This is a genomic window from Klebsiella sp. 141251, assembly GCF_050600725.1.
Lineage (GTDB): Bacteria > Pseudomonadota > Gammaproteobacteria > Enterobacterales > Enterobacteriaceae > Klebsiella > Klebsiella aerogenes.
This window is the reverse complement of record NZ_JAQIRG010000001.1, coordinates 864,483-949,835: the sequence shown is the minus strand read 5'-3', so window position 1 is coordinate 949,835 and position 85,353 is coordinate 864,483. Positions and strand designations below refer to the sequence as shown.

Annotated in this window: 81 protein-coding genes, 1 other RNA gene and 1 pseudogene (1 of these 83 cut by a window edge); 54 read left to right on the top strand and 29 right to left on the bottom strand. The window is 56.5% G+C overall.

The features are described from left to right. The first annotated feature begins 74 nt into the window (after window positions 1-74). Window positions 75-212: non-coding RNA, RtT sRNA (locus PGR09_RS04515), on the top strand. A 755-nt stretch (window positions 213-967) separates the two neighbouring features. On the opposite strand, the gene phoH is transcribed toward PGR09_RS04515, so the two are convergent. The 4 genes from phoH to efeU form a co-directional block, all read right to left on the bottom strand. Further along, window positions 968-1,756 carry a phosphate starvation-inducible protein PhoH gene (gene phoH, locus PGR09_RS04510; protein ID WP_015367231.1) on the bottom strand — a complete coding sequence of 263 codons (789 nt, stop codon included), beginning with the start codon at window positions 1,754-1,756 and terminating at the stop codon, window positions 968-970. Window positions 1,757-2,266: 510 nt separating this feature from the next. Then, window positions 2,267-3,550 (bottom strand): iron uptake transporter deferrochelatase/peroxidase subunit, encoded by a 1,284-nt coding sequence (efeB, locus tag PGR09_RS04505; protein ID WP_430915833.1) that lies wholly within the window; start codon window positions 3,548-3,550, stop codon window positions 2,267-2,269. A 4-nt stretch (window positions 3,551-3,554) separates the two neighbouring features. Continuing rightward, window positions 3,555-4,682 carry an iron uptake system protein EfeO gene (gene efeO, locus PGR09_RS04500; RefSeq protein WP_430915832.1) on the bottom strand — a complete coding sequence of 376 codons (1,128 nt, stop codon included), beginning with the start codon at window positions 4,680-4,682 and terminating at the stop codon, window positions 3,555-3,557. A 53-nt stretch (window positions 4,683-4,735) separates the two neighbouring features. After that, on the bottom strand, window positions 4,736-5,566 hold the full coding sequence (gene efeU, locus PGR09_RS04495) for an iron uptake transporter permease EfeU (protein WP_213797466.1): 831 nt from the start codon (window positions 5,564-5,566) through the stop codon (window positions 4,736-4,738). A gap of 274 nt (window positions 5,567-5,840) precedes the next feature. Between efeU and PGR09_RS04490 the strand changes: the two genes are divergently transcribed. Then, complete coding sequence (locus PGR09_RS04490; RefSeq protein ID WP_047043556.1) at window positions 5,841-7,025, top strand: NupC/NupG family nucleoside CNT transporter; 1,185 nt, start codon at window positions 5,841-5,843, stop codon at window positions 7,023-7,025. 33 nt (window positions 7,026-7,058) lie between these two features. On the opposite strand, the gene PGR09_RS04485 is transcribed toward PGR09_RS04490, so the two are convergent. Beyond that, entirely contained in the window at window positions 7,059-7,493 is a 435-nt protein-coding gene (locus PGR09_RS04485) for a DUF3574 domain-containing protein (RefSeq protein ID WP_063447263.1), read from the bottom strand. Window positions 7,494-7,734: 241 nt separating this feature from the next. On the opposite strand from PGR09_RS04485, the gene PGR09_RS04480 reads away from it, so the two are divergent. After that, a complete protein-coding gene (locus tag PGR09_RS04480; protein WP_074165786.1) occupies window positions 7,735-8,823 on the top strand; it encodes an AI-2E family transporter in 1,089 nt (362 codons plus the stop codon). Between the two features lie 96 nt (window positions 8,824-8,919). Here PGR09_RS04480 and putP read toward each other — a convergent pair whose 3' ends face one another. Next, on the bottom strand, window positions 8,920-10,428 hold the full coding sequence (gene putP, locus PGR09_RS04475; RefSeq protein ID WP_045365591.1) for a sodium/proline symporter PutP: 1,509 nt from the start codon (window positions 10,426-10,428) through the stop codon (window positions 8,920-8,922). 422 nt (window positions 10,429-10,850) lie between these two features. On the opposite strand from putP, the gene putA reads away from it, so the two are divergent. After that, a complete protein-coding gene (gene putA / locus PGR09_RS04470; protein ID WP_047078736.1) occupies window positions 10,851-14,813 on the top strand; it encodes a trifunctional transcriptional regulator/proline dehydrogenase/L-glutamate gamma-semialdehyde dehydrogenase in 3,963 nt (1,320 codons plus the stop codon). A 167-nt stretch (window positions 14,814-14,980) separates the two neighbouring features. Then, a complete protein-coding gene (locus PGR09_RS04465) occupies window positions 14,981-15,376 on the top strand; it encodes a lysozyme inhibitor LprI family protein (RefSeq protein WP_045396958.1) in 396 nt (131 codons plus the stop codon). Here the strand turns inward: PGR09_RS04465 and rutR are convergent. Further along, window positions 15,373-16,011: an HTH-type transcriptional regulator RutR gene (rutR, locus tag PGR09_RS04460; RefSeq protein WP_045396960.1), complete on the bottom strand. Its 639-nt coding sequence runs from the start codon at window positions 16,009-16,011 to the stop codon at window positions 15,373-15,375. The genes PGR09_RS04465 and rutR overlap by 4 nt on opposite strands. Before the next feature lie 284 nt (window positions 16,012-16,295). On the opposite strand from rutR, the gene rutA reads away from it, so the two are divergent. From rutA to rutG, 7 genes are read left to right on the top strand one after another with little or no spacing between them, the layout of a single operon-like run. Continuing rightward, entirely contained in the window at window positions 16,296-17,387 is a 1,092-nt protein-coding gene (gene rutA / locus PGR09_RS04455; protein WP_045396962.1) for a pyrimidine utilization protein A, read from the top strand. Next, the gene (gene rutB, locus PGR09_RS04450) at window positions 17,387-18,097 is read left to right on the top strand and encodes a pyrimidine utilization protein B (protein ID WP_047078735.1); all 711 of its coding nucleotides are present in this window, start codon (window positions 17,387-17,389) and stop codon (window positions 18,095-18,097) included. Before rutA ends, rutB begins: the two co-directional genes overlap by 1 nt. Then, complete coding sequence (gene rutC, locus PGR09_RS04445; protein ID WP_045396967.1) at window positions 18,090-18,482, top strand: pyrimidine utilization protein C; 393 nt, start codon at window positions 18,090-18,092, stop codon at window positions 18,480-18,482. Before rutB ends, rutC begins: the two co-directional genes overlap by 8 nt. After that, window positions 18,479-19,282 (top strand): pyrimidine utilization protein D, encoded by an 804-nt coding sequence (gene rutD, locus PGR09_RS04440; protein ID WP_047078734.1) that lies wholly within the window; start codon window positions 18,479-18,481, stop codon window positions 19,280-19,282. Before rutC ends, rutD begins: the two co-directional genes overlap by 4 nt. Then, window positions 19,279-19,869 carry a malonic semialdehyde reductase gene (locus PGR09_RS04435; RefSeq protein ID WP_047078733.1) on the top strand — a complete coding sequence of 197 codons (591 nt, stop codon included), beginning with the start codon at window positions 19,279-19,281 and terminating at the stop codon, window positions 19,867-19,869. Before rutD ends, PGR09_RS04435 begins: the two co-directional genes overlap by 4 nt. A 10-nt stretch (window positions 19,870-19,879) precedes the next feature. Next, window positions 19,880-20,374 carry an NADH-dependent FMN reductase RutF gene (rutF, locus tag PGR09_RS04430; RefSeq protein WP_045396975.1) on the top strand — a complete coding sequence of 165 codons (495 nt, stop codon included), beginning with the start codon at window positions 19,880-19,882 and terminating at the stop codon, window positions 20,372-20,374. 21 nt (window positions 20,375-20,395) lie between these two features. After that, window positions 20,396-21,718 (top strand): pyrimidine utilization transport protein G, encoded by a 1,323-nt coding sequence (rutG, locus tag PGR09_RS04425; protein WP_047043581.1) that lies wholly within the window; start codon window positions 20,396-20,398, stop codon window positions 21,716-21,718. Between the two features lie 44 nt (window positions 21,719-21,762). Here rutG and PGR09_RS04420 read toward each other — a convergent pair whose 3' ends face one another. Both PGR09_RS04420 and PGR09_RS04415 read right to left on the bottom strand, forming a co-directional pair. Further along, window positions 21,763-22,689: a DMT family transporter gene (locus tag PGR09_RS04420; protein WP_045396980.1), complete on the bottom strand. Its 927-nt coding sequence runs from the start codon at window positions 22,687-22,689 to the stop codon at window positions 21,763-21,765. 157 nt (window positions 22,690-22,846) lie between these two features. Next, window positions 22,847-23,020 (bottom strand): general stress protein, encoded by a 174-nt coding sequence (locus tag PGR09_RS04415; protein WP_015367250.1) that lies wholly within the window; start codon window positions 23,018-23,020, stop codon window positions 22,847-22,849. Between the two features lie 391 nt (window positions 23,021-23,411). Here PGR09_RS04415 and wrbA point away from each other — a divergent pair, with 391 nt between their 5' ends. After that, on the top strand, window positions 23,412-24,008 hold the full coding sequence (wrbA, locus tag PGR09_RS04410; protein WP_015367251.1) for an NAD(P)H:quinone oxidoreductase: 597 nt from the start codon (window positions 23,412-23,414) through the stop codon (window positions 24,006-24,008). Window positions 24,009-24,028: 20 nt separating this feature from the next. After that, window positions 24,029-24,256 carry a YccJ family protein gene (locus PGR09_RS04405; RefSeq protein ID WP_015367252.1) on the top strand — a complete coding sequence of 76 codons (228 nt, stop codon included), beginning with the start codon at window positions 24,029-24,031 and terminating at the stop codon, window positions 24,254-24,256. Between the two features lie 66 nt (window positions 24,257-24,322). Here PGR09_RS04405 and agp read toward each other — a convergent pair whose 3' ends face one another. Both agp and PGR09_RS04395 read right to left on the bottom strand, forming a co-directional pair. Then, the gene (gene agp / locus PGR09_RS04400; protein WP_396279775.1) at window positions 24,323-25,570 is read right to left on the bottom strand and encodes a bifunctional glucose-1-phosphatase/inositol phosphatase; all 1,248 of its coding nucleotides are present in this window, start codon (window positions 25,568-25,570) and stop codon (window positions 24,323-24,325) included. Window positions 25,571-26,189: 619 nt separating this feature from the next. Beyond that, window positions 26,190-26,414 (bottom strand): hypothetical protein, encoded by a 225-nt coding sequence (locus tag PGR09_RS04395; RefSeq protein ID WP_045396984.1) that lies wholly within the window; start codon window positions 26,412-26,414, stop codon window positions 26,190-26,192. 266 nt (window positions 26,415-26,680) lie between these two features. On the opposite strand from PGR09_RS04395, the gene PGR09_RS04390 reads away from it, so the two are divergent. After that, window positions 26,681-26,803: a small membrane protein gene (locus PGR09_RS04390; RefSeq protein ID WP_072251592.1), complete on the top strand. Its 123-nt coding sequence runs from the start codon at window positions 26,681-26,683 to the stop codon at window positions 26,801-26,803. 141 nt (window positions 26,804-26,944) lie between these two features. Here PGR09_RS04390 and PGR09_RS04385 read toward each other — a convergent pair whose 3' ends face one another. From PGR09_RS04385 to PGR09_RS04365, 5 genes and pseudogenes are all read right to left on the bottom strand, one after another. After that, the gene (locus tag PGR09_RS04385; protein WP_430915831.1) at window positions 26,945-27,358 is read right to left on the bottom strand and encodes a hypothetical protein; all 414 of its coding nucleotides are present in this window, start codon (window positions 27,356-27,358) and stop codon (window positions 26,945-26,947) included. Between the two features lie 55 nt (window positions 27,359-27,413). Next, window positions 27,414-27,659, bottom strand: a pseudogene (locus PGR09_RS04380) (T6SS immunity protein Tli3 family protein); the annotation flags it as partial. A 9-nt stretch (window positions 27,660-27,668) separates the two neighbouring features. Further along, window positions 27,669-27,938: a hypothetical protein gene (locus tag PGR09_RS04375; protein ID WP_316422549.1), complete on the bottom strand. Its 270-nt coding sequence runs from the start codon at window positions 27,936-27,938 to the stop codon at window positions 27,669-27,671. A gap of 465 nt (window positions 27,939-28,403) precedes the next feature. Next, window positions 28,404-29,795, bottom strand: a complete 1,392-nt coding sequence (locus PGR09_RS04370; RefSeq protein ID WP_015367261.1) for an APC family permease — start codon at window positions 29,793-29,795, stop codon at window positions 28,404-28,406. Window positions 29,796-30,145: 350 nt separating this feature from the next. Then, window positions 30,146-31,564 (bottom strand): glutamine synthetase family protein, encoded by a 1,419-nt coding sequence (locus tag PGR09_RS04365; protein WP_045396993.1) that lies wholly within the window; start codon window positions 31,562-31,564, stop codon window positions 30,146-30,148. A 225-nt stretch (window positions 31,565-31,789) separates the two neighbouring features. Between PGR09_RS04365 and puuD the strand changes: the two genes are divergently transcribed. The 5 genes from puuD (at window position 31,790) to puuE (ending at window position 37,457) form a co-directional block, all read left to right on the top strand. After that, complete coding sequence (puuD, locus tag PGR09_RS04360; RefSeq protein ID WP_430915830.1) at window positions 31,790-32,542, top strand: gamma-glutamyl-gamma-aminobutyrate hydrolase; 753 nt, start codon at window positions 31,790-31,792, stop codon at window positions 32,540-32,542. A 25-nt stretch (window positions 32,543-32,567) separates the two neighbouring features. Then, window positions 32,568-33,125, top strand: a complete 558-nt coding sequence (gene puuR / locus PGR09_RS04355; RefSeq protein ID WP_002898590.1) for an HTH-type transcriptional regulator PuuR — start codon at window positions 32,568-32,570, stop codon at window positions 33,123-33,125. A 249-nt stretch (window positions 33,126-33,374) separates the two neighbouring features. Further along, window positions 33,375-34,862: an aldehyde dehydrogenase PuuC gene (gene puuC / locus PGR09_RS04350; RefSeq protein ID WP_047043592.1), complete on the top strand. Its 1,488-nt coding sequence runs from the start codon at window positions 33,375-33,377 to the stop codon at window positions 34,860-34,862. Window positions 34,863-34,864: 2 nt separating this feature from the next. Continuing rightward, window positions 34,865-36,145 (top strand): NAD(P)/FAD-dependent oxidoreductase, encoded by a 1,281-nt coding sequence (locus PGR09_RS04345; protein ID WP_045397003.1) that lies wholly within the window; start codon window positions 34,865-34,867, stop codon window positions 36,143-36,145. A gap of 46 nt (window positions 36,146-36,191) precedes the next feature. Beyond that, window positions 36,192-37,457, top strand: a complete 1,266-nt coding sequence (gene puuE / locus PGR09_RS04340) for a 4-aminobutyrate transaminase (protein ID WP_289576810.1) — start codon at window positions 36,192-36,194, stop codon at window positions 37,455-37,457. Here puuE and PGR09_RS04335 read toward each other — a convergent pair. Continuing rightward, window positions 37,444-38,439 carry a LysR substrate-binding domain-containing protein gene (locus PGR09_RS04335; RefSeq protein ID WP_161801883.1) on the bottom strand — a complete coding sequence of 332 codons (996 nt, stop codon included), beginning with the start codon at window positions 38,437-38,439 and terminating at the stop codon, window positions 37,444-37,446. The two genes, puuE and PGR09_RS04335, sit on opposite strands and share 14 nt — an antisense overlap. Window positions 38,440-38,521: 82 nt before the next feature. Between PGR09_RS04335 and PGR09_RS04330 the strand changes: the two genes are divergently transcribed. The 5 genes from PGR09_RS04330 (at window position 38,522) to PGR09_RS04310 (ending at window position 45,630) form a co-directional block, all read left to right on the top strand. Continuing rightward, window positions 38,522-39,607 (top strand): tartrate dehydrogenase, encoded by a 1,086-nt coding sequence (locus PGR09_RS04330; protein ID WP_430915829.1) that lies wholly within the window; start codon window positions 38,522-38,524, stop codon window positions 39,605-39,607. A 764-nt stretch (window positions 39,608-40,371) separates the two neighbouring features. Next, window positions 40,372-41,979, top strand: coding sequence for a BCCT family transporter (locus PGR09_RS04325; protein ID WP_430915828.1), 1,608 nt, complete (start codon window positions 40,372-40,374; stop codon window positions 41,977-41,979). Between the two features lie 37 nt (window positions 41,980-42,016). Further along, window positions 42,017-43,141: a carnitine monooxygenase, oxygenase subunit YeaW gene (gene yeaW / locus PGR09_RS04320; protein ID WP_430915827.1), complete on the top strand. Its 1,125-nt coding sequence runs from the start codon at window positions 42,017-42,019 to the stop codon at window positions 43,139-43,141. 18 nt (window positions 43,142-43,159) lie between these two features. Next, the gene (locus tag PGR09_RS04315; RefSeq protein ID WP_047043609.1) at window positions 43,160-44,608 is read left to right on the top strand and encodes an NAD-dependent succinate-semialdehyde dehydrogenase; all 1,449 of its coding nucleotides are present in this window, start codon (window positions 43,160-43,162) and stop codon (window positions 44,606-44,608) included. A 56-nt stretch (window positions 44,609-44,664) separates the two neighbouring features. Next, window positions 44,665-45,630, top strand: a complete 966-nt coding sequence (locus PGR09_RS04310) for a PDR/VanB family oxidoreductase (RefSeq protein WP_032714222.1) — start codon at window positions 44,665-44,667, stop codon at window positions 45,628-45,630. A 37-nt stretch (window positions 45,631-45,667) separates the two neighbouring features. On the opposite strand, the gene ptsP is transcribed toward PGR09_RS04310, so the two are convergent. Further along, the gene (gene ptsP, locus PGR09_RS04305) at window positions 45,668-48,169 is read right to left on the bottom strand and encodes a phosphoenolpyruvate--protein phosphotransferase (protein ID WP_430915826.1); all 2,502 of its coding nucleotides are present in this window, start codon (window positions 48,167-48,169) and stop codon (window positions 45,668-45,670) included. Window positions 48,170-48,478: 309 nt separating this feature from the next. Between ptsP and PGR09_RS04300 the strand changes: the two genes are divergently transcribed. The 5 genes from PGR09_RS04300 to PGR09_RS04280 all read left to right on the top strand — a co-directional run bounded on the left by PGR09_RS04300 (window position 48,479) and on the right by PGR09_RS04280 (window position 53,601). Continuing rightward, a complete protein-coding gene (locus PGR09_RS04300; RefSeq protein ID WP_047043613.1) occupies window positions 48,479-49,555 on the top strand; it encodes a PTS fructose transporter subunit EIIC in 1,077 nt (358 codons plus the stop codon). A 20-nt stretch (window positions 49,556-49,575) separates the two neighbouring features. Further along, window positions 49,576-49,896, top strand: a complete 321-nt coding sequence (locus PGR09_RS04295; protein WP_032711368.1) for a PTS fructose-like transporter subunit IIB — start codon at window positions 49,576-49,578, stop codon at window positions 49,894-49,896. A 209-nt stretch (window positions 49,897-50,105) separates the two neighbouring features. Further along, the gene (locus tag PGR09_RS04290) at window positions 50,106-52,403 is read left to right on the top strand and encodes a formate C-acetyltransferase (RefSeq protein ID WP_063414578.1); all 2,298 of its coding nucleotides are present in this window, start codon (window positions 50,106-50,108) and stop codon (window positions 52,401-52,403) included. After that, window positions 52,369-53,244 (top strand): [formate-C-acetyltransferase]-activating enzyme, encoded by an 876-nt coding sequence (locus PGR09_RS04285; RefSeq protein ID WP_047050567.1) that lies wholly within the window; start codon window positions 52,369-52,371, stop codon window positions 53,242-53,244. The genes PGR09_RS04290 and PGR09_RS04285 overlap by 35 nt, the downstream gene beginning before the upstream one ends. Before the next feature lie 15 nt (window positions 53,245-53,259). Further along, window positions 53,260-53,601 (top strand): PTS fructose-like transporter subunit IIB, encoded by a 342-nt coding sequence (locus PGR09_RS04280; RefSeq protein ID WP_047065412.1) that lies wholly within the window; start codon window positions 53,260-53,262, stop codon window positions 53,599-53,601. A gap of 13 nt (window positions 53,602-53,614) precedes the next feature. On the opposite strand, the gene PGR09_RS04275 is transcribed toward PGR09_RS04280, so the two are convergent. Continuing rightward, window positions 53,615-54,382, bottom strand: coding sequence for a phytanoyl-CoA dioxygenase family protein (locus PGR09_RS04275; protein ID WP_047043621.1), 768 nt, complete (start codon window positions 54,380-54,382; stop codon window positions 53,615-53,617). Between the two features lie 259 nt (window positions 54,383-54,641). Between PGR09_RS04275 and PGR09_RS04270 the strand changes: the two genes are divergently transcribed. Then, the gene (locus PGR09_RS04270) at window positions 54,642-55,475 is read left to right on the top strand and encodes a helix-turn-helix transcriptional regulator (protein WP_047043623.1); all 834 of its coding nucleotides are present in this window, start codon (window positions 54,642-54,644) and stop codon (window positions 55,473-55,475) included. Window positions 55,476-55,676: 201 nt separating this feature from the next. Here the strand turns inward: PGR09_RS04270 and PGR09_RS04265 are convergent, their stop codons facing one another. From PGR09_RS04265 to PGR09_RS04255, 3 genes are read right to left on the bottom strand one after another with little or no spacing between them, the layout of a single operon-like run. Next, a complete protein-coding gene (locus tag PGR09_RS04265) occupies window positions 55,677-56,705 on the bottom strand; it encodes an ABC transporter ATP-binding protein (RefSeq protein WP_430915825.1) in 1,029 nt (342 codons plus the stop codon). 1 nt (window position 56,706) lies between these two features. Beyond that, window positions 56,707-58,281, bottom strand: a complete 1,575-nt coding sequence (locus PGR09_RS04260; protein WP_045397434.1) for an ABC transporter permease — start codon at window positions 58,279-58,281, stop codon at window positions 56,707-56,709. Between the two features lie 23 nt (window positions 58,282-58,304). After that, the gene (locus PGR09_RS04255) at window positions 58,305-59,321 is read right to left on the bottom strand and encodes an iron ABC transporter substrate-binding protein (RefSeq protein ID WP_045397430.1); all 1,017 of its coding nucleotides are present in this window, start codon (window positions 59,319-59,321) and stop codon (window positions 58,305-58,307) included. Between the two features lie 420 nt (window positions 59,322-59,741). Between PGR09_RS04255 and PGR09_RS04250 the strand changes: the two genes are divergently transcribed. From PGR09_RS04250 to PGR09_RS04235, 4 genes are all read left to right on the top strand, one after another. Beyond that, window positions 59,742-60,605, top strand: coding sequence for a ChaN family lipoprotein (locus PGR09_RS04250; protein ID WP_430915823.1), 864 nt, complete (start codon window positions 59,742-59,744; stop codon window positions 60,603-60,605). Continuing rightward, the gene (locus PGR09_RS04245) at window positions 60,602-61,393 is read left to right on the top strand and encodes an energy transducer TonB (protein WP_430915822.1); all 792 of its coding nucleotides are present in this window, start codon (window positions 60,602-60,604) and stop codon (window positions 61,391-61,393) included. Before PGR09_RS04250 ends, PGR09_RS04245 begins: the two co-directional genes overlap by 4 nt. Window positions 61,394-61,562: 169 nt before the next feature. Then, entirely contained in the window at window positions 61,563-63,785 is a 2,223-nt protein-coding gene (locus PGR09_RS04240; RefSeq protein ID WP_213292638.1) for a TonB-dependent receptor domain-containing protein, read from the top strand. A gap of 28 nt (window positions 63,786-63,813) precedes the next feature. Beyond that, window positions 63,814-64,983: a YncE family protein gene (locus tag PGR09_RS04235; RefSeq protein ID WP_430915821.1), complete on the top strand. Its 1,170-nt coding sequence runs from the start codon at window positions 63,814-63,816 to the stop codon at window positions 64,981-64,983. Window positions 64,984-65,013: 30 nt separating this feature from the next. On the opposite strand, the gene PGR09_RS04230 is transcribed toward PGR09_RS04235, so the two are convergent. The 3 genes from PGR09_RS04230 to PGR09_RS04220 all read right to left on the bottom strand — a co-directional run bounded on the left by PGR09_RS04230 (window position 65,014) and on the right by PGR09_RS04220 (window position 67,514). Continuing rightward, a complete protein-coding gene (locus PGR09_RS04230) occupies window positions 65,014-65,736 on the bottom strand; it encodes an RNA polymerase sigma factor FliA (RefSeq protein WP_015704963.1) in 723 nt (240 codons plus the stop codon). Window positions 65,737-65,935: 199 nt separating this feature from the next. Then, the gene (locus PGR09_RS04225) at window positions 65,936-67,225 is read right to left on the bottom strand and encodes a flagellin FliC (RefSeq protein ID WP_047050582.1); all 1,290 of its coding nucleotides are present in this window, start codon (window positions 67,223-67,225) and stop codon (window positions 65,936-65,938) included. A gap of 43 nt (window positions 67,226-67,268) precedes the next feature. Then, window positions 67,269-67,514 carry a hypothetical protein gene (locus PGR09_RS04220; RefSeq protein ID WP_020079192.1) on the bottom strand — a complete coding sequence of 82 codons (246 nt, stop codon included), beginning with the start codon at window positions 67,512-67,514 and terminating at the stop codon, window positions 67,269-67,271. On the opposite strand from PGR09_RS04220, the gene fliD reads away from it, so the two are divergent. From fliD to PGR09_RS04200, 4 genes are all read left to right on the top strand, one after another. Continuing rightward, window positions 67,508-68,911 (top strand): flagellar filament capping protein FliD, encoded by a 1,404-nt coding sequence (fliD, locus tag PGR09_RS04215; RefSeq protein WP_045397414.1) that lies wholly within the window; start codon window positions 67,508-67,510, stop codon window positions 68,909-68,911. The two genes, PGR09_RS04220 and fliD, sit on opposite strands and share 7 nt — an antisense overlap. Before the next feature lie 24 nt (window positions 68,912-68,935). Then, on the top strand, window positions 68,936-69,346 hold the full coding sequence (gene fliS / locus PGR09_RS04210) for a flagellar export chaperone FliS (protein WP_015704959.1): 411 nt from the start codon (window positions 68,936-68,938) through the stop codon (window positions 69,344-69,346). Then, complete coding sequence (fliT, locus tag PGR09_RS04205) at window positions 69,346-69,753, top strand: flagella biosynthesis regulatory protein FliT (RefSeq protein ID WP_045397410.1); 408 nt, start codon at window positions 69,346-69,348, stop codon at window positions 69,751-69,753. Before fliS ends, fliT begins: the two co-directional genes overlap by 1 nt. A gap of 282 nt (window positions 69,754-70,035) precedes the next feature. After that, entirely contained in the window at window positions 70,036-70,821 is a 786-nt protein-coding gene (locus PGR09_RS04200) for a DUF4225 domain-containing protein (protein ID WP_430915820.1), read from the top strand. On the opposite strand, the gene PGR09_RS04195 is transcribed toward PGR09_RS04200, so the two are convergent. The 3 genes from PGR09_RS04195 to fliE all read right to left on the bottom strand — a co-directional run bounded on the left by PGR09_RS04195 (window position 70,822) and on the right by fliE (window position 72,487). Next, entirely contained in the window at window positions 70,822-71,148 is a 327-nt protein-coding gene (locus PGR09_RS04195; RefSeq protein WP_045397403.1) for a hypothetical protein, read from the bottom strand. 646 nt (window positions 71,149-71,794) lie between these two features. Further along, on the bottom strand, window positions 71,795-71,908 hold the full coding sequence (locus tag PGR09_RS04190) for a YmiA family putative membrane protein (protein WP_072048039.1): 114 nt from the start codon (window positions 71,906-71,908) through the stop codon (window positions 71,795-71,797). Window positions 71,909-72,172: 264 nt separating this feature from the next. After that, window positions 72,173-72,487, bottom strand: coding sequence for a flagellar hook-basal body complex protein FliE (fliE, locus tag PGR09_RS04185; RefSeq protein WP_045375469.1), 315 nt, complete (start codon window positions 72,485-72,487; stop codon window positions 72,173-72,175). A 299-nt stretch (window positions 72,488-72,786) separates the two neighbouring features. Here fliE and fliF point away from each other — a divergent pair, with 299 nt between their 5' ends. The 14 genes from fliF to sra all read left to right on the top strand — a co-directional run bounded on the left by fliF (window position 72,787) and on the right by sra (window position 83,848). After that, entirely contained in the window at window positions 72,787-74,463 is a 1,677-nt protein-coding gene (gene fliF / locus PGR09_RS04180) for a flagellar basal-body MS-ring/collar protein FliF (RefSeq protein WP_430915819.1), read from the top strand. After that, the gene (gene fliG / locus PGR09_RS04175) at window positions 74,460-75,452 is read left to right on the top strand and encodes a flagellar motor switch protein FliG (RefSeq protein WP_015367292.1); all 993 of its coding nucleotides are present in this window, start codon (window positions 74,460-74,462) and stop codon (window positions 75,450-75,452) included. Before fliF ends, fliG begins: the two co-directional genes overlap by 4 nt. After that, complete coding sequence (fliH, locus tag PGR09_RS04170) at window positions 75,445-76,146, top strand: flagellar assembly protein FliH (RefSeq protein ID WP_047065439.1); 702 nt, start codon at window positions 75,445-75,447, stop codon at window positions 76,144-76,146. The genes fliG and fliH overlap by 8 nt, the downstream gene beginning before the upstream one ends. Continuing rightward, window positions 76,146-77,507, top strand: coding sequence for a flagellar protein export ATPase FliI (gene fliI, locus PGR09_RS04165; protein WP_045397393.1), 1,362 nt, complete (start codon window positions 76,146-76,148; stop codon window positions 77,505-77,507). The genes fliH and fliI overlap by 1 nt, the downstream gene beginning before the upstream one ends. A 21-nt stretch (window positions 77,508-77,528) precedes the next feature. Further along, window positions 77,529-77,975 (top strand): flagellar export protein FliJ, encoded by a 447-nt coding sequence (fliJ, locus tag PGR09_RS04160; protein ID WP_045397390.1) that lies wholly within the window; start codon window positions 77,529-77,531, stop codon window positions 77,973-77,975. Continuing rightward, complete coding sequence (locus PGR09_RS04155; RefSeq protein WP_320482622.1) at window positions 77,972-79,150, top strand: flagellar hook-length control protein FliK; 1,179 nt, start codon at window positions 77,972-77,974, stop codon at window positions 79,148-79,150. The genes fliJ and PGR09_RS04155 overlap by 4 nt, the downstream gene beginning before the upstream one ends. Window positions 79,151-79,312: 162 nt before the next feature. After that, entirely contained in the window at window positions 79,313-79,801 is a 489-nt protein-coding gene (fliL, locus tag PGR09_RS04150; RefSeq protein WP_015367297.1) for a flagellar basal body-associated protein FliL, read from the top strand. 5 nt (window positions 79,802-79,806) lie between these two features. Further along, window positions 79,807-80,814 (top strand): flagellar motor switch protein FliM, encoded by a 1,008-nt coding sequence (gene fliM / locus PGR09_RS04145; RefSeq protein ID WP_015367298.1) that lies wholly within the window; start codon window positions 79,807-79,809, stop codon window positions 80,812-80,814. Beyond that, window positions 80,807-81,223: a flagellar motor switch protein FliN gene (fliN, locus tag PGR09_RS04140; protein ID WP_015367299.1), complete on the top strand. Its 417-nt coding sequence runs from the start codon at window positions 80,807-80,809 to the stop codon at window positions 81,221-81,223. Before fliM ends, fliN begins: the two co-directional genes overlap by 8 nt. Further along, complete coding sequence (gene fliO, locus PGR09_RS04135) at window positions 81,223-81,615, top strand: flagellar biosynthetic protein FliO (protein ID WP_063414555.1); 393 nt, start codon at window positions 81,223-81,225, stop codon at window positions 81,613-81,615. Before fliN ends, fliO begins: the two co-directional genes overlap by 1 nt. A gap of 2 nt (window positions 81,616-81,617) precedes the next feature. After that, the gene (gene fliP / locus PGR09_RS04130; protein ID WP_045397378.1) at window positions 81,618-82,379 is read left to right on the top strand and encodes a flagellar type III secretion system pore protein FliP; all 762 of its coding nucleotides are present in this window, start codon (window positions 81,618-81,620) and stop codon (window positions 82,377-82,379) included. 17 nt (window positions 82,380-82,396) lie between these two features. After that, window positions 82,397-82,666, top strand: coding sequence for a flagellar biosynthesis protein FliQ (fliQ, locus tag PGR09_RS04125; protein WP_015367302.1), 270 nt, complete (start codon window positions 82,397-82,399; stop codon window positions 82,664-82,666). 2 nt (window positions 82,667-82,668) lie between these two features. Next, window positions 82,669-83,451 (top strand): flagellar biosynthetic protein FliR, encoded by a 783-nt coding sequence (fliR, locus tag PGR09_RS04120; RefSeq protein ID WP_047043654.1) that lies wholly within the window; start codon window positions 82,669-82,671, stop codon window positions 83,449-83,451. 262 nt (window positions 83,452-83,713) lie between these two features. Further along, a complete protein-coding gene (gene sra / locus PGR09_RS04115; protein WP_072251507.1) occupies window positions 83,714-83,848 on the top strand; it encodes a stationary-phase-induced ribosome-associated protein in 135 nt (44 codons plus the stop codon). Between the two features lie 542 nt (window positions 83,849-84,390). Here the strand turns inward: sra and PGR09_RS04110 are convergent. Then, entirely contained in the window at window positions 84,391-85,083 is a 693-nt protein-coding gene (locus tag PGR09_RS04110; RefSeq protein WP_430915818.1) for a hypothetical protein, read from the bottom strand. A 67-nt stretch (window positions 85,084-85,150) separates the two neighbouring features. On the opposite strand from PGR09_RS04110, the gene PGR09_RS04105 reads away from it, so the two are divergent. After that, on the top strand, window positions 85,151-85,353 hold the 5' portion of the coding sequence (locus tag PGR09_RS04105; protein ID WP_047077832.1) for a hypothetical protein. The gene runs 34 nt beyond the window's last position; the window shows 203 of its 237 coding nt (coding positions 1-203); it begins with the start codon at window positions 85,151-85,153; the stop codon falls past the right edge of the window.

Genomic DNA, 85,353 nt, shown 5'->3' with positions numbered 1-85,353 from the left:
GCGAAGCGAGTCAATCCCCCCCTCACCGCCATATTCGAGATGAGAGCTCGTACGAAAGTACGGGCTCTTTTCTTTTATATTCTCCGTTGGGGGGGTGAGAACCCCCGACCGGGGTTCGACAACTGGCGCAGCCAGTTGGACAGACCGCGAACGCAGTAAGCGGTCTGCCCCGCAGGGGCGAGCGAAGCGAGTCAATCCCCCCCTCACCGCCATATTCGAGATGAGAGCTCGTACGAAAGTACGGGCTCTTTTCTTTTATATTCTCCGTTGGGGGGGGACGAGAACCCCCGACCGGGGTTCGACAACTGGCGCAGCCAGTTGGACAGACCGCGCACGCAGTAAGCGGGCTGCCCCGCAGGGGCGAGCGAAGCGAGTCAATCCCCCCCTCACCGCCATATTCGAGATAAGAGCCCGTACGAAAGTACGGGCTTTTTTTCGCATGTGGCACCGCCGCCCTTCCCGGGGTCGGCATAAATGCCTCGCCCGGGCTACCCATCCCACAGGCCGCACCACCAACCAGTAGCCCGGCCAAGCGCAGCGCCGCCGGGAAACCCCACAGCCCGCACCAACCAGTAGCCCGTCCAGGCGCAGCGCCGCCGGGAATCCCACAGGCCCCACCATCAGTAGCCCGTCCAGGCGCAGCGCCGCCGGGAAACCCCACAGCCCGCACCACCAGTAGCCCGGCCAGGCGCAGCACCGCCGGGAATCCCGAAGGCCGCACCATCAGTAGCCAGTCCAGGCGCAGCGCCGCCGGGAAATCCCACAGGCCCCACCACAGTAGCCCGTCCAGGCGCAGCGCCGCCGGGAACCCCCACAGGCCCCACCACCAGTAGCCCGTCCAGGTGCAGTGCCGCCGGGAAACCCCACAGGCCCACCACCAGTAGCCCGTCCAGGCGCAGCGCCGCGGGAAAATGCTGCAAAAACAACAAAGCCCGGGATATCCCGGGCTTTGCACACTCACTAGTGTTTAATAATAGGCTTTCAACGTTCGCTGGCAAAGCGTTGAACGCACGCAGTCATCGGTAGTAAAGCGCACAATGCCAATCATGTCGTCTTCTTCAAAACGCGACAGCGCGTCACTCAAGCCTGATTTTACGCCAGAGGGCAAATCACACTGGGTAATATCGCCGTTGACGATAACCGTGACGTTCTCCCCGAGGCGGGTTAAAAACATCTTCATTTGCGCCGCGGTCACGTTCTGGGCCTCGTCCAGAATCACCACCGCGTTTTCAAAGGTGCGTCCGCGCATATAGGCGAACGGCGCGATTTCTACCTTGCCGATTTCCGGGCGCAGGCAATATTGCATAAAGGAAGCGCCCAACCTCTTCACCAGCACGTCATATACCGGTCGGAAGTAGGGAGCGAATTTTTCGGCGATATCTCCCGGTAAGAAGCCGAGATCTTCGTCGGCCTGCAGAACGGGACGGGTAACAATAATTCTGTCCACATCCTTATGGATCAGGGCTTCAGCTGCTTTAGCCGCGCTGATCCAGGTCTTCCCGCACCCGGCTTCGCCGGTGGCGAAAATCAGCTGTTTATTGTCGATGGCATTCAAATAATGCGCCTGAGCTTCATTACGCGCCTCAATCGGCGAAAGATCGCGGCTATCCCGCGCCATGCCGATTGCTTCTACGCCACTCATTTGCACAAGCGATGTGACCGATTCTTCTTCACGTTGTTTATGGCTACGCGAATCCCGTCTCAGCACACGTTTTGCCTCACGACGAGCTTTGATCACTGCTTTTTGTCTTCCCATGGATAGCACCTTGCGTTGTTGGTTTACATCACGCGCGTCAAGAGCAACGCGATTATGCGCACGAACGATTGAGGTTTGGCTTCCTTGTAAGCCATTGCTTGCCGGTTGAATGGACAACGAGTCGCGGCTACGCGCACCGCGTACCCTGCCAGAGTTAGCCTGATTAGTAGTGGAAGAAATTGGGGTTACAGAGTGAAAATCGCTGCCGGAAGCTGGGCCCCCGTGCTGGAAAGTACGGTATGTGGTTTTACGTTGTCCGCTACAGGACCTTACCATTCGCGATCTCCATAGTGAGCGACATCACTGCCGGGAACTACCGCGTATGTAATAAGTACATCAAAAATTATTCTTAATGCAACTTATTTTTTACATTGACGCAACAATGATTTCTAAAATCATTGTAGAAAACTATCCGTCATTTGTATTACAGAAATATAACACATGGCAGGAAATATATTGAATCCGAGAAAAACAGCAGAAAACGCCCTGCCTTCGCCGGCAGGACGCCTATCAGGCTTGTAACAGCGATTGTCCAAGATAATGCTGGTCATTCATCACGCCGGGCAACACAAAGAAGTATCCGCCGCCAATCGGTTTAACGTACTCCTCCAGGGCCTCGCCGTTCAGCCGTTTCTGCACCGTCAGGAATCCCTTTTCCAAATCGTGCTGATAGCAAACGAACAATAACCCCATATCCAGTTGCCCTGAGTTGGTGACGCCTAACGAATAGCTGTAACCGCGGCGCATCATCAGGCTGGACTGCGTTTCCGGCGTACGCGGGTTCGCAAGACGAATATGGCTATCAAGGGCAATCACTTCACCGTTCGGATCGCGACTGTAGTCCGGAACATCATGTTCATGCTTCATCCCCAACGGCGCGCCAGAATGTTTATCGCGGCCAAAAATCGTCTGCTGCTCTTTCAGCGGCGTACGATCCCAGAACTCAACGTGGAACTGAATGATACGCGCAGCCTGATAACTACCGCCGATCGCCCAGGCCGGTTCGCCCTGGTCGGCAGTCACCCACACCACGTTATCCATTAGCGCTTTATCCTGGCTCGACGGATTAGCGGTACCGTCTTTAAAGCCCAGCAGATTAATTGGCGTCTCTTTGCCTTTGCTACGGGCCGCGCTATCAGAGATAAACCCTTCCCGCTTCCAGCGCACGCTCAGTAGATCGGGCGTGTGTTTGATAATGTCACGTAGCGCGTGAATGACCGTATCCTGGGTATTGGCGCAAATCTGCAGTAGTAAATCGCCATGGCACAGTGCGGCATCCAGCGAATCATTCGGGAAACGCGTCATTGCCTGCAGTTTTTTTGGCGCTTTATCCACTAATCCAAAGCGCTCATCGAACAGCGAATGGCCGACCGAGACGGTGATAGTCAGGTTATCCGGCGCAATCCACGGCCCTAAAATCCCGGAATCCATCGGCGGCAATCGGGGATTCGGGGTATCCGGCGCCGGACCGCCTGCGGTTAAAAAGGCGATCCGCTGGGTCAGCAAGCGGAACAGGCGTTCGAGGTCAGCTTTATCCGCCGCCAGTACATCAAACGCCACCAGCATCATCGAGGCCTGCTGCGGCGTCAGGATGCCCGCCTGATGCGGGCCATAAAATGGCTGTTTTTCCTGACGCGCATCCGGAGCGAGCGTGCCGGGGGAGCTTTCCGCTTTCGCCGCCTGCGCCATCGGGCAACCGCCGCTGATGGCCAGCGCGCCGCCAAGCGCGCCGATCCCCTTCAGTAAGCGGCGACGTGACGGTTCATTCACGTCGCGTGGTTTCTGTTGTGTCATCGAATTAATCCAGGCCCAAAATTCCGCGCAGTTGAGCCAGATCTTCTGCCAGCGTCGTGATCGGCCCTTTCAGCGCATTACGGTCAGCGGTGGTGAGCTTGTCATAGGTCTCGAAACCGTCTTTCGTGCGGTATTTAGCAAGGATGGCATCAACTTTTTTGAAGTTGGCGTCAACTTTGGCCAGCAGCGCGCTATTATCCTTTTGCAGCTGCGGGCGCAGCAGGTCGACGATTTTCTGTGCGCCGTCGATATTGGCCTGGAAGTCCCACAGGTCGGTATGGCTGTAACGATCTTCTTCGCCGCTAATTTTGCTGGCCGCCACTTCTTCAATCAGCCCCGCCGCGCCGCCTACCACTTTCGACGGCGGGAAGGCCAGCTCGCTAATGCGTTTTTGCAGTTCCAGCACATCGCTGTTCAACTGTTCGGCATAGTTTTCCATTCCCTTCACACTGTTATCGCCAAACAGCGCTTTTTCCAGACGGTGGAAGCCGGTAAATTTCGGGTCTTCGGCTTTTTTCTCGAAATCATCTTCACGGGCGTCAATGCTGCCGTCGAGGTCGGAGAACAATTCGGCAATCGGTTCGATGCGCTCGTAGTGCTGACGGGTCGGGGCATACAGCGCCTTCGCTTTCTCGATATCACCGGCTTTTACCGCATCGGTAAAGGCTTTAGTACCGCTAACCAGCTGCGCGGTCTCCGCGGTAACGTAGGCTTTATACGCAGTAATCGCCTCGCCAAGACTCAGCACCGCATCGGCTTTCGCCGCATCTTTGCTGCTTTCACCGGTGACAATAAGCTTACCTTTCGGGTTAGTCAGCAGGCCGCAGGTCATATCGTATTCGCCCGGCTGCAGTTTAGCCGTCAATTTTTGCGTGAATCCTGGCGCGATGTTTTCCCGCTCCTCGACCACCATCACTCCTTTCAGGATCTCCCACTCCAGCGCTTTCTGGCTGTGGTTCTGGATGATGAACTGGGTTTTACCCGCCTTCACCGTTACCTGCATAGGTTCGCACTGCTTATCGTTGACGGTAACTTTAACCTGCGGAATATCCGCAGCCTGAGCGTAAAAGGCGGAACTAAACAGCGCGGCGACGGTTAACTGCAGCGCAGTACGGCGAAAATGAATTATCATGACCATCCCTTTCGAAAAGTATGTTGTAACTATATTAATCAGCGGCGCCTGAATTACGCGGCTCGCGATGCTGTCGTTTTGCTGCCCGGCGGCAAGGCAAAGCACACCAGCGCCGGGATCAAATAGAAGAGATAAACCGCCACTTCACTGACGGTGGGCGTCTCCTGATAACCAAAGATGCCTTCCAGCAGCGTACCGAACAGCGTATGCGTCGATACCACGTTGCTAAGGTCAAAGGCGACATTCTGGAAGTAATTCCACAATCCCGCCTCATGGAAAGCACGAATCGCCCCGGCGGCCAGACCGGCCGCCACCAGCAGGATAAACAGACTGGTCCATTTGAAGAACACGCCGAGATTAAGGCGGATACCGCCCCAGTAAAGCAGGAAACCTAATACTACCGCCGTCGCCAGCCCGAGCATCGCCCCCAGCGGCGGCCAGATGCCCACATCCTGCTGGAATGCCGCCAGCAGGAAAAAGACCGACTCCAGGCCTTCGCGGGCAACCGCAAAAAACACCATCATCACCAGCGCCCAGCCGTGGTTATTCCCGCGCTGCAGCGCGTTATCCACCGCCTGCTCCAGCTGTTGTTTGACGTTGCGCGACACTTTACGCATCCAGAACACCATCCAGGTGAGGATAAATACCGCTATCACCGCCACGATGCCTTCAAACAGTTCCTGCTCGCGCTGCGGAAATTCTCCGGTGGTCTCGTTGATAAAAATCCCCAACCCGAGACAGAGCGCCGCCGCGAGGAATACGCCAATCCACATGACGCCGATCCAGCTGCCGCGCTGGGTTCGTTTTAAATAGCTGGCAATCAGGCTGACAATCAGCGCGGCTTCCAGCCCTTCGCGTAACATGATGAGAAATGGAACAAACATGCCGAAACCCTTAAATGTGAACCGCCGTCAACGGATGCAAAGATAGGTAAATATTTATGATAGTGATTATCATTACAACAATGAGAAACACAAGCGAAATGTTCAGGGAATGATGACAAGTTGTAAATTAATCGCTACAAAATAGTCACTTACGAAAATATCTCACCAGCTAAGCATTAAAATGGCAAATAGCATGATTTTTTATATCGCATATTTACCGGACCGTAGCGCTGTGGCTAAATGGCGGTCCTGATTTATCTGCGAAATAAATAACATGACTCAAATTTTGCACTTCCTGCTGGCGCTGGCGGTTATTCTCGCCCTCGCCTGGCTTGCCAGCTATGACCGTCAAAAAATCCGCATTCGCTACATTCTGCAGTTAATTATTATTGAAATCGCCCTGGCTTTCTTTTTCCTTCACGCCGAAAGCGGGTTATGGGTAGTGAAAAATATTTCAGGCTTTTTTGCTTCGTTACTCGGGTTCGCCGCTGAAGGGACCAACTTCGTATTTGGCGGGATGGGTGAAAAAGGGCTGGCCTTTATTTTCCTCGGCGTACTGTGTCCAATCGTCTTTATTTCCGCGCTGATAGGTATTCTGCAACACTGGCGTATTCTGCCGATCTTTATTCGTCTGATCGGCACCCTGCTGTCGAAGGTGAACGGCATGGGCAAGCTGGAATCATTCAATGCCGTCAGCTCGCTGATCCTCGGCCAGTCGGAAAACTTTATTGCTTACAAAGGCGTACTCGGGGACCTTTCTCCGCGTCGCCTGTTCACGATGGCGGCGACCGCCATGTCAACGGTATCGCTGTCGATCGTCGGCGCCTATATGACCATGCTTGATGCGAAATACGTGGTGGCGGCGTTGATTCTTAATATGTTCAGCACCTTTATTGTGCTGTCGATTATTAACCCTACGCGCCCCGGCAGCGAAGCTGAAATAAAGCTTGAAAAGATGCATGAATCGCAGAGTTTCTTTGAAATGCTGGGCGAATATATCCTGGCGGGCTTTAAGGTGGCGATGATTATTCTGGCGATGCTAATCGGCTTTATCGCCCTGATTAGCGCCGTTAATGCGTTATTTGCGACCGTTTTCGGCCTAAGCTTCCAGCAAATCCTCGGTTACGTGTTTTATCCGCTGGCGTGGCTGGTGGGTATTCCATTAAGCGACGCGCTAAATGCCGGGAGTATTATGGCCACCAAGCTGGTCGCTAACGAATTCGTGGCGATGATCGAGCTGCAGAAAATTGCCGCCAGCATGACGCCGCGCGGGCTAGGGATCCTTTCCGTGTTTCTCGTCTCGTTCGCCAACTTCGCCTCCATTGGCATCATTGCCGGGGCGATTAAAGGGCTTAACGAGCAACAGGGCAACACCGTTTCCCGCTTCGGCCTGCGTCTGGTCTATGGCGCGACGCTGGTTAGCCTGCTGTCCGCCAGTTTTGCCGGGCTGGTGCTGTAACTCGTCGGGCGGGGGCTCTCCCCGCCCTGTTCGTCAGAAATGTACGCACACCGGCTGATCAACGCGCATAACGGACTCCTGGGCGAATCGCGTCTTATACGTATTACGCAGCGCTTCAATCCCCTGCTCACTTTTCGCATCATTGCTGTGAATCAGCATCAGCGCCTTGCTGGACTCGCGGGCCACTGCGCCATTGTTACCTAACCACTGGCCGCGGGCATCAAAAACCGTCAAGCCATCGCGAAAACGCGGCGTCACATCGCGGTCGACAAACTGCTGCCACTCCTGGGCGGTAATATCTTTCCCCGCTGGCCGGCTAAGGCCGAAATAAAGGGTGGTTTGCACCATCGCGTTGTCCGCCGGACAGGCGTTATTATCAACGCGCGCGGCGCTTTTCTCGGATGGCGCCACGCATCCTGTCAACAGTGCGGCAACGATCAGCGCCGCGGCGGCCTGGGGTAATTTCATTTGCTATCCTCATTGTTTTTTGTACCCAGATATCAGCGTATTTTCAGTGAATTAGCAAGAGAGGCGCGAACATTACTCTCTGGCGATACGGCGTATTTTCTTTTGTTCTACACTGATAAACACAGCCTGGGCGAAATTCTTTTTTAAATTATTTCCTGCGTTTTTTATTTCAAAGACTTCTCTATAGTTGAGCGTTTTTAACTGGCCTGGCGGCCGCGTAAAATAACAACTGGAATAATTCATGATAGAAAATAATGAGTTAGCTAATATTGAGAAAAGAATTGTCACCCGCTTTCTCGATATGTTTATTAAGTTCGGCTTGATACTGGCGCTGGCCTCCTTCTGCTTTACCGTCTTCTCGCCGTTCCTGAACATGATGCTATGGGCGCTGATCCTGGCCGTCACCCTCTACCCTTTACATCAACACATCGCGCGACGTATCGGCGGGCGACAGGGGCTGGCATCAACCATATTGGTATTATTCGGCCTGCTGATTATCGTCATACCGACCATTTTCATGGTGACCTCGCTTGGCGAAAGCGCCGGTAGCCTGATTGATAAGGTCAGCGGTAGCGATCTCACGCTGCCGCCGCCATCGGCCAACGTCGCCTCTATTCCCCTCGTAGGCGGTAAGCTGTATGCGTTCTGGCTGAAGGCCTCGGCGGACCTGCCGGCGGTACTGAGCAGTTATCACACGCAAATTGGCGAGGCGGCGAAACTGGTGCTCGGCGTGCTGGCAAGTATGGGCGGCGGGCTGCTGGGCTTTGTCCTCTCCTTTATTGTCGCCGGCGCTATCATGACCTGGGGCGCGGCAGGCGCCAACAGCGCTAAACGTATTGCCATCCGTATCACCGACGAAACTAAAGGTGTTGCCCTGAGCCGTCTGTGCACCGGCACCATCCGCGCCGTCGCGCAGGGGGTGATCGGCGTGGCGCTGATTCAGGCCTTGCTGACGGGAATTATCATTGCATTGGCGGGGATCCCGGCCGCCGGTATCTTCTTCGTGCTGGCGCTGGTGCTCGGTATCGCGCAAATCCCGGTGATACTGGTCACCGCCCCGGCGATTGCCATTATGTGGATGACCGGCGACCACGGCACCGCGGTGAATATCGTGTTTACCGTCCTGCTGATTGTCGCCGGGATGGTCGATAACGTCCTCAAACCGCTAATGCTGGGGCGCGGCGTAGACGCGCCGATGCCGATCGTTCTGCTCGGCGCGTTGGGCGGCATGGCCACCGATGGCATTCTCGGGATGTTTATTGGCGCCACTCTGCTCTCCATCGGGTATCTGATCTTCATGAACTGGGTAAACGAAGGCGCGGCGAAGTAACCGCCTGACCGCCAGCAGCTTTCCGCCGGGCCGTACAGGCGGCAAAAAAAACGGCTCCCTGATGGGAGCCGTTGCGGTTTCTGGTGCTCGCTACTTTTATTCAGCGGTAGCGCGTACCGGCGGCGCAGAATGGTAATGCGCGTCCGCTTCGGCAAAACGCTGCTGCATGGCCGCCGATGGCGCTTTGCCCAGCAGGCTGAAGACCACAATCCCGATACTGCCGAACAGGAAGCCAGGGATGATTTCATACAGTCCCAACCAGCCGAACTGTTTCCAGACGATAACCGTAACCGCGCCAATAATCATCCCGGCCAGCGCGCCGTTACGAGTCATACGCGACCACATCACCGAGAACAGCACCACCGGGCCAAATGCGGCGCCGAAGCCTGCCCATGCGTAGCTGACCAGACCCAGTACGCGGTTTTCCGGGTTAGCGGCCAGCGCAATCGCAATCAGCGCTACCACCAGCACCATGAAGCGGCCGATCCAGACCAACTCTTTCTGACCGGCGTTTTTACGCAGGAAGGCTTTATACAGATCTTCGGTAATCGCGCTGGAGCAGACCAGCAGCTGGCAGCTCAGGGTCGACATGACCGCCGCCAGAATGGCCGACAGCAGGATCCCGGCAATCCACGGGTTAAACAGGATTTGCGCCAGTTCGATAAATACCCGTTCGGCGTTCTGATTAACCGCGCCCGCCAGGCTCGGGTTGTTATTAAAGTAGGCGATACCGAAGAAACCGACCGATACCGCGCCCGCCAGACAGAGGATCATCCAGGTCATACTAATACGACGCGCATGAACAATGCTGTGGTGAGAATCCGCCGCCATAAAGCGCGCCAGAATATGCGGCTGGCCGAAATAACCGAGACCCCAACCCATCAGCGAAATAATCGCCACGAAGTTCAGTCCCTTGAGCATGTCGATATTTTCGATGCTTTTTTGCTTAATCACTTCCAGCGAATCGCCGAAACCGCCGACCGAGATAATCACCATCACCGGCGTTAAAATCAGCGCGAAGATCATCAGGCTGGCCTGCACGGTATCGGTCCAGCTCACCGCCAGGAAACCGCCCACGAAGGTATAGATGATTGTCGCGGCGGCACCGGCCCACAGCGCGGTTTCATAGCTCATACCGAAGGTGCTTTCGAACAGACGTGCGCCGGCAACAATCCCGGAAGCACAATAAATAGTGAAGAACAGTAAGATAACCAGCGCGGAGATAATACGCAGCACACGGCTTTTATCTTCGAAGCGTCCGGTAAAATAGTCCGGCAGCGTCAGGGCGTTGTTGTTGACTTCGGTATGCACGCGCAGGCGCCCGGCCACCAGTTTCCAGTTAATCCACGCCCCCAGGGTCAGGCCGATGGCGATCCAGCTTTCGGAAATCCCGGAGAGAAAAATCGCCCCCGGTAACCCCATCAGCAGCCAGCCGCTCATATCTGATGCACCGGCAGAGAGCGCGGTCACAAATGGCCCAAGGCTGCGGCCGCCGAGAATATAATCGTCAAAGTTCTTGGTTGAGCGCCAGGCAATAAAACCTATCAGTACCATGCCAAAAATATAAACAATAAACGTCACCAACATGGGTGTGCTAATAGCCATGCAAATCTCCAGAATTTATTTCGACAACGTCCAACTTTGTCGTTTTATCCACTACCGGAACGGGGTAATGGCGTATTGGTTGTATTGGGCGAGCGTATCCTGACGGATGCGTCGGTATTTCACAAACGATTTAACACAGCATTTACACGAAAGTTGTCTCAGGAAAAATAGCAATTTTCTATAGGTTGCACTCCCTCACGTTTTTACGGGTTGCACCTGAAAAAACTGTTAAGCAACGCAGATAAATACGTTATTTGAATGAGGCTATTTATTGGAAAATCTTATCAAGGCTATTAACAATTCATTCATTTCTCAGCTTGCTAGCCAGGTCACAATTAACAAGGTTGCACAAAGTTGCAACATGGGTGATATTTCTACGCAACCAATAAAAGGGCATTACATAGCTAACAGGAGTTCCCGCAATGGGCACCACCACCATGGGTGTAAAACTTGACGACGCCACGCGCGAACGCATTAAGTCCGCCGCGAGCCGTATTGACCGCACGCCGCACTGGCTGATTAAGCAAGCCATCTTCAACTATCTGGAAAAGCTGGAAAACGACGAGACGCTACCGGAACTGCCGGCGCTCCTTTCCGGCGCCGCCAATGAAAGCGATGAAGCAGGCACTCCGGCGGACGAGCCGTATCAGCCGTTCCTTGAGTTCGCCGAACAAATTCTGCCGCAATCGGTCAGCCGCGCGGCGATCACCGCCGCCTGGCGACGCCCGGAAACCGATGCGGTACCGATGTTGCTGGAGCAGGCCCGTCTGCCGCAGCCGTTAGGCGAACAGGCGCACAAGCTGGCCTACCAGCTGGCGGAAAAGCTACGCAACCAGAAAACCGCCAGCGGCCGCGCTGGCATGGTGCAGAGCCTGCTGCAGGAGTTCTCGCTTTCCTCGCAGGAAGGCGTGGCGCTGATGTGCCTGGCCGAAGCGCTGCTGCGCATTCCGGATAAAGCCACCCGCGATGCGCTAATCCGCGACAAAATCAGCAACGGCAACTGGCAATCGCATATCGGCCGCAGCCCGTCGCTGTTCGTTAACGCCGCCACCTGGGGGCTGTTGTTTACCGGGAAACTGGTGTCGACGCATAATGAGACCAGCCTCTCCCGCTCGCTGAACCGCATTATTGGCAAGAGCGGCGAACCGCTGATCCGCAAAGGCGTGGATATGGCGATGCGCCTGATGGGCGAGCAGTTCGTCACTGGCGAAACCATCGCCGAAGCGCTGGCCAACGCCCGCAAGCTGGAAGAGAAAGGGTTCCGTTACTCCTACGATATGCTCGGCGAAGCCGCGCTGACCGCCGCCGATGCGCAGGCCTATATGGTCTCTTATCAGCAGGCGATCCACGCCATCGGTAAAGCCTCCAACGGCCGCGGCATTTATGAAGGGCCGGGGATCTCAATTAAACTTTCCGCGCTGCACCCGCGCTACAGCCGCGCGCAGTATGACCGGGTCATGGAAGAGCTCTATCCGCGCCTTAAATCGCTGACGCTGCTGGCGCGCCAGTACGACATCGGCATTAACATCGATGCCGAAGAGGCCGACCGCCTGGAGATCTCCCTCGACCTGCTGGAAAAACTATGCTTCGAACCGGAGCTGGCCGGCTGGAACGGTATCGGCTTTGTTATTCAGGCCTATCAGAAACGCTGCCCGTTTGTGATTGATTCGCTGATCGACATGGCGACCCGCAGCCGCCGTCGCCTGATGATTCGCCTGGTGAAAGGCGCCTATTGGGATAGCGAAATCAAACGCGCGCAGATGGAAGGCCTCGAAGGCTATCCGGTTTATACCCGTAAGGTCTACACCGACGTTTCGTATCTCGCCTGCGCCAAAAAGCTGCTGGCGGTACCGAACCTGATTTATCCGCAGTTTGCCACCCATAACGCCCATACGCTGGCGGCTATCTACCAGCTGGCGGGGCAAAACTACTACCCTGGCCAGTACGAGTTCCAGTGCCTGCACGGCATGGGCGAACCGCTGTATGAGCAGGTCGTGGGCAAAGTCGCCGACGGCAAACTAAACCGTCCGTGTCGTATCTACGCGCCGGTCGGTACCCATGAAACGCTGCTGGCGTATCTGGTGCGTCGTCTACTGGAAAACGGCGCCAATACCTCCTTCGTTAACCGTATCGCGGATAATACCCTGCCGCTGGACGAACTGGTGGCCGATCCGGTCAGCGCGGTCGAAAAACTGGCGCAGCAGGAAGGCCAGGCCGGCCTGCCGCATCCGAAAATTCCGCTGCCGCGCGATCTCTACGGTAACGGCCGCAGCAACTCCGCCGGTCTGGATCTGGCTAACGAACACCGACTGGCCTCCCTCTCCTCTTCGTTGCTTAACAGCGCGCTGCATAAATGGCAGGCGCTACCGATGCTGGAGCAGCCGGTGGTAGAAGGCGAGATGCAGCCGGTCATTAACCCGGCGGAACCGAAAGATATCGTCGGCTACGTCCGCGAAGCCAGCGATGCCGAAGTGCAGCAGGCGCTGACAAGCGCTATCAATAACGCGCCAATTTGGTTCGCCACTCCGCCGCAGGAACGCGCCGCCATTCTTGAGCGCGCTGCCGTACTGATGGAAAGCCAGATGCCGACCCTGATGGGGATCCTGGTGCGCGAAGCTGGCAAAACCTTCAGCAACGCCATTGCTGAAGTGCGCGAAGCGGTCGACTTCCTTCACTATTATGCCGGTCAGGTGCGCGACGATTTCGATAATGAAACCCACCGTCCATTGGGCCCGGTCGTCTGTATCAGCCCGTGGAACTTCCCGCTGGCGATCTTCACCGGCCAGATTGCCGCGGCGCTGGCGGCAGGCAACAGCGTGCTGGCCAAACCGGCCGAGCAGACGCCGCTTATCGCCGCGCAAGGCGTAGCGATTCTGCTGGAAGCCGGCGTACCGCCGGGGGTGATTCAACTGCTGCCGGGCCGCGGGGAAACCGTCGGCGCCGCGCTAACCTCAGACGAACGCGTTCGCGGCGTAATGTTTACCGGTTCGACCGAAGTAGCGACGCTGCTGCAGCGCAACATCGCTAACCGCCTTGATGCGCAGGGCCGTCCGACACCGCTTATCGCGGAAACCGGCGGCATGAACGCGATGATCGTCGACTCGTCGGCGCTCACCGAGCAGGTGGTGATCGACGTACTGGCCTCGGCTTTCGACAGCGCCGGCCAGCGCTGTTCCGCCCTGCGCGTGCTTTGCCTGCAGGAAGAAGTCGCCGACCATACGTTAACCATGCTGCGCGGCGCGATGAGCGAATGCCGGATGGGTAATCCGGGTCGCCTGACCACCGATATCGGCCCGGTAATCGACGCGGAAGCCAAAGAGAATATCGAACGCCATATTCAGGCGCTGCGCGCGAAAGGCCGCAATGTCTTCCAGGCGGTACGTGAAAATAGCGAAGATGCCCGCGAGTGGAATCATGGTACTTTCGTGGCGCCGACGCTTATCGAACTCGAGAGCTTCGACGAACTGAAAAAAGAGGTCTTCGGCCCGGTTCTGCACGTGGTGCGCTATAACCGTAACGAACTGGATAAGCTGGTTGAGCAGATTAACGCCTCCGGCTACGGCTTGACCCTCGGCGTGCATACCCGTATCGACGAGACCATTGCGCAGGTCACCGGCAGCGCGAAAGTCGGTAACCTGTACGTCAACCGCAATATGGTTGGCGCGGTGGTCGGCGTACAGCCGTTCGGCGGCGAAGGGTTATCGGGCACCGGCCCGAAAGCCGGCGGCCCGCTGTACCTGTATCGTTTGCTGTCCAGTCGCCCGCAGGGCGCGGTCGGCGTCACTTTCGCCCGCCAGGATGCGGAGCGTCCGCTGGACGCCCAGTTGAAAACGCTGCTGGAGAAACCGCTGCAGGCGCTGCAGCAGTGGGCGGCTGGCCGTCCTGAACTGCAGGCGCTGTGTCAGCAATACAGCGAGCTGGCGCAAAGCGGCACCCAACGCCTGCTGCCAGGGCCAACCGGCGAGCGCAATACCCTGACGCTGATGCCGCGCGAGCGCGTATTGTGCGTGGCGGATAACGAGCAGGACGCGCTGATTCAGCTGGCGGCGGCGATGGCGGTTGGTTGTGAAGTGCTGTGGCCGGATAGCGCCCTGCAGCGCGAACTGGCGAAGAAACTGCCGCGTGAGGTCAGCGAGCGGATTCATTTTGCGAAAGCGGATCAGTTGACCAGTCAGGCCTTCGACGCGGTCATTTATCATGGTGATTCCGATCAGCTGCGCGAGCTGTGTGAGCAGGTGGCGGCGCGCGACGGGGCAATTGTATCGGTGCAGGGCTTTGCCCGCGGCGAAACCAATCTGCTGCTGGAGCGCCTGTATATCGAGCGTTCATTGAGCGTCAACACCGCCGCGGCAGGCGGTAACGCCAGCCTGATGACCATCGGCTAAAACGGGCTCCCCGGTGGCGCTACGCTTACCGGGGCTACATAACCCCGCCAAAGGGTAGCCCGGCCGCCATCCGGGACATCTACGGCGTGTTCAACTAATGACAGCCGACGTTAGCTGTGCTTAATTAAGGCTCCCGGACGGGAGCTTTTTTTTATGGGAGTAGAACGATGAAACGCACTTTAATTGCCGTGGCTGCCCTATTAGCCAGCGGCGCGGCGTGGGCGGATGACTGCAGCAATGCCAACACGCAAACCGAAATGAACCAGTGCGCCGCCGCACAATATCAGGCGGCCGATAAAAAGCTGAATGAGACCTGGGAGCAGGCGCTGAAACGCGCCTCCGGCAAACAGCTTGAATTGCTGAAAAAAGCCCAGCAGGCGTGGATTTCCCTGCGTGACGCCGACTGCGCGTTTCTCGCTTCCGGCGCGGAAGGCGGCAGTATGCAACCGATGCTGATAAGCCAGTGCATGACCGATAAGAGCGTCGAGCGCGAAGCCTTCCTCGCCTCGCTGCTTCAGTGCGAAGACGGCGACCAAAACTGCCCGCTGCCGCCAGCTAATTAACGTACGCGGATCCCTTCGATAATCATCCGCTGCACGTTATCCACAGTTTGCTGGAAAAACTGCTCATCCTGCAGCGTTGCGCCGGTTACCGCCTCCACCTGAGTGGCGAAATCGGCGTAATGCTGCGTCGTCGCCCAGATCATAAAGATAAGGTGCTGCGGATCGACCGCCGCCAGCTTGCCGCTATCAATCCATGACGAGATTATCGCCGACTTTTCATCTATCAACGCCTTCAGATCGCCGGTCAGTTCGCCCATGAGCAGCGGCGCCCCCTGTAGCATCTCCAGACAGAACAGTCTGGAGGCCTGAGGATGATCGCGCGATACTTCAAGCTTAAGGCGAATATATTCGCGGATCGCCACCAGCGGGCTGATATCTTCGCGAAATGCCCGCAACGGCGCCAGCCAGATGGCGAGGATCCGCTGCAGCACGGCAACGTACAGCGCCTCTTTTGACGGGTAGTAATAGAGTAAATTGGTTTTCGATACCCCGGCCAGTTCAGCGACCTGTTCCAGCCGCGTACCGTGAATGCCGAACTGCGAGAAGGTCTCCAGCGCAGCGGCCAGAATGGCCTCTTTTTTGGCGCTCACCGCCTGTGAACGCTTGCCGGTTTTTTTCACGGCGCCCTGTGCCATACGTCTTCTCCTTCAGTAGTCGTCTTCAGCATAGCAAAAGCCCCTCGCCGACACGACCCTGCGCACTCCGATCGCGCATGACTGCCGTTTTTTCGTGCACTGATTTTGACCATTCGGTCCACATTTTCATCATCAAATCCGGCAACCATTACACAACACATTAATAACAAAACCTTTTTTAAAACTGGCATTACCTTTGCTTTATTTCCACTGCGAGGTGGTTCGGGGAGAGGCAGGATGCCGCACCGCGCGATTTCATCTTCCATGACGACAGAGAGGTAGTTATGAAAATCGGTGTTTTCGTTCCCATTGGTAATAACGGCTGGTTAATTTCCACGCATGCGCCGCAGTATATGCCGTCCTTCGAACTGAATAAGGCGATTGTGCAGAAGGCCGAGCGCTACCATTTCGACTTCGCGCTCTCCATGATCAAACTGCGCGGCTTTGGAGGAAAAACGGAATTCTGGGATCATAACCTGGAATCGTTCACCCTGATGGCCGGTCTGGCGGCGGTGACGTCGAAGATAGAGATTTATGCCACCGCCGCGACGCTGACGCTCCCTCCGGCCATCGTCGCCCGCATGGCGTCCACTATCGACTCTATCTCCGGCGGACGTTTTGGCGTGAATCTGGTGACCGGCTGGCAAAAACCGGAATATGACCAGATGGGGATCTGGCCCGGCGATGAATACTTCGCCAGTCGCTATGACTACCTGACTGAATACGTTACGGTTCTGCGCGACCTGTGGGGCACCGGGCGCAGCGATTTTAAAGGTGATTACTTCACCATGAACGACTGCCGGGTCAGCCCGCGGCCCTCGCAGCCGATGAAGGTTATCTGCGCCGGGCAAAGCGACGCCGGCATGGCGTTCTCCGCCCAACACGCCGACTACAACTTTTGCTTTGGCAAAGGGGTTAATACCCCCGCCGCCTTCGCGCCCACCGCCGCACGGATGATGCAGGCGGCGGAAAAAACCGGCCGCGACGTTGGCTCCTACGTGCTGTTTATGGTGATCGCCGACGAAACTGACGAAGCGGCCCGCGCTAAATGGGAACACTACAAGGCCGGCGCGGATGAAGAGGCGCTGGCATGGCTGACCGAACAGAGCCAGAAAGATACCCGCTCCGGCAGCGATACCAACGTCCGCCAGATGGCCGACCCCACCTCCGCGGTCAACATCAATATGGGCACCCTCGTCGGCTCTTATGCCAACGTCGCCCGTATGCTCGATGAGGTGGCGGCGGTCCCCGGTACCGACGGCGTACTGCTGACCTTCGATGATTTCCTGCAGGGCATTGACGCCTTCGGCGAACGTATTCAGCCGTTGATGCGCTGCCGTGACCATATTGCTCCCATTACCCGCGAGGTGGCCTGATGATTACCCTTCCCGCTCGCCCGGAATCGCTGACCTTCGCGCCCCAGCACAGCGCGCTGATCGTGGTCGATATGCAAAACGCCTATGCAAGCCAGGGCGGATATCTGGATCTCGCCGGTTTTGACGTCTCCGCCACCCGGCCGGTTATCGATAATATTAATCTCGCGGTGGCCGCCGCCCGCGCCGCAGGCATGTTAATTATCTGGTTCCAGAATGGCTGGGACGAACAGTATGTGGAAGCCGGCGGCCCCGGCTCGCCGAATTACCATAAATCCAACGCGCTGAAGACCATGCGCCAACGCCCGGAACTGCAGGGCAAGCTGCTGGCAAAAGGCGGTTGGGATTATCAACTGGTTGACGAATTGCGGCCGCAGGAGGGCGATATCGTCCTGCCGAAACCGCGCTACAGCGGCTTTTTCAATACCCCTCTCGACAGCATTTTACGCAGCCGCGGTATTCGCCACCTGGTGTTCACCGGCATCGCCACCAACGTCTGCGTCGAATCGACGCTGCGCGATGGTTTCTTCCTTGAATACTTCGGCGTGGTGCTGGAGGATGCCACCCATCAGGCAGGCCCCGCCTTCGCGCAACAGGCGGCGTTGTTCAACATTGAAACCTTTTTCGGCTGGGTCAGCGATGTCGGCAGCTTCTGTCGCGCCATAGAACCCGCCGCCCCGCTCGCTTTTTGCGAGGAGAAACGCTATGCCTAAACAGGTGATTATTCCCCCCGGCACCGCTACGCCGATTGCCCCCTTTGTTCCTGGGACGCTCGCCGACGGGGTGGTGTATGTCTCCGGCACTCTGCCGTTTGATAAGCAAAACGATGTGCTCTACCCCGGCGACCCAAAGGCGCAAACCCGTCACGTGCTGGAGACCATCAAATGCGTTATCGAAACGGCGGGGGGCAGTATGGCGGATGTGACCTTCAACAGTATCTTTATTACCGACTGGCAAAATTACGCCGCGATTAACGAGGTCTACGCCGAGTTTTTCCCCGGTGATAAACCGGCGCGTTTCTGTATTCAGTGCGGGCTGGTGAAACCCGATGCGCTGGTGGAAATTGCCAGCGTCGCCCATATCGGTACTCCAACATGATGAGGCTCAATATTGCCCCGCCGCCGTGGCCCGGCGCGCCGGTGGTGGTGCTGAGCGCCGGGCTTGGCGGCGCTGGCGCGTACTGGCTGGCGCAGCGGGCGGCGCTGGAACAGCATTATCAACTGGTGCTCTATGACCATAACGGTACCGGGGAGAATCGCGGCCCGTTGGCGGAAAATTACAGTATGGCGACCATGGCGCAGGAGCTTTTCCTCGCTCTGCAAGCGGCCGGTCTCACGCGCTTCGCGCTGGTGGGCCACGCGCTGGGGGCGCTGATTGGCCTGCAGCTGGCGCTCGACTATCCACGCGCGGTCAGCGCCCTGGTGCTGGTCAACGGCTGGCTGACGCTGTCGCCGCATACCCGCCGCTGCTTTCAGGTCCGCGAACGCCTGCTGCATGCCGGCGGCGTTCAGGCGTGGGTCGAGGCTCAACCGCTGTTTCTCTATCCGGCAGAGTGGATGGCAGCCCGCCTGCCGCGTCTCGAAGCGGAAGACGCGTTGGCCATTAGCCATTTCCAGGGCAAGGAGAATCTATTGAAACGGCTGCAGGCCCTGAAACAGGCGGATTTTTCGCGCCGCGCGGCGGCTATCGCCTGCCCGACGCTCATCATCAGCGCCGCCGACGACCTGCTGGTCCCCGCCTCCTGCTCGCGAATGCTGCAGGCGGCGATACCCGGTAGCCGACTCGTGGAAATGGCCTGGGGCGGCCATGCCTGTAACGTTACCGACAGCGACACTTTTAACCCTATCTTACGCGACGGTCTGGCGGCCCTGCTGCCGGTCGCCGAGGAGAATATATGAGCGAAGCAATCAACCAAAAGGCTTGCGAAACCCTTTTCACCCGTGCCCGGACCTACAATGGCTGGCGAGATCTCGCGGTTAGTGACCAGCAACTGCGGGCAATTTACGACCTGATGAAAATGGGGCCGACCTCGGCCAACTGTTCACCGGCGCGAATCGTTTTTGTGCGCAGCGCCGAGGGCAAAGCGAAACTCCGCCCAACGCTCTCCAGCGGCAATGTGGAAAAAACCATGCAGGCGCCGGTCACCGCCATCGTGGCCTGGGATAGCGCGTTTTACGACCGCCTGCCCGCGCTGTTTCCCCACGGCGACGCCCGGAGCTGGTTTACTTCCAGCCCGCAGCTGGCTGAGGAAACCGCCTTTCGCAACAGCTCGCTGCAGGCGGCGTATCTGATTTTCGCCTGCCGCTCGCTGGGCCTCGACACCGGCCCGATGTCGGGGTTCGAGCGCGAGAAAGTCGATGCGGCGTTTTTCGCCGACAGCGGCTGGAAAAGCAATCTGCTGGTGAATATCGGCTATGGCGACCCCGGCAAACTGTACGACCGACTGCCGCGCCTGACCTTTGATGAAGCCTGCCTGCTGGTATAAGGAGACGATAATGAACCTAGCGGATCGACACAGTTTTCGCGACGCCATGGCCCACGTCGGCGCGGCGGTGAACATTATCACCACCGAAGGACCTGCCGGGCGCGCCGGTTTTACCGCCAGCGCGGTCTGCAGCGTAACGGACACCCCGCCTACGCTGCTGGTGTGCCTCAACCGTTCGGCCTCGGTCTGGCCGATATTCAGCGAGCATCAGACCCTTTGCGTCAATACCCTCGCGGCAGGGCAGGAGGAATTATCGACTATCTTTGGCGGCAAAACCCCGATGGCGGAACGTTTCGCCGCCGCCGTCTGGCAAACCGGCGCGACCGGCTGCCCGCGGCTGAAAGAGGCGCTGGTCAGTTTCGACTGCCGCATCGACCAGCGACTGCAGGTCGGCACCCATGACATTCTGTTTTGCCAGGTCGTGGCTATCAGCCGCCAGCCGGAACCGCGCGGTCTGATGTGGTTTGACCGCGGCTACCACACGCTTATGCGGCCCGTTTGTTAACCTCTCACCCGGGATATCATCATGGCACTCTTCAGTTTTCCTCGCTGGCAGTTAACCTCCCCCGCCGCGGATGCCGGCGTTGTCGCCCCGGATGAACGTTTATCCGCCGCACAAACGCTGATCATGGGCGTGCAGCACGCCGTGGCGATGTTTGGCGCGACCGTATTAATGCCTTTATTGATGGGGCTTGATCCGAACCTGGCTATCCTGATGTCGGGAGTGGGCACTCTGCTGTTCTTTGTCGTCACTGGCGGTCGGGTACCGAGCTATCTTGGATCCAGCGCCGCCTTCGTCGGCGTGGTCATCACCGTTACCGGCTTTACCGGCCAGGGGTTGAATCCTCATCTCAGCGTCGCCCTCGGCGGCATCATCGCCTGCGGGCTGCTCTATACCCTGATTGGGCTGGTGGTGATGAAAATCGGCACCGGCTGGATAGAGCGTCTGATGCCGCCCGCGGTAACCGGCGCGGTGGTGATGGCGATCGGTCTTAACCTGGCGCCGATTGCCGTGCACAGCGTTTCCGCCAACGCCTTCGACAGCTGGATGGCGATGCTGACGGTGCTTTGTATCGGCGCCGTCGCGGTATTTACCCGAGGACTGCTGCAGCGTCTGCTTATCCTGGTGGGGCTCATTATCGCCTGTGCGCTCTATGCGCTGCTGGCCAACGGATTCGGTCTTGGCAAACCGCTGGATTTTGCCCCGGTCGCTCAGGCGGCATGGTTTGGGGTCCCGCACTTTACTTCGCCCACCTTTGACAGCCAGGCGATGCTGCTGATAGCGCCAGTGGCCATCATTCTGGTGGCGGAAAACCTGGGGCATTTGAAGGCCGTCGCGGGAATGACTGGACGCAATCTGGATCCCTGGATGGGGCGCGCGTTTGTCGGCGACGGGCTAGCGACCCTGCTTTCCGGCGCCTGCGGCGGTAGCGGCGTCACCACCTATGCGGAGAACATCGGCGTTATGGCGGTGACCAAAGTCTATTCAACGCTGGTGTTTGTCGCCGCGGCGCTGATCGCCATCCTGCTCGGTTTTTCACCCAAGTTCGGCGCCCTGATTCATACGATTCCAGGCCCGGTAATTGGCGGCGCGTCAATCGTGGTTTTTGGTTTGATTGCGGTCACCGGGGCGAGGATATGGGTGCAAAATCGGGTCGATCTCAGCCAGAATGCGAATTTAATCATGGTGGCGGTGACTTTGGTTCTGGGCGCAGGCGATTTTACCTTGTCGCTGGGGGGCTTCCGCCTGGGCGGGATTGGGACGGCGACTTTCGGCGCTATTGCGCTGCATGCGTTGCTTAACCGCCGCCAGCATCAGGAAAAGGTGGCGAAAGCCACTACGATATAACCAGGGATGGGTTCGCCCCGGCGGTGCGGCTGCCGGGGCGAAAATTAGGGCTCGTGCCGATCCGCAAGCTCTGGTGCTTCCTCCGCCGCGATCTGCGACCGTGATTTTTTCTTCCACTTCAGCTCGCTGACCAGTACCCCGGCGAGAATAAACAGACAGCCCACCAGCGCCAGCAGCGGCAAACGCTCGCCGGCGATACGACCAAACACGCCAGCCCAAACCGGCTCGCCGGTGTAAATCAGCGTCGCCCGCGTTGGCGATACGCTACGCTGCGCCCAGTTCATGGTGACCTGAATAATGGCGCTGAAAATCCCCAACCCCAGCGCGACGGCCAGCAGTTCCGGGCGCATCGGCGGGATCGACTCCCCTGCCGGCCCCATCGCGGCAAATGCCACCAGCGAAGCGGTCGCCAGCTGTACCACCGTCACCCGGCGCACATCGACCTGACGCGCCCACGCGCTTATTAAAATGATTTCGGCAGCGATAGCCACGGCGCTTGCCAGGGTAATCATTTCGCCAATTCCCAACGCCAGCAGATTATTTTCCGGCCCCGCCAGCAGGATCAGCCCGATAAACGCCAACACGATGCCCACGCAGGACATGACGCCGGGCATGCGCCCCAGACACAGCCACTGCAACAGCGGTACCAGCGGTACATACATGGCGGTAATAAACGCCGATTTACTGCTGGAGATGGACTGTAAGCCCCAGGTTTGCAGGCTGTAACCGAGCGCAATCGCCACGCCGATCGCGACACCGGCCTTAACCTCAAGCCAGGTCAGGCCGCGTAGCGTACGCAGCGACAGTAGCGCTACCGCCAGCGCGGCGGTGGCGAAGCGCAGGCCGACGAAGAAAAACGGCCCGCTAAAGCTCACGGCGTATTGTACGGCAAGAAAGGTTCCGCCCCAGAACATGGTGATCACAATCAGGATCAGTTCCTGCGGCGTTATTGAGAGTTTGAGCGAAGACATGCGGCGACCAATAGCAAAAAATAGCTAACCAGTTTCGCAGGCGCTTCAGGCCGAAAGCAACACCCATTGACAAAAAAACCGCCGACATACGTCGGCGGCGAGGGTGATGCGGCAGGGTCGGGGGAGATTAACACCGCATCATTAAAAACAGTCCCGGCTAGCTATTGCGATTGCCGTGACTATTTTTACCCCCTTTTTTGCCAGCTTCCGAGGCGCGTTGAGGATCGTTTTTAAAGTTCCCCCCGCTGTGCTGGCCACCTTTACGACCTGCTTCTGATGCTCTGGCACGATCTTCGGCAAAGTTGCCGGAACCGCCACGATGGTTTGCCATTACTGACCTCCATTGGATTTGACATCATATTGCATTAGGTGAGTTCAGGGCCTAAGCCCCCGCGGCATATGGCATGGCCATTGTGCATCGCGTGCTTATAAGCGTAGTAAATGAAACTCATTCCCTGGGCAAATAGTCACATTCCGCAACATTTAATCGTCAAAACCAGACGCCAGCCGCGAGCGCAACCGCTAAACATTTCTTCTCTCAGCTGAAATCAGCCCTGCGCAAAATGTATCTATTTGCTACGAGATACGTTGCAAATTAATCTTTGCCATTTTGTTATAAATCAAACAAATGTTTGTTGGATTTGCACTCTGCGCCACAGGCCTTATCTTTATAGATAGCCAGTCGTTTGGCTGGACAATTACGCAACCGAGGAGTGATGCAAATGGCTAAAATTCTGGTGCTTTATTATTCCATGTATGGACACATCGAAACCATGGCCCATGCCGTTGCCGAAGGGGCAAATAAAGTTGACGGCGTTGAGGTGGTTGTGAAGCGCGTGCCGGAAACTATGCAGGCTGAAGCGTTTGCCAAAGCAGGCGGGAAAACACAAAATGCGCCCGTCGCCACACCGCAGGAACTGGCGGAGTATGATGCCATCATCTTTGGTACCCCTACCCGTTTCGGCAATATGTCGGGACAAATGCGCACCTTCCTGGATCAGACCGGCGGTCTGTGGGCTTCCGGCGCGCTGTATGGCAAAGTCGCCAGCGTCTTCAGTTCAACCGGTACCGGCGGCGGCCAGGAGCAGACAATTACCTCAACCTGGACTACCCTTGCCCATCATGGGATGATCATTGTGCCGATTGGCTACGGCGCGCAGGAGCTGTTTGATGTCTCCCAGGTGCGCGGCGGCACGCCATATGGCGCAACCACCATCGCAGGCGGCGACGGCTCCCGTCAACCAAGCCAGGAAGAGCTGGCTATCGCTCGCTATCAGGGTGAACACGTCGCCAATGTGGCTGTGAAATTACACGGCTAACCTTCAACAGGAGGAGTTGCATGCCAAATCAAGAAGCGAAGGCCCACCACGTGGGCGAATGGGCAAGCTTACGTAATACCTCTTTGGAAATCGCCGAAGCCATTTTCGAACTCGCGAATTACGATGAAAAGCTGGCGGAGAAAATTTGGGAAGAAGGCAGCGATGAGGTGCTGTCGCGAGCTTTCGCCAAAACCGACAAAGACAGCCTCTTCTGGGGCGAACAGACCATCGAACGTAAAAACGTCTGATAGCTCAATTACGCGGGCATTGCGCCCGCGCTAATTCTTCACCCGGATTGCTCCGGGTTTTTTGTTTTATTTTGCCGCCTCGTTCATGACCTTTTTGAACGTCTCCAGCGGGCAGAATCCCTGATCATCTACCGGACAACCGTTAAGCGCCAGCGTGACCCGCTGCGGCGGGGATTGCAGGCTCAATGCGTCGGCATTGCGCAGCTGTTCAGTGCTTTGATAGACATACTCAATTTTCATTAAATCGCGATTGCTGCCGCTATCGTGCCAGCGCTGGAACAGCAACTTGCCGCCGATGGGCGTGCGCTCATACTGACCAGGTAACTGATAAGGTTTAAAGTCCAACGCCGTCAGCAGCGAAGCGATGTTGGAATCATGCCCGACCAGCAGCGTTACTTTCGCCTTACCGGCGCCATCGCCCACCAGCGCATTATCGATATATTTGACCAGCGGCTTAGCGACGTTGCGCGCCACTTCCGCGGAAGTAAACAGGCTGTCCTGATAGCCATTTTTCAGCTTCGACAACACCTGCCACTGCCTATCGCTGGCAATTTCGCCCCACGCTACCTGATCCTTCGGAAAACCTTCGTAGTATTGCAGGGTGAAGGCGTCGACCAGCGAGTTGCCGACCTTCAGCGGCCCGGAGACGCCCGGCTCCTGCTGATATTTGGCGCTAAAGGTATCTTTACCGTCGCTAAGCGAGCAGACATGCTTTTCTTTACAGGATGGCGAATTGCGATAGTCGGTCATCTCTTCCAGCAGCTTGTAGCTCTCAGCGAGCTGCATCCCCTGACGCTCTTTCTCCATCGCCTGCACCGCTTTTTGCGCGAATTCGGCTGAATCATCGGTAATGACCGGATTGAAAGTAGGATCCATGGTTCCCATCTGCGGCTGATGATGCACAGGCACCCCGCAGCCCGGGAAAGCGCCGGTGATAAAGAACTGCGCGGTTGCAACGGTGCGCTGCAGGCTATTGGCGTAGGCGTAAACCGCATTTTCAGGCGGGCACTCGCCGCTGTTCACCAGCTTCTGCTGCGCCAGCCACTCACGCATATAGTGACCCATGTAGACTTCCAGCACGCCGCCTTTGGTGGTCAACTGACCGCCTGGTACATCCCACTGCGGCCAGGATTTCGGCGTCGACTGCTCAAGTACGCTGCCATTATTGGCCAGCGGCGCGCGCAGGTTATGGCGGCTCATGATCAGCACCTGTTGCAGCTGATAGCCCTCTGGCGCAACGGCGTCCTGCGCCTGCACGCCGGCGGATAACAATACAGCCCCGGCCACCGCGGCAGCGAGTAGACTTTTTTTCATCCCTTCATCCTCAGTCATTTATTATCATCGCCATCATTGTGACGGATTTATGACATTTTTGCGGGCAATGGCTCACAAACTGAGGCGTCGGTCGCTTTTTTAACACTTCAGAGATGGCCGGGAGCGGCGGATTCAGGACCGTAGATACTGTTATCGGTTTACAACTTTTTAGCTTGAGAAAAGCGTTTATCTCGTGTCGCTCCAGAGTATATCGCGCTCCCGGTTAATTTTTCTGCCATATGTTTTCCGCGGCGCAGGGAGCGCACAGAGGGCGGCTAATCGCTGCCAGGGTTTTTTCCCGGAGGCGGCGCGTTGCGCCTTCTCCGGGCTACCAAATCGCCCAGCGCTGTAGCCCCGGTAAGCGACAGCGCCACCGGGGGTTTTGAGATCACCAGCACCAGTAGTGTCAGCCAGCGTGGTGAAGAAATTAACGGCAGGCCGCACGGACCGTAGATCGGGTAAGGCGTTAGCCGCACCCGACAAAAAAACGGCACCCCGGTCGCCCGGATAAAGCGCAAGCCATAACCCGGGAGTACCTCAGTTGGTATGAACTTAACCGCTACCAAGGTATAAAACAGAGTCAGGATGAGTATCGCAGAGGGAATGGCGAAAGCGGCGTCTATTCCGGTAATGGCACCGCCGCCAGCGTACAAATCGCTTCATGTTCGCCGCCCCGGCGGTCGACCATCACCACTTTATCCCCGGCCTTTTTACCTTCGCAGGGTTTTAACACCTGCTCGACAATTCGTTCGCGAACCTGTTGGCTTTCCGACTGCGCCCAACTGGCAAAAGCCGTCAGCATAAGCGCCGAAGCAAGCAGGCCGGCAAGACTTTTTTTAAACATGCATTACTCTCAGAAAATTCTCATTCAACGATTAGCGTAACAGCCGCAGCCCCGTTCGTCTGTAAATTGACTTAACGGAGTGTTACATCCAACGCCAGGACGCCCACAGAGCGTCATAAACACATTAACACCATCAATACTTTAACATAACGAGCCATGCCGGATGTCTTTGGCACTTTTAGGTCATCTTTCGGAAACATCCCGATGATATCGTCTTCGTGAGGCGTTATTTTTTCTTCTGTTTAAACAACTCATTAGGTTAATTTATGTCGGGTTTTGTGCTCTTTATCGTGGCGATTGCTCTGCTGGGAGTCGCCGTTTACAGTCTGGTGTCCTATATCAAAGAACGCCGCGCCGCTCAGTTGCCAACCGATAAAAAAAAGAAATAATTTCACTTTGCCAATCTTTACACCCGGGCTGCGTATTACCAGGGACAGGAGCCGATCTCACGGTCGGCTTCTTCCCGTAAATACAATAAGATTCAGCTCAATACCCCATATGTTGATATGCCTTATTGACGGCTAAAACAGTCAATGACACACCGGCGCCAAAAGCAATAATGGGTATTTATCCGCTCTGGGCAATCCTGTATACCACAGTGTTTTAGGCGCAGTAACGGACTTAACCTCCAGATAGACTGGGATCTTTTCTTCTACATCAGCAATGACGGACATCGGCTGGTAAAGATATACCGGCTTTTCGCCTACTGCTCTGACATAGTGATTAGTGAACGAAAACGCACAGGCGCTTTCCATACTTTTTGAATCACTGTCTTCTTCATGCATATCGACAGTAATGACGATTCGGTTAATGACGTTGTCATCGGGCGCAGCGATCCATTTATCCACCATGCCGTACTCCGGACACTCGGTAAGGTATTCCACTTCACAGGCGTTGGCGTTAGGGATGTTCAGATGCTCCAGTACCCTCCTCAATGCATCCACACAGAAGTTATCTCCCCCACGTACCCAGACGATAAATTCAGTTCCGCGGTAATGTATAGCGATCAGAAGGGTGGATAAATTTTTTGGTAAAAATTCGGTAGAACTGACTTACCGGCTCAGTATGAATCCCCCTCTGGGTATCCGTATACCAGAGATCGCCCTCACAGTCCCAACCTTTCAGCTCCAGATAACGGTGGTCATCGAAACGATAAATAACCTGCGTCGGCGGTTGTTGCGCCTGACATCCAACGACCATAAGCATGGCCGCCAGAACGGTCCCTGATGTGTATCTCTGCTTCATAAATATTCCCTAAATATCGAGAGCTGACCGTTGGTTTCCTATATCCAGTTCCCTGTCACTTTTGGGTTTCGGCATCTCCCACTGCAGGTTTGCCAATTCCTGATTACCGGCAGCCAGGTCGCGGGATGGCCTCACCCTGGTCGCATTGTTAAATTCGTTTAACACTCCAAACTTGCCCGTGGGTAAAACTTCATTCGGTTTGTTCATAAAGAATTTGGTTACAGCTGCAGGCAATTTACCGGAACGATAATATTCAATTGCCTGTTGGTTCAAACTCAAAGGATCTCGCCAGTCTGCACGATGCAGTAGATCTTCCCAGAACTTACCCGCTTTATAGTCAAATACACGGCTTACTGAGCGTCTCTTCGCCTATAAAAGAATACACATCGGCAGCCATATTTTTGCTTCGAGGAAAGTAAAGCAAATAACGGTTTAACGTATCCTGTAATTGAATTATTTTCGTTTGTTCTGTCACAACCAAATATCCTTTTGATAAAACAGTGCCACTCAAAAATAATACGCCCAGCAACACAAAATTAAAATATAAGTTTATTATTCCATAATATATAATATTACCAGCCCATTACATTCACAGCGGAAATAAAAAACATTCATTTAAAGCCGACAAAAAAACAAAAAATGGGGTAAAGCATATATGCAAGTCATTAAAAAGGGCTCCATGATAAACATGGAGCCCTTATTCGACATCAGGCTTGCCTGCCTTGTTGTCGTGGTAACGCCATATTACGACTCCCAGGCCTGCTCCGCTTTCGTCGCGTCAAACTGCGGCGGCGGTTTACGAAAACGGCGGGTCAGGTAGGTCAGATAAAGCAATCCCAGCGCGGCCCACACCAGACCCAGTGTCAGCGAGGTCGCCTCAAGGTTCAACCACAGTACCCCCACGGTCAGCGCGCCGACCATCGGCAACAGCAGATAGTGGAAGCGGTCTTTCCAGGTTTTGTTATACCCCTTACGCCGCCAGAAGTGGTTGTATACCGAGAGATTAACGAAGGTAAAAGCCACCAGCGCGCCGAAGTTGATAAGAGCCGTCGCGGTCACCAGGTCGAAGAACAGCGCCGACAGCGCGACGATGCCCACCATAATCACGTTCAGCGCCGGGGTACGCCATTTCGGATGCACATAGCCGAAAATGCGCTCCGGGAAGACGTTATCGCGGCCCATCACGTACAGCAAGCGCGACACGCTGGCGTGCGACGCCAGGCCCGATGCCAGGGTATTAACAAAAGTGGTGCACAGGAAAATCGACTGGAACAGCTTGCCGCCGACGTACAGCGCAATTTCCGGCAGCGCGGCGTCCGGATCTTTAAAACGATGGATATCCGGGAAGAACAACTGCATAAAGAACGAGGCGACGATAAAAATAATGCCGCCGTACATTGCGGTAAGGAAGATGGCCTTCGGGATCACCCGCGCGGCATTCGGGGTTTCTTCTGAAAGCGTGGTAACGGCGTCAAAGCCGAGGAACGAGAAGCAGACAATCGTCGCGCCGGTAATAATCGGGATCAAATGCGCATTCTCACTGATAAACGGCTGCAGCGACCAAACGGTACCAACGCCCTCGCCTTTATGCAGCCCTTGTACCACCAGAATCACAAACACCACCATGATGGAGATCTGCACCAGCACGAACAAGGTATTGAAGTTGGCCACCAGGTTGACGCTTTTCAGATTCGCCGCGGTCAGAATGGCGACAAAGGTCACCACCCACACCCACGGCGGCACTTCCGGAAACAGCGCGGAGAGGTAGATCTTCGCCAGCAGGACGTTAATCATCGGCAGGAACAGGTAGTCCAGCAGTGAGGACCAGCCGACCATAAAACCGATATGCGGGCTAATTGATTTTTGCGCATAGGTGTAGGCCGAACCCGCTTCCGGGAACTGGCGCACCAGCTTGCCGTAGCTGATGGCGGTGAATAGCACCCCAGCCAGCGCCAGCAGATAAGAGGCTGGAACGTGGCCATTACTGATGCCGGAAACGATGCCGAAGGTATCAAACACCGTCATGGGGGTCAGATAAGCCAGCCCCATCATCACCACTTGCCACAGTTTGAGCGATTTACGCAGACGCGGTTTTCCCGCCTGAGCGGCGTTTTCTGCAGGAAGATTAGCAGCCATGACGCATTCCCCCCATGCCGACGACAGTTTGCGGGCACAAAGACCGGGTAACAAACCTGCTTAGCAAGGGGGTAAGACGTAAATAAAAGGGTAAGACGGACCGATGAACGGCGGTAAGTTGGCATCCAATGCGGCCAAAGAGGCCCCCTTCTCCCTGCGGATATTTGAACATCTGCATCATCTCATTTCCTCGTCACACACTGTGTCGTTAACTGAAGCCCCGTTGCCGCCTGCGCTCCTTAACGCGACATCCGGGAAATGGCTGGGCTCCCAGCAAAAAGGACGACCAGGCTCCGCTCAGGCCGTATGATGCTACTGATTAAACTAATGCGCCCCTTACGGGGCGAACATCAGGCGTTTTTCAACATCCACTCAATTTCTGTTTCTGTGATAAGACGCTCAAACTGCAGTAACTCATCATTCTTACAGGCGTGGTAAACGTGGCAGAAACGCTCGCCAAGACGCTCCCGCAGATGATCGTTTTGCATAAACTCCCACAGCGCGTCGCTCTGGCGGATCGGGAACGGCAAGCCTTCTTGTTCCAGACCGTTACCTTCCACCTCTTCCTGCAGCGGCAGCGGATTATCCAGGCCGTGCAGGATGCCGGCGAAAATCGCCGCCATCACCAGATACGGGTTGGCGTCCGCCCCGGCTACGCGGTATTCAACGCGGTGGTTATGTCGATCGCCGCACGGGATACGCAGCGCTACCGTACGGTTGTTATGCCCCCATGACGCCTGCGTCGGCACATACATGCCCGCCTGGAAGCGACGATACGAGTTCACGTTCGGCGCCAGCAGCGCCATCGACGCCGGCATCAGGTCAATCATCCCGGCCAGCACGCGTTTCAGCAGGGCTGAATCCTCGCCGTCCGCATCCGCCAGCACGTTTTCACCCTTATTGTTTTGCATGCTGATATGGATATGCATCCCGCTACCCGCATGCTCTTCATAAGGTTTCGCCATAAAAGTGGCGTGCATCTTATGCTTCTCCGCCATTAAACGCACGAGACGTTTTAATGCCAGCGCATCATCGCACGCATCCAGCACGTTATCGGTGTGGTGGAGGTTGATTTCGAACTGCCCCGGAGAGGCTTCAGCCACCGCGCCATCCGCCGGGATCAGCTGTAACTGGGCCAGTTCATCAATATCATTCAGTACATCGGCAAAATGGTTGAGGTTATCAACGGAATAGACCTGGCTTTGGGTATTGCGGTCGTCGGTGCCGGGCGCGCACGGCGGCTGCAGGTAGCCTTCGGCATCGCGTTTGCGATCGAGTAAATAGAACTCCAGCTCTACCGCTACCACGGGGAACAATCCGCGCTGGCGGAGCTGCTGCCAGAGGCGGTTGAGTACGTTCCGCGGCTCAACGTCAAAGGGAGCGCCATCTTCATCAACCATGGTCAACAAGACCTGGCCGATGTATTCCGGATCGGCGGCCGAAGGGGTCAACGTACCTAATACCGGGACACAGCTGCGGTCCGGTTCGCCCATATCCTGGCCAAGCCCGGCCTCTTCCACCACGTTGCCGAGAATATCCATCGCGAAAACGGACGCCGGGAAGTAGCAGCCTTTCTCGAGCTTGCTGAGGCTGGCGACCGGAATGCGTTTGCCGCGGAAGCAGCCGTTAAGGTCTGTGAGGAGTACATCGACGTACTGAGTGTTGGGGTAGGTTTCGAGGTAGCGCTTCACTTCTTTAGCGAACGCGCTTACCCGTCTCTCTTCCGTCTGCTGAACAAAATTCTCAACTTCTACGATATTGGTTTCCATGATTCACCGCCGTTGTTTTAGTTTTCGGACCCTGACTGAAAACGTCAAATATAATGTCCACCCTTCGAATGTGTATGCAAACAAAATGTTTGTCAAATGTTAAATTAAGTTTGCAAACGGCTATTTCCACTGCTAGATTGAGAAAATATTGAACGATATGGCCGTTTATCAGCCACTGGCGGTCATAATTTAGTCCACTTTGTGAGGGCGATCATGGAAAATATAATGTACAAGCCAGTTATTGGCGTCGTGATGTGTAGAAACAGGCTTAAGGGTCACCAGACCCAGACTCTGCAAGAAAAGTACCTGAATGCCATTATTAACGCTGGCGGACTGCCGATTGCCCTGCCGCACGCGCTGGCCGAGCCGGAACTACTGGATGCGTTAGTCGATAAACTGGACGGGATCTACCTGCCAGGCAGCCCCAGCAACGTGCAGCCGCACCTTTATGGTGAAAACGGCGATGAGCCTGACGCCGACCCCGGGCGTGATCTTCTGAGCATGGCGCTAATTAACGCCGCGCTCGAAAGGCGCATCCCCATTTTCGCCATCTGCCGAGGGCTGCAGGAACTGGTTGTCGCCACCGGCGGGACTCTGTATCGTCGTCTGTTTGAACAGCCGGAACTGCTGGAGCATCGCGAAGATCCTGAACTACCGGTGGAGCAGCAGTATGCGCCGTCCCACCAGGTGGAGGTGCAGGAAGGAGGTTTACTTTCTCAGTTAATACCGGGCTGCAACACGTTTTGGGTAAACTCGCTACACGGCCAGGGCGCAAGAACGCTGGGTTCGCGTCTACGCGTGGAGGCCCGTTCACCGGATGGGCTGGTTGAGGCGGTCAGCGTCAACGACCACCCTTTCGCGCTGGGCGTACAATGGCATCCTGAATGGAACAGTAGCGAATACGCCCTGTCGCGTATGTTGTTTGATGGTTTTATCACCGCCTGTCAGAGCCATGTCGCCGAAAAGCGGCGGCTCTGACCACTACAGTTAAGGAAATGCAAATATGAGCGATGACGGACTGGCGCCAGGGAAACGTCTGTCAGAGATCCGCCAACAGCTGGGTCTTTCACAGCGTCGTGCCGCCGAACTGTCTGGGTTAACACATAGTGCCATCAGCACCATAGAGCAGGACAAAGTCAGTCCTGCCATCAGTACGCTGCAAAAGCTGCTGAAAGTATATGGGCTGTCGCTCTCGGAATTCTTTTCTGAACCCGAAAAGCCGGATGAACCGCAGGTCGTCATTAATCAGGACGATCTTATCGAAATGGGGAGTCAGGGCGTTTCAATGAAACTGGTTCATAACGGAAATCCGAACCGTACGCTGGCGATGATTTTTGAAACTTACCAGCCTGGGACCACAACCGGGGAGAGAATAAAGCATCAGGGTGAGGAGATAGGCACCATACTGGAAGGTGAAATCGTGCTGACGATTAACGGTCAGTCGTACCACCTGGTGGCTGGACAGAGCTATGCCATTAATACCGGCATCCCTCATAGCTTCAGCAACACCTCGGCAGGTATCTGCCGCATTATCAGTGCCCACACCCCCACCACATTCTAATTTCTTAGCCTGAGCAGGTTTCAGGCTTTCTTCAGGCCTGTCGCGGCGGATGTAATATTTCCGCCGCGGCGAAGAACTCGCAGTAATAATACCTGCGCAGCGCGGAAATCTTATTTCCTGCTGGCCCAAAGATAATTAACGCCAGTGAATGGCGAAGAGACGGTTTTCTACCCCGGGGACGCCCTGCGCCCTGAGCCCCTGAAAACGCCGAACCCTATATTTTGCCGATGATGTTTTTAAGGAGTCATGATGAATTTTCAGCACCTGGCTTACTGGCAGGAAAAAGCGAAAAACCTGGCCATTGAAACGCGCTTATTTATTAACGGCGAATATTGCGCCGCGGCCGATAATACCACCTTCGAGACTATCGACCCTGCCGCACAGCAGACATTAGCGCAGGTCGCCCGCGGTAAAAAAGCCGACGTCGAACGGGCAGTGAAAGCCGCGCGCCAGGCCTTTGATAACGGCGACTGGTCGCAGGCCTCCCCGGCCCGGCGTAAAGCGGTTCTCACGAAATTTGCCGACCTGATGGAAACCCATCGTGAAGAGCTGGCGCTGCTGGAAACGCTCGATACCGGCAAACCGATCCGCCACAGCCTGCGCGACGATATTCCCGGCGCCGCCCGCGCCATTCGCTGGTACGCCGAAGCGCTGGATAAAGTCTATGGCGAAGTGGCGCCCACCGGCGGCAACGAGCTGGCAATGATCGTTCGTGAACCGATTGGCGTGGTGGCCGCGGTGGTGCCGTGGAACTTCCCGCTGCTGCTGGCCTGCTGGAAACTCGGCCCGGCGCTGGCGGCAGGCAATAGCGTAATCCTCAAACCCTCGGAAAAATCGCCGCTCACCGCCCTGCGTCTGGCAGGGCTTGCAAAAGAAGCCGGACTTCCGGACGGGGTGTTAAACGTGGTCAGCGGCTTTGGCCACGAGGCCGGGCAGGCGCTGGCGCTGCATCCTGACGTTGAAGTCATTACCTTCACCGGATCCACCCGTACCGGCAAACAGCTGCTGAAAGATGCCGGCGACAGCAACATGAAGCGCGTGTGGCTGGAAGCGGGCGGCAAGAGCGCCAATATCGTCTTCGCCGACTGTCCGGATCTGCAAAAAGCGGTCAACGCCACCGCCGGCGGTATCTTCTATAACCAGGGGCAGGTCTGCATCGCCGGAACCCGCCTGCTACTGGAAGAGAGCATCGCCGACGAGTTCCTGGCACTACTGAAAGCCCAGGCGCAAAACTGGCAGCCGGGCAATCCGCTCGATCCCGATACCACCATGGGGATGTTAATTGATAACGCCCATGCCGACAGCGTACACAGCTTTATCCGCGGCGGTGAGACCAAAAGCACGCTATTCCTCGACGGGCGGAAAAATCCGTGGCCAGCCGCCGTCGGCCCGACCATTTTCGTCGATGTCGACCCGGCATCAACCCTCAGCCGCGAAGAGATCTTCGGCCCGGTGCTGGTGGTCACGCGCTTCAAAAGCGAAGAACAGGCGCTGCAGCTGGCCAACGACAGCGACTACGGTCTCGGCGCCGCGGTGTGGACCCGCGATCTGTCGCGCGCCCACCGCATGAGTCGCCGCCTGAAGGCCGGCTCAGTCTTCGTCAACAACTACAACGATGGTGATATGACCGTCCCGTTCGGCGGCTATAAGCAGAGCGGCAACGGGCGCGATAAATCGCTGCACGCGCTGGAAAAATTCACCGAACTGAAAACCATCTGGATTGCTCTGGAGTCTTGATCATGACTGAACATACCACTAGCTACTACGCCGCCAGCGCCAACAAGTATGAACCGTTCCCAACGCTGGAGGAATCAATCAACTGTGACGTCTGCGTCGTCGGCGGCGGTTACACCGGCCTCTCCTCGGCCCTGCATCTGGCCGAAATGGGCTACGACGTGGTGGTGCTGGAAGGCGCGCGTATCGGCTTCGGCGCCAGCGGCCGCAACGGCGGACAGCTGGTTAACTCTTATAGCCGCGATATCGACGTTATTGAGAAGAACTACGGCCCGGATGCGGCCAAAATGCTCGGCAGCATGATGTTCGAAGGCGGCGATATTATTCGCGAACGCATTCAGCGCTACCAGATCCAGTGCGATTACCGCCCAGGCGGCCTGTTTGTGGCCATGAACCATAAGCAAATGGAAACGCTGGAAGAGCAAAAAGCCAACTGGGAGCGCTACGGTAATACCCAACTGGAACTGCTCGACAGCCATGCCATTCGTCGCGAAGTAGACAGCGACCGCTACGTCGGCGCCCTGCTCGACCACAGCGGCGGCCATATTCACCCGCTGAACCTCGCCATCGGCGAAGCGGACGCTATTCGTCTTAACGGCGGCCGGGTGTATGAGCAGTCGCCGGTGACCCGAATTCAGCACACCAGCCCGGCGGTGGTCAGTACCGCGCGCGGCCAGGTAACCGCGCGCTACGTGATCGTCGCCGGTAACGCCTATCTCGGCGACAAGCTTGAACCGGAGCTGGCAAAACGCAGCATGCCGTGCGGCACTCAGGTCGTGACGACCGCTCCGCTGTCGGAAGACTTAGCCCGCTCGCTGATCCCGAAAAACTACTGCGTGGAAGATTGTAACTACCTGCTGGACTACTACCGTCTTACCGGCGACAACCGCCTGCTGTACGGCGGCGGCGTGGTCTACGGCGCCCGTGACCCGGACGACGTAGAGCGGCTGATTATGCCGAAGCTGCTGAAAACCTTCCCGCAGCTGCAGGGGGTGAAAATTGACTACCGCTGGACCGGCAACTTCCTGCTGACCCTGTCGCGTATGCCGCAGTTCGGCCGTCTGGATAACAATATTTACTACATGCAGGGCTACAGCGGTCACGGCGTGACCTGTACCCATCTGGCCGGACGCTTGATTTCAGAACTGCTGCGCGGCGATGCCGAGCGCTTCGATGCCTTCGCCAAACTGCCGCACTACCCGTTCCCGGGCGGGCGCAGCCTGCGAATTCCTTTTACCGCCATGGGCGCCGCCTACTACAGCCTGCGCGATCGCCTTGGGGTCTGATTTGCCGTTCGGTTCCGTGATTAACTTTTGCTAAAGGGTGTTTATTATGAGCAACAATGAATTCCATCAGCGTCGTCTTACCGCTACCCCGCGCGGCGTGGGCGTTATGTGCAACTTCTTTGCCCAGAGCGCGCAAAACGCCACGTTGACCGATGTCGAAGGCAATGAATATATCGATTTCGCCGCCGGCATCGCGGTGCTGAATACCGGCCATCGCCATCCGCGGATGGTCGCCGCGGTTGAACAGCAGCTGCAGCAATTTACCCATACCGCCTATCAGATCGTGCCTTATGAAAGCTATGTGTCGCTAGCGGAGAAGCTCAACGAACTGGCGCCGGTGAAAGGCCCGGCAAAAACCGCCTTCTTCTCTACCGGCGCGGAAGCGGTAGAAAACGCGGTAAAAATCGCCCGTGCCCATACCGGACGCCCCGGCGTTATCGCCTTCGGCGGCGGTTTCCATGGCCGTACCTATATGACGATGGCGCTAACCGGTAAGGTCGCGCCGTACAAACTGGGCTTCGGGCCGTTCCCCGGCTCGGTATACCACGTGCCGTACCCGTCAGCGCTGCACGGTATCAGCACCGCCGATTCGATTACCGCCCTTGAACGCCTGTTCAAAGCCGATATCGAAGCCAAACAGGTGGCGGCGATTATTTTCGAACCGGTACAGGGCGAAGGCGGCTTTAACGTCGCGCCGAAAGAGCTGGTTGCCGCAGTACGCCGCCTCTGCGATGAGCACGGCATCGTAATGATTGCCGATGAAGTACAGAGCGGCTTCGCCCGCACCGGTAAATTGTTCGCCATGGATCACTATGCCGATAAACCGGATCTGATGACGATGGCTAAAAGCCTGGCGGGCGGCATGCCGCTTTCCGGCGTGGTCGGTAACGCGCAGATCATGGATGCCCCGGCGCCGGGCGGCTTAGGCGGCACCTACGCCGGTAACCCGCTGGCGGTGGCGGCTGCGCATGCGGTGCTGGATATCATTGATAACGAAGCGCTGTGCGAGCGCGCTCAGTTCCTCGGCGAGCGCCTGCTGGCGACGCTACAGGAAGTTAAGGGCTGGTGTCCGGCGCTGGTGGAAGCGCGCGGCGTGGGTTCGATGATCGCCGCCGAGTTCTTCGATCCGGCGACCGGCGAACCGTCGGCGGCGATTGCGCAGAAAATCCAGCAGCAGGCGCTGGAGCAGGGCCTGCTGCTGTTGACCTGCGGCCAGTATGGCAACGTCATTCGCTTCCTCTATCCGTTGACCATCCCGGATGCTCAATTCTCCCGCGCGCTGACGATCCTGCAGAGCGTCACTCGTCTGTAACGCCCTCCGCCGGCGGCGCTGGTCGCCGGCTGTTTTCCTCGCTGCTGACGATACACTGCTGGGGATAGTGCTGCTGAAAATAGTGGCGCAGAAACTCCACGGTGGTGCGAATTTTGGCTGAGGTCGCCAGCCGCGACACGTAGACCGCCCAGACGTTGGCGGGCTGATAATAGTCCGGCAGCACGTGTACCAAATGGCCGCTGGCGATATTTTCACTGACATCCCACCATGAACGTAATGCAATCCCCTGCCCATCCAGACACCACTGATGCACAATTTCACCATGGTTGGAGGAGAGCGGCCCGGTTACCTTGATCGCGTGCTGGCCCTCTTTGCTGTGCAGTTGCCAGACGCCAAACGGATGATCGCGCTCTTTAATCACCAGACAGGGTAAGGCTGCCAGGTCGCTTAGCTGTTTCGGCGGCGAGTGGCGGGCAAGGAACTGCGGCGACGCGCAGAGAATACGGTGGTTGGTCGCCAGCTTGCGGGCAATCAGATTCGGCGCGATATCGTCGCCGACGCGAATATCGAGATCCACCCCTTCATTGACCAAATCCACCAGCCGGTCCTGGACATCGAAGCGCAGCTCAAGTTGCGGGTACTGGCGGGCCAGCGCCGACAGCGCGGGGGCGACCACCCGGCGACCAAAGCCGAAGCTGCTGATAATCCGTAGCGTTCCCTGCGGTACCTGACGCACGTCGGAAAGCTCGTCCATCATCTCATCCACATCCTGCAGAATGCGCTGCGCCCATTCGTAGATCCGCTCCCCCTCTTCGGTAATGGTGACCCGTCGGGTGGTACGGTGCAGCAACATCACATGCAGGGTTTGCTCCAGCAGCGAAACCCGCTTGCTGACGAACGCCGGTGAGACGCCAAGCTCCTCGGCGGCGGCGGCAAAACCGGCCCGGCGAGCGACCAGCATGAACACGCGTAAATCATTTAGCAGCGGCAGATTATTCATGATCTGTGTTTTATGTTTCACCAGTTAGCGTGATTAATTATGAACCAGTCAATTATAGGATAGGCAGGTGGTCAAACATCATCGCTAAAAAGTGAGAACCGGAATGAAAAAAACCTGTCGTATTGCCGCCATCCCCGGTGACGGAATTGGTAAAGAAGTTCTGCCTGAAGGTATTCGCGTGCTGCAAGCCGCCGCGCAGCGTTGGGATCTGTCGCTGAGCTTCGAGCAGATGGAGTGGGCAAGCTGCGAATATTACGCCCATCACGGCAAGATGATGCCGGACGACTGGCGAGAGCAGTTGCAGGGCTTCGATGCTATCTATTTCGGCGCCGTCGGCTGGCCGGATACCGTCCCCGACCATATCTCCCTATGGGGTTCGCTGCTGAAGTTCCGCCGTGAGTTCGATCAGTACGTCAACCTGCGCCCGGTGCGCCTGTTCCCCGGCGTCCCCTGTCCGCTGGCAGGTAAAAAGGCCGGCGACATCGATTTTTACGTGGTGCGCGAAAATACCGAAGGCGAATATTCCGCCCTCGGCGGTCGCGCCAATGAAGGCACGGAGCATGAAGTGGTGATTCAGGAGTCGGTCTTCACCCGCCGCGGCGTTGACCGGATCCTGCGCTACGCCTTTGAGCTGGCGCAAAGCCGCCCGCGCAAAACGCTGACCTCCGCGACCAAATCTAACGGTCTGGCGATCAGCATGCCCTACTGGGATGAACGCGTGGAAGAGATGGCCAAAAGCTATCCCGAAATTCGCTGGGACAAGCAGCATATCGATATTCTCTGCGCCCGCTTCGTGCTGCAGCCGGAACGTTTCGACGTGGTCGTCGGCTCGAACCTGTTTGGCGATATTCTGTCGGATCTCGGCCCGGCCTGTACCGGCACTATCGGTATTGCGCCGTCGGCTAACCTGAACCCAAAGCGGACCTTCCCGTCGCTGTTCGAACCGGTTCACGGGTCGGCGCCGGATATTTACGGTAAAAATATCGCCAACCCGATCGCCACCGTTTGGGCCGGGGCGATGATGCTCGATTTCCTTGGTAACGGCGATGAGCGCTACCACGCCGCGCATAACGGCATTCTGGCGGCGATAGAGCAGGTGATCGCCAGCGGGCCGAAAACCCCGGACATGAAAGGCAACGCCTCAACGCAGCAGGTCAGCGACGCTATCTGCAAGGCCATTTTGGCGTAATTACCCCGCCGCTCCCCGGTGGCGCTGCGCTTACCGGGGCTACAATGGCACGCTCATGTAGATATCGCATCGGTTTGCAACGGTTTTGGTCCGGGAAAAACATGTGCTTTGTGTTAATTCAGAGCACATTGCGCTCCCGATATTTCCTCTGCGTTATGGCTCTCATGGCGCAGGGAGCGCACAGAGGGCGGCCATTCGCCGCCGCCCTCTGTACTCCCGGGCTCTGGCCGCCAAAATCGCCACTTCGTGGTACCTTCGACTTATCCCTGCAGGCTTCGGGTCGGGCCGAGGCAACGTCCTTGCAAAACACGGCCCTCAGCCCGCATCCATGCGGGCTGCCCCGGCCTTCCGGGAACGTCTCAGCGATTTTGAGGCCACCAACACCAGCAGTTTCAGCCAGCGTGGTGAATAAATAAAAGGCAGGTCGCTCGGACCGTAGCCCGGGTAAGGCGTAGCCGCTACCCGGGAAAACTCGCGCCAACTCCCCTCTCTCCTCTGAATGCAGAATCCCCCACGATTGACAAGTGAACCGCATCACAGCGGCGAACTTTATTGATTCCTGAAAGGAAAGAACCTGCGCCAATTCACCTTTTATTATTTCCGTTCCGTGTTTTATTGCTTCACGAATCGGCCAATTGTTTAATTCATGTAACGAAGAAATAATCCAATTGTTAATAGCATTTTGCTACGAACCCTGACCCTACAGCGTGATAACAACGACAGGCTAAAGCCACCGACGGGCAACCGCGCCCAGGAGATCACTCATGTTGAGCAACGTAAAGAAAAAAGATGTGCCGCTGATTGTCATCAGCCTGGCGGCCATTGTTTTCATCGCCGCTACATTAAGTCTCTTCCCCCAACAAACCGCGCAGGCGGCTAATTCGATTTTTAACGGCGTTACCCGCCTGCTGGGTTCCGCGGTACAGGTGCTGGTGCTGCTGGCGCTGGGACTGGTGTTGTATCTGGCCACCAGCAAATACGGCAATATCCGGCTCGGCGAAGGCAAAGCCGAATACAGCACTCTCTCATGGCTGTTTATGTTTATTTGCGCCGGACTCGGCTCCTCTACGCTGTACTGGGGTGTTGCCGAGTGGGCTTATTACTACCAGACCCCTGGCCTGAATATTGCGCCGCATTCAGCAAAAGCGCTGGAATACAGCATCCCATACTCTTTCTTCCACTGGGGCATTAGCGCGTGGGCGACCTACACCCTCGCCTCGCTGATCATGGCCTATCACTTTCACGTGCGGAAAAATAAAGGCCTCAGCCTCTCCGGGATCATTTCGGCGATCACCGGTGTCAATCCGCAGGGCTTCTGGGGTCGCCTGGTTGACCTGATGTTCCTGATCGCCACCGTCGGCGCGTTAACCATTTCGTTGGTGGTCACAGCCGCCACCTTCACCCGCGGCCTGTCAGCTCTCACCGGACTGCCGGATAACTTCACCGTCCAGGCGTTTGTGATCCTGCTCTCCGGCGGTATTTTCTGCATGAGCTCGTGGATTGGCATCAATAACGGCCTGCAGCGGCTGAGCAAAATGGTCGGCTGGGGAGCGTTCCTGCTGCCGTTAGTGGTATTACTGGTTGGTCCGACCGAATTCATCACCAATAACATCATCAACGCTATCGGTCTGACGAGCCAAAACTTTCTGCAGATGAGCCTGTTTACCGACCCGCTCGGCGATAGCGCCTTTACCCGCAACTGGACCGTCTTCTACTGGCTGTGGTGGATCTCCTATACCCCAGGCGTGGCGATGTTCGTCACCCGCGTCTCCCGCGGACGTAAGATTAAAGAGGTGATCTGGGGGCTTATCCTCGGCAGCACCGCCGGCTGCTGGTTCTTCTTCGGGGTGATGGAAAGCTATGCCATGCATCAGTTCGTCAACGGCGTGATTAACGTGCCGCAGGTGATGCAGTCCCTCGGCGGCGAAACCGCCGTCCAACAGGTGCTGATGTCGCTGCCGGCGGGCAAGCTGTTCCTCGCCGCCTATCTGTTCGTGATGATCGTTTTCCTCGCCTCGCATATGGATGCGGTGGCCTACACCATGGCGGCGACCAGTACCCGTAACCTGCGCGAAGGCGAAGATCCGGATCGCGGCATGCGCCTGTTCTGGTGCGTGGTGATTACCCTCATCCCGCTATCGATTCTGTTTACCGGCGCTTCGCTGGAAACAATGAAAACCACCGTGGTGCTGACCGCCTTACCGTTCCTTGCCATTTTACTGATCAAGACCGGCGGCTTTGTACGCTGGCTAAAACAGGACTACGCCCACGTGCCTGTGCATCAGATAGAAACCCATACGCCCGAGCCGATCGTTAAAGCCGAGACGCTGCCGGTTGGCGCGGTACTTAAAGGCGACGGCCAGTCGCTGTAAAAAACGCTTACTGACAATAATCACAAGGTGACCCTACATGAGCAATTTAAGCCCTGACTTTACCCTGCCGATTAACTTTTGCGCCAATCCGCAGGACGCCTGGACCATTCCGGCCCGTTTTTACACCGACAGCCAGGCGTTTGAGCACGAGAAAGAGCGTATCTTCGCCAATAGCTGGATTTGCGTCGCCCACGGCAGCGAAGTCGCCAGGCCGAACGATTACATCACCAGGGAGATCATCGGCGAAAATATCGTTATCGTCCGCGGTCGCGACAACATTCTGCGCGCCTTCTATAACGTCTGCCCGCACCGTGGCCACCAGTTGCTGAGCGGCGAAGGTAAAGCCAAAAACGTGATTACCTGCCCCTATCACGCCTGGGCCTTCAAGCTGGACGGCAATCTCGCCCACGCCCGCAACTGCGAAAACGTAGCGAACTTCGATAGCGAAAAGGCAAAGCTTATGCCGGTGCGCCTTGAAGAGTATGCCGGCTTTGTGTTTATCAATATGAATTCGCAAGCGGAGAGCGTGGAAACGCAGCTACCGGGGCTGCAGGACAAAGTGCTGGAAGCCTGCCCGGATGTTCATGAGCTGAAACTGGCGGCGCGCTTTACCACCCTTACCCCGGCGAACTGGAAAAATATCGTCGATAACTATCTGGAATGTTATCACTGCGGCCCGGCGCACCCGGGCTTCTCGGATTCCGTGCAGGTTGACCGTTACTGGCACACCATGCACGGCAAATGGACGCTGCAGTATGGCTTCGCCAAACCGTCCGAGCAGTCATTTAAATTCGAAGAAGGCACCGACGCCGCGTTCCACGGTTTCTGGCTGTGGCCGTGCACCATGCTCAACGTCACGCCGATCAAAGGCATGATGACCGTCATTTATGAGTTCCCGGTGGATGAAGAGACCACCCTGCAGAACTACGACATCTATTTCACCAATGAAGAGCTGACCGACGATCAGAAGGCGCTGATTGAGTGGTATCGCGACGTGTTCCGCCCGGAAGATTTACGCCTGGTGGAAAGCGTGCAGAAGGGGCTGAAGTCCCGCGGCTATCGCGGCCAGGGACGCATTATGGCGGATAACAGCGGCAGCGGTATCTCCGAGCATGGGATCGCGCATTTCCACAATCTGGTCGCCCAGGTGTTCCAGCCGTAATCGTTGAAGGAGTTGGCTATGTCCGTATTTCACTCAAATCTGTTTCGCCAGCAGGCGCTGATTGCCGGAAGCTGGCGCGACGCCGCCGACGGTACGACGCTTGCCGTCAGCAATCCCTCCACCGGCGAGGCGCTCGGCCAGATCCCCAATATGGGCCGGACGGAAGCGCAGCAGGCGGTGGATGCCGCCGCTGCCGCGCTGCCGGCATGGCGCGCGCTTACCGCCGCCCAGCGCGCCGCGCTATTGAAGAACTGGCACCGCCTGATCCTCGAAAACAAGTCCGCGCTGGCGCAGATTATGACCGCCGAGCAGGGCAAGCCGCTGGCGGAAGCGGAAGGCGAAATCGCCTATGCCGCCTCGTTTATCGAGTGGTTTGCCGAACAAGGGAAACGCGCCAACGGCGAGATAATCCCCTCCCCCGGCGCCGATAAACGCCTGATGGTGATCCGCCAGGGCGTGGGCGTCTGCGCGGCGATCACCCCGTGGAACTTCCCGGCGGCGATGATCACCCGTAAGGCCGGCCCGGCGCTGGCCGCGGGTTGTACGATGGTAATTAAGCCTGCCAATGAAACGCCGTTTACCGCGCTGGCGATGGCGGAACTGGCGAATCAGGCCGGGATCCCGCAGGGCGTCATTAACGTCGTAACCGGGCAGTCGCGTGAGATTGGCGCGGTGTTCACCGGCGATGAGCGGGTGCGTAAGCTCTCCTTTACCGGTTCGACCGAAGTCGGCCGCGTGCTGATGCGCCAGTGCGCGGAATCCATCAAAAAGCTCTCTTTAGAGCTCGGCGGTAACGCGCCGTTTATCGTCTTTGACGACGCCGATATCGATAAAGCGGTCGAGGGGGCGCTGATCGCCAAGTTCCGCAACGCCGGGCAAACCTGCGTCTGCGTCAACCGTTTCTATATTCATCGCGCCGTCTACGACCAATTCTGCGATAAGTTCGTCGCCCGCGTCGCCGCCTTGAAAGTCGGCGATGGCAGCGAGTCCGATGTCCAGATTGGCCCGCTTATCAACGCCGACGCCGGACGCAAAGTCCAGTCCCTGCTCGACGACGCGCTCACCCGCGGCGCCACGCTGTTAACCGGCGGTAAAGCGCATCCGCTGGGCGGTAATTTCTTCACCCCTACGGTTATCGGCGACGTACAGCCGGGGTCACTGCTGCTGCAGGAAGAGATTTTCGGCCCGGTGGCCGCGCTGGTGAAATTTGAGGATGAGCAAGAGGTCATTGAGCAGGCCAATAACACCATCTACGGCCTCGCCTCCTATTTTTACAGCAACGATGCCGCCCGTATCTGGCGCGTCTCCGAACAGCTGGAATACGGCATGGTCGGCATCAATACCGGGCTGATTTCTAATGAAGTCGCGCCATTTGGCGGAGTGAAACAGTCGGGTCTTGGCCGCGAAGGGTCGGAACACGGTATCGAAGATTACCTGGAGATGAAGTATCTCTGCCAGGGGTTGTAACTGTATTCTCCCGGCGGCGGCTCTGGCCACGCCGGGATTTTTGATGGAGTTCAGCGATGTCTGATTATCAAATGTTTGAGACGATCGTTCGCGATGTTGAACAGATCACCGCCCAGGTTAAGCGTTTTACGCTGGTATCTTCGACCGGCGCTCCGCTGCCGGAGTTCAGCGGCGGCAGCCATATAATCGTCCAGATGCAGGATGGCGAGCAGCGCTACAGCAATGCCTATTCGCTAATGAGCTCGCCGCTGGATACCGCCAGCTGGCAGATTGCGGTGCGTCTCGAGTCGCCTTCCAAAGGCGGCTCGCGTTTTATGCACCAGCAGGTGCGCCCGGGCGATACCCTGACGGTGTCCACCCCCAACAACCTGTTCGCCATCGAGCCACAGGCGCGCAAGCATCTGCTGATTGCCGGCGGCATCGGCATTACGCCCTTCTTATCGCATATTCCGGAACTGGAACAGCGCCAGGCCGACTGGCAGCTGCATTACTGTTTTCACGACGCCGACAGTAATGCTTTCGTCGATACGCTTCGCGCCGCGCCGTGGCGCGACCGGGTCAATATTCACATCTCAGCGCTCGGCAGCCGTCTCGATCTGTCGCGCCTGTTCGCCGACATCGAGCCCGGAACCCACGTCTATACCTGCGGCCCGGCTGCACTTAACGAGGCGGTGAAAGCCGCCGCCGAACGGCATCAGGTTCCCGCCAGCCAGCTGCACTTTGAGCAATTTATCCTTGAGGATAAAGGCGGAGAGGCATTTACGCTGGTGCTGGCGCGTTCCGGACGCGAATTTACCGTGCCGCAGGACATGACCATTCTGCAGGTTATTGAGAATAACAAAGCGGCGAAGGTGGAATGCCTGTGCCGCGAAGGAGTATGCGGCACCTGCGAAACGATGATTCTCGAGGGTGAAGCCGACCACCGCGATCAGTACTACAGCGATGAAGAGAAAGCCAGTCAGCAGAGTATGCTGATCTGCTGCTCACGCGCTAAAGGCGGCCGGTTAGTGCTGGATTTATAGCACGCTCTCCGGCCAGCGGCGCTGGCCGGAGAGACAATCACAGTTCCAGCTCGCGGCGCAGCAGTTCGGCGATATCCTCGGGGCTTGCCGCATTTACCAGAGCGGTACGAAAACCCTCATGCATAATCCGCCGCGCCAGGCGTGAGAAGATCCGCATATGCTGGTCACCCGCCGAGTGTTTGTTAAGCGTCAGCATAATGACAAACTGCGCTTCTTCATCGCCCCACATCACCGGTTGCGCCAGCCGCGCGACGCTGATGGTCGACTGTTCAATATGCTCGGATTTACTGTGCGGAATGGCGAAGCTAAAGCCCAGACCGGTGGAGAACACCGCCTCGCGGGCCCACAGATCGGCTTCCAGCTTACGCGGATAGCGGCAACGCCCGGCCAACAGCAGATTGTCGGTCATCCCTTTCAGAACTTCTTCTTTACTGCGCCAGTCGCTATTAAGCGTAATGCACTGGGTACTCACCAGCGGAACATCCTGCTGACGCATGCGGAACTGGGCCAGCAGATGTTCCACTTCCAGCGAAGTACGGCACTGCATCGCCTGATTCAGCAGCTGGCGGCAGGCGCGACTATCCAGTTGCGCCAGGCGCGCCTTGGTCGCCGGGATTGCCGGCGCGCTCATACTCAATTCATCTAAACCGAGGCCAACCAGCAGCGGCAGCACCGACCCTTTCGCCCCCAGCTCGCCGCACAGGCCAATCCATTTCCCCTGACGATGCACCGCCTGCACGGCATAGTCCAGCGCGCGCAGGAAGGCCGGATTCAGGCTGTTGTAGTGGCGCGTTACTTTAGCGTTATCGCGATCGACCGCCAGCAGATACTGCGTTAAGTCGTTACTGCCGATGCTAAAGAAATCGATCTCTTCACAGCACTGATCGATGATAAACATCACCGACGGTACCTCCAGCATGATACCGAGCGGGATCTTTTCATCAAACGGGATCTGTTCGGCGCGCAGCGACTGCTTGGCCTCCGCCAGCCACTCTTTCACCCACAGAATCTCCTCCATTGATGAAATCATCGGGATCATAATTTTCAGCGAGCCATGCGCCGAGGCGCGTAAAATCGCCCGCAGTTGAGTATGAAACAGCGCCTGATACTCTTCATAAATGCGCACCGCGCGGTAGCCGAGGAACGGATTGTTTTCCGCCGGAATATTGAGGTACGCCACCGGCTTATCGCCGCCGATATCCATGGTCCGCACGATAATGCTGCGGCCGTTGGCCGGCTCCAGCGCCTGACAAAAGATGTTGTAGAGCTCATTTTCCGACGGCGCGCCAGGGCGGTCCATATACAACATTTCGGTGCGGAACAGCCCAACCGACTGCGCGCCGTTATTGAATGCCGCCACCGCTTCCACCGAATGCGCGATATTGGCGGCAATCTCGACGCGGATACCGTCTTGCGTCTGCCCGGCTTTATCGAGCCAGACCTGCTGCTGTTGCTGAATTTGCTCCTGTAGCCAGGCCTCCTGCTGATAATAACGCGCCACCGCTGGGCTGGGGTCCACCACCAGCAGCCCGGCATTACCGTCTATCTGTACCTGGGTATCGACCCACGGCAGCAGCGCCGGCAGGTCAACCCCCACCAGGGTAGGAATATTGAACGAACGGGCCAGAATGACAGTATGTGAAGTGGTGCCACCGCTGCGCAGCAGTAGCCCTTTCAACTGCGACTTATCCAGTTCCAGAAACTGGCTTGGGGTCAGTTCATCGGCAAGACAAATAGCCGCTTCCCGCAGTTGTCCCGGTGCCGGAAAGCGGTCTTCACCGTAAATATGCTGCAATAGCTGGAAACAGACGTCGCGGACATCCAGCACTCGTTCCTGCAGATAGCTGTTGCCGGAATCGCGGAACTGGGCGCAGAAGTGGTCGCCGGTGGCGACAATAGCCTGCGCGCAGCTAAGGCCGGTAAGAATACCGCCAAGCAGGTGCTGGCGCAGGGAAGCATCGGTCGCCAGCGAACGGTGAGCTTGCAGAATCGCGCTGGCGGTGCCGTCATTGTCCAGCAACCGCAGATCGATATCCTGCACCAGCAGACGCAAACCGTTATCCAGCGCCGTCTGCTCCTGTTCAAGGCCGGCGGCGACGGGCAGTTCGCCAAGGTCGTGAAGATCGCGTGATTTGAGATGAACCAGCTTACCGCCCGCACTGCCGGCGCAGACCGGGCGCGCAGGAAACAGCGTTGGATTCAGCCGCGACAGCGATTCCGGTACCGGCTCGATATCCAACGCTTGCGCGGCAGGTAGCGGCGCATCGCAGTGCGGAAACTCATTTTCGATAAACGCGGTTAACGCGGCAAATGCTTCGGCTTCATCCTCACCGCTGATAATCAGCTGACAGGCGTCGCCCTTGAGGGTGTTACTACCAATGATCGCCAGCGCGCTTTTCGCATTCCCGCGACCGTCGCTACGCAGATTCCGCCACTCAACCGCCGATGAAAAGCGGTTACACAGCGTTTCGACCAGGCTTGCCGGGCGCGCATGCACGCCATTTGGCAAATCACATATGAATTCAATTACCAGTGCCATCGCCTTCCTCCTGAGCAATGCGTTATTTCAGCCAAAGGTAATGAAAGAAGGCGCAATGAACTACGTGATAAAACTGGCAATTACTGGACTATTGTACACATACATCTTTTTTATGCTCACCATCACAATTCATCAGCCAGGACATACACAACCCTCTTCACAGCTAAGATTTGAGGTTGATCGCAATTCCTTTCTCACCTTACAAATATCCAGTAAATGCACTTTTTCTCTACTATTTTATACCCCGCCCTTTTTCTAATGTTGAAGCATCAATACTGTCACGGGCCACACAGCGCTCAGGAGCAAGCAATGAACGAACTGGTGCAAATACTAAAAAATACTCGCCAGCATCTGATGACCGGCGTCTCACACATGATCCCCTTCGTCGTCTCGGGCGGGATCCTACTGGCGGTGTCCGTCATGTTGTATGGCAAAGGCGCGGTGCCCGATGCCGCCACCGACCCTAATCTGAAGAAGCTCTTTGATATCGGCGTCGCCGGGCTGACGCTGATGGTGCCTTTTCTTGCCGCCTATATCGGCTACTCCATTTCTGACCGCGCCGCGCTGGCCCCTTGCGCCATTGGCGCCTGGGTGGGCAACAGCTTCGGCGCCGGCTTCTTCGGCGCGTTGATAGCCGGCATGATTGGCGGTCTGGTGGTCTATTACCTGAAAAAAATCCCCGTACATAAAGTTCTGCGCTCGGTGATGCCGATTTTCATCATTCCCATCGTCGGCACCTTTATCACCGCCGGGATCATGATGTGGGGGCTCGGCGAGCCGGTAGGCGCGCTGACCGCAAACCTGACCAGTTGGCTGCAAGGGATGCGCGAAGGCAGCATCGTGGTGCTGGCCATCATTATGGGCCTGATGCTGGCTTTTGATATGGGCGGCCCGGTCAACAAAGTGGCCTACGCCTTTATGCTGATTTGCGTCTCTCAGGGCGTCTACAGCGTCGTGGCAATCGCCGCGGTCGGCATCGCCGTACCGCCGCTGGGCATGGGGCTGGCGACGTTGATTGGCCGTCAATATTTTACCGCCGAAGAGCGTGAAACCGGCAAGGCCGCGCTGGTGATGGGCTGCGTCGGCGTGACCGAAGGCGCCATCCCCTTTGCCGCCGCCGACCCGCTGCGCGTTATTCCCGCCAACATGATTGGCGCCGCCTGCGGCTGCGTTACCGCCGCGCTGATGGGCGCGCAGTGCTATGCCGGCTGGGGCGGGCTTATCGTGCTGCCGGTGGTCCAGGGCAAACTCGCCTTTGTCACCGCACTCTTTGTCGGCGCCTGCGTCAGCGCGGCCTGTGTCATCACTCTGAAAGCATTCACCAAAAAGAAACCGTCCGACGCCCAGGACGACGATGAATTAGATCTTGATTTCGAAATTAACTAACAGACTGGAAGGAACACCTTATGACCCACATTATCGCCGTTACCGCCTGCCCATCGGGCGTCGCTCATACCTATATGGCCGCCGAGTCGCTGGAAAGCGCCGCCAAAGCCAAAGGTTGGCAGGTTAAGGTAGAGACCCAGGGTTCCATTGGTATTGAGAACGAACTTACGGCGGAAGAGATCGCCGCTGCCGATATGGTCATCCTGACCAAAGACATCGGCATTAAGTTTGAAGAACGCTTTGCCGGGAAAACCATTGTGCGCGTCAACATCAGCGATGCGGTAAAACGCGCAGACGCCATCATGAACAAGATAGACAGCCACCTTTCCCAGAACGCCTGAAGCCCAAAAGAGGCGCTACGCGCCTCTCAGACTGCTGACAAAGAAGGAAAAAGCGTGGTTTTTCCTTCTTTGTGGTTATCAGCCGAAAATCAATAAATTGATTTTCCTTGTTATTTGCCTGGTGCAATTTGCAAGCTCAATGATTGCATGAGGTTTGTCATTAATCTCAGAGGCGCTACGCGCCTCTTAGCCACAACATGGAGTTTGTCATGACGAATCGTACTCAACGCCTGAAAGCCAGCCTGTTCGCCCAGCCGCGCGAAATCTCCCTTGAACGCGCATTGCTCTATACCGCCAGCCATCGGCTGACGGAGGGGGAGCCGGTGATTATCCGCCGGGCGAAAGCCACGGCGTGGATCCTCGATAAGGTGGCCATTTCGATTCGTGATGATGAACTGATTGCCGGCAACCGCACCGTCAAACCACGTGCGGGGATCATGTCGCCGGAGATGGACCCCTACTGGCTGCTCAACGAGCTCGACGCCTTCCCGACCCGCCCGCAGGACCGCTTCGCGATAAGTGAAGAAGATAAGCGGATTTACCGCGAAACGCTGTTCCCTTACTGGGAAAAGCGTTCGATGAAAGATTTCATTAACGGTCAAATAACCGAGGAGGTCAAGGCCGCGATCGGCACGCAGATTTTCAGCGTTAATCAGACGGATAAAGGCCAGGGCCATATTATTATCGACTATCCGCGGCTGCTGAATAATGGCCTTGATGCGCTGATCGCCGAGCTGAAATCACACTGCGCCCGGCAGCCTGATAACCACTTTTATCAGGCGGTCCTGATCTTGCTTGAAGCTTCGCAGCGTCATATTTTGCGCTACGCCACGCTGGCGGAAGAGATGGCCGCCAACTGCACGAATGCCCGGCGTCAGGAGGAGCTGGCAACCATCGCCGCCATCTCACGCCATAACGCGCAGCATCGGCCGCAGGATTTTGCCCAGGCCTGCCAGCTGTTCTGGTATATGAATATTATTTTGCAGTACGAGTCCAACGCCAGCTCGATTTCGCTCGGACGCTTTGACCAGTACATGTTGCCTTTTTATCAGGCATCGCTGAATCAGGGTCAGGATCCCGCGTATCTCAAGGAGCTACTGGAGTCGCTATGGGTGAAGTGTAACGATATCGTTCTACTGCGTTCATCCAGCAGCGCACGCTATTTCGCCGGTTTTCCCACCGGCTACACCGCCCTGCTTGGCGGACTGACGGAAACCGGGCGTAGTGCGGTAAACGTACTGTCCTTTCTTTCTCTCGATGCTTACCAGAATGTGCAGCTACCGCAGCCGAATCTGGGCGTGCGGGTCAATGAGCTGATTGACCGCCCGTTCCTGCGCAAAACCGCTGAGACCATTCGCCTGGGTACCGGGATCCCTCAGATTTTCAACGATGAAGTGGTCGTCCCGGCCTTCCTTAACCGCGGCGTGTCGCTGGAAGATGCCCGCGATTACGCGGTGGTCGGCTGCGTGGAGCTCTCTATTCCAGGGCGCACCTACGGCCTGCACGATATCGCGATGTTTAATCTGCTGAAGGTGATGGAAATTGTGCTGCAGGAAAATGAACATCAGCCTGAAGTCAGCTGGGACGGTCTCATCAGCCAAATCCGCGACAAAATCCGCTATTACATCAAGCTGATGGTCGAGGGCAGCAACATTTGCGATATCGGACACCGCGACTGGGCTCCGGTCCCCCTGCTGTCATCCTTTATCGAAGATTGCGTGCAGCACGGCAAAGATATCACCGCAGGCGGCGCGCGCTATAACTTCTCCGGCGTTCAGGGTATCGGAATCGCTAACCTGAGCGATTCGCTGCACGCGCTGAAGGGCATGGTCTTCGAGCAACAGCGCCTCAGCTTTGCCGAACTGATGGCGGTACTGAAAGCCAACTTCCGCACGCCGGAAGGAGAAAAAATCCGCGCCCGTTTGATCAACCGTTACGAGAAATACGGCAACGATATCGACGAAGTGGATAATATTAGCGCCGATCTGCTGCGTTTTTACTGTAAAGAGGTAGAACGGTATCTAAACCCACGCGGCGGCCATTTCACCCCTGGCTCCTATACCGTATCCGCGCATGTGCCGCTGGGCTCGGTGGTCGGCGCGACGCCGGACGGCCGGTTGGCCGGCGAACAGCTGGCGGACGGCGGCCTGTCGCCAATGGTTGGGCAGGATGCCCAGGGGCCGACGGCGGTGCTGAAATCGGTCAGCAAACTGGATAATTATCTGCTATCGAACGGTACGCTGCTGAACGTCAAATTCACCCCGGCAACGCTTGCCGGCGACAGCGGCCTGAACAAACTGGCAGACTTTTTACAGGCCTTCTGCAAGCTCAAACTGCAGCATATCCAGTTTAACGTGGTCAACGCCGACACGCTGCGTGAAGCGCAGCAGCGGCCGCAGGATTTTGCCGGTCTGGTGGTGCGGGTCGCAGGTTACAGCGCCTTCTTTGTTGAGCTGTCAAAGGAGATACAGGATGACATTATCCGCCGCACCGCGCATCAGCTGTGAGGTCATCGAAACGCGCGCCGATACGGCGCGCATTTTTAACCTCCAACGCTACTCGCTTAATGACGGGCAAGGGATCCGCACGGTGGTGTTTTTCAAAGGCTGCCCCCACACCTGCCCGTGGTGCGCCAATCCTGAATCGATCTCGCCAAAGATCCAGACCGTGCGCCGGGAGAGTAAATGCCTGCGCTGCACGCGCTGCCTGCAGGACGTCGCCGAGTGTCCCTCCGGGGCATGGGAGCAGATTGGCCGGGATGTTACGCTCGATGCCCTGCTGCGCGAGGTGCTTAAGGACGAGGTCTTCTTCCGCGCCTCCGGCGGCGGCGTCACCCTGTCTGGGGGCGAAGTGCTGATGCAGGCCGTGTTTGCCGCCCGCTTCCTCCAGCACCTGCGCCACTGGGGGGTGCGCACCGCTATCGAGACCGCGGGCGACTGCGCCTTTAGCCGTTTTCTCCCGGTGGCCGAAGCCTGTGACGAAATACTGTTTGATTTGAAAATCATGAATAGCGAGCAGGCCCATTCACTACTGCAGATGAATCAGCCGCGAGTGCTGGACAACTTCCGTCAGTTGGCCATCCGCAAAATGAATCTTATCCCGCGCGTGCCGCTGATCCCTGGCTACACGATGAACACGGAGAATTTTAAGCAGATCTTAAAGTTCCTCGCGCCGTTCGGTCTGACGGAGATTCATCTGTTGCCGTTTCATCAATATGGCGAGGCGAAATACCGTCTGCTGGGTAAAACCTGGCCGCTGGCCAACGTCAACGCTCCCCGAGAGGCGGATATTCATCCTTATCAAGCGCTGGCTGAAGCAGCAGGATATCACGTCACTATCGGCGGTTAACGCCTGGAGGATGTTATGGACTTCAACATTGTCGCGGTGACCGCCTGCGTGAGCGGGGTTGCACATACCTATATGGCAGCCGAGCTACTGGAAAAAGTCGGTCATCATGAAAAATGGTCTCTGAAAGTGGAAACCCAGGGCGCGCTCGGCGTGGAAAACCGAATTAGCGAAGAGGATATTGCCCGCGCCACGGTGGTGTTACTGGTAACCGATATCGAAATCGATGGCGCTCAGCGTTTTAACGGACTCCGTACCATTAAAACCAGTATCGCCACCTTCCTGTTGCAGCCACAGCAGATTGTCAAAGCCGTTAATAGCATTATGAAAAAGCCGGTCGTTTACCTGGAAGTTCCCTGACCGGCCACGGCGTTTATTGCACGTCGAGCAGCCACTTTTGCGCGGGTGTCAGGCGGCTCGCCGTTTCTGGCGTCAGCCAGCGCTGCTGGTCCTGCTGCGCGGTATCAGCACGATCAATATATAAGCCATGAAGCACGCGCCTTCTGCTGCCTTCAAGATTGCGGGTGCCGCCGTGCCAGGCATGCGCGTTATAAATCATTACGCTGCCGGCCGGCGCGGCAAAAACAATTTCATCAGGATGTGTCTTTTCCGGATCCGCCAAAACCTCTTCCGGCAGCTCCGGGAGCAGATGGGTAGCGGGAATAATCCGCGGCGCGCCGTTGGCGGCGCTCAAATCATCAATAGCCCATATCGTATTGACCAGATGCACTTTCGGGAAGTCTACCCGTGGCTTTTTCCAGTCGGCGTGCAGCGGTTGATGACCACCGTTATACAGCGCCTCGCGGGCATTGAGGCTGGAAACTTTAAACGCGCCATTAAAAATATAACGACAGGCGGAAAGAATGAGCGGATGCGACCACACCTTCTCCCAGATAACGCCCTTGTTGATGAGGTTGGCAATACGCGTCGCCGTCGCCTCCTGATGGTGTTCCATCGCCAGATTCTCGCCTTCACGCTCCACCAGCGCGTCAATGCGCTCGCGTATCTCGCTCAGCCACTGAGGATCAACGACGTTGTGCACCACGGTATAGCCAAGCGTATCAAGTTCATGTTTCATTTGGTCGCTTAGCGTCCGGGTCGCGCCAAGCGCCTCCAGATGAATCATCGATTGTGAGTCCATATTGCCTTCCTTTTAACTTTTAGATAACACAATCAAACTCTACGATGCGGCCAACGACCAGGCAGGAAGGGAAAACTACGAAAAACTGGATATCCGTACGCCAGACACAAAAATGTGAGCCTTATCAATAATTGCCGATGGGTAAATTCGTTGTAAATATTCACCCATTTAATAATGCATCCGCCGCGCGCCGTAAGGCGGAACATCAGGATAAAAAAGATTATAATCAAAGAGATAATTTTAACTCGGGGTCGACAGGATGATTGATGATCTGGCGGGCATACTAAATCGTTTAGTTAATCAAAAAGATAGGCTGCAGGTCCGCTTTCCGGAGCCGGATATTCCCGTTCCGGCGCTGGCGTTGAAGGTGCCCTTCCCGCGTCTGGAAATCGTCCTTGAAGGCGAGCTCCATGATCAGGGTCTACCGCTATCCGCGGCGGTTTTAGCCACTTCGCAGGTACTCTACGTACAGGCGGGAAAGTGGACGCTACCCGAGTGGAACGGTCCGGCGGTCACGCTCAGCATTTTATTTGGCCGCCAAAAGCTCGGCTTTTGCATTCAGCGCTGGGACGGAAAAAAACTACATACTGAAAAGCAAAACGTCGCCCGGCTGGGCCCCCGCGTTGGCTCCTATCTGCTGCTGGCGTTGAATGAAGTCTGCCTGCAACCTGACCCAATAACCGCCCGGCTGGTGGTTTCCGCGCTGTTAAGCCACTGCCTTGAACAACTTGTCGGTCTGGAAATGCGCGTTAGCCGCAGCCGCGATCTGTTTTTAGCGGTTCAGGATTATCTGCAAGAAAATCTTAGCCAGCCGCTGACCCGCGAATCGGTTGCCAGACGCTTTCATATTACTCCGAACTATCTTTCGCATATATTTCAGAAATCGGGGTCAGTGGGCTTTAATGAATATCTAACCGCCGTGCGGCTGGAAAAAGCCAAGCAACTATTACGCGGTTACGATTTAAAAGTAAAAGAAATTGCGCATAATTGCGGCTTTATCGATAGCAACTATTTTTGCCGGGTGTTTAAACGTAATACTGAACGTTCACCTTCGGAATATCGTCGCCACTGCCGTAGCGCGCAGCAGCGTTAATCATCTCAGGGGAAATAAGAATGGACTGACCCCGCGGAAATATTCCAACGACCTACCACTCCATGGCGACGAGATCAGTGGCGCGGATACTAATGCGTTCGCGGGTAGTGTAATTAGCACAATGTGCTACATCAGCAGCTAATTAACGCATCTCCGCGCCAAATCAATTTTTATCCCAGCTGAGCGGTCAGCTTTTAGCCGCTATGCGCAAAATATCCGCGCCGGGCCAATAATCTCCAGGCGAACCGGAGCGCCTGTTTGCCAGGCAGCCTGGCTGACGGTTTTCAGCACCAGCGGCATTGATTGCCCCGCTACCGTCACCGTCAGCGTCGAGATATGGCCGGCGAAATCGACATCTACGATGCGAAAGGCGCTCTCCTGCGGCCCGCACGGCGACACCCGCAGTTGCTCCGGGCGCAGCATTACGCGTCCGCAGCCGCTGGCGTGAGGATTGTCAGTCGGTAACTCGCCGATGGCGCAACGCGCGCGCCCCTCCGTGAGCTCGGCGTCGAGCACCAGCGCATCGCCAAGAAACAGCGCGGTGGCCTCGTCAACCGGGCGCGAATAGACCTCGAACGGGGTTCCTACCTGAGTAAAACGCCCCTGCCGCATCACCGCGACCTGGCTTGCAAATGACAGCGCCTCCGTCTGATCGTGAGTAACCAGAATCGACGCCACCCCAGCCTCGGCCAGCAGGTCGGCGGTGGCTTTGCGCGTCGCCGCACGCAGCCCGGTATCCAGCGCCGAGAAAGGTTCATCCAGCAGCATCAGCGATGGCCGCTGGGCCAGCGCGCGCGCCAGCGCAACCCGCTGCTGCTGGCCGCCGGAAATTTCATGCGGCCAGTGGCTCGCTAATGTCGAATCTAACGCCACCATTTCCATCAGCGCGGCGACCCGGCGGCGTTTCTCTTCGCGACCGCAATCGAGCCCCCAGGCGATATTGTCCGCGACGTTAAGATGGGGGAACAGCGCCCCTTCCTGCGGCACGAAACCGATCCCACGCTGATGCGCCGGCACAAACACGCCGTCGGCAAACAGGGTGTTGCCCTGCAGAACGATTCGCCCGTGATCCGGGGTTTCAAAACCGGCAAGAATTCGCAGCAGCGTGGTTTTACCGGAACCCGACGGGCCGACAATGGCGGTACGGCTTCCCGGCGCCACGGTCAGATTAAGGTTATCGAGCACCAGCGCGTCGGCGAAAGATTTCGAGATAGAAGACAATTCCAGCATGTTACAACCCTGCAATTTTTTTCGACTGCACATAAAGAACCGCCGTCAGCGGTAGCGAAATCACGATCATCAGCATCGCATAAGGCGCCGCGGCGACGTAGTCGATCTCGCTGGTTAACGCCCAAAAACCGGTCGACAGCGTGCGGGTGCCTAGCGGCGACAGCAGCAACGTCGCGGTAAGCTCGTTGCTCACGCCAAGAAACACCAACGCGGCGCCAGCGGCCGCTCCCGGAGCGGCAAGACGCATGGTGACGCTCCATAAGGCGCGGGCCGGACTGCGCCCAAGGCTACGGGCGACGTTTTCCAGCTCAACCGGCGCCTGGGCGATACCGGCGCGCAGGTTAATTAACGCTCGCGGCATGAACATCAGCAGGTAAGCCAGAAACAGCGTCACTTCGGTCTGATACACCGGGCGGGCATAGTGGATAGTCACCGTCACCAGCGCCAGCGCGGTGACGATACCCGGCAGTGAGCTGGTAATGTAATTACAGCCCTCCAGCAGGCGGAACAGCCGGCGCGGATAACGCACGCCGAGCCATGCGATAGGAATCGCGCAGGCGGTGGTCAGCAGCGCGCCGCCCGCGCCCAGCATCAGGGTCTGGCGTAGCGAATGCCAGAGATCGGCATGCAGCCAGTTCTCCACCCCGCCGAGCCATAGCCAGCGGCACAGCACCAGCAGCGGGACGCCCATCGCCAGCATCACCAGCGTCAGCAGCAGCAGTTGCGCGGCCCATGCGGCCACGTTCCCCAACGGACGTCGCTTCTGTTCGCGCGCCGCGCCGGCGCCGATGCGCGCGTAGCGCGCTTTACCGCGCGAAACGCTCTCCAGTAGCAGGATCGCCAGGCAGCACAGCGCCAGCACTCCCGCCAGCATATTCGCCGCCGGGCCGCTAAAGGTGGACTGGAACTGGTCATAAATGGCGGTGGTGAAGGTGTCGAAGCGAATCATCACATACAGGCCATATTCCGCCAGCAGATGCAGCGCCACCAGCAGCGCGCCGCCGCAGATAGCCAACCGCAGTTGCGGCAGCACCACGCGGAAGAAAACCTTCCACGGCGGCGTGCCCAACGAGGCGGCAACATCTTCCAGCGTCGGGTCGAGACGACGGAGCACCGCCGCCACCGGCATGTAGATAAAGGGATAGTAGGCCAGCACGGAGAGGAACACCCCGGCGGACAGACCGTGGAGCGAGGGAACCGCGCTGACCCAGGCATAGCTCTGGACAAATGCCGGGATAGCCAGCGGCGCGACAGCCAGCGCCGACCACAACTGACGCCCGGCAAGCGCTGTGCGTTCAGTAAGCCAGGCCACCGCCACGCCCAAGGCGATGCAAATAGGCACCGCCAGCAGCGTCAGCCATAGCGTATTGCTGAGCAGTTCAGCCACCCGCGGGCGAAACACCAGTGCTTTTATGGTCGGCCAGCCGGTCTCAATTCCTACGGCGGCCACAAAACCTAACGGCAGTAACGCCATTAGCGAAAACAGTACAGCTAAGGCAACCATCGGAAATGCAGGACGCCTGCGCTCGGGCAGGCGTCCTGTTTTCTTTCCGAGTACCAGACTCAGAGCAGACATAGATAAATCACTTCAGCATCAAATTACAGCAGGCCCGCCTGGGTCATCAGGTCGATCACTTTCTTGCTATTGAGCGTTGACGGTTCAACCTTCGGCGCATCCAGCTCTTTCAGCGGCGTCAGTTTCGGGTTAGAGGCGGCATTCACGCCCACCGCATATTCGAAGGCGTTATTGGTGCGCAGCTCATCCTGACCCTGCTTGCCGGTGATCCATTTGATAAAGGCCTGCGCCTGCTCTTTATGTTTGCTGGAAGCCAGTACGCCGCCGCCGGAGATACTCACGAAAGCGCCCGGATCCTGGTTTTTGAAATAATAAAGTTTGGTGTTTTTGCTGTTCTCGCCGGTTTTCGCCTGGTCGACAAAGCGGTAATAGTGGTAAATCACCCCACCGTCGATTTGACCGGCGTTGACCGCTTTCATTACCGTGCTGTTGCCTTTGTAGGCCACGAAGTTCGTTTTCATCGCCTTCAGCCAGTCGAGGGTCGCTTTTTCACCCTTCAACGCCAGCATGGCGCTGACGATAGCCTGGAAGTCGGCACCCGATGGGGAGGCGGCCCAGCGCCCTTTCCACTCAGGTTTCGCCAGATCCATCAGCGAATGCGGCAGCTGAGATTCGCTGATTTTCGCCGGGTTATAGACGAAAACGGTGCTGCGGGCGGCAATGCCAATCCAGCGGCCGTGCTCGGGACGATACTGCGGGGCGACCTGATTCAGCGTTGCGGCATCCAGCGGCGCAAACAGTTTGGCGTTATCGACCAGCACCATGGAAGGCGAGTTTTCGGTCAGGAAGACATCCGCCGGCGAGGCTGACCCCTCCTGCACCAGTTGATTACCCAATTCGCTATCGTCGCCGTTGCGCAGCGTGACCTTAATACCGGTTTCTTTGGTAAAGCCGTCAACCCAGGATTTCACCAGGTTTTCGTGCTGGGCGTTATACACCACAATGCCGTCGCCATTGTCAGCAGCCATAACCTGCGGAGCGGTAAACAGAGCCGTCGCAGCGAGCATCGCCGCGCAATATGCCGATAAGCGGAAATTCATAAGCTAATCCTTAGTATGGGTAGTCGAAAAGCCGTGGAGAAACCGGGCTGGCACGGATTAAATCACAGAGGAATGTGAATGATAATGAAAACAATTACCATCATTTTAAAAAAGTGAAAAACACCGCCAATTAGAATTTCCTGATGACAAAATGCTTATTTCGACGCGCGACTGAAACAAACCTTAAGACAACATTAAGCCAACAGGTTTAAATATTATCGCTGTTTAAAATCTTGATCGTCTTCACAGATTCTCCCCGCGACACGGCAACGGACCGCTGTTTGCCGGGTGAAACCATCACTCTCGCCAATAACTTTAAATGAGAATGATCTTGATAATCATTCTCAATATCACATATCATCCTGTTCCAGCAGCAAGATACGAAGAAAAGACGACTAAAAAGCCGAAAATGGATATTTTATGTTTAAGGAAACCCTTTTAAACACTCTGGTTATAGGCTGCGCATTGCTCATGAGCGCCTGTTACAGCCCGGTTTATCCCCTCTCCCCTGCCGGGGAGCGCGCGCTGGTAGAGCAGGCGGATATTCGTGATACCGCCAGCGGGCGCTCCCTGACGCCACAACAATTGCTGAACCAACTCGCCCAGGCGCCGCTGGTTATTGTTGGCGAAGAACATACCAACACCCAGCATCACCAGATTGAGCGCTGGTTGCTGCAGAACCTTCACACCCTTCGCCCGCAGGGTAGCGTGCTGATGGAAATGATCGACCTAAGCCAGCAGGAAGCGGTTAATCGGGTCAAGCAGGCCAGCCTCAGCGGGACGACCGTTTCCGCCACTCGCGCGGCGGAAACCCTGCGCTGGAACCCCGGCTGGCCGTGGGCGCTTTATCGCGACGTCGTGATGACCGCGCTGCAAGCGCCTTATCCGCTGCTGGCAGCCAATCTCAGCCGCCAGCAGGTGAGCGACATCTATCAGCATCCCACGTTTCCCCGCGGAACGCTCTCCAACAGCCCGCAGGTACATGAATCGCTATCGGCCATTATCTATCTGATGCATAACGGGCAAATCGATGGCGAGCAGGTCACTTCCATGCTCGCCATCCAGCAGCAGCGCGATCGCCTGATGGCGACGCAAATGAAAGCCGCGCCGCGCCCGGCGCTGCTGATTGCCGGCGGCTATCATGCGGCCAAAGATATTGGCGTACCGCTGCATCTGGCCGACCTCAGGGCGGAAAAACCGCTGGTGTTGCTGCTGACCACCGACGGCGCCACGCCGACGGCGAAGCAGGCTGATTATGTCTGGTCGGTAGCGGCAGAAAAATGAATATCCCTCTCTCCACGCCATTAATAGCGTCGCGTCCCCGCTGGTTCGCGGGGACAACGGCCAGCGTGCTGGGCCATCTGGCGCTGGCGGTGCCTTTTATCATTCACTTCGCCTCGCCGCCGGATGTCGCCCCCCCTGCCGCGGTGATGGTAGAGTTCGCGCCGGAACTGGAAGTGTCATTTATTCACCCCGAGCTGCCGCCGGGCGTCACCCAGCAGCGCAAAGTCGAGGCGATGACCGAGCAGGAAACCGCCGCGGTGAAAGAGGCGCCGAAGCTGCTCATTCATGACAATGCGCAAATAAAGCTCTCCGCCAGCAAACCCGAACCGCAGCGGAAAAAGAAAATCGAGGTTAAAAAACAGTCCCGCCGCCAGCAGCAAGAGGAAAAGGGTAACTCAACCATCACCAGCTTCGCCGCGCCCCCGGCGCCAGCCGCCCTCACTCAGCGTACCACCGCGCCGCTCGATAGCGATGCCGCACGCCTGAGCGACAACAAGATCAGTTGGGAATCGCTGGTGAAAGGCAAAATCAACAAAATGCGCCACTACCCGGAAGATGCGCGCCGCCGTAAACGTACCGGTACCGCCATTATTACCTTCAGCGTCAACGAAAGCGGCGAGGTGTTGCAATCACAGTTGGTGAACTCTTCAGGGACCCATTCGCTGGATCGCGCCGCGCTGATGGCGCTGGAAAATGCGCGTCCGCTTCCGCCGCCGCCAAAAGAGCTGCTGCGTAACGGTATAAATAAGGTCACGCTGCCGGTGGAATTCGGCTTATTAAAAATATAGACCCCAGGTTCCCTGTTATTTATTCAGGCAACCCGGACGTTATTTATAACGGTCACTGACCGCTGATGTTTTTTTATTTTGGGCAATGTGTCATCGCACTTAGCAATAAGCGCGATGCACGCTGCTGCCCTTTTTGTGCGTTAAATATTTATTACCTCAGGATTTGATTATGGAAAAATCACAGCTCATTAAGGGGCTCGTCACCGGGCTCCTTATCGTCAACGGCCAGGCTTTCGCCGCCGAAAGCGAAGGAGAATCGGTTTTCTCTCCTATCACCATTACCGATAACCCGCTGGCGGAGAATGCCGGCCAGGTCGGCTCCTCAGAGGAGAGTTATACCCGTCCCGGCGCCTACAGCTCGCGAACGCTCAATAAGAATCTGCAAAGCCTCGACGCCTCGCTGCGCAGCATGGCGGGCACCTATACGCAAATCGACCCGCTGCAGGGCACCATCAGCGTCAATATTCGCGGTATGAACGGGCTGGGCCGGGTCAACACCATGGTGGATGGCGTCACCCAGACCTTCTTCGGCATGGCGCCGGCTAACTATCACGGCGGGGCGAATACCGCCGCCGGAGTGCCGCTGGACCCTAACTTTCTGGCCGAAGTGGATATCACCCGCGGCAATAGCGCCGGTTCGCAAGGCGTCAACGCGCTGGCGGGCAGCGCCAACCTGCGTACGATCGGTATCGATGATGTGTTAAAACCGGGGCATCAAGTCGGCCTGCTGTCGCGTTTTTCCGTGGGCGATAACGGACTCGGCCGTACCGGTATGGTAACGGTAGCTGGCAAAACCGACACTTTCGATAACGGCGGCGGCCTTGGCGCGCTGCTCGGCATCAGCGGCACCCGCACCTATGCCACATATAAAAACGGCGGCGGACGCAGCAGCGAAGAGTTTATCGGCGAAGATAATAAATATCTGCGCCAGGAGCCGCGCTCGCAGCTGTATAAAATCAATTTCAACGTCGATCAATTTAACCGCTTCGAGTTTTCCGGGCGTAATTATCGCAATAGTTTTACCCGTCGCGATATTAGCAGCGACGACTACTATCTGCGCTATAACTATGCGCCGCTCAATGAACTGGTCGAGTTTAATGTCCTGGCCAGCACCAGCCGCGGCAATCAGGCATATAAACCGGAGTCGCTGTATAATTTTAACGACTCCTCGACCACCAATAAGTCCAACGCGCTGGACGTGAACAACACCAGCCGTTTTCGTATTACCGACGATCTGTATGCCGCTTTCCAGCTAGGCGGCAAGTTAATGGACACCCGCTATTCCCGCCGCTTCGTGCAGGATAACGAGACCGACCATAACGCCTTTGCCCCGGCGGGCAAACAGAAGATCGCCTCGCTCTATAGCGGGCTGACATTAAACAAGGATATTTATCAGCTCGATCTTAATCTCAACTATACCCGCAGCCGGGTACAGGGCTATAAACCGGCCTGTGCAGATAACGAAAAATGCTTCCCGCAGGGGGCAACCCAGCTCAACGTCAAAGATAACGGTTTTAATCCCTCGGCAACCTTCTCCGCTCAGGTGACGCCATGGCTACAGCCGTTTGTCAGCTGGAGCCGTTCATCGCGCGCGCCGAACGTTCAGGAAGTGTTCTTCGCCAACGAGGGCGGCGCATCGATGAATCCGTTCCTGAAGCCGGAAAAAGCCGAGACCTGGGAAGCCGGTTTTAACGTTATCAAAAAAGGGTTATTGAGCGAGCAGGATAGCCTGCATCTGAAAGCGCTTACCTACCGCTCGCGGATTAAAGATTACATCACCAGCGAATCCTTCCTGCTGTGCAGCAACGGCGGGCTGTGTAAAGATGTCGCCAATGCTTCGCCGGATTTCAACGCCAATATCTCGGTTAACGTGACCTCGCCGGTGACCACCGAGGGCTATGAGATTGAAGCCGGATACGACATCGGTTTTGCCTACGCCAATGTGTCATGGAGCAAGCAGCGTACCGATCAGCCCACCTCGATTGCCAGCACGGTCTATAGCTTCGCCTATAGCGACCTGAGCGATCTTCCCAGCAGCTACGCCACGGTTGATGTCGGCGGGCGCCTGTTCGATCGCAAACTCACCGTCGGCAGCCTGGTGAAATTCACCGGTAAATCAAAACGCCTGAGTACCGAAGGTATTAGCCTCGATACCAATACGGTGCCGAAAGAGAGCATGCCGAACATCCCGACCATTATCGACCTCTATAGCAGCTGGCAGATGACCGAGAACGTGCTGCTGCGCTTTAGCGTGCAGAACGTGACGAATCGTGACTATTCCGAAGCGCTAAACCGTATGAACCAGAGTCTCGATAACGCCAAAGAGGGGGCGTCTGTTAACACCACCGCCCGCGGCCGCACCTATATTTTCGGCGGCGAAATCCAGTTCTGAGCCCTATTTATCAACAAGGATAACCATCATGCCTAATCGCAACTTGATAAAACCGCTGGCTGCGCTGCTGCTCGCCGCTCTGATTCCCCCGCCGGCATTCGCCATCGATCCACCGCCGCGGGAAGCGTCGCGCTTTGCGATGAAAACCAATTACCTGCAGGAAGCCAATGAAGGGGTTTATGAGCTGGCGTTCGATAATGGCGACAACCTGCTATTCGCCGCGGCGACCGACCGGGTTAACCGCGCGGCCAATAAAGGTTATCTCTACGCCTTTAATCCGGCCACCCTGCAGGTTATCCAGCGCTATGATATGCCCTGGCGCGCCTTCTCGCTGGCGATGAATCAGCCGGCGCACGTGCTTTACGTCGGCCATACCCAGGCGGCTTCGCTGCGTATCAGCCAGTTCGACGCCGCCAGCGGTAAAATCACCCGCACCAGTCCGCGCCTGAGCTTCACCACCGACGGCGCCGCAGATGCGCGCTTCGAGCATCTGCGGCATATGGTATACAGCCGCGCCGCTAACCTGTTATTCGTCAGCTACAGCCATATGTTGAAAACCAAGGACGGAATGCGTCCGCTACATAAATTACTGATGCTCGACGGCACGACGTTACAGCTAAAAGGGGAAGTCAAAGGCGCCTATCGCGGCACCGCCTACGGCCTGACGCTGGATGAAAAGACGCAGAAGATCTACGTTGGCGGCCGCGACTATATCAACGAGATCGATGCCAGAACCCAGCAGGTTGTCCGCACTATCCCGCTTAACGCGCCGCAGTTGGCCAGCGCGCAAAACCTGATCGTCGATTCCGACTCAGGGCGTATTTTCGTCGTCGCCTTCGATCACGACGATCGCAGCGGCCCTCACGACGGCCTGTATATTTTCGATCTGAAAGACGGCAAATCGCGGGGTTACGTGCGTACCGGAGTGGGCGCCAACGCGGTACGCTACAATCCGAAATACAACGAGCTGTACGTCAGCAATTTCACCAGCGGCACCATCAGCGTCGTGGATGGCAAAACCTGGCGCGTAACCCATGAATTCCGCACCCCGGTTTATCCGAATCAAATGGTGCTGTCGCCGGACATGGATACCCTGTACGTCGGCATTAAAGAAGGGTTCAATCGCGACTGGGATCCTGAGGTATTTGTCGAAGGGGCGAAGGAGCGCATTCTGCGCATTGATTTGCGTAAATCGTAATCCGCTAACCACCTGCCCGGCAGGTGGTTATCAGCCTTCGTTGGCCAGCTTCGCGCGCAGGCGCTTAATCGCCTGGCTGTGCAGCTGGCTAACGCGGGATTCCCCCACCTCCAGCACCGCGCCGATCTCTTTAAGGTTTAGCTCTTCCTGGTAGTAGAGGGTGAGGACCATTTTTTCGCGTTCCGGCAAGGCTTCAATCGCCTCAATGACCCGCTGGCGCAGGCTGCCTTCCAGCAGATGATGCAACGGATTGGCCTCTTCGTGCCCTTCCAGTAGTCGTTCGGCATTCTCGCCCTGCTCTTCCCGCCATTCGTCATAGGAGAACAGCTGGCTGTTATTGGTATCCAGCAGGATTTGTCGGTACTCGGCAAGGGTGATACCCAGCGTCTGCGCGAGTTCGCTTTCCGTGGCCGGGCGGCCCAGATGCTGCTCCAGCTTCTGCATCGCCTGAGCGACTTCGCGGGCGTTACGCCGCACGCTGCGCGGCACCCAATCGCGGCTACGCAGTTCATCGAGCATTGCGCCGCGGATACGTTGCACCGCATAGGTGGTAAAGGCCGTGCCCTGTAGCGAGTCATAACGCTCGATGGCGTTCAACAACCCGATTCCCCCGGCCTGCAGCAGATCGTCAAGCTCGACGCTGGCGGGCAGCCTGACCTGCAGGCGTAACGCCTCGTGCCGCACTAACGGAACGTAGCGCAGCCAGAGGGAATTTTTGTCCATCACACCTTCGGCGGTATACAAATCGCTCACTATTTCTGAAACCTGCGGATAAGAGAGTCAGCGCTATTATGCGCAGGGGCAAAAATGCCAATCGCCGGAAAAACCGCATAAAAGCGTCTCTATTTACGACATGCTTTGCCGTTGCGCCGTTTTGTACCGGGTGGCTACGGGCAAAAAACAAAAACCCCGCCGAAGCGGGGTTGCGATGCGACAGTAATCAGACGTGCGATTAACGCAGCAGAGACAGGACGTTCTGAGTCGACTGGTTAGCCTGCGCCAGCACGGAGGTACCCGCCTGCTGCAGGATGTTCGCGCGGCTCATGTTGGACACTTCGGTCGCGTAGTCAGCATCCTGGATACGGGACTGGGAAGCGGACAGGTTGTTAACGGTGCTGTTCAGGTTGTTGATAACAGAATCGAAACGGTTCTGTACCGCACCCAGGGAGGAGCGCAGTTGGTCAACCTGGGACAGGGCTTTGTCGAGGGTAGCCAGCGGATCGGCAGTTTTCGCTGAAGTCTGGATTTGATCGCCTTTCGTTACCTTACCAGTAGCTTCATCGATATTCGCCTTAAAGTAAGCATCATTACCGTCTGCATCCTTACCTTTGATGGCATAGCCGTTAGCATTGCCTTTCGCATCAGTCAGAGTACGTAACTCTTCACCAGTACCCAAACCTGAGACGGTTTTACCACCAGTAGTGGTGGTAACAGGTACGGTTGTCACTTTAGTTTCAGTACCAGTAGCTGTGATTTTAGTCGTTGCATCAGAAACATCGTAGGTATATTTACCTGTCGCAGGATCCATGTCCACTTTGAAAGTATCAGTACCTTTCTTAACGTAGTAATCACCCGTACCACCCACGTCTTGATACAGATCCGCCGTATCAGCACCGGTGCTAGTCGTGGATACCGCTGTATTTGTTGTAGTAGATGTACCACCTACTTGAGTAACCGCGGTTGCACCGATCTGAGTTGCAGGATCCATCGGATTAGCCACGCTGAACTTATCCAGACCCAGAGTCTTCGCATTGATATCTTTCAGATCGATATCGATAGTTTCGCCGTCGTTGGCGCCGACCTGGATGGTCAGCTTCTGGTCGCCGCTCAGGACTTTAACGCCGTTGAAATCGGTCTGTTCGGAGATACGGTTGATTTCAGACAGACGCTGGGAGATTTCATCCTGGATGGACTGCAGGTCGCTTGCGGAGTTAGAACCGTTCTGCGACTGTACGGTCAGACGGCGGATGTTCTGCAGGTTATCGTTGACTTCGTTCAGCGCGCCTTCGGTGGTCTGCGCCAGGGAGATACCGTCGTTAGCGTTACGGGAAGCCTGAGTCAGGCCTTTGATGTTAGCGGTGAAACGGTTGGAGATCGCCTGACCCGCGGCATCGTCCTTGGCGCTGTTGATGCGCAGACCGGAAGACAGACGCTCAATCGCCGTGCCCAGGGAAGACTGGGATTTGTTCAGGTTGTTTTGCGCCATCAGCGACAGGCTGTTGGTATTAATTACTTGTGCCATTATATGCATTCCTTACGAGTCAGTTGCGTTCAGTGCAACGTGGTTAAAAGGTTCGGGCTTGCTTGCCCACGGCGTCAACCACCGTCCCTTCTGGTATCGACGTATCCTTTGCAACCTTTAGCCATTTTTTGAAAAATTTTTGCCCCTCCGCCAATGGCGAAAATAACGCGCTTTTTCCCTCTTCTATTACGCCATCGCCTTTTTCACTTTTTCGGTAAACTTTTTCTCCACTGGGCCGATAACGCAATAAGCGAATAACGTCATTAGTAAGGAGAAACACCAATGGCATCGATCAGTTCCTTAGGCATCGGCTCAGGACTCGACCTCAACGGTTTACTGGACAAACTCAGCAAGGCGGAACAACAGCGCCTGACGCCGTATACCACTCAGCAAACCAGCTATAACGCGCAGCTAACGGCTTACGGCACGTTAAAAAGCTCGCTGGAAAAATTCGATAACCTGAGCAAGGAGCTGGCCAAGCCGGAGTTTTTCAACAGCACCACCGCCACCAAGCACGACCAGTTCACCATCACCACCACCAATAAGGCGGTGCCGGGCAACTATAGCGTTGAAGTGCAGAAGCTGGCGCAGCCGCAAACCCTGACCACCCAGGCGACGATTACCGACCAACAAGAGAAGCTGGGTACCGCCGGCAATAGCAATCGCTCCATTACGATCACCGCCGGCGACCCACCAAAAGAGACCACGATTCCGCTGAGCGACGACCAGACCTCGCTGCTGGAGATGCGCGATGCCATCAACGGCGCTAAAGCCGGCGTCACCGCCAGCATCATGCGCGTCGGCGACAATGACTATCAGCTGGCGCTGAGCTCCTCCACCACCGGCGAGAAAAACACCGTTTCGGTGCAGGTGAATAACGACGATAAACTCGGCGCCATCCTCAACTACGACAGCAGCAGCAAAAGCGGCGCGATGAAGCAGACCGTCGCCGGGCAGGATGCGGAGATTGTCGTCAACGGCACCAAAATTAAGCGCAGCACCAACTCGATTGCCGATGCGCTGCAGGGCGTCACCATCGACCTGAAAACCACCACCAAAGCCGGCGAACCGCAAAACCTGGTGATCGGCATCGATAAAAGCGGCACCGCCGACAAAATCAAATCCTGGGTGGATAACTACAATTCCCTGCTCGACACCTTCGGCTCGCTGACCAAATATACCCCAGTGAAAAGCGGTGAAGCGCAAAGCGCCAAGAACGGCGCGCTGCTCGGCGATAACACCCTACGCGGCATTCAGTCCTCGATTAAAAGCGCGCTCAGCGCCGCTCAGGACAACCCGGAGCTGAAAGGCCTTGGTAACCTCGGGATCTCTACCAATCCCAAAACCGGCAAGCTTGAAGTCGACAGCACGAAGCTCAATAAAGCGCTCGACGAGAAACCGGATCAGGTCGCCAACTTCTTCGCCGGCAACGGTAAAGACACCGGGATGGCCACCGAAATCCATAATGAAATCCAGAACTATATTAAAGCGGGCGGCATCATCGAGAACTCGACCAAAAGCATCAACACCAATCTCGATCGCCTGAATATCCAGATCGACACCGTTTCCGACAGCATCCAGAACACTATCGATCGCTATAAACAACAGTTTGTTCAGTTGGATACCATGATGTCCAAGCTGAGCAGCACGGGTAACTACTTACAACAGCAGTTCTCGTCCCAGTAACCCTTAATCAGGTAATGAAACAGCATGTATAACCGTAGCGGCACGCAAGCCTACGCACAGGTCAGTCTGGAAAGCAGCGCGATGAGCGCCAGTCCGCACCAGTTAATCGTAATGTTGTTCGACGGGGCGCTTAACGCCCTGCTTCGCGCACGCATCCTGATGAATCAGGGGGATATCGCCGGTAAAGGCCTGGCGCTGTCGAAGGCAATCAACATCATCGACAACGGGTTGAAAAGCGGCCTCGACCACCAGCAAGGCGGCGAAATCGCCGATAATCTGGCGGCGCTGTACGATTATATGAAGCGACGCCTGATGCAGGCCAACCTGCATAATGACGAAGCGGCGATCGTCGAAGTGGTCAAGCTGCTGGAGAATATCGCCGATGCCTGGCGGCAAATTGGGCCAAACTATCAACCTGCTCAGGGTACATTGTGATGGAACGCCAACAGCAGCTTTTAGCCGCCTATCAGCAGATCCATACCCTGAGCAGTCAGATGATTGCCCTGGCGCGCGCCGGGCAATGGGAAGCGCTGGTGGAAATGCAGTTTGCCTACGTGACGGCGGTCGAGAAAACCGCCGAATTTACCGGCAAAGCGGGGCCATCGCTGGCTCTGCAAGAGATGCTCAACGCTAAGTTGAAGCAGATTATCGACAATGAGGGAGTACTGAAAGGGCTATTGCAACAGCGGATGGAACAATTAAAAACGCTGATCGATCAATCCACCCGCCAGAACGCGGTCAACAACGCTTACGGCCAGTTCGACGATCGCTCGCTCCTGCTTGGCGAACTGCAGTCCGATAATGTGGTCGCCATCAAGAGCAAAAGCGAAGAATTACAATAACAACAACAGCGTCACAGCCTGATATCCGGTCAGGAAGCGCATGATGGGTCTCACCAGGGCAATGCAGAGTGTTGCCTGGTAAGCCATCGGCGGATTTTACAGGAGTGAATAAGCAATAATATATAATCAATTATTTCATTTACGCTTCATACATTCATCAATTAAATATTCCAAACATCGCGCCAGCTAAAATAAGCCACTCACGGGCTTAGGGAAATATGCCTGTAAAATATTCTGTGTTATCTTGAGCGGATTAATATGATTTTACTCACGGGATAAAACATGGATGTATTCTTCGGGAAAACGCGTTTTTCCAATTATTTTATGGCCATGGCGCAAGCTGAAACTAACGGATTAATGAATACCGCGCTGGCGGTTTCTGCTTATCACCTTCATGATCCCCTGACCCGAGTCAGGTTTCTGGACAGCGTTAAAAGATTTGCCCTTTCACAGATTAACATTATCCGTCATAGCAGTGATGATAAGAAGTGCCAGCAGTGCATTCAGGCAATCAGACAAGAGCGGGAAAATCTGCTTATTCAGGACAGAATGTTGCGAACCGGTGAAGCCATGCTCACTGCCTCCGCGCGGTTCTACCGGGAAAACGAAAAAGTCATCGGCTATATCATCGACGGAATCGGTGTTGTTCTTGGCGGTATGCAGGTTATCGGAGGTTTTGGAATAACGGCTAGCTCATTAATGACAGGAAACGTTATTGGCGTTATTGCTGGTGCAGCATTGATGTTTCATGGCTTTGGCACAATGGCTGAAAAGTTAGATGGTGTAAATTTTGCAGAAAAATATTATGAAGATGCATCTCAATTTTTAGGGTTTAGTAGAGAGTTGGGAAAGCTTTCATATCAGGTAGTCGATCTTTCAACCTCTTTTTATGGCCTTGCCAAACTTACCTTAAAACCAGAAGCGTGGCGCTTGTTTTATTTCACTGGCCCAGATTTTTACCGAAAAGTAACAACCATGAGTAAGCCAGCCATGGCGTTAAATGGGATATCTTCAACGGTAAAAGGGATACAGATAGGTAACACGATGTATGAAGTTAAAGATAAATGACTATCTTATTTTTAGATACAATTTGTATGCTTTGAGCGCCATTGGAAACGGAGTTAGTTTGTAAACTACCGAGAAACCGAATAATAAAATGAAAAAATAGGCAAAATGATTAATTGAATCATAATTATAACACCAATGAATGAGCACTATAAAAACAATAAAAAAACCTAAGACTCCAGCCCAAAGTCTTTTGCGAAGTTCATCGATTAAATCAAAATAGCTTTTGTTTTGGCTTTCTTGCCGCGCCAGGATTTCACGCAGGCGCGCAATCTCTTTTTCGGTGAAGCCATGTTCACGAAGGTCATCTTCAGTTAGCTGCTTTCCCACGCCCGGCTCCTCCATGCTGGTTATATATTTGTCCAACGTTTCCGACTGAAGGTACCCATTGCGTTGCTCAGCCAAATGCTCAGATGTAATGCCACTGCCGGGGTTACCACAGTCCGTGGAATATTGCCCCTGAAGTTGCCAGGGGTCAAGCGCGCGTTCATATCCTACAACGGCTTCACGCCTGATCCGCCAGAATGCTGTCAGTTTAAAGGAGATGCGTTACGCTACCGCCCCGCCTTCATCCTCCCAACGGCAGACCATATGGTACAGTTCCCGCTCGTCGTATTCATCGTGGAATATATTCACAACAACCTCCAGATGATTGTTAGACACGATCTAAGTTTAGTTGTTGGTAAGGAGGGGGCATATCAAGAAGAGTAAAAGCGGCGGTTACTCGCTATCCTGTCGCCAGGTTTCATGAAACATCGCTATCGCAACAAAAGCTAAAACGACAAAAAATACAACGGTCTGAAGCCACAGCATAACGCCTCCGCGGAGCAAAATTTGCGCAGATTATTTGCTACAGAGCCGAAAAACGATAGTGAATTGCCATCCAAATTTAAATTTTCGCCTTACCCCGCTCACACAACAATGCCTGTCTTCTGGCTGACAAGCCGATACTAAATAACAGTCTAAGCTGTTCGGACTACGCCAACGCGTAGGCCACCATCGTTGCTATCGCTCCCCAAAAGACCAACAAACCGAGAAAAATCCCTATCCATACCTTACGCCGCAATTGATGGTCTACTTTTTCGGACATCTGCTATTCCAAATTAGAATTATTTTGGCAAGACCATACAGTTTGTAGTGGTAGTAGTCAGATCGCTTGTATCGATCGATGAACGACTATTGATCTGCATCCCCTATCGATTGTAGTGATATTTCAGACTCATTCATTCACCGGTTGATGGGTTAAAATCAATGCAGAGGCGCGCAATTTTTTGCCGTTGTCGCCGTAAATAGACAAAACCGCCAGCGTTAAGCATAGCGGTTTGCAGGAAGAAGTTGCGCCGAGATTTTATGACTAAACCGGCATATTCATAATGTCCTGATAGGCCGCCACCAGCTTATTACGCACCTGCACGCCCATCTGCAATGAAACTGAAGATTTCTGTAAATCGACCATCACATCATTCAGGCTGATGCCCGGCACGCCCAACTCGAAGTTCTGCGCCTGTTGACGCGCGGCCTGCTGAGTATCGCTGATTTTACCCAGCGCGGCGGTGAGTTCACTGGCAAAACTGACTCCCTGCGGTACGCTATTCTGCCCGTTTTTTCCCGCCTGAATCGCCATTGCCTGCATCTGTTGCAGTACGCCTTCAATACCCTGAATCGCCATCTTTTCCTCAATACTCTCGTGATCGCCAGGCGCTATTTCACCCTGTATTTCTCCAATGCTGCACACCCTAACACAGTGATTTTTGCTTAAAGCGGTTAATTAGCTGCAAAAAACCCGGCTTATCGGGCAATCAGAATCATCTGATAAGACGAATAATGGCCTGCCCAGAAATGGGAGCGCCGCTATTGAGAAAAGATGTGTATCAGGGAGTCTGTTTTGTCACATAACGCTATCCATACCGTTCGTCAGCACGCCAGCGCGCGTCGCCGCCTGAACGCCAGCGAAGGATACCGCCTACCATGAGTGCCTCGTTATCCGCCGGCGAAAGCCGCGACAACGGCCTGCAGGCCATCTGGAGCCGTCTGCGCGCCAATCCAAAAATTCCGCTGCTGGTGGCCGCCTCCGCCGCGATTGCCATTATTGTCGCGCTGCTGCTGTGGGCGAAAAGCCCGGATTATCGCGTGCTGTACAGCAATTTGAACGATCGCGACGGCGGCGCTATCGTCACCCAACTGACGCAGATGAACATCCCCTACCGCTTCGCCGAGAACGGCGCGGCGCTGATGATCCCGGCGGAAAAAGTGCATGAAACCCGCCTGCGTCTGGCGCAGCAAGGGCTGCCGAAGGGCGGCGCCGTCGGCTTCGAACTGCTGGATCAGGAAAAATTCGGTATCAGCCAGTTCAGCGAACAGATTAACTATCAGCGCGCTCTCGAAGGCGAACTCTCACGCACTATCGAGTCGCTGGGGCCGGTGCAGAATGCGCGGGTGCACCTGGCGCTGCCGAAGCCCTCGCTGTTTGTCCGCGAGCAAAAATCCCCTTCCGCCTCTGTCACCCTGACGCTGCTGCCGGGTCGTGCGCTGGATGATGGCCAAATTAACGCTATCGTCTATATGGTATCGAGTAGCGTCGCCGGCCTGCCGGCGGGCAACGTCACCGTGGTCGATCAGGCCGGACGCCTGCTGACGCAGTCCGACGGCACCGGACGCGACCTCAACGCCTCGCAGCTGAAATATGCTAACGAAGTGGAAAACGGCTATCAGCGACGCATTGAAACTATCCTGGCGCCGGTGGTCGGCAGCGCCAACGTCCGCGCTCAGGTGACCGCGCAGATCGATTTCGCCTCCCACGAGCAGACTGACGAACAGTATCAGCCGAACCAGCAGCCCGAGAAAGCGGCGATCCGTTCGCAGCAAACCAGCAGCAACGAACAAATCGGCGGTCCGCAGGTGGGCGGCGTCCCTGGGGCGTTATCCAATCAGCCGAGCGCGCCGGCAACGGCGCCGATTGAAAGCGCTAAACCGGCGGCCAATAACGCCAATAACGCGACCAACACCCGCAGCGCCGCGGCCAACAGCGGTCCGTTAAGCACCCGACGCGACGCCACCACCAACTACGAACTCGATCGCACCATCCGCCATACCCAACAGAAAGCCGGGACGGTGGAACGCCTGTCGGTCGCCGTGGTGGTGAACTATAGCCTCAACGCCGACGGCAAAGCGCAGCCGATGAGTAAAGAACAACTGGCGCAAATTGAAGCGCTGGTGCGCGAAGCGATGGGCTACTCCAGCACCCGCGGCGATAGCCTGCAGGTGGTCAATACGCCATTTACCGACAATCAGATGACCGGCGGCGAACTGCCGTTCTGGCAGAGCCAGGCGTTTATCGATTTGCTGCTCGAACTGGGACGTTACCTGCTGGTACTGCTGGTCGGCTGGGTATTGTGGCGCAAGCTGATTAAGCCGCAGCTGCAGCAGCGTCAAGCCGCGCAGCAAGCCGCGGTGGCCGCCGCCAGCGCGCCGGTCGCTAAGGCGAACGACAGCCATAAACCAAGCAACGAGGAGCTGGCGCTGCGCCGTAAATCGCAGCAGCGCGTCAGCGCAGAAGTCCAGAGCCAACGCATCCGCGAACTGGCGGATAAAGATCCGCGGGTCGTCGCTCTGGTAATCCGCCAATGGATGAGTAACGAACTATGAGCCTGACCGGAACCGATAAAAGCGCCATTTTATTAATGACGCTGGGCGAAGACCGCGCGGCGGAGGTGCTCAAGCACCTCTCCTCCCGCGAAGTCCAGCTTTTGAGCGGCACCATGGCCGGCATGAGCCAGGTCTCGCATAAACAGCTCGGCGAGATCCTCTCTGAATTTGAAGACGATGCCGAACAGTTCGCCGCCTTGAGCGTCAACGCCAGCGACTATCTGCGGTCGGTGCTGGTGAAAGCGTTGGGCGAAGAGCGCGCCGCCAGCCTGCTGGAGGATATTCTCGAATCCCGCGAAACCACCTCAGGGATGGAAACGCTCAACTTTATGGAGCCGCAGAGCGCCGCCGACCTGATCCGCGATGAACACCCGCAGATCATCGCCACCATCCTGGTACACCTCAAGCGCGGCCAGGCGGCGGATATTCTGGCGCAGTTCGATGAGCGCCTGCGCAACGACGTGATGCTGCGTATCGCCACCTTCGGCGGCGTGCAGCCGGCGGCGCTGGCGGAGTTGACCGAAGTGCTCAACAACCTGCTCGACGGCCAGAACCTCAAGCGCAGCAAAATGGGCGGAGTGCGTACCGCCGCCGAGATTATCAACCTGATGAAAACCCAGCAGGAAGAAGCCGTTATCGACGCGATGCGCGAATACGATGGCGAGCTGGCGCAGAAGATCATCGACGAGATGTTCCTGTTCGAAAACCTGGTGGAGGTCGACGATCGCAGTATCCAGCGCCTGCTGCAGGACGTGGACAGCGAATCGCTACTGATTGCTCTGAAGGGCGCCGAACAGCCGCTGCGCGAGAAGTTCCTCAAAAACATGTCGCAGCGCGCGGCCGATATTCTGCGCGACGATCTCGCCAACCGTGGGCCGGTGCGCATGTCGCAGGTGGAAAACGAACAGAAAGCGATTCTGCTGATAGTCAGACGGCTGGCGGAAAGCGGCGAAATGATCATTGGCGGCGGCGAGGACACCTATGTCTGATCGCATTAATTCCATGCCCTGGCAGCCCTGGTCGCTCAACGACCTTGGCGACGCGGCCCCGGCTTTCGAACCGCCGCTACCGACGCTGGATAACGAAGCCTTGCAGCCTGACGCGCAGGCAGAACTGCAGCAGCAGCTTGCCGCCCTGCGCCTACAGGCCGAGCAGCAAGGTCAGCAATCCGGCTATGCCGATGGCCAGCAAAAAGGCTATGAAGCCGGATTTCAGCAGGGGCTTGAGGAGGGCCGCCAGCAGGGACTACTGGAAGCTCAGCAGCAGCAACAGCCGCTGACCGACCACTGGCAGCAGCTGGTGAGCGAGTTTCAGCACACCCTTGATGCGCTCGATTCGGTCATCGCCTCACGTCTGATGCAGTTGGCGCTGACCGCCGCAAAACAGGTGCTTGGCCAGCCGCCGGTCTGTGACGGCACCGCCCTGCTGACGCAAATTCAACAGCTGATCCAGCAAGAGCCGATGTTCAACGGCAAGCCGCAATTGCGTGTGCACCCGCAAGATTATGAGCGCGTTGAGCAGCAGTTAGGTACCACCCTCAGCCTGCACGGCTGGCGGCTGCTGGCGGACGGCGATCTGCATCCCGGCGGCTGTAAGGTCAGCGCCGAAGAGGGCGATCTCGACGCCAGTCTCGCCACCCGTTGGCATGAATTGTGTCGCCTCGCCGCACCGGGAGCGCTGTGATGACCGCCCGTCTTGGCCGCTGGCTGAATTCACTTGAAGCGCTGGAGCAGCGTATCGCCCGTACGCCGACCGTGCGACGCTACGGTCGGCTGACCCGCGCCACCGGCCTGGTGCTGGAGGCCACCGGTCTGCAGTTGCCGCTCGGCGCAACCTGCCTTATCGAGCGCGACGGCGGCAACGGCGTGCAGGAAGTGGAAAGCGAAGTGGTCGGCTTTAACGATCAGCGGCTGTATCTGATGCCGCTGGAAGAGGTCGAAGGGATCGTACCTGGGGCGCGGGTTTACGCCCGTAGCACGGCGGACGGCCAGCACGCCGGTAAACAACTCCCGCTGGGCCCGGCGCTGCTGGGACGCGTGCTCGACGGCGGCGCCAGGCCGCTTGACGGCCTGCCTGCGCCGGAAACCGGCTATCGCGCGCCGCTGATTACCGCGCCGTTTAACCCGCTGCAGCGTACCCCTATCGAGCAGGTGCTGGACGTCGGCGTGCGCACCATTAACGGTCTGCTGACCGTTGGGCGCGGCCAACGTATGGGGCTGTTCGCCGGCTCCGGCGTTGGTAAAAGCGTACTGCTGGGCATGATGGCGCGCTACACCCAGGCCGACGTCATCGTCGTCGGCCTGATCGGCGAACGCGGCCGGGAAGTCAAAGACTTTATCGAGAATATTCTCGGCGCCGAAGGTCGCGCGCGTTCGGTGGTGATCGCCGCCCCGGCAGACGTATCTCCCCTGCTGCGCATGCAGGGCGCCGCTTACGCCACCCGCATTGCCGAAGATTTTCGCGACCGCGGTCAGCACGTGCTGCTGATCATGGATTCGCTCACCCGCTATGCGATGGCGCAGCGTGAAATCGCGCTGGCGATCGGCGAACCACCGGCTACCAAGGGCTATCCGCCTTCGGTATTCGCCAAACTGCCGGCGCTGGTTGAACGCGCGGGCAACGGTATCAGCGGCGGCGGTTCGATCACCGCCTTCTATACCGTACTGACCGAAGGGGACGATCAGCAGGATCCGATTGCCGATTCGGCACGCGCGATCCTCGATGGCCACGTGGTGCTTTCCCGACGGCTGGCGGAAGCCGGTCACTACCCGGCCATCGATATCGAAGCCTCGATCAGCCGCGCGATGACGTCGCTTATCGATGACGAACATTATCGCCGGGTACGTACCTTTAAGCAGATGCTGGCCAGCTTCCAGCGTAACCGCGATTTAATAAGCGTCGGTGCCTATGCCGCCGGTAGCGACCCGCTGCTGGATAAAGCCATTGCCCTGTATCCGCAAATGGAGACCTATCTGCAGCAGGGAATTTTCGAGCGCTGCGGTTATGACGAAGCCTGTCAGCAGCTACAGCAGCTGATTGTTTAACGCCATCGGAGACGCCACGCGATGAAAGCACAGTCCCCTTTGATTACCCTGCGCAATCTGGCCCAGGAGGCCGTCGAACAGGCGGCGCAGCGTCTGGGCCAGGCGCGCCAGGCGCAACAGGCCGCCGAGCAACAGCTGACGATGTTGCTTAACTATCAGGACGAGTACCGGCAAAAGCTCAACAGCACCCTTTCCGGCGGCATGGAAAGCTCTCGCTGGCAGAACTACCAGCAGTTTATCGCCACCCTCGAACAGGCCATCGAACAACAGCGCCAGCAGCTGCTGCAGTGGGGACAAAAGGTGGAGCACGCCGTGAAGCAGTGGCAGGACCATCAGCAGCGGCTGAACGCCTACGACACCCTGCACACGCGCGCGCAAAACGCCGAGCTGCAGTTGGAAAACAAACGCAATCAAAAATTGATGGATGAGTTCGCGCAACGCAGTACACAAAGGAATACCGCTTCATGAATCTCAATGCTTTGCCCGCCCTTAGCCTGCCCGGCGACGCCAGCGCCCTGCCGGATCTGGCGCTCGACGACGTTCAGCTGTCGTCTGCCTTCGCGCAACTGCTCGGCGCGCGCTTCACGCCCGCGCAAAGCGGCACGCTGCCGCCCGCGGCGCTGAGCGCCGATGATGAAAGCGCCCCGCCGCTAAGCCGTAACCAGCTTAACCAGCTGCTGGCGGCGCTCGGCGAACGCGGCGCGCTGCTGGTCAATGCGTTACCGCCATCGGCGGGAAACGCCGTCGACGCAACAGCGAAAAAAGAGGATAGCGGCCCGCATACGCCGCCGCTCAGCGAGGCGAAAACCTTAGATCCGGCGACGCTGCAGGCGCTGTACGCCATGCTGCCGGCGGCAATCGTCGCCCCGCCGCCGCAGACCGCGCTACCGCTGGCTCAACAACCAGCGCCCAGCGGCGATAAAACCGCGCTCCACATCGGCAATGCAGCTATTCAGCATGTCGCGAACCTGCCGGAAGGCGAACCGGCGGCGAAGCCGCAGCCGGGCACGGATCCCCTTAGCGGGCAAAATCTGCCTTCTCCTGTTGTGCAGACCGCGACCACGCCGCAGCACGATATGGCCGAATCTTCGGCTGAGAATACCCTATCGCAACCTGCCGCCGTCGCTTTCGCCGCCGCCAGCCCCAGCCAAAGCGCCACGCCCGCCAGTGCGCTGGTAACCGCGCCGCCGACGCCGCAGCTTAATGCCCAGCTTGGTAGCCCGGAATGGCAGCAGGCGCTGAGCCAGCAGGTACTGATGTTCCACCGCAATGGCCAGCAGAGCGCCGAACTGCGCTTGCATCCGCAGGAGCTGGGCACGCTGCAGATCACCCTGCAGCTCGACGATAAACAGGCGCAGCTGCATATCGCTTCCGCACACGGTCAGGTACGCGCGGCGGTCGAAGCGGCTATGCCGCAGTTACGTCACGCGCTGGCGGAGAGCGGAATCAACCTCGGTCAGAGCAGCGTTGGCGGCGAGGCGACGCCGCAATGGCAGCAGCATAATGGCAACGGTGAAGGCCGCGCCAGCTACGCGGAACGCCACGGCGGCGGCAACGATGGCGCGCCGATTGAGCCAGTCAGCGCCCCGGCAGCCCTGCAGCGAATGGTCAGCCAGGTCAACGGCGTCGATATTTTCGCCTGAGGGGCGCTAAACGGCCAATCTGGCCCCCATTTGCCCGTTTATTCCGGCTATTGCCTCGCGCGTTAGCCGCGATAATACCTTTATATGTCATACGTGCGGCGCCGCCGCGCGCGATGCCCGTCAGCAACGCGGCGGGCGGAACAACAGGAATTTGATTTGGCTATGTCTCAAAACTCCCTTCCGGCAACCGCGCCCAAACGCCCCTTATTGATCATCCTGCTGACGATCGTGGCCGTGGCCGCCTGTGCTGCCGCAGGTTACAGCTGGTGGCTGCTGCAACAGCGCGACGGCGGCGCGCAAACCGCCATCGAAAAGGAAAAACCGCCCGCGCCGCCGGTATTTATGCCGCTCGATACCTTTACCGTCAATCTGGTGACCCCGGACAACGATCCGGACCGCGTACTGTATATCGGCCTGACGCTGCGCCTGCCGGATGAAGCAACCCGCCGCCAGCTTAATGATTTCCTGCCGGAGGTGCGTAGCCGTCTGCTGATGCTGCTTTCGCGTCAGGAGGCCGGTCACCTGGCGAATGAGCAGGGCAAGCAGCAGCTGGTCGCGCAGATCAAAGAGACGCTGAGCGCGCCGCTGGTTAAGGGACAACCGAAGCAGGTGGTCAGCGATGTGCTGTTCACCGCCTTCATACTGCGGTAATCACCATGGGCGATAGCATTCTTTCACAGGCAGAGATCGACGCCTTGCTCAACGGCGACAACACGGGCGATGAGCCCGAGACGGTTGTCGGCGGTAAAGAGAGCGAGGTTAAGCCATACGATCCGAATACCCAGCGCCGCGTGGTGCGTGAACGCCTGCAGGCGCTGGAAATTATCAACGAGCGTTTTGCCCGGCAGTTCCGCATGGGATTGTTCAACCTGCTGCGCCGCAGCCCGGACATCACCGTCGGGCCGATTAAAATTCAGCCGTACCACGAGTTTGCCCGCAATCTGCCGGTGCCGACCAACCTTAACCTGGTACACCTGAACCCGCTGCGCGGCACCGCGCTGTTCGTCTTCGCCCCGAGCCTGGTATTTATCGCCGTCGATAACCTGTTCGGCGGCGACGGGCGTTTCCCGACCAAGGTCGAAGGCCGCGAATTCACACCCACCGAGCAGCGGGTCATCAAACGTATGCTACGCCTGGCGCTGGACGCCTACGGCGACGCGTGGAGCGCAATCTATAAGATTGACGTCGAATACGTGCGTGCGGAAATGCAGGTCAAATTCACCAACATCACCACCTCGCCGAACGATATCGTGGTGACCACGCCATTCCAGGTGGAGATTGGCGCGCTAAGCGGTGAATTTAATATCTGTATTCCTTTCGCCATGATTGAACCGCTGCGTGAACTGCTGACCAATCCGCCGCTGGAGAATTCCCGCCAGGAAGATAGCCAGTGGCGCGAAACGTTGGTCAAGCAGGTGCAGCACTCCGAGCTTGAGCTGATTGCCAACTTCGTCGATATCCCGATGCGCTTGTCGAAAATTCTTAAGCTGCAGCCTGGCGACGTTTTACCGATAGATAAACCGGATCGCATTATCGCCCATGTCGACGGCGTGCCGGTGCTGACCAGCCAATATGGCACCTTAAACGGGCAGTACGCCCTTCGTGTTGAACACTTGATAAACCCTATTTTGAATGCTCTGAGTGAGGAACAGCCCAATGAGTGATCCTAAGCAACCGTCTGGCGCAGGAAAGGAATCCGTAGACGATCTGTGGGCTGATGCGCTTAATGAACAACAGTCGTCTGAGAAATCCAGCGCCACCACCGATGGGGTGTTCAAATCGCTGGAGGCCCAGGATGCGCTCGGCAGCCTGCAGGATATCGATCTGATCCTCGATATTCCGGTGAAGCTGACCGTTGAACTGGGGCGCACCAAAATGACGATTAAAGAGCTGCTGCGCCTGTCGCAGGGATCGGTTGTCGCGCTGGATGGCCTGGCGGGCGAACCGCTGGATATCCTGATCAACGGCTATCTGATAGCCCAGGGCGAAGTGGTGGTGGTGGCCGACAAATTCGGCGTGCGTATTACCGATATCATTACTCCGTCCGAACGTATGCGTCGGTTGAGCCGCTAATGAGCGCCCCCGTTACCGTGCAGACCAGCCAACCGGTTACCGAACCGGCAATATCCGGCGGCTCGGCGCTCATGCAGGTAAGCAGCGCGCTCGGCGCGATTCTGCTCCTGATCCTGCTGGCCGGTTGGTTGTTCCGCCGCCTCGGCTTTGCGCCGCAGGCGCGCAACGGTCGGTTGCTTAACCTGCGCGCCAGCTGCCAGGTTGGCCAGCGCGAGCGCGTGGTGGTGGTGGAAGTCGATAATACCCTGCTGGTGCTGGGCGTCACCGCCCAGCAGATCACCCCGCTTCATCAGTACCCGGCGCCACCGCGCGATGAAGATACTCCGGCGGTCACGCCTGCGAACGACTTCCGCCAGCTGATGCGCAACGTCCTCAACCGCCCGGAAAAATAGCCATGTTCCCTACTCTGTTCGCTTGTCTCCGCCGTCGGGCGCCGTGGCTCGCCGCCGCGTTACTGCTGCTGAGTCCTGCCGCCTTCGCACAGCTTCCGGGGCTTATCAGTCAGCCGCTGGCCAACGGCGGCCAGAGCTGGTCGCTGCCGGTGCAGACGCTGGTGCTGTTGACCTCGCTGACCTTCCTGCCGGCGATGCTGCTGATGATGACCAGTTTTACCCGCATTATCATCGTACTGGGTCTGCTGCGTAACGCGCTGGGCACGCCTTCCGCGCCGCCGAACCAGGTGATGCTCGGGCTGGCGCTGTTCCTGACCTTCTTTATCATGTCGCCGGTGTTCGACAAGGTCTATCAGGAGGCGTACCTGCCCTTTAGTCAGGACAAGATCGGCCTTGATGCGGCGCTGGATAAAGGCGCGCAGCCGCTGCGCGAATTTATGCTGCGCCAGACCCGCGAAAGCGACCTGGCGCTGTACGCTCGTCTGGCCAACCAGCCGCCGCTGGCCGGGCCGGAGGCGGTACCGATGCGTATTCTGCTGCCCGCCTACGTCACCAGCGAACTGAAAACCGCTTTCCAGATTGGTTTTACGGTGTTTATTCCGTTCCTGATTATCGATCTAGTGGTCGCCAGCGTGCTGATGGCGCTAGGGATGATGATGGTGCCGCCGGCGACGATCTCGCTGCCGTTTAAGCTAATGCTGTTTGTGCTGGTGGATGGCTGGCAGCTGCTGCTCGGCTCGCTGGCGCAGAGCTTCTATTCCTGAACCGCCGGAGAACAATCATGACGCCAGAATCCGTGATGGCCATTGGCACCGAAGCGATGAAGGTCGCCCTGGCGCTGGCCGCCCCGCTGCTGCTGGCGGCGCTAATCAGCGGGCTGGTGGTCAGCCTGTTGCAGGCCGCCACCCAGATTAACGAGATGACCCTGTCGTTTATCCCCAAAATTCTCGCGGTCGTGGCGACGATTATTATCGCCGGGCCGTGGATGCTGAACCTGCTGCTGGACTATATGCGCACGTTATTCAGCAACCTGCCTAATATTATCGGCTAGCCGTGATCCCCTTTGACAGCGCCCAGCTTAGCGAATGGCTCAGCCAGTATTTCTGGCCGCTGCTGCGTATTCTGGCTCTCATCAGCACCGCGCCGGTACTGAGTGAAAAGCAGATCAGCAAAAAGGTGAAAATCGGCCTCGGCGGCCTGATTGCGATACTGATCGCCCCAACGCTGCCCGCCAACGCGATCCCCATTATCTCTGCTGCCGGTTTATGGCTGGCGATTCAGCAGATCCTGATCGGCGCGGCGCTGGGGCTGACGATGCAGCTGGCTTTCGCCGCGGTACGCCTCGCCGGCGAAGTCATCGGCATGCAGATGGGGCTATCGTTCGCCACCTTCTTCGACCCCAGCGGCGGCCCCAATATGCCGGTGCTGGCACGGCTGCTGAACCTGCTGGCAATGCTGCTGTTTTTAAGCTTTGACGGCCACCTGTGGCTTATCTCGCTGCTGGCCGACAGCTTCCATACCCTGCCGATCCAGAGCCAGCCGCTAAACGGCAACGGTTTCCTGGCGCTCGCCCAACTGGGTTCGTTAATCTTTATCAACGGCATGATGCTGGCGTTACCGCTGATTTGTCTGTTGCTCACGCTCAATATCGCTTTGGGTCTGCTCAACCGCATGACGCCGCAGCTGTCGGTATTCGTGATCGGTTTCCCGGTGACCATGACCTTTGGCATTATGACCCTCGGCATGATGATGCCGATGCTGGCCCCCTTCTGCGAACACCTGTTTGGCGAGATGTTCGATCGCCTGGCGGCCGTTATCGGCGGTATGACGTTTTAACCCTGCCGTTATTTACCTCTTTTTCGCCGGACAAAATGGCAATAAAAAACGTTTACTGGGATAAAAGCCTGGAAAAACGTTTTTATTGCTACTAAGGTCCGAATGTTCATAGCGGCTTGAATTAAAAAATAGCCACCCTACAATAAAGCCTGAATTTAATTGTTAGTGAATTTTATTTTTTTATAAAATTAAAACCTCGGGAAACGCAGAATATTTTCCTGCGTGGGTTTAGTGCATCTTTAATAAAATAAGGAGCGACATCATGATTAAGGCGAAAGGTAACCGTATAGCGCGGCGTGTATTAGGCCTGCCCCACTGGGAAAGTAACCGATTTAAAATCGTGCTGGCCGACACTGCCGCTGGCGGAAAATGGAAAGTGGTGAAGAAAAAGAAATAATCCTGACTGGCAATTGTTCTTTGCGCAACATAATTCCAAATTGCACAGTATCGTAGCCCCGGTAAGCGCTCGCGCCGCCGGGGATTTTGAGGCCACCAACACCGGCAGTTTCAGTTCGCAATGGTACGAGTCGTAGACCGTAGGCCGGATTAGGCGCAGCCGCCATCCGGCGCGAAAGTAGCTCTTTACCCGCGGTTATTGCCCGGCGGCGCTACGCTTGCGCGGGCCTACAGATCACATGCCGTGGTAGATACTGTTATCGGTTTGCAACTTTTTTAATGGTTTTTCCCGGACGCGGCGCGTTGCGCCTACTCCGGGCTACCAAATCGCAAAGCGCAGTAGCCCCGGTAAGCGGCAGCGCCACCGGGGGATTTTGAGATCACCAGCACCAGTAGTGTCAGCCAGCGCAATGAATAAATTAAAGGCAGGCCGCACGGACCGTAGGTCGGGTAAGGCGCTAGCCGCCACCCGACAAAAAAGTAACGCGGGTAGATGCTGTGAATATTTTCAACCCTACGTAACCCAAACTTATTCAATGACGATTAATATGCTAAGCTTTTTATTACTGAAAGAATGCGCTCTTCTCCGCGAAGTCCTATTGCATTTATCAAAGCTCTATCAATTTTATCGCTGACAAGAAAATAAAGCATTTCCATATTATTGTTGTAGAGTGCCAAATATAACTGAGGCGATATATCCCTGAGTTTTCTTGCAGAAATCGCTGCCGTCTGAACCTTTCCATAAAGAGATGCGGCTGTCACTACCACAAAACTGGATCGGTTAAGTTGCATCATGACATCATTTTTGAAATTAAATGAGTTAACAATGATGATAGATAAAGCATTTGCAATTGCGCCCCTTGTTAGTAATCCACTTCGATAACTTGATAGACCTTTTGCAAGACTGATATCAAGATATTTTATCTCGCTCACTTTTAAATATTTAAGTTCTTCCTCAATATACATCCTCATCATATCTGCAATGATGTTTTTCCTTTTATATATCTCGTAAATACATTTTATGAAACGGATATCCTCTTCTGATAATTCCGAGCATATAGCCTTATACTCATCCAAAAGACATGTACTGTACCATGTATCCCTCTCTAAACCAGATCGAACATCTTCCAGGACACTGATACTATTCTGTTGAACACCTCTTACAGCACGGTCGAGTGCTATAGCAGCATACCTGTCGGTTTCCATTCTAAATTTGACCATCGAAGATATAGACATTGCCTGAATTCCCTTTTCATGATAAAAACACGAGGTGTAATTAGCACCATATCATGAGGAATGAATTATGAAAAAATGGATTTTTATTATTTTTTCTTTCATCCTATCATTTATCATCCTGGTTACCCTGATGTTTGAATTAGCGTTTCGCCTATTAAAGGCTGATGAAGTTATCAACTTTATGGAAAAATCAGTTTTTATCGATTCGTTTAATTCATGGTTTATCTTTTTGGTTATATTATCATTCATAGGTGCTATCATTATCAGCAG

Bases quoted from the DNA above. Each gene is read 5' to 3' on its own strand.
- PGR09_RS04300 (WP_047043613.1), top strand. From the start codon at position 48,479: ATGAACGAACTGGTGCAAATACTAAAAAATACTCGCCAGCATCTGATG.
- PGR09_RS04255 (WP_045397430.1), bottom strand. From the start codon at position 59,321: ATGAATTTCCGCTTATCGGCATATTGCGCGGCGATGCTCGCTGCGACG.
- PGR09_RS04190 (WP_072048039.1), bottom strand. From the start codon at position 71,908: ATGTCCGAAAAAGTAGACCATCAATTGCGGCGTAAGGTATGGATAGGG.
- fliT (WP_045397410.1), top strand. From the start codon at position 69,346: ATGGAACGCCAACAGCAGCTTTTAGCCGCCTATCAGCAGATCCATACC.
- putP (WP_045365591.1), bottom strand. From the start codon at position 10,428: ATGGCTATTAGCACACCCATGTTGGTGACGTTTATTGTTTATATTTTT.
- PGR09_RS04480 (WP_074165786.1), top strand. From the start codon at position 7,735: ATGATAGAAAATAATGAGTTAGCTAATATTGAGAAAAGAATTGTCACC.
- fliG (WP_015367292.1), top strand. From the start codon at position 74,460: ATGAGCCTGACCGGAACCGATAAAAGCGCCATTTTATTAATGACGCTG.
- PGR09_RS04405 (WP_015367252.1), top strand. From the start codon at position 24,029: ATGCCAAATCAAGAAGCGAAGGCCCACCACGTGGGCGAATGGGCAAGC.
- rutA (WP_045396962.1), top strand. From the start codon at position 16,296: ATGAAAATCGGTGTTTTCGTTCCCATTGGTAATAACGGCTGGTTAATT.
- puuC (WP_047043592.1), top strand. From the start codon at position 33,375: ATGAATTTTCAGCACCTGGCTTACTGGCAGGAAAAAGCGAAAAACCTG.
- PGR09_RS04315 (WP_047043609.1), top strand. From the start codon at position 43,160: ATGTCCGTATTTCACTCAAATCTGTTTCGCCAGCAGGCGCTGATTGCC.
- fliL (WP_015367297.1), top strand. From the start codon at position 79,313: ATGTCTCAAAACTCCCTTCCGGCAACCGCGCCCAAACGCCCCTTATTG.
- PGR09_RS04490 (WP_047043556.1), top strand. From the start codon at position 5,841: ATGACTCAAATTTTGCACTTCCTGCTGGCGCTGGCGGTTATTCTCGCC.
- PGR09_RS04415 (WP_015367250.1), bottom strand. From the start codon at position 23,020: ATGGCAAACCATCGTGGCGGTTCCGGCAACTTTGCCGAAGATCGTGCC.
- PGR09_RS04110 (WP_430915818.1), bottom strand. From the start codon at position 85,083: ATGTCTATATCTTCGATGGTCAAATTTAGAATGGAAACCGACAGGTAT.
- sra (WP_072251507.1), top strand. From the start codon at position 83,714: ATGATTAAGGCGAAAGGTAACCGTATAGCGCGGCGTGTATTAGGCCTG.
- PGR09_RS04310 (WP_032714222.1), top strand. From the start codon at position 44,665: ATGTCTGATTATCAAATGTTTGAGACGATCGTTCGCGATGTTGAACAG.
- PGR09_RS04295 (WP_032711368.1), top strand. From the start codon at position 49,576: ATGACCCACATTATCGCCGTTACCGCCTGCCCATCGGGCGTCGCTCAT.
- PGR09_RS04260 (WP_045397434.1), bottom strand. From the start codon at position 58,281: ATGTCTGCTCTGAGTCTGGTACTCGGAAAGAAAACAGGACGCCTGCCC.
- fliM (WP_015367298.1), top strand. From the start codon at position 79,807: ATGGGCGATAGCATTCTTTCACAGGCAGAGATCGACGCCTTGCTCAAC.
- PGR09_RS04200 (WP_430915820.1), top strand. From the start codon at position 70,036: ATGGATGTATTCTTCGGGAAAACGCGTTTTTCCAATTATTTTATGGCC.
- rutF (WP_045396975.1), top strand. From the start codon at position 19,880: ATGAACCTAGCGGATCGACACAGTTTTCGCGACGCCATGGCCCACGTC.
- PGR09_RS04370 (WP_015367261.1), bottom strand. From the start codon at position 29,795: ATGGCTGCTAATCTTCCTGCAGAAAACGCCGCTCAGGCGGGAAAACCG.
- PGR09_RS04485 (WP_063447263.1), bottom strand. From the start codon at position 7,493: ATGAAATTACCCCAGGCCGCCGCGGCGCTGATCGTTGCCGCACTGTTG.
- fliD (WP_045397414.1), top strand. From the start codon at position 67,508: ATGGCATCGATCAGTTCCTTAGGCATCGGCTCAGGACTCGACCTCAAC.
- PGR09_RS04280 (WP_047065412.1), top strand. From the start codon at position 53,260: ATGGACTTCAACATTGTCGCGGTGACCGCCTGCGTGAGCGGGGTTGCA.
- puuD (WP_430915830.1), top strand. From the start codon at position 31,790: ATGTACAAGCCAGTTATTGGCGTCGTGATGTGTAGAAACAGGCTTAAG.
- PGR09_RS04365 (WP_045396993.1), bottom strand. From the start codon at position 31,564: ATGGAAACCAATATCGTAGAAGTTGAGAATTTTGTTCAGCAGACGGAA.
- rutB (WP_047078735.1), top strand. From the start codon at position 17,387: ATGATTACCCTTCCCGCTCGCCCGGAATCGCTGACCTTCGCGCCCCAG.
- PGR09_RS04250 (WP_430915823.1), top strand. From the start codon at position 59,742: ATGTTTAAGGAAACCCTTTTAAACACTCTGGTTATAGGCTGCGCATTG.
- PGR09_RS04285 (WP_047050567.1), top strand. From the start codon at position 52,369: ATGACATTATCCGCCGCACCGCGCATCAGCTGTGAGGTCATCGAAACG.
- PGR09_RS04420 (WP_045396980.1), bottom strand. From the start codon at position 22,689: ATGTCTTCGCTCAAACTCTCAATAACGCCGCAGGAACTGATCCTGATT.
- PGR09_RS04245 (WP_430915822.1), top strand. From the start codon at position 60,602: ATGAATATCCCTCTCTCCACGCCATTAATAGCGTCGCGTCCCCGCTGG.
- PGR09_RS04435 (WP_047078733.1), top strand. From the start codon at position 19,279: ATGAGCGAAGCAATCAACCAAAAGGCTTGCGAAACCCTTTTCACCCGT.
- efeU (WP_213797466.1), bottom strand. From the start codon at position 5,566: ATGTTTGTTCCATTTCTCATCATGTTACGCGAAGGGCTGGAAGCCGCG.
- fliJ (WP_045397390.1), top strand. From the start codon at position 77,529: ATGAAAGCACAGTCCCCTTTGATTACCCTGCGCAATCTGGCCCAGGAG.
- PGR09_RS04235 (WP_430915821.1), top strand. From the start codon at position 63,814: ATGCCTAATCGCAACTTGATAAAACCGCTGGCTGCGCTGCTGCTCGCC.
- PGR09_RS04330 (WP_430915829.1), top strand. From the start codon at position 38,522: ATGAAAAAAACCTGTCGTATTGCCGCCATCCCCGGTGACGGAATTGGT.
- PGR09_RS04155 (WP_320482622.1), top strand. From the start codon at position 77,972: ATGAATCTCAATGCTTTGCCCGCCCTTAGCCTGCCCGGCGACGCCAGC.
- fliH (WP_047065439.1), top strand. From the start codon at position 75,445: ATGTCTGATCGCATTAATTCCATGCCCTGGCAGCCCTGGTCGCTCAAC.
- efeB (WP_430915833.1), bottom strand. From the start codon at position 3,550: ATGACACAACAGAAACCACGCGACGTGAATGAACCGTCACGTCGCCGC.
- rutR (WP_045396960.1), bottom strand. From the start codon at position 16,011: ATGGCACAGGGCGCCGTGAAAAAAACCGGCAAGCGTTCACAGGCGGTG.
- PGR09_RS04275 (WP_047043621.1), bottom strand. From the start codon at position 54,382: ATGGACTCACAATCGATGATTCATCTGGAGGCGCTTGGCGCGACCCGG.
- PGR09_RS04240 (WP_213292638.1), top strand. From the start codon at position 61,563: ATGGAAAAATCACAGCTCATTAAGGGGCTCGTCACCGGGCTCCTTATC.
- fliS (WP_015704959.1), top strand. From the start codon at position 68,936: ATGTATAACCGTAGCGGCACGCAAGCCTACGCACAGGTCAGTCTGGAA.
- fliF (WP_430915819.1), top strand. From the start codon at position 72,787: ATGAGTGCCTCGTTATCCGCCGGCGAAAGCCGCGACAACGGCCTGCAG.
- PGR09_RS04265 (WP_430915825.1), bottom strand. From the start codon at position 56,705: ATGCTGGAATTGTCTTCTATCTCGAAATCTTTCGCCGACGCGCTGGTG.
- fliQ (WP_015367302.1), top strand. From the start codon at position 82,397: ATGACGCCAGAATCCGTGATGGCCATTGGCACCGAAGCGATGAAGGTC.
- wrbA (WP_015367251.1), top strand. From the start codon at position 23,412: ATGGCTAAAATTCTGGTGCTTTATTATTCCATGTATGGACACATCGAA.
- efeO (WP_430915832.1), bottom strand. From the start codon at position 4,682: ATGATAATTCATTTTCGCCGTACTGCGCTGCAGTTAACCGTCGCCGCG.
- fliO (WP_063414555.1), top strand. From the start codon at position 81,223: ATGAGCGCCCCCGTTACCGTGCAGACCAGCCAACCGGTTACCGAACCG.
- PGR09_RS04220 (WP_020079192.1), bottom strand. From the start codon at position 67,514: ATGCCATTGGTGTTTCTCCTTACTAATGACGTTATTCGCTTATTGCGT.
- fliN (WP_015367299.1), top strand. From the start codon at position 80,807: ATGAGTGATCCTAAGCAACCGTCTGGCGCAGGAAAGGAATCCGTAGAC.
- rutG (WP_047043581.1), top strand. From the start codon at position 20,396: ATGGCACTCTTCAGTTTTCCTCGCTGGCAGTTAACCTCCCCCGCCGCG.
- PGR09_RS04290 (WP_063414578.1), top strand. From the start codon at position 50,106: ATGACGAATCGTACTCAACGCCTGAAAGCCAGCCTGTTCGCCCAGCCG.
- ptsP (WP_430915826.1), bottom strand. From the start codon at position 48,169: ATGGCACTGGTAATTGAATTCATATGTGATTTGCCAAATGGCGTGCAT.
- putA (WP_047078736.1), top strand. From the start codon at position 10,851: ATGGGCACCACCACCATGGGTGTAAAACTTGACGACGCCACGCGCGAA.
- yeaW (WP_430915827.1), top strand. From the start codon at position 42,017: ATGAGCAATTTAAGCCCTGACTTTACCCTGCCGATTAACTTTTGCGCC.
- PGR09_RS04225 (WP_047050582.1), bottom strand. From the start codon at position 67,225: ATGGCACAAGTAATTAATACCAACAGCCTGTCGCTGATGGCGCAAAAC.
- rutC (WP_045396967.1), top strand. From the start codon at position 18,090: ATGCCTAAACAGGTGATTATTCCCCCCGGCACCGCTACGCCGATTGCC.
- puuR (WP_002898590.1), top strand. From the start codon at position 32,568: ATGAGCGATGACGGACTGGCGCCAGGGAAACGTCTGTCAGAGATCCGC.
- phoH (WP_015367231.1), bottom strand. From the start codon at position 1,756: ATGGGAAGACAAAAAGCAGTGATCAAAGCTCGTCGTGAGGCAAAACGT.
- PGR09_RS04345 (WP_045397003.1), top strand. From the start codon at position 34,865: ATGACTGAACATACCACTAGCTACTACGCCGCCAGCGCCAACAAGTAT.
- fliE (WP_045375469.1), bottom strand. From the start codon at position 72,487: ATGGCGATTCAGGGTATTGAAGGCGTACTGCAACAGATGCAGGCAATG.
- rutD (WP_047078734.1), top strand. From the start codon at position 18,479: ATGATGAGGCTCAATATTGCCCCGCCGCCGTGGCCCGGCGCGCCGGTG.
- PGR09_RS04465 (WP_045396958.1), top strand. From the start codon at position 14,981: ATGAAACGCACTTTAATTGCCGTGGCTGCCCTATTAGCCAGCGGCGCG.
- puuE (WP_289576810.1), top strand. From the start codon at position 36,192: ATGAGCAACAATGAATTCCATCAGCGTCGTCTTACCGCTACCCCGCGC.
- fliI (WP_045397393.1), top strand. From the start codon at position 76,146: ATGACCGCCCGTCTTGGCCGCTGGCTGAATTCACTTGAAGCGCTGGAG.
- PGR09_RS04395 (WP_045396984.1), bottom strand. From the start codon at position 26,414: ATGTTTAAAAAAAGTCTTGCCGGCCTGCTTGCTTCGGCGCTTATGCTG.
- fliP (WP_045397378.1), top strand. From the start codon at position 81,618: ATGTTCCCTACTCTGTTCGCTTGTCTCCGCCGTCGGGCGCCGTGGCTC.
- PGR09_RS04325 (WP_430915828.1), top strand. From the start codon at position 40,372: ATGTTGAGCAACGTAAAGAAAAAAGATGTGCCGCTGATTGTCATCAGC.
- PGR09_RS04390 (WP_072251592.1), top strand. From the start codon at position 26,681: ATGTCGGGTTTTGTGCTCTTTATCGTGGCGATTGCTCTGCTGGGAGTC.
- agp (WP_396279775.1), bottom strand. From the start codon at position 25,570: ATGAAAAAAAGTCTACTCGCTGCCGCGGTGGCCGGGGCTGTATTGTTA.
- PGR09_RS04270 (WP_047043623.1), top strand. From the start codon at position 54,642: ATGATTGATGATCTGGCGGGCATACTAAATCGTTTAGTTAATCAAAAA.